At 52.6% G+C, this 115,343-nt stretch carries 105 protein-coding genes, 2 tRNA genes, 3 rRNA genes and 1 pseudogene (1 of these 111 running past the window's edge); 45 read left to right on the top strand and 66 right to left on the bottom strand.

Going from position 1 to position 115,343, the window contains the following annotated elements; translation table 11 throughout:
* From nusA to ACOXYR_RS01175, 3 genes are all read right to left on the bottom strand, one after another.
* Positions 1-672: the 5' end (the start) of a transcription termination factor NusA gene (nusA, locus tag ACOXYR_RS01185; RefSeq protein ID WP_108474987.1), read on the bottom strand. The gene continues 816 nt to the left of window position 1, outside the view; 672 of the gene's 1,488 nt are visible here — the first part of the coding sequence; it begins with the start codon at positions 670-672; the stop codon falls past the left edge of the window.
* Positions 673-699: 27 nt separating this feature from the next.
* Positions 700-1,152, bottom strand: a complete 453-nt coding sequence (rimP, locus tag ACOXYR_RS01180) for a ribosome maturation factor RimP (protein ID WP_015962865.1) — start codon at positions 1,150-1,152, stop codon at positions 700-702.
* 207 nt (positions 1,153-1,359) lie between these two features.
* Positions 1,360-1,436: transfer RNA gene (locus tag ACOXYR_RS01175), tRNA-Met, on the bottom strand.
* A 337-nt stretch (positions 1,437-1,773) separates the two neighbouring features.
* On the opposite strand from ACOXYR_RS01175, the gene argG reads away from it, so the two are divergent.
* Complete coding sequence (argG, locus tag ACOXYR_RS01170) at positions 1,774-3,117, top strand: argininosuccinate synthase (protein ID WP_421355418.1); 1,344 nt, start codon at positions 1,774-1,776, stop codon at positions 3,115-3,117.
* A 254-nt stretch (positions 3,118-3,371) separates the two neighbouring features.
* Here argG and ACOXYR_RS01165 read toward each other — a convergent pair.
* The 18 genes and pseudogenes from ACOXYR_RS01165 to rlmE form a co-directional block, all read right to left on the bottom strand.
* Positions 3,372-3,458, bottom strand: a tRNA-Leu gene (locus tag ACOXYR_RS01165).
* 13 nt (positions 3,459-3,471) lie between these two features.
* The gene (gene secG / locus ACOXYR_RS01160; RefSeq protein WP_108474985.1) at positions 3,472-3,801 is read right to left on the bottom strand and encodes a preprotein translocase subunit SecG; all 330 of its coding nucleotides are present in this window, start codon (positions 3,799-3,801) and stop codon (positions 3,472-3,474) included.
* 526 nt (positions 3,802-4,327) lie between these two features.
* A pseudogene (locus ACOXYR_RS01155) lies at positions 4,328-4,586 on the bottom strand (M23 family metallopeptidase); the annotation flags it as partial.
* A gap of 715 nt (positions 4,587-5,301) precedes the next feature.
* Positions 5,302-6,144 (bottom strand): prepilin peptidase, encoded by an 843-nt coding sequence (locus tag ACOXYR_RS01150; RefSeq protein WP_421373414.1) that lies wholly within the window; start codon positions 6,142-6,144, stop codon positions 5,302-5,304.
* 22 nt (positions 6,145-6,166) lie between these two features.
* Complete coding sequence (locus ACOXYR_RS01145; RefSeq protein WP_407731667.1) at positions 6,167-7,072, bottom strand: hypothetical protein; 906 nt, start codon at positions 7,070-7,072, stop codon at positions 6,167-6,169.
* Between the two features lie 2 nt (positions 7,073-7,074).
* Entirely contained in the window at positions 7,075-8,109 is a 1,035-nt protein-coding gene (locus ACOXYR_RS01140; RefSeq protein ID WP_421355420.1) for a type II secretion system F family protein, read from the bottom strand.
* Positions 8,096-9,631, bottom strand: a complete 1,536-nt coding sequence (locus ACOXYR_RS01135; RefSeq protein ID WP_421355421.1) for an ATPase, T2SS/T4P/T4SS family — start codon at positions 9,629-9,631, stop codon at positions 8,096-8,098. Before ACOXYR_RS01135 ends, ACOXYR_RS01140 begins: the two co-directional genes overlap by 14 nt.
* On the bottom strand, positions 9,628-10,239 hold the full coding sequence (locus ACOXYR_RS01130; protein ID WP_421355422.1) for a hypothetical protein: 612 nt from the start codon (positions 10,237-10,239) through the stop codon (positions 9,628-9,630). The genes ACOXYR_RS01135 and ACOXYR_RS01130 overlap by 4 nt, the downstream gene beginning before the upstream one ends.
* Positions 10,227-11,117: a hypothetical protein gene (locus tag ACOXYR_RS01125; protein ID WP_421355423.1), complete on the bottom strand. Its 891-nt coding sequence runs from the start codon at positions 11,115-11,117 to the stop codon at positions 10,227-10,229. Before ACOXYR_RS01125 ends, ACOXYR_RS01130 begins: the two co-directional genes overlap by 13 nt.
* A gap of 2 nt (positions 11,118-11,119) precedes the next feature.
* The gene (locus ACOXYR_RS01120; protein WP_108474977.1) at positions 11,120-11,662 is read right to left on the bottom strand and encodes a pilus assembly protein; all 543 of its coding nucleotides are present in this window, start codon (positions 11,660-11,662) and stop codon (positions 11,120-11,122) included.
* Between the two features lie 14 nt (positions 11,663-11,676).
* The gene (locus ACOXYR_RS01115; protein WP_421355424.1) at positions 11,677-13,122 is read right to left on the bottom strand and encodes a type II and III secretion system protein; all 1,446 of its coding nucleotides are present in this window, start codon (positions 13,120-13,122) and stop codon (positions 11,677-11,679) included.
* 15 nt (positions 13,123-13,137) lie between these two features.
* Entirely contained in the window at positions 13,138-13,551 is a 414-nt protein-coding gene (locus ACOXYR_RS01110) for a TcpQ domain-containing protein (RefSeq protein WP_421355425.1), read from the bottom strand.
* 41 nt (positions 13,552-13,592) lie between these two features.
* The gene (locus tag ACOXYR_RS01105) at positions 13,593-15,488 is read right to left on the bottom strand and encodes a pilus assembly FimT family protein (RefSeq protein WP_421355426.1); all 1,896 of its coding nucleotides are present in this window, start codon (positions 15,486-15,488) and stop codon (positions 13,593-13,595) included.
* Positions 15,489-15,596: 108 nt separating this feature from the next.
* Positions 15,597-16,313, bottom strand: coding sequence for a type IV pilus major pilin (locus tag ACOXYR_RS01100; RefSeq protein ID WP_421355427.1), 717 nt, complete (start codon positions 16,311-16,313; stop codon positions 15,597-15,599).
* Positions 16,314-16,586: 273 nt separating this feature from the next.
* Positions 16,587-17,924, bottom strand: coding sequence for a phosphoglucosamine mutase (glmM, locus tag ACOXYR_RS01095; protein WP_015962849.1), 1,338 nt, complete (start codon positions 17,922-17,924; stop codon positions 16,587-16,589).
* Positions 17,917-18,765 (bottom strand): dihydropteroate synthase, encoded by an 849-nt coding sequence (gene folP / locus ACOXYR_RS01090; RefSeq protein WP_108474972.1) that lies wholly within the window; start codon positions 18,763-18,765, stop codon positions 17,917-17,919. Before folP ends, glmM begins: the two co-directional genes overlap by 8 nt.
* Positions 18,766-18,862: 97 nt before the next feature.
* A complete protein-coding gene (ftsH, locus tag ACOXYR_RS01085; RefSeq protein ID WP_421355428.1) occupies positions 18,863-20,797 on the bottom strand; it encodes an ATP-dependent zinc metalloprotease FtsH in 1,935 nt (644 codons plus the stop codon).
* A gap of 100 nt (positions 20,798-20,897) precedes the next feature.
* On the bottom strand, positions 20,898-21,527 hold the full coding sequence (rlmE, locus tag ACOXYR_RS01080) for a 23S rRNA (uridine(2552)-2'-O)-methyltransferase RlmE (RefSeq protein WP_015962846.1): 630 nt from the start codon (positions 21,525-21,527) through the stop codon (positions 20,898-20,900).
* A 126-nt stretch (positions 21,528-21,653) separates the two neighbouring features.
* On the opposite strand from rlmE, the gene yhbY reads away from it, so the two are divergent.
* Positions 21,654-21,947 (top strand): ribosome assembly RNA-binding protein YhbY, encoded by a 294-nt coding sequence (gene yhbY, locus ACOXYR_RS01075; protein ID WP_042292049.1) that lies wholly within the window; start codon positions 21,654-21,656, stop codon positions 21,945-21,947.
* A gap of 153 nt (positions 21,948-22,100) precedes the next feature.
* Here the strand turns inward: yhbY and greA are convergent, their stop codons facing one another.
* Positions 22,101-22,577: a transcription elongation factor GreA gene (gene greA, locus ACOXYR_RS01070; RefSeq protein ID WP_108474970.1), complete on the bottom strand. Its 477-nt coding sequence runs from the start codon at positions 22,575-22,577 to the stop codon at positions 22,101-22,103.
* Positions 22,578-22,823: 246 nt separating this feature from the next.
* Between greA and dacB the strand changes: the two genes are divergently transcribed.
* On the top strand, positions 22,824-24,257 hold the full coding sequence (gene dacB, locus ACOXYR_RS01065) for a serine-type D-Ala-D-Ala carboxypeptidase (RefSeq protein WP_108474969.1): 1,434 nt from the start codon (positions 22,824-22,826) through the stop codon (positions 24,255-24,257).
* Between the two features lie 57 nt (positions 24,258-24,314).
* Here dacB and opgB read toward each other — a convergent pair whose 3' ends face one another.
* The 5 genes from opgB to rplU all read right to left on the bottom strand — a co-directional run bounded on the left by opgB (position 24,315) and on the right by rplU (position 29,621).
* Positions 24,315-26,639, bottom strand: coding sequence for a phosphatidylglycerol--membrane-oligosaccharide glycerophosphotransferase (gene opgB / locus ACOXYR_RS01060; protein WP_421355429.1), 2,325 nt, complete (start codon positions 26,637-26,639; stop codon positions 24,315-24,317).
* 134 nt (positions 26,640-26,773) lie between these two features.
* Positions 26,774-27,949 (bottom strand): Obg family GTPase CgtA, encoded by a 1,176-nt coding sequence (cgtA, locus tag ACOXYR_RS01055; RefSeq protein WP_113858904.1) that lies wholly within the window; start codon positions 27,947-27,949, stop codon positions 26,774-26,776.
* 15 nt (positions 27,950-27,964) lie between these two features.
* On the bottom strand, positions 27,965-28,930 hold the full coding sequence (locus tag ACOXYR_RS01050) for a DMT family transporter (protein ID WP_108474966.1): 966 nt from the start codon (positions 28,928-28,930) through the stop codon (positions 27,965-27,967).
* Between the two features lie 102 nt (positions 28,931-29,032).
* Positions 29,033-29,290: a 50S ribosomal protein L27 gene (gene rpmA / locus ACOXYR_RS01045; protein WP_007673187.1), complete on the bottom strand. Its 258-nt coding sequence runs from the start codon at positions 29,288-29,290 to the stop codon at positions 29,033-29,035.
* Positions 29,291-29,309: 19 nt separating this feature from the next.
* Positions 29,310-29,621 (bottom strand): 50S ribosomal protein L21, encoded by a 312-nt coding sequence (gene rplU / locus ACOXYR_RS01040; RefSeq protein ID WP_003025032.1) that lies wholly within the window; start codon positions 29,619-29,621, stop codon positions 29,310-29,312.
* A 258-nt stretch (positions 29,622-29,879) separates the two neighbouring features.
* On the opposite strand from rplU, the gene ispB reads away from it, so the two are divergent.
* On the top strand, positions 29,880-30,851 hold the full coding sequence (ispB, locus tag ACOXYR_RS01035) for an octaprenyl diphosphate synthase (RefSeq protein ID WP_108474965.1): 972 nt from the start codon (positions 29,880-29,882) through the stop codon (positions 30,849-30,851).
* Positions 30,852-31,055: 204 nt separating this feature from the next.
* Positions 31,056-31,322: a DNA-binding transcriptional regulator SfsB gene (sfsB, locus tag ACOXYR_RS01030; RefSeq protein ID WP_108474964.1), complete on the top strand. Its 267-nt coding sequence runs from the start codon at positions 31,056-31,058 to the stop codon at positions 31,320-31,322.
* 58 nt (positions 31,323-31,380) lie between these two features.
* Here the strand turns inward: sfsB and murA are convergent, their stop codons facing one another.
* The 7 genes from murA to mlaF form a co-directional block, all read right to left on the bottom strand.
* Positions 31,381-32,640, bottom strand: coding sequence for a UDP-N-acetylglucosamine 1-carboxyvinyltransferase (gene murA / locus ACOXYR_RS01025; RefSeq protein WP_015962837.1), 1,260 nt, complete (start codon positions 32,638-32,640; stop codon positions 31,381-31,383).
* A 65-nt stretch (positions 32,641-32,705) separates the two neighbouring features.
* Complete coding sequence (gene ibaG / locus ACOXYR_RS01020) at positions 32,706-32,960, bottom strand: BolA family iron metabolism protein IbaG (protein ID WP_015962836.1); 255 nt, start codon at positions 32,958-32,960, stop codon at positions 32,706-32,708.
* Positions 32,961-33,099: 139 nt separating this feature from the next.
* On the bottom strand, positions 33,100-33,390 hold the full coding sequence (mlaB, locus tag ACOXYR_RS01015) for a lipid asymmetry maintenance protein MlaB (RefSeq protein WP_189624244.1): 291 nt from the start codon (positions 33,388-33,390) through the stop codon (positions 33,100-33,102).
* The gene (gene mlaC / locus ACOXYR_RS01010) at positions 33,387-34,022 is read right to left on the bottom strand and encodes a phospholipid-binding protein MlaC (protein WP_015962834.1); all 636 of its coding nucleotides are present in this window, start codon (positions 34,020-34,022) and stop codon (positions 33,387-33,389) included. Before mlaC ends, mlaB begins: the two co-directional genes overlap by 4 nt.
* A gap of 18 nt (positions 34,023-34,040) precedes the next feature.
* A complete protein-coding gene (gene mlaD, locus ACOXYR_RS01005) occupies positions 34,041-34,595 on the bottom strand; it encodes an outer membrane lipid asymmetry maintenance protein MlaD (RefSeq protein WP_015962833.1) in 555 nt (184 codons plus the stop codon).
* A 4-nt stretch (positions 34,596-34,599) separates the two neighbouring features.
* Positions 34,600-35,382 carry a lipid asymmetry maintenance ABC transporter permease subunit MlaE gene (mlaE, locus tag ACOXYR_RS01000; protein WP_015962832.1) on the bottom strand — a complete coding sequence of 261 codons (783 nt, stop codon included), beginning with the start codon at positions 35,380-35,382 and terminating at the stop codon, positions 34,600-34,602.
* A 7-nt stretch (positions 35,383-35,389) separates the two neighbouring features.
* Entirely contained in the window at positions 35,390-36,202 is an 813-nt protein-coding gene (gene mlaF, locus ACOXYR_RS00995; protein WP_113858901.1) for a phospholipid ABC transporter ATP-binding protein MlaF, read from the bottom strand.
* A gap of 202 nt (positions 36,203-36,404) precedes the next feature.
* Between mlaF and ACOXYR_RS00990 the strand changes: the two genes are divergently transcribed.
* The 12 genes from ACOXYR_RS00990 to yrbL all read left to right on the top strand — a co-directional run bounded on the left by ACOXYR_RS00990 (position 36,405) and on the right by yrbL (position 45,141).
* Entirely contained in the window at positions 36,405-37,379 is a 975-nt protein-coding gene (locus tag ACOXYR_RS00990; RefSeq protein ID WP_108474959.1) for a calcium/sodium antiporter, read from the top strand.
* A 14-nt stretch (positions 37,380-37,393) separates the two neighbouring features.
* Positions 37,394-38,380, top strand: a complete 987-nt coding sequence (kdsD, locus tag ACOXYR_RS00985; RefSeq protein WP_108475144.1) for an arabinose-5-phosphate isomerase KdsD — start codon at positions 37,394-37,396, stop codon at positions 38,378-38,380.
* A gap of 14 nt (positions 38,381-38,394) precedes the next feature.
* A complete protein-coding gene (gene kdsC / locus ACOXYR_RS00980) occupies positions 38,395-38,961 on the top strand; it encodes a 3-deoxy-manno-octulosonate-8-phosphatase KdsC (RefSeq protein ID WP_108474958.1) in 567 nt (188 codons plus the stop codon).
* The gene (gene lptC, locus ACOXYR_RS00975) at positions 38,958-39,533 is read left to right on the top strand and encodes an LPS export ABC transporter periplasmic protein LptC (protein ID WP_108474957.1); all 576 of its coding nucleotides are present in this window, start codon (positions 38,958-38,960) and stop codon (positions 39,531-39,533) included. Before kdsC ends, lptC begins: the two co-directional genes overlap by 4 nt.
* Positions 39,502-40,056: a lipopolysaccharide ABC transporter substrate-binding protein LptA gene (lptA, locus tag ACOXYR_RS00970; RefSeq protein WP_108474956.1), complete on the top strand. Its 555-nt coding sequence runs from the start codon at positions 39,502-39,504 to the stop codon at positions 40,054-40,056. The genes lptC and lptA overlap by 32 nt, the downstream gene beginning before the upstream one ends.
* A 6-nt stretch (positions 40,057-40,062) precedes the next feature.
* Positions 40,063-40,788 (top strand): LPS export ABC transporter ATP-binding protein, encoded by a 726-nt coding sequence (lptB, locus tag ACOXYR_RS00965; RefSeq protein WP_108474955.1) that lies wholly within the window; start codon positions 40,063-40,065, stop codon positions 40,786-40,788.
* 47 nt (positions 40,789-40,835) lie between these two features.
* The gene (gene rpoN, locus ACOXYR_RS00960) at positions 40,836-42,269 is read left to right on the top strand and encodes an RNA polymerase factor sigma-54 (protein ID WP_108474954.1); all 1,434 of its coding nucleotides are present in this window, start codon (positions 40,836-40,838) and stop codon (positions 42,267-42,269) included.
* Positions 42,270-42,291: 22 nt separating this feature from the next.
* Positions 42,292-42,579, top strand: a complete 288-nt coding sequence (hpf, locus tag ACOXYR_RS00955) for a ribosome hibernation promoting factor (protein WP_108474953.1) — start codon at positions 42,292-42,294, stop codon at positions 42,577-42,579.
* A 56-nt stretch (positions 42,580-42,635) separates the two neighbouring features.
* Entirely contained in the window at positions 42,636-43,124 is a 489-nt protein-coding gene (ptsN, locus tag ACOXYR_RS00950) for a PTS IIA-like nitrogen regulatory protein PtsN (protein ID WP_108474952.1), read from the top strand.
* A gap of 33 nt (positions 43,125-43,157) precedes the next feature.
* Positions 43,158-44,012, top strand: a complete 855-nt coding sequence (gene rapZ / locus ACOXYR_RS00945; protein ID WP_015962821.1) for an RNase adapter RapZ — start codon at positions 43,158-43,160, stop codon at positions 44,010-44,012.
* Positions 44,009-44,281, top strand: a complete 273-nt coding sequence (gene npr, locus ACOXYR_RS00940) for a PTS phosphocarrier protein NPr (protein WP_015962820.1) — start codon at positions 44,009-44,011, stop codon at positions 44,279-44,281. Before rapZ ends, npr begins: the two co-directional genes overlap by 4 nt.
* Before the next feature lie 227 nt (positions 44,282-44,508).
* A complete protein-coding gene (gene yrbL, locus ACOXYR_RS00935; protein ID WP_113858899.1) occupies positions 44,509-45,141 on the top strand; it encodes a PhoP regulatory network protein YrbL in 633 nt (210 codons plus the stop codon).
* Here the strand turns inward: yrbL and mtgA are convergent.
* The 4 genes from mtgA to mnmL all read right to left on the bottom strand — a co-directional run bounded on the left by mtgA (position 45,138) and on the right by mnmL (position 50,205).
* Positions 45,138-45,863 carry a monofunctional biosynthetic peptidoglycan transglycosylase gene (gene mtgA, locus ACOXYR_RS00930; protein ID WP_421355430.1) on the bottom strand — a complete coding sequence of 242 codons (726 nt, stop codon included), beginning with the start codon at positions 45,861-45,863 and terminating at the stop codon, positions 45,138-45,140. The genes yrbL and mtgA overlap by 4 nt on opposite strands.
* A complete protein-coding gene (elbB, locus tag ACOXYR_RS00925; RefSeq protein ID WP_015962817.1) occupies positions 45,860-46,513 on the bottom strand; it encodes an isoprenoid biosynthesis glyoxalase ElbB in 654 nt (217 codons plus the stop codon). Before elbB ends, mtgA begins: the two co-directional genes overlap by 4 nt.
* Positions 46,514-46,745: 232 nt before the next feature.
* Positions 46,746-49,082: an aerobic respiration two-component sensor histidine kinase ArcB gene (gene arcB / locus ACOXYR_RS00920; RefSeq protein ID WP_108474948.1), complete on the bottom strand. Its 2,337-nt coding sequence runs from the start codon at positions 49,080-49,082 to the stop codon at positions 46,746-46,748.
* A 193-nt stretch (positions 49,083-49,275) separates the two neighbouring features.
* A complete protein-coding gene (mnmL, locus tag ACOXYR_RS00915) occupies positions 49,276-50,205 on the bottom strand; it encodes a tRNA modification radical SAM protein MnmL/YtqA (protein WP_407732831.1) in 930 nt (309 codons plus the stop codon).
* Positions 50,206-50,888: 683 nt separating this feature from the next.
* Here mnmL and gltB point away from each other — a divergent pair.
* Together gltB and gltD are read left to right on the top strand one after the other, a co-directional pair.
* Entirely contained in the window at positions 50,889-55,349 is a 4,461-nt protein-coding gene (gene gltB, locus ACOXYR_RS00910) for a glutamate synthase large subunit (RefSeq protein ID WP_421355431.1), read from the top strand.
* A 9-nt stretch (positions 55,350-55,358) separates the two neighbouring features.
* Positions 55,359-56,777, top strand: a complete 1,419-nt coding sequence (gene gltD / locus ACOXYR_RS00905; RefSeq protein WP_189624225.1) for a glutamate synthase subunit GltD — start codon at positions 55,359-55,361, stop codon at positions 56,775-56,777.
* A 206-nt stretch (positions 56,778-56,983) separates the two neighbouring features.
* On the opposite strand, the gene nanQ is transcribed toward gltD, so the two are convergent.
* From nanQ to zapE, 11 genes are all read right to left on the bottom strand, one after another.
* A complete protein-coding gene (gene nanQ / locus ACOXYR_RS00900; protein WP_421355432.1) occupies positions 56,984-57,451 on the bottom strand; it encodes an N-acetylneuraminate anomerase in 468 nt (155 codons plus the stop codon).
* The gene (nanK, locus tag ACOXYR_RS00895; RefSeq protein WP_421355433.1) at positions 57,438-58,322 is read right to left on the bottom strand and encodes an N-acetylmannosamine kinase; all 885 of its coding nucleotides are present in this window, start codon (positions 58,320-58,322) and stop codon (positions 57,438-57,440) included. Before nanK ends, nanQ begins: the two co-directional genes overlap by 14 nt.
* Positions 58,319-59,008: an N-acetylmannosamine-6-phosphate 2-epimerase gene (locus tag ACOXYR_RS00890; RefSeq protein ID WP_421355444.1), complete on the bottom strand. Its 690-nt coding sequence runs from the start codon at positions 59,006-59,008 to the stop codon at positions 58,319-58,321. The genes nanK and ACOXYR_RS00890 overlap by 4 nt, the downstream gene beginning before the upstream one ends.
* A gap of 45 nt (positions 59,009-59,053) precedes the next feature.
* Positions 59,054-60,544, bottom strand: a complete 1,491-nt coding sequence (locus ACOXYR_RS00885) for an MFS transporter (protein WP_108474941.1) — start codon at positions 60,542-60,544, stop codon at positions 59,054-59,056.
* 191 nt (positions 60,545-60,735) lie between these two features.
* Positions 60,736-61,629 carry an N-acetylneuraminate lyase gene (nanA, locus tag ACOXYR_RS00880; RefSeq protein ID WP_421355434.1) on the bottom strand — a complete coding sequence of 298 codons (894 nt, stop codon included), beginning with the start codon at positions 61,627-61,629 and terminating at the stop codon, positions 60,736-60,738.
* A 134-nt stretch (positions 61,630-61,763) separates the two neighbouring features.
* The gene (nanR, locus tag ACOXYR_RS00875) at positions 61,764-62,537 is read right to left on the bottom strand and encodes a transcriptional regulator NanR (protein ID WP_108474939.1); all 774 of its coding nucleotides are present in this window, start codon (positions 62,535-62,537) and stop codon (positions 61,764-61,766) included.
* A 137-nt stretch (positions 62,538-62,674) separates the two neighbouring features.
* Positions 62,675-63,166 carry a ClpXP protease specificity-enhancing factor gene (gene sspB, locus ACOXYR_RS00870; RefSeq protein WP_015962806.1) on the bottom strand — a complete coding sequence of 164 codons (492 nt, stop codon included), beginning with the start codon at positions 63,164-63,166 and terminating at the stop codon, positions 62,675-62,677.
* A 4-nt stretch (positions 63,167-63,170) separates the two neighbouring features.
* On the bottom strand, positions 63,171-63,809 hold the full coding sequence (sspA, locus tag ACOXYR_RS00865; RefSeq protein WP_108474938.1) for a stringent starvation protein SspA: 639 nt from the start codon (positions 63,807-63,809) through the stop codon (positions 63,171-63,173).
* A 339-nt stretch (positions 63,810-64,148) separates the two neighbouring features.
* Positions 64,149-64,541: a 30S ribosomal protein S9 gene (rpsI, locus tag ACOXYR_RS00860; protein ID WP_000829818.1), complete on the bottom strand. Its 393-nt coding sequence runs from the start codon at positions 64,539-64,541 to the stop codon at positions 64,149-64,151.
* Between the two features lie 15 nt (positions 64,542-64,556).
* Positions 64,557-64,985: a 50S ribosomal protein L13 gene (gene rplM / locus ACOXYR_RS00855; RefSeq protein WP_015962804.1), complete on the bottom strand. Its 429-nt coding sequence runs from the start codon at positions 64,983-64,985 to the stop codon at positions 64,557-64,559.
* Positions 64,986-65,331: 346 nt separating this feature from the next.
* Entirely contained in the window at positions 65,332-66,459 is a 1,128-nt protein-coding gene (zapE, locus tag ACOXYR_RS00850) for a cell division protein ZapE (RefSeq protein ID WP_189624230.1), read from the bottom strand.
* A 196-nt stretch (positions 66,460-66,655) separates the two neighbouring features.
* Here zapE and zapG point away from each other — a divergent pair, with 196 nt between their 5' ends.
* The 3 genes from zapG (at position 66,656) to degS (ending at position 69,745) form a co-directional block, all read left to right on the top strand.
* Complete coding sequence (zapG, locus tag ACOXYR_RS00845) at positions 66,656-67,054, top strand: Z-ring associated protein ZapG (RefSeq protein ID WP_015962802.1); 399 nt, start codon at positions 66,656-66,658, stop codon at positions 67,052-67,054.
* Positions 67,055-67,225: 171 nt separating this feature from the next.
* Positions 67,226-68,593, top strand: a complete 1,368-nt coding sequence (gene degQ / locus ACOXYR_RS00840; RefSeq protein WP_113858888.1) for a serine endoprotease DegQ — start codon at positions 67,226-67,228, stop codon at positions 68,591-68,593.
* A gap of 87 nt (positions 68,594-68,680) precedes the next feature.
* Positions 68,681-69,745 (top strand): outer membrane-stress sensor serine endopeptidase DegS, encoded by a 1,065-nt coding sequence (gene degS / locus ACOXYR_RS00835; RefSeq protein WP_015962800.1) that lies wholly within the window; start codon positions 68,681-68,683, stop codon positions 69,743-69,745.
* A 45-nt stretch (positions 69,746-69,790) separates the two neighbouring features.
* On the opposite strand, the gene mdh is transcribed toward degS, so the two are convergent.
* The gene (mdh, locus tag ACOXYR_RS00830; protein WP_421355435.1) at positions 69,791-70,729 is read right to left on the bottom strand and encodes a malate dehydrogenase; all 939 of its coding nucleotides are present in this window, start codon (positions 70,727-70,729) and stop codon (positions 69,791-69,793) included.
* A gap of 457 nt (positions 70,730-71,186) precedes the next feature.
* Between mdh and argR the strand changes: the two genes are divergently transcribed.
* The 3 genes from argR (at position 71,187) to yhcN (ACOXYR_RS00815) (ending at position 72,668) form a co-directional block, all read left to right on the top strand.
* Positions 71,187-71,657 carry a transcriptional regulator ArgR gene (argR, locus tag ACOXYR_RS00825; RefSeq protein ID WP_015962796.1) on the top strand — a complete coding sequence of 157 codons (471 nt, stop codon included), beginning with the start codon at positions 71,187-71,189 and terminating at the stop codon, positions 71,655-71,657.
* Positions 71,658-72,033: 376 nt separating this feature from the next.
* On the top strand, positions 72,034-72,297 hold the full coding sequence (gene yhcN, locus ACOXYR_RS00820) for a peroxide/acid stress response protein YhcN (protein ID WP_108474933.1): 264 nt from the start codon (positions 72,034-72,036) through the stop codon (positions 72,295-72,297).
* 107 nt (positions 72,298-72,404) lie between these two features.
* Positions 72,405-72,668: a peroxide/acid stress response protein YhcN gene (yhcN, locus tag ACOXYR_RS00815; protein WP_015962794.1), complete on the top strand. Its 264-nt coding sequence runs from the start codon at positions 72,405-72,407 to the stop codon at positions 72,666-72,668.
* 52 nt (positions 72,669-72,720) lie between these two features.
* Here the strand turns inward: yhcN (ACOXYR_RS00815) and ACOXYR_RS00810 are convergent, their stop codons facing one another.
* The 4 genes from ACOXYR_RS00810 to aaeX form a co-directional block, all read right to left on the bottom strand.
* Entirely contained in the window at positions 72,721-72,996 is a 276-nt protein-coding gene (locus ACOXYR_RS00810) for a barstar family protein (RefSeq protein WP_113858887.1), read from the bottom strand.
* Positions 72,997-73,106: 110 nt separating this feature from the next.
* Complete coding sequence (aaeB, locus tag ACOXYR_RS00805; RefSeq protein ID WP_108474931.1) at positions 73,107-75,074, bottom strand: p-hydroxybenzoic acid efflux pump subunit AaeB; 1,968 nt, start codon at positions 75,072-75,074, stop codon at positions 73,107-73,109.
* A gap of 5 nt (positions 75,075-75,079) precedes the next feature.
* Positions 75,080-76,012 carry a p-hydroxybenzoic acid efflux pump subunit AaeA gene (aaeA, locus tag ACOXYR_RS00800; protein WP_189624232.1) on the bottom strand — a complete coding sequence of 311 codons (933 nt, stop codon included), beginning with the start codon at positions 76,010-76,012 and terminating at the stop codon, positions 75,080-75,082.
* A gap of 7 nt (positions 76,013-76,019) precedes the next feature.
* Positions 76,020-76,223, bottom strand: a complete 204-nt coding sequence (aaeX, locus tag ACOXYR_RS00795; RefSeq protein ID WP_015962790.1) for a p-hydroxybenzoic acid efflux pump operon protein AaeX — start codon at positions 76,221-76,223, stop codon at positions 76,020-76,022.
* Positions 76,224-76,353: 130 nt separating this feature from the next.
* Here aaeX and aaeR point away from each other — a divergent pair, with 130 nt between their 5' ends.
* Complete coding sequence (gene aaeR / locus ACOXYR_RS00790) at positions 76,354-77,289, top strand: HTH-type transcriptional activator AaeR (protein ID WP_108474929.1); 936 nt, start codon at positions 76,354-76,356, stop codon at positions 77,287-77,289.
* A gap of 86 nt (positions 77,290-77,375) precedes the next feature.
* On the opposite strand, the gene tldD is transcribed toward aaeR, so the two are convergent.
* From tldD to csrD, 8 genes are all read right to left on the bottom strand, one after another.
* Positions 77,376-78,821, bottom strand: a complete 1,446-nt coding sequence (gene tldD, locus ACOXYR_RS00785; RefSeq protein WP_108474928.1) for a metalloprotease TldD — start codon at positions 78,819-78,821, stop codon at positions 77,376-77,378.
* A gap of 72 nt (positions 78,822-78,893) precedes the next feature.
* On the bottom strand, positions 78,894-82,697 hold the full coding sequence (gene yhdP, locus ACOXYR_RS00780) for an AsmA2 domain-containing protein YhdP (protein WP_113858885.1): 3,804 nt from the start codon (positions 82,695-82,697) through the stop codon (positions 78,894-78,896).
* Between the two features lie 29 nt (positions 82,698-82,726).
* On the bottom strand, positions 82,727-84,196 hold the full coding sequence (gene rng, locus ACOXYR_RS00775; protein ID WP_108474926.1) for a ribonuclease G: 1,470 nt from the start codon (positions 84,194-84,196) through the stop codon (positions 82,727-82,729).
* On the bottom strand, positions 84,186-84,776 hold the full coding sequence (locus ACOXYR_RS00770; RefSeq protein WP_113858884.1) for a Maf family protein: 591 nt from the start codon (positions 84,774-84,776) through the stop codon (positions 84,186-84,188). Before ACOXYR_RS00770 ends, rng begins: the two co-directional genes overlap by 11 nt.
* Before the next feature lie 8 nt (positions 84,777-84,784).
* Positions 84,785-85,273 carry a rod shape-determining protein MreD gene (gene mreD, locus ACOXYR_RS00765; protein ID WP_108474924.1) on the bottom strand — a complete coding sequence of 163 codons (489 nt, stop codon included), beginning with the start codon at positions 85,271-85,273 and terminating at the stop codon, positions 84,785-84,787.
* Positions 85,273-86,289, bottom strand: a complete 1,017-nt coding sequence (gene mreC, locus ACOXYR_RS00760) for a rod shape-determining protein MreC (RefSeq protein ID WP_108474923.1) — start codon at positions 86,287-86,289, stop codon at positions 85,273-85,275. The genes mreD and mreC overlap by 1 nt, the downstream gene beginning before the upstream one ends.
* A 67-nt stretch (positions 86,290-86,356) precedes the next feature.
* The gene (gene mreB / locus ACOXYR_RS00755) at positions 86,357-87,400 is read right to left on the bottom strand and encodes a rod shape-determining protein MreB (RefSeq protein ID WP_000913396.1); all 1,044 of its coding nucleotides are present in this window, start codon (positions 87,398-87,400) and stop codon (positions 86,357-86,359) included.
* Positions 87,401-87,706: 306 nt separating this feature from the next.
* Positions 87,707-89,647 (bottom strand): RNase E specificity factor CsrD, encoded by a 1,941-nt coding sequence (gene csrD / locus ACOXYR_RS00750; RefSeq protein WP_108474921.1) that lies wholly within the window; start codon positions 89,645-89,647, stop codon positions 87,707-87,709.
* Positions 89,648-89,865: 218 nt separating this feature from the next.
* Here csrD and acuI point away from each other — a divergent pair, with 218 nt between their 5' ends.
* The 12 genes from acuI to ACOXYR_RS00690 all read left to right on the top strand — a co-directional run bounded on the left by acuI (position 89,866) and on the right by ACOXYR_RS00690 (position 99,679).
* Complete coding sequence (gene acuI, locus ACOXYR_RS00745; RefSeq protein ID WP_113858882.1) at positions 89,866-90,840, top strand: acrylyl-CoA reductase (NADPH); 975 nt, start codon at positions 89,866-89,868, stop codon at positions 90,838-90,840.
* A gap of 80 nt (positions 90,841-90,920) precedes the next feature.
* Positions 90,921-91,910, top strand: coding sequence for a protein-methionine-sulfoxide reductase catalytic subunit MsrP (msrP, locus tag ACOXYR_RS00740; protein WP_108474919.1), 990 nt, complete (start codon positions 90,921-90,923; stop codon positions 91,908-91,910).
* Complete coding sequence (gene msrQ / locus ACOXYR_RS00735) at positions 91,910-92,509, top strand: protein-methionine-sulfoxide reductase heme-binding subunit MsrQ (RefSeq protein WP_421355436.1); 600 nt, start codon at positions 91,910-91,912, stop codon at positions 92,507-92,509. Before msrP ends, msrQ begins: the two co-directional genes overlap by 1 nt.
* A 234-nt stretch (positions 92,510-92,743) precedes the next feature.
* Positions 92,744-93,196, top strand: a complete 453-nt coding sequence (gene aroQ / locus ACOXYR_RS00730; RefSeq protein WP_108474917.1) for a type II 3-dehydroquinate dehydratase — start codon at positions 92,744-92,746, stop codon at positions 93,194-93,196.
* Between the two features lie 22 nt (positions 93,197-93,218).
* Complete coding sequence (accB, locus tag ACOXYR_RS00725; RefSeq protein WP_108474916.1) at positions 93,219-93,680, top strand: acetyl-CoA carboxylase biotin carboxyl carrier protein; 462 nt, start codon at positions 93,219-93,221, stop codon at positions 93,678-93,680.
* Between the two features lie 10 nt (positions 93,681-93,690).
* Positions 93,691-95,037, top strand: a complete 1,347-nt coding sequence (gene accC / locus ACOXYR_RS00720) for an acetyl-CoA carboxylase biotin carboxylase subunit (RefSeq protein ID WP_108474915.1) — start codon at positions 93,691-93,693, stop codon at positions 95,035-95,037.
* Between the two features lie 107 nt (positions 95,038-95,144).
* The gene (locus tag ACOXYR_RS00715; RefSeq protein WP_113858879.1) at positions 95,145-95,387 is read left to right on the top strand and encodes a YhdT family protein; all 243 of its coding nucleotides are present in this window, start codon (positions 95,145-95,147) and stop codon (positions 95,385-95,387) included.
* Positions 95,377-96,828, top strand: a complete 1,452-nt coding sequence (panF, locus tag ACOXYR_RS00710) for a sodium/pantothenate symporter (RefSeq protein WP_421355437.1) — start codon at positions 95,377-95,379, stop codon at positions 96,826-96,828. The genes ACOXYR_RS00715 and panF overlap by 11 nt, the downstream gene beginning before the upstream one ends.
* 12 nt (positions 96,829-96,840) lie before the next feature.
* The gene (gene prmA / locus ACOXYR_RS00705) at positions 96,841-97,722 is read left to right on the top strand and encodes a 50S ribosomal protein L11 methyltransferase (protein WP_421355438.1); all 882 of its coding nucleotides are present in this window, start codon (positions 96,841-96,843) and stop codon (positions 97,720-97,722) included.
* 359 nt (positions 97,723-98,081) lie between these two features.
* Complete coding sequence (gene dusB / locus ACOXYR_RS00700; protein ID WP_108474911.1) at positions 98,082-99,047, top strand: tRNA dihydrouridine synthase DusB; 966 nt, start codon at positions 98,082-98,084, stop codon at positions 99,045-99,047.
* Positions 99,048-99,071: 24 nt separating this feature from the next.
* Positions 99,072-99,368, top strand: coding sequence for a DNA-binding transcriptional regulator Fis (gene fis / locus ACOXYR_RS00695; RefSeq protein ID WP_000462905.1), 297 nt, complete (start codon positions 99,072-99,074; stop codon positions 99,366-99,368).
* Between the two features lie 146 nt (positions 99,369-99,514).
* Positions 99,515-99,679: a DUF2556 family protein gene (locus ACOXYR_RS00690; RefSeq protein WP_108474910.1), complete on the top strand. Its 165-nt coding sequence runs from the start codon at positions 99,515-99,517 to the stop codon at positions 99,677-99,679.
* Between the two features lie 43 nt (positions 99,680-99,722).
* On the opposite strand, the gene envR is transcribed toward ACOXYR_RS00690, so the two are convergent.
* On the bottom strand, positions 99,723-100,379 hold the full coding sequence (envR, locus tag ACOXYR_RS00685) for an acrEF/envCD operon transcriptional regulator (RefSeq protein WP_407731687.1): 657 nt from the start codon (positions 100,377-100,379) through the stop codon (positions 99,723-99,725).
* 376 nt (positions 100,380-100,755) lie between these two features.
* On the opposite strand from envR, the gene ACOXYR_RS00680 reads away from it, so the two are divergent.
* The 7 genes from ACOXYR_RS00680 (at position 100,756) to ACOXYR_RS00650 (ending at position 110,110) form a co-directional block, all read left to right on the top strand.
* Positions 100,756-101,913: an efflux RND transporter periplasmic adaptor subunit gene (locus ACOXYR_RS00680; protein WP_113858877.1), complete on the top strand. Its 1,158-nt coding sequence runs from the start codon at positions 100,756-100,758 to the stop codon at positions 101,911-101,913.
* Between the two features lie 14 nt (positions 101,914-101,927).
* Positions 101,928-105,041 (top strand): efflux RND transporter permease subunit, encoded by a 3,114-nt coding sequence (locus tag ACOXYR_RS00675; protein ID WP_350435850.1) that lies wholly within the window; start codon positions 101,928-101,930, stop codon positions 105,039-105,041.
* 251 nt (positions 105,042-105,292) lie between these two features.
* The gene (locus tag ACOXYR_RS00670) at positions 105,293-105,514 is read left to right on the top strand and encodes a lipoprotein (RefSeq protein ID WP_015962767.1); all 222 of its coding nucleotides are present in this window, start codon (positions 105,293-105,295) and stop codon (positions 105,512-105,514) included.
* Positions 105,515-105,959: 445 nt separating this feature from the next.
* Positions 105,960-106,985 (top strand): amino acid ABC transporter substrate-binding protein, encoded by a 1,026-nt coding sequence (locus ACOXYR_RS00665; RefSeq protein WP_421355439.1) that lies wholly within the window; start codon positions 105,960-105,962, stop codon positions 106,983-106,985.
* 64 nt (positions 106,986-107,049) lie between these two features.
* Positions 107,050-108,231, top strand: a complete 1,182-nt coding sequence (locus tag ACOXYR_RS00660) for an amino acid ABC transporter permease (protein WP_421355440.1) — start codon at positions 107,050-107,052, stop codon at positions 108,229-108,231.
* A gap of 9 nt (positions 108,232-108,240) precedes the next feature.
* Positions 108,241-109,344, top strand: a complete 1,104-nt coding sequence (locus tag ACOXYR_RS00655) for an amino acid ABC transporter permease (RefSeq protein WP_421355445.1) — start codon at positions 108,241-108,243, stop codon at positions 109,342-109,344.
* A 7-nt stretch (positions 109,345-109,351) separates the two neighbouring features.
* Positions 109,352-110,110 carry an amino acid ABC transporter ATP-binding protein gene (locus ACOXYR_RS00650; RefSeq protein ID WP_421355441.1) on the top strand — a complete coding sequence of 253 codons (759 nt, stop codon included), beginning with the start codon at positions 109,352-109,354 and terminating at the stop codon, positions 110,108-110,110.
* A 103-nt stretch (positions 110,111-110,213) separates the two neighbouring features.
* Here the strand turns inward: ACOXYR_RS00650 and rrf are convergent.
* The 3 genes from rrf to ACOXYR_RS00635 form a co-directional block, all read right to left on the bottom strand.
* Positions 110,214-110,329 (bottom strand): 5S ribosomal RNA (gene rrf, locus ACOXYR_RS00645).
* Positions 110,330-110,517: 188 nt separating this feature from the next.
* Positions 110,518-113,422: ribosomal RNA gene (locus ACOXYR_RS00640) — 23S ribosomal RNA — on the bottom strand.
* 197 nt (positions 113,423-113,619) lie between these two features.
* A 16S ribosomal RNA gene (locus ACOXYR_RS00635) occupies positions 113,620-115,160 on the bottom strand.
* The 16S, 23S and 5S rRNA genes sit together here, the layout of an rRNA operon.
* Between the last annotated feature and the right edge of the window lie 183 nt (positions 115,161-115,343).

The raw sequence follows: 115,343 nt of genomic DNA, 5'->3' as shown, positions 1-115,343 counted from the left end.
TTTGATTTCAATAACTTCTTCGCCAATTTCTGGCACTTCAATGCGGAACAGTTCGATCAGCATTTCCGGCTTGGAGCGAGTGACGAACAGCTGTGCGCCACGCGCTTCCGGACGTACGGAATAAAGTACACCACGGATACGGTCGCCTGGACGGAAGTTTTCACGCGGCAGCATATCTTCACGCAGGATAACGGCTTCAGCGTTGTTACCGAGATCCAAAGAGATATTGTCGCGGTTCACTTTCTTCACCACGCCGGTGATGATTTCACCTTCGTGCTCGCGGAACTGATCAACGACCATTGCGCGTTCAGCTTCACGAACTTTCTGAACGATTACCTGTTTCGCTGTTTGCGTGGTGATACGGTCAAAGGTCACAGATTCGATCTGGTCTTCAACGTAATCACCCACGTTCAGGCTTTCGTCTTCGAAGCGTGCTGCTTCCAGGGTAATTTCTTTCGTCGGCTGCGTGACTTCTTCAACGATCACCCAACGACGGAATGTATCGAAATCGCCGCTCTTACGATCGATCTCTACGCGAACGTCGATTTCTTGTTCGTATTTTTTCTTAGTAGCCGTTGCCAGCGCGCTTTCCAGCGCTTCGAAAATCTTCTCACGCGGCAGTGCTTTCTCATTGGAGACGGCTTCAACAACAGCCAAAATTTCTTTGTTCATCGGGGCCTTTCACCTCAATCCAGACTGTTAAAAGTGGGGAACCAGGTTCGCCTTCTGGATGTTACTCAGCGCGAACACTTCATCTTTGCCTTCGACTGTCACAGTGATCATTTCACCGTCTACCGCTTTGATAATGCCCTGCCATTTACGACGGTTCTGAACCGCCATGCGCAGGACCAGCGTGACCTCTTCACCCAGGAAACGCGTGTAGTGTTCCGCGGTGAACATAGGACGATCGAGGCCCGGAGAGGAAACTTCCAGGTTGTAAGCTACCGTAATTGGATCTTCTACATCCATTACCGCGCTTACCTGGTGGCTCACATCAGCACAATCATCAACATTGATGCCATCTTCACTATCAATATAGATGCGCAGTGTGGATGTGCGACCGCGAATAAATTCGATGCCGACCAGTTCGTAGCCCAGGGCTTCAACCGGTGCCGTAATCATCTCTGTTAATTTTTGCTCTAATGTGGACAAACCCACCCCCAAGACATAAAAAAAGGGCGTAAAGCCCAGTTATTCTGTAGTCAGATAACAAAAAACCCCGATAAATCGGGGCTTTAGATAACTGAACCCTATAGCCGCAACTGCGGCCTGGAGAACCTTCCGAAAGAATTTTTTTCAAATCCAGCTACGAAGGCCTAAGTCTTCACAGTATATTTGAAAAAGAACTCTAAGGGAAAGTGGTTGCGGGGGCCGGATTTGAACCGACGACCTTCGGGTTATGAGCCCGACGAGCTACCAGGCTGCTCCACCCCGCGCCTGAAACGTGGCAAATTTTACGCGTTTTGAGTAAAAAATGCAAATAATGCTGGGATTTGGTACCGAGGACGGGACGTAAAATCGGCCTGTAGTATAAAGAAGAAAATAACATCCTGTCAACCTCACATTCTATGCAGCGGACAAGCAGGATCACAGGCGGTAATGTGTCATGAGCGATACACCGAAGCGATAAGGATTTTTCACTGAAAATCGCACGAAGCACTTCCGGTATTGCGCAAAAGATGATTAAATGAAAACTCATTTATTTTGCATAAAAATTCACTGAGAGCGAAAAAGCGTTTTCTCCATCAGTCTATCAAAGCAGGGTTTTACTTTATGACGACGATTCTCAAGCATCTTCCGGTAGGTCAACGTATTGGTATCGCCTTCTCCGGCGGTCTGGACACCAGCGCGGCGCTGCTGTGGATGCGACAAAAAGGCGCAGTGCCATATGCTTATACTGCAAACCTGGGCCAGCCTGATGAAGAAGACTACGACGCTATCCCACGCCGTGCTATGGAATATGGCGCAGAGAACGCTCGTCTGATCGACTGCCGTAAGCAGCTGGTTGCAGAAGGTATCGCCGCTATTCAGTGTGGCGCATTCCACAACACCACCGGCGGGCTGACCTACTTCAACACCACTCCGCTGGGCCGTGCCGTTACTGGTACCATGCTGGTTGCCGCCATGAAAGAAGATGGCGTGAACATTTGGGGCGACGGCAGCACTTATAAAGGCAACGATATTGAACGTTTCTATCGTTATGGCCTGCTGACTAACGCCGAGCTGCAGATTTACAAACCGTGGCTCGATAGCGACTTTATCGATGAGCTGGGCGGTCGTCATGAGATGTCTGAGTTCATGATTTCCTGCGGCTTCGACTACAAGATGTCCGTTGAGAAAGCGTATTCGACCGACTCCAATATGCTGGGTGCGACGCACGAAGCAAAAGACCTCGAATTCCTCAACTCCAGCGTCAAGATTGTTAATCCGATTATGGGTGTGAAGTTCTGGGACGAGAACGTGAAGATCCCGGCAGAAGAAGTGACCGTCCGTTTTGAACAGGGTCATCCGGTCGCGCTGAACGATAAAACCTTCAGCGACGACGTGGAGATGATGCTGGAAGCAAACCGCATTGGTGGCCGTCACGGACTGGGCATGAGCGATCAGATTGAGAACCGTATTATCGAAGCGAAAAGCCGTGGCATCTACGAAGCTCCGGGGATGGCGCTGCTGCATATCGCTTATGAACGTCTGCTGACCGGTATTCATAACGAAGATACCATCGAGCAGTATCATGCGCATGGTCGTCAGTTGGGCCGTCTGCTGTATCAGGGCCGCTGGTTCGATTCTCAGGCGCTGATGCTGCGTGATTCGCTGCAACGTTGGGTCGCAAGCCAGATCACCGGCGAGGTCACGCTGGAACTGCGTCGCGGGAATGATTATTCAATTCTGAACACCGTGTCTGACAACCTGACCTATAAAGCAGAGCGTCTTACCATGGAGAAAGGTGACTCTATGTTCTCTGCCGAAGATCGTATCGGCCAGTTGACCATGCGTAACCTGGACATTACCGATACGCGCGATAAGTTGTTTGGTTATGCGAAAACCGGTCTGCTCTCCTCCTCTGCCGCCAGCGGTGTGCCGCAGGTTGAGAACCTGGAGAATAAAGCGAAGTAATCGCGTCTCTGTTGAAGTATGCAAAAAGCCGCGTATGCGGCTTTTTTTGTGGGCAGGCTCTGGCACTTGCGCAATGCCTGATGCGCTACGCTTATCAGGCCTACGAAGCATGCTGTGTTTGGTATGTTCTGCAGTTGTAGGCCGGATAAGGCGAAGCCGCATCCGGCGGGTATGCCGCGAGCACAATGCCTGATGCGCTGCGCTTACTACAGACGAAAAAAAAGACGCTTTTCAGCGTCTTTCTTTCGGAATATTGGTACTGAGGATGGGACTCGAACCCACAAGCCCGTTAGGGCACTACCACCTCAAGGTAGCGTGTCTACCAATTCCACCACCTCAGCACAGATACTACTCTTAGTGTGGGATGTCGCTGGTCGGCTGAGCCGGTGCAGCTGGCTGAGTTTGCTCAGATTTCGGCGCGCTCAGATTTTCCCACTCGCTTCCTTTATTGGTCTTGTTGCTGTTGATGTTACCCAGCACCAGACTGATAATGAAGAACAACGTTGCCAGAACTGCGGTCATGCGGGTCATGAAGTTACCAGAACCACTTGAACCAAACAGCGTGCCGGAAGCGCCTGCTCCGAAGGAGGCTCCCATATCAGCGCCTTTACCTTGTTGCAGCATGATCAGACCAACAAGGCCAATCGCCACAATAAGGAAAACTACCAAAAGAGCTTCGTACATAATCAACCTGTTCCTTGCGGAGTTGCCGCATACCAATTGCTTCGACCAATTAAAGTGGGTGTTTCAAATGTTTCCCACTGAAGCGGGTGTGAATACTAACCAAAGCGAATCACCTTCGCAAGGGCAATTTTATCGCATTGTATCAACTGCGGAAAAAAACAGCAAAAGCAATCAAAACGGGCGAAAATGCAACGCATTAGCGCCCTTTCTGGCTACTTTTTAGGCTCAATTTTCACCAGTTTGAACTTGCCAAACTTCTGAACGATTCGCCAGCTTCCCTCTTCTGTCTCGACGATTTCTTTCGGACTGTAGAAAACCGTTTTCCGGCCTATACGCACGCCAACCTGGAGTGTATCCGCGTCGCCACTGATAACAGCGATTGCCGGAGTCATATCGATAGGCTCTGGTGCAGGTTGCACAGGTTCAGCGCTGGCGGGCACCGCCGATGCTTGTGGCAGATTACCAGGGCTTTCAATCCGGGCAAAAAGCACGTCCATCGGGTTGAGTAAACGTCCGTGATGGCTAATCTCAAGATGCAGATGCGGCCCATTGCTGCGCCCGGTCGATCCAGAATAAGCGATAATATTGCCCTTCGCGACGCGATCCCCTTTCGTCACCAGAATCTGGTTAAGATGAAGGTAACGACTGCTCCAGCCATCCGCATGGTTCACCGTCACATACAGCCCCGTTGCCGGGCCGTAGCCGGTTTCACTGACGACGCCGCTGGATACAGAGAGGACATTGCTGTTGAGCGCTGCGCGTAAATCCACCCCTTCATGGCGCATAAAACGGTGCAACATCGGATGATAGCGTAAACCATAAGGCGATGTGACCGTGACGCTACTGGTAAGCGGAAAGATAAACGACTGCTCCGGAATTTGTTGCAGCACTCTGGCTTCATTTAAGTCTCCAGTGGGATGCCATGAAGGCGGCGGCGCGCTCGCCGTTGGAATAGTGGCGTTCAATACCGAGAAGACGCTGCTGCCCATAAAGCCATCATCAGCCAGTTCATCTGCGGGGAGTTCTTCCGGCAATTTTTCTGTGTCGATATCCGGCGCTTTAAGGAAGAGCGCTAACGCAGACTGCTGCTGACAAGAGAGTGGCTGAAGACGTTCGCCGTCGATTCCCAATCGTAGTGATGCCTGCCACTGCATATTGCCAGGCGTGGCACATTCAACGTGTGGGGCTACAGTCGCTTCCTGCCGTGCGGGCATTTGCGCGCGCCATATCATCATCTCATCAAAATATTGCTGCGCCTGAGTCAATATCTTTGGCGGAACATAAGGTGTAATGTCGTGAATTTCGGGCTTATAGCCCACCGGCCGCCATACCGCACTATTAAGCAGAAGTAGCGTTCGCGGCAGAGTGAGAGTCGTCGAAGGGCCTGATTTACGGCTATCGTTGAGAGAGAGCGTAATTGCATCTCCTTTCTGCGATACCACATCATAAAACACCGGCGCGCCAGGGGAGAATACCCCCAGAAATAATGGCAAAATAAACTCAACCATGAGTCAGTACCTCCGAGCACATCAATACCGCGGCAGTAATACAAATTGCCGGGCCGAACGGAATGTATCCCTGAGCAGCAAATTCATCTGCGTCAGAATTTTTTTTCGCAAAGCGTTTGTTCACCGCCTGAATCAGGAAAAAGAGTGCGCCTAATCCGGCTGAGCCCAACATCAGGGCGGCAATGTTGTCTGCCCCGAGCCAGACGCCACAGGCTGCAAACAATTTAACATCGCCCTGGCCGAAGCCTTCTCTGCCTGTCACCCAGGTAAAGACGCGCGCCATTGACCAGGAGAATGCCCAGATGATGACCGCTCCCATTACACAGTCACGCGGAGATAGTGGGATCAGATTTCTGACACAAGCAATCAGCCCTACCCACAACAGCAAAAAGACCAGGCAATCGGGCAAAAGGTAAGTTTTGAAGTCAATCATCGCCAGCGTATAGAGGGCACTGAAAAAGAGTGCCAGAAACGCCAACTGAGTCAGGCTGTAGTGGGGGTAGTACCAGAACACCAGCGCCATATACCCGGCACCAATCAGCGCTTCGCTGAGGGGGTAGATAAAGGAAATATGGCCGTGGCAATAGCGGCACTTTCCACGCAGCCAGAGCCAACTCAGCACCGGAATGTTATCCCAGGGCATGATATTGTGCTGGCAGTTTGGACAGTGTGAAGGAGGCCACCAGAGGTTAACGGGGGCGGCACACGCTTCTTCTGTAGAATCATGCATCAACATAATAGGCAATCGATAGATAACGACATTTAAGAAACTACCTATCAACAACCCTAAAATTAAAGCCAGATACAGATAGAATGATGATAAAAACGCTTCCATGCGCATAAACTATTCCTGGTATTTACTTACAACTATCGGGAACTCGTAACTGTTGTTCCGGGGTCAATGAAACAAATTCCAGATTTGGAACTTTTGACGAAAAGTTAGTACTTCCATTGTAAGAATCAAGTTTCACCCGAATATCAGAAAGTAAATTGAGGTTTATACGATCGGGCAACATCCCTTTAAGCTGTTCTTTCGTAATATATTGAGTCGTTGACCCATAAGAATCTGTTAACTTCAACCAGTTATTACTATCTTTTATATATTCAAAATAAACCGGTTCAACATACCCCTTATGCATCGCAACACTCCCGGTATACGGCGTAAACACTTCAACACGAAGATATTTAATTTTTCTCACATCAAGCAACATTTTATATCTACTACCATTCGTTGGAACGATATCCGTGACAACTTTTAGTTCACCGGAGGCAGGATACATGTTTAAAATACGAGAATAATCAGATACTCCTTTATTAATATAGGATTGTCTATTGCTACTATCAACACCGGTTACACATTTTTCTGTATATCCGGGGGGATTATCGTCTATCTGACCATTCTCATTTAAATCCGTATCGGTACATTGAGGATTGTCATTACCCTTGCCCATGGCAGGTGTGGAGGGCCAGAAATCAAACTCACCTCCACTGTTTTCGCCATTTGTGTAAAAATCGAAATAATCATCCATGCCTTGCACATCATCATGCACATAAAACATATTAAAATGCATGTAAACCAGATCCCCCCCACCCTGGTCATATTTAAATGAGATAGGGAAAGGAGTTACGCCAAGGGAACAAGACCCTGCTCCACCGCTCATATCAGCGAAAGCATATTTTCCTGAGGCCGACGTCATCGAACTGCAGGATAATGATAGTAACGCTATGACGAATGGAAACTTATAGAACTTCTTTACTTTCATTTTTAGCCCATCCCTGTTGCACTTTTCGATAACGTATCCATCAATGAGAATAATGCAGCGAACACCCAAATAACGCAGCCGCCGAGGATTAGTGTCGCCAGGTTCTTTAACAGTCCGGCAAGTTTTTTAATATACTCCTGAATATGCTCTCGAGAGCGATTTGAAACCGAAAGCAATACCTCATTAAATGACGGCAGGTCGGCATAAAGGCTGATATTGAGCAACTCTTCCGGCCCCATCAGGCCGGAGTCCAGCGCTTTACCGTAGTTTATCCCGCGTGCCATCTTGTCGAGCATCACATCCAGATGCCAGCGCAACCAACGATTAGCGTTAAGCTGGATGATCGCCAGCGCGTCAGTAAGCGGGATATTGTTGCTCAACATTAGCGCCAGGTTATTAAGAAAAATCGATGAGGTAAGCTGGCGATAGGTCGAAAAAGGCAATATACGATCCAACACTTTATTGCGGATAGCCCCCTTAAGATTCCCGAGCATAAAGCGAATAACTATCACGCCAACAATAAAACCGACCAGAATTTTAATCCACAAACCTTCATAAAGCGCGGTGCCAAAATTATAGAGTGATGACGTCACGCCAGGCCACTTATTCACAGGCACGACGGATGCGAACGCCGGGAAGACCTTTTGCGAATAACCGGTAATCACTACGAGTGACAAGGTAATCATAATCAGCGGGAAAATCAGCGCGCCAACGATTTTCTTACGCAGTTCGTCGTTGTAGCGAATAACGGAAACCAGCGTAAAGAAGCCATCCGCCAGGCTGCCACTTTTTTCCGCCGCCGTAATTACGCTTAGCTCGGAGCTAGGTACCATGCCCGTGAACACTGCAGAAACCGAGGTTTCCTGCTTCATCTGTACCAGCAATCCCTGCAGTTTTTTACTGAACCCTGCCCCAAGCAACGATCGCCCTTCTGTCTGCAGTTTCTGCAGGGAATCGAACAGCGGCAGGCCAGCTTTAATCATGTCGGCGCAAAACTGATAAATGTATATGCGCTGTTTTTTGCTAAATTTTGCCAACGATCATCTCCAGATCTTCATCGCTTACCACACCAAATTCCATGGCATACCAACGGGCATCGATGCGCCCCATCAGGACATGCGCCATGACCTTTTCACGGATCTCGAAACCTTCCGCCAGCCCTACTGCCGCCACACGCTTCTTGCGCCAGAGCGCATAGGTGTTCAGCCACTCCTGGCGCGAAATGGTTGCCAGCTCTTCATAGGTAGGCAAAAAATATTCCATCGCCAGTTGACGGCCTTTAATACCGCTATGCTTACATTTCGGGCAGCCTTTTTCTCCGGCCGTATAAAGCGTAAATTCGCGGCCGCTAATAGTTTTAATTTCATGAACTTGTTTGCAGGATTCACACAAAACCGGAACCAGCTTTTGACACTGCAAACCGGCGATAAAGCCCGGCGTCGAAAGTTTGTCGCTACCGATACCCAGCGCCGACATACGCTGCAGTAGAGAAACGATGTTACCGGCGTGGACGGTCGTAAAGCAGTAGTGACCACTCTCAACCGCACCTGCCAGCGCGTTCGCCGACACGTTGTCACGGATCTCCCCCACCATCAGTACATCTGGGTCGCGACGCAGCGCTGACTTAATGGCGGCATGAAAGCCACCGCCGTCAACGCTAACCACCGAACTCTGTTTCGCGCCATAAATCTGATATTCCACAGGGTCTTCAACCGTCAGGAAACAGCCTCGATCGTCGTAACGATGTATCTGCAACCATTCCATCAGGCTTTTCAGGGTCGTTGATTTACCGGAACCTGTTGTCCCCGCAATCACATAGGCGCCATAAGGATTACTGAGGATCTTTTTCAGATCGGTCAGTTCGGCGTCAGAGACGCCGATTTTGTCGATAGAGCCGATATTATTTTTTTGCAGGCCTGACGGAATAATACGCAGCACCGCATGGTAGCAATCCGGCGTTTCACCGAAGATGGGGAAGTGCGCGTAACGGAAGCGGAAAGGCTTACCATCCAGGTTATACAGAATGTTGGCGTTCTGCGGGATCGCACGGTTCCAGGTGGTATCACGCGTGGTGGCTTCAACGTTATACAACACAAACACCAGCTCATCACACTGCTGAGACTTTATTTGCATAAAGGGCATCAGCACGCCGTTGACCCTGGCCTCAAACTGGGCCAAAACATCATTACGGGTGATATGTAAGTCGCTTGCGCCCATGTTAACGGCACGCAGAAGAATATTCGCCAGCCGTTTTTGGGTATCGGTAATATCAATATTTCCCTGCGCGGCATTTATCGCCTTCAGGGAAATATATTCAATCACCTGGTAATATTCTTCTTCAGTAATACGCGCCAGGCCCACGACAGGACGCTTGTGCATCGATTTCAGGCGTGCAATCTGTAACTGATGCTCAAACATCTTTTCGACTGACACGTTAAATACGAGCAGAAACTCCCCCTCTTCACAGGAGGCAGTCAGGCCGATACCGTCGAACTCGAAGAACTCCCATCGTTCTGAGAAAAGTTCCTCGGGTTCGATACGCAGATAAGCCAAACTCACTGCGTCACACCTTTTACCTGCAGGCCGCTTTTCTTGTCTCTGACTAACTGATACTGCACGCCATCCATTTCAAAGAGATCGCCCGGACGAACGTACATCAACTTGCTGCGTGCGGAATTGGTAACGGCCACGCGCGCACTTCCGGCGATTTCGGATTCCAGCAGTACCAAAGGCAATTCTTTTGGAATCTTACTTTCAGGCGCTGTAGGCGCTTCTGGTTGCGAGGGAGCAGGTTGTGCAGGCGCCGCTTGAGACACGGCGGCAACCGGCTTTTTGTCTTCGCCGCGAAGCTTGCGAATTTCGCTGCGCATTTTTTCCAGCTCGACTTGCTGTTTAAGTTGTCGCGCTTGCAACTGATATTCATAGTCACTTTCCACCACCTCTTTTAGGAACACCTGAGTGGTTTTCTCATCAGAGACGGTATTATCTTGACCTTGAGTTGGTTGTGAAACCACTCTGGTATCAGCTCCTGCAAGAGAATGTACCGGTTGCGCGCCCGCAGTCGTATCTGGCATCGCAGGAAAAGGAAGCGCAGATGTGGGTTCCGCGAAAGCTCCTGCACTGAAAATAAACGCCGCGATGGCTAAAGTAGATTTTACGCTTTGCATACCAAACCTCCTGAAACTTTCATTCCTTTGTCTGTACTGTCAATCTTCCTGATTAAAAAAGCGGACCGATAGGGCTGCTGATATAAAAGCGCTTGCATATCGGTTAAAGGAGAACTTAGGTCATTATTTAGTTGCTCTTTTACTTCTATCTCCCAAGTGGCGCTCCGTATACCAAAAGCGTATACCTGAGATCCCAATTTTTTCTCCAGCTCTTCAACAGTGGTTGCCGGGAAAGTTTTTAGTTTAATCACCCCGCCTTTTTGGGGAGTCTTGCCCAGATAAGAGTTATAAGCAGTAATGTACGAAAGAATCTCTCCGCAAGGGAAAAGCGCTATCGGTTTCTTTGCTTTATAAGCTTTAAGAAATTCATTCGACTCAAGCTTGACTGCTACATTGGTATACTGAAAGCCAAATTTGACTTTTCCACTCTTCGGTAAAAAAGGATAGGCTTTATACGTTTTACCCCAAAGCGTCAGGCTCGGATATGTAGCAATAATGCCATCTTCCAGTTCAAAACTAAAATTACACTTTTTCGTATCACAGCTAAAACCAAGCGTGTTTCCAACTTGTGCCACCCATATTGGGAACGTGCCACGATGAATTTCGTCAAATAACGATATTGCCTGCGGCACCGCGATACCTTCGAGTGAACTTTCGTAAAAAGTATTCACGGAAGAAATATCGGCCTGTCGCTGCGCAACGAGCGCCTCCTGCTCAGCTTTTTGTTGCTGCTCAGGAATATAAATAGAGTAATACCAATATCCCCCGGCACCACCACCCATGAGGATCAGAAGCACAAAGATAATCAGCAGCAGACTCATTGCAGAACTGCCACCACCCGTGCCACCGCCCTTCCAGAAATAAAGTTTATCCAGCATGTTTATTTACTCACCAGAAAATGGAGCACCAGCGCCAGTACCAGCAGGAAAACTATCCCACTGGCGAAGAATAAGCCGATCATAAAGCGCCGACGTCGCTGAAGTGATAATTGATGGGCACGGCAACGCTCAATTACCGCATCCAGCTGTACATCAACGAACGATGTCACATCCAGATGCGAATATTGTTCATTGTGTTTAATCAGTTCATCAAAGAGCTCACGGCTGATAAAGCAATCCGTGCCACTCACCACCCGCCCTTCATTAATGATGAGGAAGTAGGTTTCATCATCATCCTCATGCACGAAATAGATGCCGTCACCAAACAGCTCTTTGATATAAAGTGCGAATGGTTCATACAGCTTTGATACTTTTTCACAATAACCAACCGCTGCAGCACCTTTGCTATCCTTATAAACCAGTTTCCTGTAGGCCTTGACCATTCCCCGAAAGGAAACCTGAGCCCCGGGATCAAGGTGCGATAAGCTTTCGGGCTCCCATAGAAGACCCGTCAAGATGTTATTTTTGAGTAGCTCCGCTCTCATCTTCCCTCCCTGAATTAGCGGGAAGTCATGGGCTGGCGGTAGTAATCAATACCAATAACCATCACCACCGTTGCCGTTGCGGAGTCGTCTTTATCGGATGCCCCCATTACCTGGTATTCAAGGCCACCGTTATCATCTTTGACATCATATTTCGCAACCATCAGCAGATCGCCCGGCATAATGATTGATGAGTTAAATGATTCCGTGGTGCTGATTGACGGCAACTGAACGTCATCGAAGGTTTCAATCCCCTCGAGATAGCGCTTGGTGAAGCCACTAACTACTTCAATACGTCCATCAGAAAGCACGCGAGGCGTCACAATAAAACTGGTGCCCGTGACGATTGAAGAGGTTTCAACTTCAACGTTCACCTCACCATTGTCATCGGTAGTACGCGTTTTACCTGAAACGTAGTTCTGCGATTTCGTCATGTTTAACGGCACGGCCATATTATTACGAGTAATAAATGACCCACTCTGTAAGGAGCGGCTACCGGTTAACTGATAAAGCGCATCCAGCCCACCGCTGATATCAACATTGCTGTTCTTCCAGCCAACAGACATTCCTCCAGTGAGTGATGAGAGCAAGCTACTGGTGATACGCATGGTGTTATGCTTATCAACAAATGAGAAGTCCAATCCTCCACCTAACTCGGAAACCTTCGTTTTATCAAGAGTGAAAATTTTGTATGTAACAATAAACTGGCGGCTGTTATCCGCTTTGTATTTATCGATGGCCTGATTAAGCGCTTCATATTCCGAGGGCCGCGCGTTGATCATCAGGATTGAAGAGTCTTTAAAGAGGTTGTAGTTACCTGACGAAAGATAATTTTTTGCAATATCCTCAATATCATCCCAGAAAGATGATTCAAATTTTGTTTCGGATTTGCCGGTCAGACCACCACTGGATGTTGCTTCGTTACCTGAGAGATCAAGCGTCGTTTCGGTTTTATTATTTTCGCCGTAAAAATCGAGACGAATGGCATAAGTCTCGAATACATTAACTTTCAATAGGTTATGATTATCGAGTTTAGTGCTCACATCATAGAGTGATGCGATATAATTCATAAATTCTGCGAATGTACCGTCAAAATTTACGCTATGGGGAGTATCCCAATCGGCTCCGCCTTTGCTACTACCTTTCGGGTTTGCCTCAATGCGATAGCTTACGCCGGTTTGCGCGGCAACGGCGTCGAGAATTAGCGCAAGCGTGGCGGGTTCATAGGAAGAGATTTTGACGTGTTTCCCCATTAAGCGCTGCTGTTCAACCGAGTACTGTACCTTTTGCCCCAGATATGCACCGTTATATTTGGTGTAAGGCTTTGCCTTGGTGGCGTCGATAGGTGTTGTGTTCGGCAGATCTTCTTTTACCGCATTTTCGGCATCGTATTTACGATGAAAATCACTGGCACACCCCTGCAGCAGCAGGGCCATCATTACAATTCCTGTTTTAATTTTCATAACGTATCCGTACGTTTAAAGTTCATCAATGACAATTACACGATTTTTTTCGTATTTCTTGACAACCAGACCGTAGTTTTCAGAAAAAAATAACTCGCCCAGTTGTTGTAAAATTTCATCGTCAGAGCGTCCACTCAAGGTGATATCGTTATATATGAGGTAGTCTTTTTTACTGTTCCAAAACAATTTGTAGCCGTTACCCTCTACCCATTTTTTCACCCCCTGGCTCAGAAGTTCATTTTCATGAAGCACCAGAGATGGAGCGATAGTAGATGAAGCCCCCGTAGAAACACTCCCTCCCTGGAACGGATTGCGAACCGTTGTCTGAGGGTTAGCCGGTGTTGGCGGCGTGGCACCTGTAGCAGCCAATGCGCTGGTGGCCCCCAGCATTAATAGCGTCAAACATCCATAGAAATGAAGCTTCTTCACTTGATACTCCTGTAGCCAAAAATCCTTATTTGTCTTAAGTATTACTCGTATTGATATGTGGCAATAAGATCTGATGGTGTGCCATTTTGCGGGATGCTGCTACACCAACGGGTAACGGTATATGAAACATCCGCAGAGTTGACGACATTCATTCCTTGTTTAGTATCACCTTCATAAATAGCCATCGTATTGCTTATCGCCCAAATATATTTATGATTTGAATAAATATAATGCTCTCCTCCATTCACATACGAGTTATTATCCTGTTCATTCTGATCCTGAAGCGCGATGTCAACCTGTGTCGTGATTCCACCAAGTTGACCAACATTAACTGTGTCATCTAAAGTAGACCTGTTTTGATCAAGCTGTGACAGCGCAACGCCACTTTTCTTCATACCAATACCTGGATAAGCTGATATTGATGAAATTGAGACGCTTAAACGAGGATATAGTTGCCTTTCGACCTCTACATTTTCTCCCGTCAACTTACCCTCTTTGTCTTTTAACTGAATATTTTGTTTTATCTTTGGACAGACCTGTATAGGGTAACGCAACGCGCCACGCACGGTATCATTAAGAGAACTATCATCATACGGCACATAATCGGGATCTGAAGTTTGGCTATGGTCAGACCTATCCGCTAAATAATCAACAACCGCAGGTGTTACCAGTTCAAAGCCATCATATACTTCAGGAGGATAGAAGAACTTAGCTGAACCATATGAACTATCGCCAGGGTCAAATTGATCTCCCTTCGTATTATCATCCTGATAGTAATCTCCTTCGAAGGGCAGACCGTCTTTATCTGTCCAGGTAAAGCGTTCGGGTTTACTGCCATCTGTTGCTAAGCTACCAAATTTATTCCGCTTGAAGATATACACACGTCGTGACGTATTCTCCATAATCAAATTGGCATTCAGCGTCGCAGTTTTGATTTTGGCCGGGTCAGTCGTTTTCGGATCATCTTTTGGTTTGGTTGTTAATGCCAAAACCGCATCCTCGCCACGATCGCTGGTACCCTCCTTCTGGTCAAAGCAGTGGATTACTTTGCTGTTTTCTGAATCCCAACATGTATTTGCAGCACCGCCGCCGCCTCCGCTTCCCCCGTTACTGTTATCATTCATATCAAACGTGAAGCGCACACCGAAGCGTTCTGTTTTCGGTAACTTTGTTAACGCCGCCATATTGGAAGCTGCGTTGTTGAGTTCAATGGGTGTTTTGTTATCTGATTGCGTCACCAGCAGCCAGTTGCCCGTCGAATTACTGCGGTGAACAAGCATCATATGTGAAGCAATCAACCCTGAATTGTTCAGGGCTTTGGCAAACGCAGGAGCATAATCAACGAAATGATACTTTTCATCGCCCGTTGTGTACTCGAACGCGACGATCACATCGACGCGTGCGATTGTGTCATCTGACGCCCTTAGGCTTTCAGCCGCAAAACCTACCTGCTTAATGATTGCCGCACTGTTCTTCGCCTGTGAGCTCAACTTACAGGAAAGGTATTCCTTTGAAAGTTCCATTTCAGACTTCAGCTTGTTAGAACAGTTTTTACTGATGAACAGGTAACGCTGCTGGTTATTAGCGTTATCACTATCGCCCCAGAGGAAGTAGTGTTTAATTTCATCTGTATTGATGTCATTTATATTATTAGCAAGTCTAACTTTATACTCTTTGTTCGTTTCGGTGCTTAACGTAGCCGGATCGTGATAAAGCGGGTTTTCAATCGTATCATCACCACCAATAGGTAAAGGATCATCATGAAGGAAGTTAACGACCCCTTTCATTTCCATTACCAGCGCATTGGCGATATTTTGCTGCGCAGTTTTAAGCGACTCTTTACGAACATGATTGGTATACATCACTAAAGCCCCGCCCATAATGGCCAGAACAATAATTACTTCTAGTAATGTAAACCCACGGTCGTGACGTCGCATATCCATATCCAGTAAAATTATTTATTCATTAAATCAATAAAACGAGTGGCTATTATTTTAAAAATAGTCACTCGTTGACGAACTAAATAATATAGCTATTTAGTTAGATTATTTGCTACCGAAGATAACACCGTTAACAGAGCCAGCACCATCGCAAACACCAGCTGCGACAATCTTATCTGGTGCAATGTCACCTGAAATTAACGTTTTCAGAACAGTTGTGCTTGTTGCTGTATCAAGTGCACGGCCAGTAAGACCTGTGACTTCTTTACCTGCTGTTGCACCAGTGTTGAGTGCCTCTACATAATCCCATTGGTTGCCCATCTGAGAAATCAGGTTACGACACTCTTCTGCTGCAAGGCCGTTTACCACAACGGTAAACCCTTTAAACTGAGAACTGGTAGAATCAGTTTTAGCCTGATCAATCTGGAAGGGGTCGTTGGAGAAACCGTTAAACGCTTCGTCAGCAGAAATTTTACCCATACGCACCAATGTCACGATTGGCGCGTCATTGGCTACTTTTGAATCGCTAATTGATGATTTAGTAATACCAATCACGCTATTAGTCGGTTTCGGATAGTTTGCCTGATCTTTATATGCTTCGTTCATTGCAGTACGTACGCTGGTCAGGTTGTCCTGTACATCAGACAGATCCTGAGCAGTAAACGCACGCTGCGCCAGAATAACCACGCCCGCGGCAATAATACCGATGATACCCAGTACAATGATGATTTCCAGCAGGGTTACACCGCGCTGTTTTTTCATTTCCTGGAATTTAGCGACTTTGCGAGCCACTTTCCCTTTTAAATCAAAAACCATTTCCATTTTGAATCCTTAACAATCCATAAATATAAATTTTGATTTGCTTATGGCATAACTTTTCGTGATAAGCGTTACCAAAGCAACAAATTATATTGACAGAAAACGAGCAGAGGCAATGAAATGACGGGAATTAGATTGAAATTAGGAATACATTTATATTTATAAATTGAATATTAATTTATTAATTAATAATTAAACCAATAAAAATAATGAATAATTAAAGAAAAAAATCGATGTAAAAGGCCGCCCGGAACCGGGCAGCCGGGTAGTAAATCGTTAAACCGCTTTCACCGCATCCGCAATGCGGTTAGCGAAAGCGGTAACTTGTGCTTCGTCCTCGCCCTCGACCATTACGCGAATCAGCGGCTCGGTGCCCGATTTACGCAGCAGCACGCGGCCACGGTTGCCCAGCGCGGCTTCCACTTCAGCCGTCACTGCTTTAACGGTTTCATTTTCCAGCGGGTCACCGCTACCGGCGGTGAAGCGAACGTTAACCAGCACCTGCGGGAACATTTTCATGCCGCTGCACAGGTCATGCAGAGACATATGGTTGCGCACCATCGCTGCAACGACCTGCAGCGCTGCCACAATACCGTCACCCGTTGTGGTTTGGTCCAGCAGGATGACGTGGCCGGAGTTTTCCGCACCAATGCGCCAGTCTTTCTCCTGCAATTTTTCCAGCACGTAACGGTCGCCCACTTTGGCGCGTACGAACGGGATGCCTAACTGCTTGAGCGCGACTTCCAGGCCCATATTGCTCATCAGGGTACCGACTGCACCACCGCGCAGTTTGCCCTGGCGAAGACCTTCACGGGCAATGATGTAGAGGATCTGGTCACCGTCGACTTTATTGCCTTCATGGTCGACCATAATGACACGGTCGCCGTCGCCGTCAAAAGCGATACCAAGATGAGCTTTCTCAGCCAGTACGCGTGCCTGTAAGGCCCGGACGTCAGTTGCCCCGACTTCCTGGTTGATGTTTACACCGTCCGGCTCACAGCCAATCGCCACGACCTGCGCGCCCAGTTCGCGGAACACGTTCGGCGCAATGTGATACGTCGCACCGTTCGCACAGTCGACAACGATTTTCAGGTCGTTCAGGCTTAGTTCGTTGGGGAAGGTCGCTTTACAGAATTCGATATAGCGACCCGCAGCATCCACGATACGACTGGCTTTACCCAGTTCGGCAGAGTCCACACAGCTGATCTCTTTTTCCAGCTCCGCTTCGATGGCTTCTTCCACTTCATCCGGCAGTTTGGTGCCGTCGATGGAGAAGAATTTGATGCCGTTGTCGTAGTAAGGGTTATGCGATGCGGAGATAACAATGCCCGCTTCAGCACGGAAAGTACGCGTCAGGTAAGCCACTGCCGGTGTCGGCATTGGGCCCGTAAAGGAGGCCGAGAGCCCCGCAGCGGCCAGGCCTGCTTCCAGCGCAGACTCCAGCATATAGCCTGAGATGCGGGTATCTTTACCGATGATGATTTTACGTGAACCGTGGCTTGCCAGCACTTTCCCGGCCGCCCAACCCAGTTTCAGTACGAAATCAGGGGTGATTGGTGCATCGCCTACGCGGCCACGTATACCATCGGTACCAAAATATTTACGTTTACTCATAGCGTTTGTTTTCCTTCGCTGACAACGTAGCTTCCACCACGCGCATCGCTTCTACAGTTTCTTTGACATCATGGACACGAATAATATGCGCCCCCTGCATTGCGGCAATTACCGCACACGCCAGGCTGCCGCTAAGGCGCTCTGAAGGCCCGACGTTCAGCAGTTGACCAATCATCGATTTACGCGACATTCCGACGAACAGCGGAAGGCCAAAATGATGGAATTCAGACAGGCGTGCCAGTAATGCATAATTATGAGAGAGATTCTTACCGAAACCGAACCCCGGGTCGAGGATCAATTTCTCTTTTCCGATACCAGCCGCTTCACAGCGAGCGATATGCTCAATAAAGAAGCGATTTACCTCCGCAAAAACGTCATCATACTTCGGCGCTTCCTGCATGGTTTTCGGGTTGCCCTGCATATGCATCAGGGAAACAGGCAGACCGGTTTCTGCTGCCGCTTCCAGTGCACCGGGTTCGGTGAGCGAGCGGATATCATTAATAATATGCGCACCGACGCGAGCAGATTCTCGGATCACTTCCGGTTTTGACGTGTCGACGGAGATCCACACTTCAAATCGCTGAGCAATAGCCTCCACCACGGGGATCACGCGATCCAGTTCTTCTTCAACGCTGACTTCAGAAGCGCCTGGACGCGTAGACTCACCGCCCACATCGATAATCGTCGCTCCGGCGTTAATCATCAGGTTAGCGTGCTTCACCGCCTCGACCAACGTATTGTGCGTTCCGCCATCGGAGAATGAATCCGGCGTGACGTTAAGAATGCCCATAACGTGAGGGTGAGAGAGATCCAGCGTGGAGCCCTGGGCGAAGAGTTTCATGGCTAATCCTTCCGATTGATTCTTGTTTTGAATGTAAAAAAACCCTGAGGCAAGCCTCAGGGTTTCAGGTGATGCTACGCTAACACGCGCAAAAAACTTATTTATCGCCTAACTGTTCTGACATGGTGTTGCCCGGGTTTGGCGTACGCGGTTCATCGACCGGACGCGGCGCACGCGGGGTGCCATTGTTGTCAGAGTTGTTAGATGAACCCGGTTCTTCCCAGCCAGCTGGCGGGCGAACATCACGACGGGCCATCAGGTCATCAATCTGCGGCGCATCGATGGTCTCATATTTCATGAGCGCATCTTTCATCGCGTGCAGGATGTCCATGTTGTCGTTAAGCAGTTTACGCGCACGATCGTAGTTACGTTCGATCAGCGATTTCACTTCCTGGTCGATGATACGCGCGGTTTCATCAGACATATGTTTCGCTTTCGCCACACTACGGCCCAGGAACACTTCACCTTCTTCTTCCGCATACAGTAGCGGGCCAAGTTTGTCGGAGAAGCCCCACTGAGTCACCATGTTACGCGCCAGATTAGTCGCGACTTTAATGTCGTTCGACGCACCGGTAGAAACATGTTCCGCGCCGTAGATGATCTCTTCTGCCAGACGACCGCCGTACAGCGTCGAAATCTGACTTTCCAGTTTCTGACGGCTGGCGCTGATCGCGTCGCCTTCAGGCAGGAAGAAGGTCACACCCAGCGCACGTCCGCGCGGGATAATCGTCACTTTGTGCACCGGATCGTGTTCCGGTACCAGGCGACCAATAATCGCATGGCCCGCTTCGTGGTATGCGGTGGATTCTTTCTGCGCTTCCGTCATCACCATGGAGCGACGTTCCGCACCCATCATGATTTTGTCTTTCGCTTTTTCGAATTCAACCATCGATACAACGCGTTTGTTGCCACGTGCCGCAAACAGTGCCGCTTCGTTCACCAGGTTCGCCAGATCTGCACCGGAGAAACCAGGGGTACCACGGGCAATGATTGCCGCGTCGATATCTGGCGCCAGCGGGACGCGACGCATATGAACTTTCAGGATCTGCTCACGACCGCGAACATCTGGCAGGCCAACCACAACCTGACGGTCAAAACGGCCTGGACGCAGCAGCGCCGGGTCAAGAACGTCCGGACGGTTCGTCGCCGCGATAACGATAATACCTTCGTTACCTTCGAAGCCATCCATTTCAACCAGCATCTGGTTCAGGGTCTGTTCACGTTCATCGTGACCACCGCCCAGGCCTGCGCCACGCTGGCGGCCTACGGCGTCGATTTCATCGATAAAGATGATGCACGGTGCCGCTTTCTTCGCCTGTTCGAACATGTCACGCACACGAGATGCACCGACACCGACGAACATTTCTACGAAGTCAGAACCGGAAATCGTAAAGAACGGTACCTTCGCTTCGCCCGCGATCGCTTTCGCCAGCAGCGTTTTACCGGTACCCGGAGGGCCGACCATCAGGACGCCTTTCGGGATTTTACCGCCCAGTTTCTGGAAGCGGCTCGGCTCACGCAGATATTCAACCAGCTCACCCACCTCTTCTTTCGCTTCGTCACAGCCTGCGACGTCAGCGAAGGTGGTTTTGATCTGATCTTCCGTCAGCATGCGCGCTTTGCTCTTACCGAACGACATGGCACCTTTGCCACCGCCGCCCTGCATCTGGCGCATGAAGAAGATCCAGACACCGATCAGTAACAACATCGGGAACCAGGAAATGAAGATTGAAGCCAGCAGGCTCGGCTCTTCAGGCGGTTCGCCAACCACTTTGACATTTTTAGTCAGCAGGTTGTCGAGAAGCTTCGGATCGTTAACCGGAATGTAAGTCGTGTAACGGTTACTATCTTTCTTGGTAACGTTGATCTCACGTCCGTTGATACGCGCTTCGCGAACCTGGTCCTGATTGACCTCTTGCAGGAAGGTAGAGTATTCCACCTTACGGCTATTCGACTCGCTGGGCCCAAAGCTCTGGAATACTGACATCAGCACAACGGCAATGACCAGCCAGAGTATTAGGTTTTTCGCCATGTCACTCAAGGGATTAACCTCTTATTACAACTGTGTTAAAAACAGCGTCAGGATACTCTATATCCAGTTTCTTTCAAACTTTCGTCTGAAATTCCACCTTCTATGGTTTTCGCCCGGTCGCTACAATGTACACTTCTCGCGAACGTGCGCGGGAAGAGTCCGGCTTACGAACTTTAACCTTCGTAAACAGGGAGCGAATTTCCCTTAGATACTCATCGAAGCCTTCGCCCTGGAACACCTTCACTACAAAATTACCGCCTGGCGCGAGAACATCACGCGCCATTTCAAGCGCCAGTTCCACCAGATACATGGCGCGGGGGATATCCACCGCGGGTGTTCCACTCATGTTTGGTGCCATATCTGACATGACAACTTGTACTTTACTGTCACCCACGCGTTCCAGTAACGCTTTCATCACGAGTTCATCACGAAAGTCGCCCTGAAGGAAGTCCACACCAACGATTGGATCCATAGGTAAAAGATCGCAAGCAATGATGCGGCCTTTGCCACCAATCTGCGTGACCACATACTGTGACCAGCCTCCTGGGGCAGCACCGAGGTCAACCACTGTCATCCCCGGCTTAAAAAGTTTGTCACTTTGCTGTATTTCATCAAGTTTAAACCAGGCACGGGAACGTAACCCCTTTTTCTGTGCCGCTTGAACATATTTATCGCTAAAGTGTTCCTGAAGCCAGCGACTTGAGCTGGCAGAACGCTTCTTACCTGTCATTTAACTTTCCCATCGGGGCAGAACATCGTTGCCATGCGGCGTAAATTTCAACGCACTATTTGGCGATATATGGGAGATGGCGGTAGAATGACCCGTTTTCAATCCCAACGTAAGCAAAAATATACGATGAATCTGAGTACTAAACAAAAACAGCACCTGAAAGGTCTGGCACATCCGCTCAAGCCGGTAGTCATGCTTGGCAATAATGGTTTGACCGAAGGGGTACTGGCCGAGATTGAACAAGCGTTAGAGCACCATGAACTTATCAAGGTGAAAATCGCGTCTGAAGATCGCGAAACCAAAACCTTGATCGTGGACGCTATCGTGCGCGAAACCGGCGCCTGTAACGTACAGGTCATCGGTAAAATGCTGGTGCTTTATCGCCCGAGTAAAGAGCGTAAAATCTCGCTGCCACGTTAAGAATATCCTAAAATTGCACACAACAGTGTGTAAAACGAGGGTTTTCCTTCGCGAAGGCTAGCAACATGCCACGCTCTTCAGCTTGATAAAAGGCCGCTATGCGGCCTTTTTCTTATCTTTACAATGCATCAACAATTCGATGCCGGGCAACGATTAAAGATACTCGACTTTGATAATTTCGTACTCGACTTCGCCGCCTGGCGTGCGAATGGTAACGACATCATCCTGCTCTTTGCCGACCAGACCACGGGCGATCGGCGAGTTCACTGAGATCAGATTCTGCTTAAAATCCGCCTCATCATCACCCACGATACGCCAGGTTTGCTCTTCATCATTATCGAGGTTCAGAACCGTCACCGTCGCCCCAAACACCACGCGGCCATTGTTAGGCATTTTGGTCACATCAATAACCTGCGCGTTAGACAACTTGGCTTCGATATCCTTAATACGACCTTCGCAGAAGCCCTGCTGCTCACGGGCGGCATGGTATTCAGCGTTCTCTTTCAGATCGCCGTGCTCGCGTGCTTCCGCGATGGCAGCAATGATTTCAGGACGGCGAACAGATTTCAGAAAATCGAGTTCTTCGCGCAGTTTTTCTGCGCCACGAAGGGTCATCGGAATAGCTTGCATTTGTTATACCTCTTGAACATTCCTGTTGGGAGCAGTTCACCCCACTCTGGCTCTCAGCCCGCCTGACAACGCCACGCGGCCAGGCCAGAAGCAAAAGAAAACCGACCCGGGTACAAAGTCCCAGGTCAGCAGCAATTTCTCATTTGATACGCATTTTACCCTGAAGTTCACTATGGGTCATCGTTTACTTTACAGGGCGTTGCGCCGTAGTATGTCGGCTTGTTTCCAGGTTGTTAGCGCGGGATTATGCGATTTTCCAGATTTATCATTGGATTGACCACCAGTATAGCGTTTAGCGTCCAGGCCGCGAATGTTGAAGAGTATACGAGTCAACTTCCCGCAGGGGCCAATCTTGCTTTTATGGTGCAAAAAGTGGGCGCTGCAGCGCCAGAGATTGACTACCACAGCCAGCAGATGGCGCTGCCTGCCAGTACGCAGAAAGTGATCACGGCGCTCGCGGCATTGCTACAGCTTGGCCCCGACTTCCGCTTTACCACCACCCTTGAGAGTAAAGCCAGCATTGATGATGGCACACTGAAAGGCGACCTGGTAGCACGATTTGGCGGCGATCCGACGTTAAAACGCCAGGATATTCGCAATATGGTCGCGAACCTCAAGAAAGCAGGTGTGCAGCGAATCGAAGGTAATGTACTCATTGATACTTCGATTTTCGCCAGCCACGACAAAGCCCCCGGTTGGCCGTGGAACGATATGACCCAATGCTTCAGTGCCCCGCCCGCTGCGGCCATTGTCGATCGCAACTGTTTTTCGATTTCACTTTATAGTGCGCAAAAAGCGAACGATCTCGCGTTTATCCGCGTTGCGTCTTATTACCCGGTGACCATGTTCAGCCAGGTTCGCACGCTGGCGAAAGGTTCGCCGGAAGCGCAGTATTGTGAACTGGATGTGGTGCCAGGCGATCTCAATCGCTATACGCTTACCGGCTGTCTGCCACAGCGTTCCGAACCACTGCCTCTGGCTTTTGCAATTCAGGATGGCGCCAGCTACGCCGGAGCCATCATTAAAGATGAACTGAAGCAGGCAGGAATTACCTACAGCGGCACGCTACTTCGTCAGACGCTGGTGAACGAACCAGGTACCGTTATCGCCAGCAAGCAATCTGCGCCATTACATGATCTGCTGCGAATTATGCTGAAAAAATCGGATAACATGATTGCCGATACAGTTTTCCGTATGATTGGCCACGTGCGGTTTAACGTGCCAGGTACCTGGCGCGCGGGTTCCGATGCGGTACGTCAGATCCTGCGCCAGCAGGCGGGCGTCGATTTGGGCAATACGATTATCGCCGATGGCTCCGGGCTTTCACGGCATAACCTGATCGCCCCGGCGACAATGATGCAGGTGCTGCAATATATTGCCCAGCATGATAATGAACTGAACTACATCTCTATGCTGCCGCTCGCCGGGCATGACGGTTCTCTGCAATATCGTGCAGGTCTGCATCAGGCTGGCGTGGACGGCAAAGTGTCCGCTAAAACGGGTTCGCTGCAGGGGGTATATAACCTGGCGGGATTTATTACTACCGCCAGCGGTCAGCGTATGGCGTTCGTGCAGTACCTTTCTGGCTATGCGGTGTCACCGGCAGACCAGCGTAACAGGCGCATTCCGTTGGTGCGGTTTGAGAGTCGGTTGTATAAGGACATTTACCAGAATAATTGATGTTAAAAAGGCGCATGAATTTGCGCCTTTTTAGAACCAGGAGTTGCGCCCTACTAGTTACTCTGGTGGAATTATTCTGAGCTCGGCGAATCCTACACCTAACTTTCTGGGAGGGGCACTCTGATGGAATCCCAGGAAGTTATCATCATTTGTTATTTCAGGGAATGGAGGGGTGATTATCAAGGTATCGGCATTGTTAACATTATCAAAATGTATTTTGACAGTGGAGAGTTTCTCGCCAAGCTTCATATTTTTTGAGCAATCGCCAACGCTTACATTGATCTCCTGTCCAATATTTTTGCCATAAGCCTTAGCTTTTAACTCTACATCAAATGATTTCGGTAAAGGTTTTTCATAAGTGATCGCGACTTTATCAGCTAAAACAGCATCAGACCAACGCCCCCAGCTCTCTGTATGACTTAGCCCTGCAATAGACTTTATCTGTTTAGGGGTACCGTCTGCGGCAAAGATAAATTTTGCAGAATCATATTTTATCTCATATTCCGGTTTTAATAAATTATCTTGCGTTTTTTTATACAACTTACTGTCTATTGCGGATTTATTATAAGAAGCTTTCCCTGAATACTCACCTGCTGATATTCTATCTATAACAGGTTTATTTCCTGTGTAACCCTGCGCAATGCACCACCCTGGCATGTTGATTTGTGCATCTCCACCCAACGATGCCATTTTTAAACATTGATCAACCCAAATATAGTGCTCACCAACAGGTAAAAAACCTAATGTTCTGCGAAGAGAGAAACCATATACTAACCCATCATCCACAACAGGCCATACTTTGTCTCTTGTTATCTCAAGGATTATCGGAAGGTTATATTCATAATTGTCAAAAGCAATTTTTTTCTTAACTAAATCAATTTTAAATTCATCAATTTTATCCGGCACACCCCAACGAGATCGAATGCCTGGCCCCCATGCTAAAAGTTTATTTTTGAAATCTGGGAAAATAGTGGCAAGAGAGGGTTGACTCAACGAACTACGACCGAGTCCAAGCGCATTGCCCCCACCTAGCGCTTCAAGTACAGTCGCCCCATTGTCCAGAGTACTACGCCGTTCATCTTTTTTCCTGGGAGCAACACCATCTTTTAATATAACAAACAGATCCCTGCGGGTCATTTTATTCAAATAATCGACAGCAACCGTCATGTTAGGCATGACTAAATGATCTGATGATAACACTATTACTGTATTTTTAGACCACGGCGAGGATTGAATACGATGTATCAACCTGGCTATCTGAGACTGACTACATCTTACAGCAGTCAATGCCGGTACTTCCCCTCCATCTTTAACATAAACGGGGGTATTACACTCTGGAGAAATATAGCCATGCGGTGGGTGAGTATCGAGTGTAAGTGTAAATATAGCAAATGGTTTGTTATTTTTTGATAACGTTTCAAACTTGTCCCATACTTTATCTAAAACTATATCGTCATATAACCCCCATTCATTTTGCTTACTTGAGTCTTTGACATACTCAGACTCCTGCAATCCCCAAACATTGTCAATACCATGAGTTTTGAAAAATATATTTTTATCCGCAAATCTTAAATCAGCCCCCTGAATAAACCATGTTTCATACCCTGTATTTTTAAGAATATCACCAAGACAAATTGAATTAGAAAAGAATCCGTTACTGGCGTTTTTTCCGCTAAGATCGGCTGGAGCCAAAAGAGGAAATCCACATTGAGAAGCAACAATACCTGCAATAGTAAAATCTGTAGCCGGAAATTGCTCAGTATTTGTGAAATCTAACCCCATCTCTTTTATACTCGTCAACTCAGGCATTAAATTAGGGAAGGTACTTTCGTCGAAATATGTTCTTTCTAAACTTTCACCATAGATATACACAAGATTGTATTTCGCCTGGGTAAGTTTCCCCTCTGGTATAACAACGTATTTATCAAAATCTGAGCCATCGACTTTTTCAGGAGGCTTATTGTATGTTTGTAACTGGACGAAAGTGGGAGAAATTACAATGGCCATAACTGCTAAGACGATGGAAAACACAGAATAAAACCATCTACCAGTAGTATGATTTGGACAATGCAATATCCATTTAAATATAACCAGTACCAAACTAATAAAAACCACCAACGTTACAGCCAGTGAAATTAAATACTCTGAGATACCAACACCTGTCAACGATCTGGTTAATGTGAATATAACTGAGTCATTAATCCCTTCACCTGTAAAGTAATAACAGCCCACCCAAAACATGCATAGCAGGCATTCTATACCGAACAAAACAATCATCATCAATGAATAAAAAGTATGGTACCTACCTCTTACTCTATATATAAACATAGCTATAACCGATATTAATAAAGATAATATCAGTTCTACAAATGATTCCAACATAATCCCTTCTAAATGTTCTCAAAAAAGAGATTATAAACCCCGCATTATTATAAATAGCTTCTTATCAGTTATTTTCAGATTTCATAAAGAAAAAGGGCCGATAAAATCGGCCCTTTTCTCAACTCAACGCTGAATCAACGTTTGTAAATAAACTCAACGCCTTCTTCGTCGTCTTCGTCCCAATCATCGTCCCAGTCTTCATCATCTTCTTCAACAGCCGCTTCTTCAAGCTGCTGGCGGTGGTAGTCATCCCACATGAACTCGACTTTCTCTGGCTGTTTCGCTTCTTCTGCAGAAACAATCGGGTTCTCGATGATAAAGGTCATGACATCCCAGCACAGGTCTTTTACGCCCTGCTGGCTGGCGGCGGAGATCAGGTAATGTTTACCTTCCCAACCCAGCGCGTCGGCAATCTCCTGAGCCTTCGCTTCAGCTTCCGCTTTATCCATCAGGTCGATCTTGTTGAAGACCAGCCAGCGTGGCTTGCCAGCCAGTTTTTCGCTGTACTTCTCAAGTTCACCGACAATAATGCGGGCGTTCTCAACCGGATCGGAACCATCGATTGGCGCGATATCAATGAGGTGCAGCAGAACGCGGCAACGCTCAAGGTGTTTCAGGAAGCGGATACCCAGGCCAGCACCTTCTGCCGCACCTTCGATCAGCCCCGGGATGTCGGCAACCACAAAGCTCTTCTCGTTATCCATACGCACCACGCCCAGGCTTGGCACCAGGGTGGTAAACGGATAATCCGCCACTTTCGGCTTCGCCGCAGACACGGCGCGGATGAAGGTCGATTTACCGGCGTTCGGCATCCCCAGCATCCCGACGTCGGCCAGCAGCATCAGTTCCAGCAGCAGGTCACGTTTGTCGCCCGGCGTCCCCATCGTTTTCTGGCGCGGAGTACGGTTAACAGACGATTTAAAACGGGTGTTACCCAAACCGTGCCAGCCGCCTTTCGCTACCATCAGACGCTGACCGTGTTTGGTCATATCACCCATGGTTTCGCCGGTGCCCTGATCGATTACGCGCGTACCAACCGGCACTTTCACAGTGACATCTTTCCCGCGCTTACCGGTACAGTCACGGCTCTGGCCGTTCTGGCCACGTTCAGCACGGAAAGATTTTTCGAAACGGTAGTCAATCAGGGTATTCAGGTTCTCGTCCGCTTCCAGCCAGACATCACCGCCATCCCCGCCATCGCCACCGTCAGGGCCACCGCGTGGAATGTATTTTTCACGGCGGAAGCTTACGCAACCATTACCGCCATCACCTGCTACAACCAGGATCGTTGCTTCATCAACAAACTTCATTTTACTCTCCGTAAATCATTCGCCTGAGCGGGGAACAACTACAACCGCCTCACGCTTACGCCACCGTCCCCAAAGACGGTGACCAATGGCGGAATACATTGCGCCCGCAACCACGACAAACGCACCGAGATAACCGATAAGGTTTAACATCGGTCTGGCGAAGAAATCGGGCCAGGCCATTGATAATAAATCTGAAAACAACAGTGTAAACAGTGGGGTGAGCGTCACAATCGCACTCACCTGCGCCGCCTGCCAGCGAGCCATGGCTTCCGCCAGTGCGCCATAGCCAACCAGCGTGTTCAGCCCACAGAAAATCAGGCAGGCCAGCTGCCAGTCGCTGAGCTGATGGATAACCGCTGGCTTTGCCAATGGCAGCAGCGCAATCGTACATAAAGTGTACAGTAAAAACAGGATCTGTTGTGACGCCAGCCGTCGCAATAACACCTTTTGCGCGACGCCATAACTCACCCAGACCATCGCCGCCCCAACGCCGAAGATAACACCCCAGGTGTAATCGGTCAGGCGCGTGAAAATCTCAATCAAACTGGTGTTAAAGAACATCACCAGCCCGCAAACCAGCATGAGAGCGCCCACAATCTGCGTACCGCGCATTTTCTCTTTGAGGATAAATACGCTGGCAACCATCATCCCAACGGGTGAGAGCTGCCCTATCACCTGCGAGGCCGTCGGGCTGACATATTGTAGCGAGGAGCTGAAGAGAACAAAGTTCCCAAACAGGCCGCCCGTTGCAATTGCCAGAAGCACCAGCCAACGCGGGTTACGGAAAATTCGCAGCGGCGGTAGCTTACGCTTCACCGTCAGAATGAGGCCGAGACCAATGCTGGCCATTAAAAAGCGATAGAAGACAACGGTAGGCGGTTCCATGACCTCCAGCACCTGCTTCATTGCTATCGGCAAAGCACCCCAACATATCGCCGTGGTGAGCGCCAAAAGAATACCAATACCTGCCTGCTGCTTCATACCGGATTCCCTGCCTGAGACCACTGTGATTTTCCGGGCGTCGAATGTAAAAAGCCCCGCAACGAGTGCGGGGCTTTAATCCGTTACCGGACCACGAAAACCTTACTCAGCAACGATGCTGATGTATTTACGGTTGTTCGGGCCTTTAACTTCGAATTTCACTTTACCGTCTGCTTTAGCAAACAGAGTGTGGTCACGACCGCAACCTACGTTGTTACCAGCGTGGAATTTGGTGCCACGCTGACGAACGATGATGCTACCCGCCAGAACGGTTTCGCCACCGAAACGCTTAACGCCAAGACGTTTAGCTTCTGAATCGCGACCGTTACGAGTTGAGCCGCCAGCCTTTTTATGTGCCATTTAAATCTCTCCTCAGGTCTTAGGCGCTGATGCCAGTAATTTTCACATCAGTGAACCACTGACGGTGGCCCTGCTGCTTACGGTAGTGTTTACGACGACGAAACTTAACGATTTTAACTTTCTCGCCACGACCGTGAGCAACAACTTCAGCTTTGATTACGCCGCCATCAACGAAAGGAACGCCGATTTTGACTTCTTCACCGTTTGCGATCATCAGAACTTCAGCGAATTCAACAGATTCGCCAGTTGCGATGTCCAGCTTTTCCAGGCGAACGGTCTGACCTTCGCTTACTCGGTGTTGTTTACCACCACTTTGGAAAACCGCGTACATATAGAACTCCGCTTCCGCGCACATTAATCGTGTGATTCAGAGTGCGCTATAAATATTCACAATAGGGCGCGAATATTACGCAAAACGCGAGCCTTTGACAAGTGCTACCATCAATACATGCAGAAAAAAAACACAACTTTCACGGTAACGTTTATCTGAGCCGTTTTTTCAGTACAATCAGTACCACAACTCTAACGTAAAACCTTCATTATCCCGTATGGATAAGTGGTAAACAGGACATTAAGCCCGGCTTTTGCGATGAATTTACAACAAATCAATGAGTTAACCGCGCAGGATATGGCGGGTGTCAATGCAACGATTCTTGAACAGCTCAACTCAGATGTTCAGCTCATCAATCAGTTGGGTTATTACATCGTCAGTGGCGGTGGAAAACGCATACGCCCTATGATCGCCGTACTGGCAGCTCGCGCTGTCGGCTACGAGGGAAATGCCCATGTCACCATCGCCGCGCTGATTGAGTTTATCCACACTGCCACGCTGCTACACGACGATGTGGTGGATGAATCCGACATGCGTCGCGGGAAAGCGACCGCGAACGCTGCTTTCGGTAACGCTGCGAGCGTACTGGTTGGCGATTTTATCTACACCCGCGCGTTCCAGATGATGACAAGCCTTGGATCGCTGAAGGTGCTGGAAGTGATGTCGGAAGCGGTGAACGTGATTGCAGAAGGCGAAGTTCTGCAGTTGATGAACGTCAACGACCCGGACATCACCGAAGAAAACTACATGCGCGTGATTTACAGCAAAACCGCGCGCTTGTTTGAAGCAGCGTCCCAATGCTCCGGCCTGCTTGCAGGCTGTACGCCAGAGCAGGAGAAAGGCTTACAGGATTATGGGCGCTATCTCGGTACCGCTTTCCAGTTAATCGATGATTTACTGGATTACAGCGCCGATGGCGAGACGCTCGGCAAAAACGTCGGCGATGACCTCAACGAGGGCAAACCGACGCTGCCGCTGCTGCACGCTATGCGTAACGGTACCCCTGAACAAGCACTGCTGATTCGCGGCGCGATTGAGCAGGGTAACGGGCGACATCTGCTGGAACCGGTTCTGGAAGCAATGGCGGCCTGTGGCTCGCTGGAGTGGACGCGTCAGCGCGCCGAGGAGGAAGCGGATAAAGCCATTGCCGCCCTCTCTCCGCTGCCGGATTCCCCATGGCGCGATGCGCTTATCGCCCTCGCTCACATCGCCGTTCAACGCGACCACTGATCCCCTGTCTCTCCCGTGCATTCGGCGGGAGAGTTCCAGTAAAATCCAAAAAAATGATAACCGGCGCCTGATAATGTCAGCAACTTGATGTTTTCTGAATTTCGCATCGCGTTACATGAACTTTTTAGAGCTTACCAACAGAAAGCGCTATAGTACTCCCGTATTGTTTTCACGAGCAATTTAGCTTCTGAACAGGGAGGTAACATGGATAAGTTTATCGACTGGCACCCTGCGGATATCATCGCGGGTCTGCGCAAGAAAGGTACGACAATGGCCGCGGAATCACGCAAAAACGGCCTGAGTTCCTCGACGCTTGCCAATGTGCTTTCACGCCCGTGGCCGAAGGGTGAGCTGATTATCGCTAAAGCGTTAGGGACTGAACCGTGGGTCATCTGGCCGTCACGCTATCACGACCCCATCACGCATCAGTTTATTGATAAGACGCAATCGATGCGCCAGTCGAAGAAATAAACGTCAGAAAGCACAACGCCTCTCACGCAGCGCGTAAGAGGCGTTGCCAGCAGAACGATTACTCGCCCTTCACACGTTCGATATTCGCACCCAGCGCGCGCAGTTTGTCTTCAATGCGCTCGTAGCCACGGTCGATGTGATAGATACGGTCAACAATGGTGGTACCTTCTGCGATGCAACCTGCCAGCACCAGGCTTGCAGACGCGCGCAGATCGGTCGCCATCACCTGGGCGCCAGAGAGTTTCTCAACGCCGTGACAGATAGCGGTGTTGCTTTCGATTTCCGCACGAGCGCCCATACGGATCAGTTCAGGAATGTGCATGAAACGGTTTTCGAAGATGGTTTCGGTGATCACACCGGTACCTTCCGCCAGCATATTCAGCAGGGTGAACTGCGCCTGCATGTCGGTCGGGAAGCCTGGGTGCGGCGCGGTACGCACGTTTACCGCTTTCGGGCGCTGACCGTGCATATCCAGGCTTATCCAGTCGCTGCCGACTTCAATTTCAGCACCGGCTTCACGCAGTTTCGCCAGCACGGCGTCCAGCGTTTCCGGGCACGCGTTACGGCAGATAATTTTGCCGCGAGAGATGGCCGCGGCCACCAGGAACGTACCGGTTTCGATACGGTCTGGCAGTACACGGTATACGCCGCCGCCCAGGCGTTTAACGCCTTCGATGGTGATGCGATCGGTGCCCTGGCCGCTGATTTTCGCGCCCAGCGCAACGAGGAAGTTTGCCGTGTCGACAATTTCCGGCTCGCGCGCGGCGTTTTCAATGATGGTGGTGCCTTCGGCAAGGGTTGCAGCCGACATAATGGTCACGGTGGCGCCAACGCTCACTTTGTCCATTACGATGTGCGCCCCTTTCAGGCGACCATCGACAGATGCTTTTACATAGCCTTCTTCCAGCTTGATGGTCGCGCCGAGCTGCTCCAGGCCGGTGATGTGCAGGTCAACCGGACGCGCGCCGATGGTGCAGCCGCCCGGCAGTGAAACCTGACCCTGACCAAAACGTGCAACCAGCGGGCCAAGCGCCCAGATAGAAGCACGCATGGTTTTCACCAGCTCATACGGCGCACAGAAGATGTTCACGCCGCTGGCATCGATGTGCACGGAACCATTGCGCTCAACTTTCGCGCCTAACTGGCTCAGCAGCTTCATCGACGTATCAACGTCTTTCAGTTTCGGAACGTTTTGAATCTCTACCGGCTCTTCAGCCAGCAGTGCGGCGAAGAGGATTGGCAGTGCGGCATTTTTAGCGCCAGAAATCGACACCTCGCCCTGGAGCTTAGTCGGCCCCTGAACACGGAATTTATCCATTATTCTGTTCTCTGTTAAAAGTCATACTCACCATCGATTCACGCTTTTGCACGCGAACCCATGGCTCAAAATCCGTTAAGTTTACGGTCGCGCGCCCACTCTTGCGGGGTATACGCTTTGATTGACAGGGCATGGATGCGGTTGTCCGCAATATACTCCATCAGCGGGGCATAGATAGTCTGCTGCTTCTTGACCCGGCTCATGCCGTCAAACATCTCACCCACCGCGATAACCTGAAAGTGGCTGCCATCGCCCGAGACGATCGCTTCCTGAAGGGAGAGTGCATTCATCAGCACGGTCTGAATTTCATGATTTTCCATGGGTTCACATTTTTATCTGATAGAGAAAACAGCCCAACATCTTAGAGGAAAGTGACGCAGGCTTAAACAATCAAAAAGCCCCATCGTGCAGATTGATGGGGCTTTGAGAGTAATCAACAGCAATAACGCACTGAAAGTATTATGGGATCATATCTGCTGGCAGATTATACAACCCGGCAAGCGTGGCGACGTTTTCGCTTACGCCCTTAACGCTGGCAGTATTTCCCTGACGGCGGATCAGCTCGATAAAGTGGATTAATAACGCCAGGCCTGCGGTATCAACGCGGTTTAAGCCACTTAAATCAATCACCTTTGCGCCGTTCGTGGCTTCTGCTCTGGCCTCCCACAAGGGAATCAGCAGGTCTTGATCCAGTTCACCGTGCAGCGACAGGATTTCCCCGTCGCGCGTCCAGCTTAACTGTTCCATTATTTTTTCTGTTCCAGCGTGATCGGCTGGTTAGAGATAGATTTCAACTGTGCGGTCAGGCCATCAATGCCCTTAGTACGCAGCAGATCGCTCCACTCGTTTTGCTTGGTGGTGATCATGCTCACCCCTTCCGCAATCATGTCATAGGCCTGCCAGTTACCCGTCTGGGTATTTTTACGCCACTGGAAATCCAGGCGCACTGGCGGGCGACCATTCGGGTCGATGATGGTCACACGGATTGGGACGATAGACGCATCGTTCAGCGGCTGTTCCGGCGCGATCTGGTAGGTCTGACCGTGGTACATCGCCAGTGCCTGGCCGTAAGCCTGTTTCAGGTATTCACGGAATGCGGCGAAGTAAGCGTCACGCTGCGCTGGCGTCGCGTCTTTGTAGTAACGGCCCAGCACCAGCGCTCCGGCGTATTTTACCTGCACGTACGGCAGCAGTTCCTGATCGACCACGTCACGCAGGTAGTTCGGATTTGCGCGAATTTTCGGTTGTTCGTTTTTCAGGCGATCAAAGGTTTTCTGCGCCGCTTCATTCATCAGCTTGTACGGATTGGACTGGTCAGCCGCCGTTGCCGCGGTTAACGGAGCAATCACCAGCATAGCGACCATCAATAAGCGTTTAAACATGAGTTACGTCTCCTGAAATTAATTCGTCGAGCCAGCAGCAGGCGTCGCAGCATCAGTATGTCCTTCGCCAGCGCTTTGCGCATCGCCTGAAGTCTTATTGTCACCGCCTTTACTGTTGTAAAGGAATTGACCGATTAAATCTTCCAGCACCATGGCGGATTTAGTGTCCTGGATAGTACCGCCATCCTTAAGGATAGACGTTCCCAGCTCCGGGTCTTCAAATCCGACGTTCAGCGCCAGATACTGTTCCCCCAGCAGGCCGGAGGTGCGAATAGCCAGCGAGCTGGTATCCGGAATATGGTTGTAACGCTCTTCGATATCCAGCGCCACACGCGGCAAATAGGTTTTCGGGTCGAGGGTAATGTCCGCCACGCGACCAATCACGACCCCGCCGATACGTACCGGCGAACGCGCTTTCAGGCCGCCGATGTTATCGAAGGTGGCGTAAATGCGGTATGTCGGCTCCACGCGCAGCGAGGTGACATCCGCCGCTTTCAGGCAGATAAACAGCGCCGCCAGCATGGCAACCAGCAAAAAGATACCGACCCAGATTTCACTCTTTTTCGTTTGCATTCACTCAATTCCCAAACATCAGTGCCGTCAGCACAAAGTCCAACCCAAGTACCGCCAGCGACGAATGCACCACGGTGCGCGTTGTCGCCCGGCTGATCCCGGCAGAAGTGGGGATCGCATCGTAACCATTGAATAACGCAATCCATGTAACCGTAATCGCAAAGACCAGGCTCTTAATCAGGCAGTTAACCAGATCAAGACGGAAGTCCACCGCGTTTTGCATCGCCGACCAGAAGAAGCCCGCGTCAATACCTTTCCAACTTACGCCAACCAGTGAGCCGCCCCAGACGCCGACCGCAACGAACATAATCGTTAACAGCGGCAGCGAGATAACGCCCGCCCAGAAGCGTGGCGCAATAACACGACGCAGCGGGTCGACCGCCATCATCTCCATACTGGAGAGCTGCTCAGTGGCGCGCATCAGGCCGATTTCGGCGGTCAGCGCGGAGCCTGCGCGGCCCGCAAACAGCAGCGCGGCAACCACCGGCCCCAGCTCACGCAGCAGCGACAGCGCTACCAGCATGCCTAAGCTGGTTTCCGCGCTGTAGGTGGTCAGCACCAGATACCCCTGAAGACCCAGCACCATGCCGATGAACACACCGGACACGAGGATGATCAGCATCGACAGCACGCCAACGTTATAAAGCTGGCGCACCAGCAGCGGCGCATGCTTGCGAAACTCCGGCTTGCCGACGATGGCATTGAATAACATTAACCCGGCGCGCCCAAACGTCGCGAGAGTCTTAATCCCGCGATGGCCCAGCGCGGCCAGTGCATTTAACAGCATGAGTAAGTTAGCTCCCTGTTCCTAAGAGATCGCGGCGGTAGTCGCCCGCAGGATAGCGGAACGGCACAGGCCCGTCGGCAATGCCGTCGAGAAACTGGCGTACCCGAGGATCGTCGTTTTCCTGCAATGCCGACGCGCTCCCGTGTGCGACAATTTTTTTATCCGCCACGATGTAGGCGTAATCGGCGATGCTCAGCACCTCTGGCACATCGTGAGATACCACGACACAAGTGACACCCAGCGCACTATTGAGTTCCGAAATCAATTTAACCAGCACGCCCATGGTGATGGGATCCTGGCCGACAAACGGTTCATCAAACATGATGAGGTCGGGCTCAAGCGCGATAGCGCGTGCCAGCGCCGCACGTCGCGCCATGCCGCCGGAGAGTTCTGACGGCATCAGTTTTGCCGCTCCGCGCAGGCCGACGGCTTCCAGTTTCATCATCACCGTGCTTTTCAGCAGAGCGGGAGGAAGGCGCGTATGCTCACGAATAGGATAGGCGACGTTGTCAAAAACGTTCATGTCGGTGAACAGCGCGCCGGACTGAAACAGCATGCTCATGCGCTTACGCACGGTATACAGGCGCGAGCGCGACATCTCCGGCACATTCTCGCCGTCGAACAGGATCTCGCCGCTGTCCGGTGGGATCTGCCCGCCAATCAGGCGCAATAGCGTGGTTTTGCCGATGCCGGACGGCCCCATGATGGCAGTAATTTTTCCGCGCGGCACCGAAAGCGAGATATTGTCAAAGATGACACGGTTCCCGCGCGTAAAGCTCATTCCCCGGACATCAACAAGATTCGCTAAACTCTGGCTCATACGTTTCCCTTTACCAGGACCTTAACAGGGTGGGCATGGAATTCTTCCCAGCCCCAAACCCGACATTCTTACAGAATCTACTCTGCTTTGGTTAACGAAATCTGGCATTTGTTTTACTTTTACAGCGCATAAAGTCAAAATTAAGAATTCGTTACGACCAGGCGTTACGGACTAGCGATTATACCTTAAGAAAGGACTTTGAATGCTTTTAGCGACGGCTCTGTTCATAATTGGTTTACTTCTGGTGGTTTACAGCGCCGACCGTCTGGTTTACTCCGCATCAATACTGTGTCGCGCGGTAGGCATTCCGCCGTTGATTATTGGTCTGACGGTGGTCAGCGTCGGCACATCATTACCGGAAATCATTGTTTCTTCCGCTGCCGCACTGCACGGGCAGGTCGACTTAGCCATTGGCACCGCCATTGGTTCGAACATCATTAATATCTTATTGATCCTCGGGCTTGCCGCCTTGCTGCACCCTTTTACCGTGCATTCTGATATCCTGCGCCGCGAAGTTCCCTTAATGTTAATCGTCAGCCTGCTGGCGGGCTATGTGTTGTATGATGGTGAATTATCACTGTTTGATGGTGTTTTTTTACTCGCACTGGCGGTGCTTTGGCTGCTGTTTACCGTTAAAATCGCCCGGCTGGCGGAACGTCAGGGAAACGACAGCCTGACACGCGAACAGGTCGCTGAACTGCCCCGCGAAGGTTCGCTGCCGGTTGCGTTCCTGTGGCTCGGTATCGCGTTGATTATTATGCCGATGGCAACACGCATGGTTGTCGATAATGCCACCGTGCTGGCCAATTTCTTTGCCATGAGCGAGCTGACAATCGGCCTGACCGCCATTGCGCTGGGCACCAGCCTTCCAGAACTGGCGACAGCAATCGCGGGCGTGCGCAAAGGCGAAAATGACATTGCCATTGGTAATATCATTGGCTCCAACTTTTTTAATATCGCCATTGTGTTGGGCATACCGGCACTGCTCGCGCCGGGTGCGTTTAACCCTCTGGCCTTCACCCGCGACTACGGAATGATGGTTATCGTGAGCGTGATTTTTGCGTTGCTGTGCTGGCGACGCCAACAAATTGGCCGCGTGGCGGGCGCGCTCTTAACCGGCGGGTTTATCGCATGGCTGGCGATGCTCTGGTGGGCGACGCCGCTCTTTGTAGAATGAATCGGGATAACATTATGTCGCAAATCGATTTGCAACCGGGTTTTGACTTCCAGAAAGCCGGGAAAGAGGTGCTGGAGATTGAACGCGAGGGTTTGGCCCAGCTCGATCAATACATCAACGACGACTTTAGCCGCGCCTGTGAAAAAATCTTTTATTGCAGCGGTAAAGTCGTGGTGATGGGCATGGGAAAATCCGGGCATATTGGCCGCAAAATGGCTGCGACCTTTGCCAGCACCGGCACGTCTGCGTTCTTCGTCCATCCGGGTGAAGCCGCACACGGCGATTTGGGTATGGTGACACCGCACGATATCGTCATTGCCTTGTCAAACTCCGGTGAATCAAACGAAATTCTGGCGTTGATCCCGGTTCTGAAACGATTGCAGGTGCCGCTGATTTGCATGACCAGTCGCCCGGAAAGCAGCATGGGCCGCGCGGCGGATATCCACCTGTGCGTGAAAGTGCCCAAAGAGGCCTGTCCATTGGGTCTGGCACCGACGTCCAGCACCACCGCGGCGCTGGTGATGGGTGATGCCCTGGCGGTTGCGTTGCTGAAAGCGCGCGGCTTCACTGCCGAGGATTTTGCGCTCTCCCACCCCGGTGGCGCACTCGGTCGCAAGCTGTTGCTGCGCGTAAACGATATTATGCACACTGGCGATGAAATTCCGCGCGTCAACAAAGAAGCCTCTTTGCGTGATGCGCTGCTGGAAATTACCCGCAAAAACCTCGGTATGACGGTCATTTGCGATGAAAACATGAAGATCGACGGTATCTTCACCGATGGTGACCTGCGCCGTATCTTTGATAACGGTGCTGATTTACGTAGCCTGAGCATCGCCGATGTGATGACCCCAGGCGGCATTCGTATCCGTCCGGGTACGCTGGCCGTTGATGCGTTAAACCTGATGCAGTCGCGCCACGTTACCTGCGTGCTGGTTGCCGAGGGCGATCAACTGCTGGGCGTCATCCATATGCATGATTTACTGCGCGCAGGCGTAGTGTAAAAGGATTAAAAACAATGAGTAATGCTGTCACTTCCGTGGCAACCTGTTACGGCCCGGTGAGCACCGAGTTTATTGAGAAGGCGGCGAAAATTCGCCTGCTGATCCTCGACGTCGACGGCGTGCTGTCCGATGGCCTGATTTACATGGGGAATAATGGCGAAGAGCTGAAAGCCTTTAACGTGCGTGATGGCTACGGTATTCGCTGCGCCCTGACGTCCGGAATCGAAGTTGCCATCATTACCGGGCGAAAAGCTAAACTGTTAGAAGACCGCTGTGATACGTTAGGAATTACCCATCTTTATCAAGGGCAATCCGATAAACTTATCGCCTATCGCGAGCTGCTCGGCAAGCTCGGTTTGCAGGCCGATGAAGTCGCCTATGTGGGCGACGATCTTATCGACTGGCCGGTCATGGCGGAAGTGGGCTTAAGCGTTGCGGTCAATGACGCGCATCCGCTGTTGCTGCCGCGTGCGGATTACGTCACCCGTATTGCCGGTGGACGTGGCGCGGTTCGCGAAGTATGCGATCTCCTGTTGCTGGCGCAAGGGAAGTTAGAGGAAGCCAAAGGGCAATCGATATGAGTAAAACCAGACGTTGGGTTATTATCCTGCTTTCGCTTGCGGCGCTTATCCTCATTGGCATCAATCTGGCCAGTAACGACGATGACGGCCAGGCGGTTGTCAACGCCAATGACCCAACTTATAAAAGCGAACATACCGATACGGTGGTCTACAGCCCTGAAGGCGCGTTGAATTATCGGTTAATCGCAGAACACGTCGAGTATTTCTCCGACGACGCTATCTCGTGGTTTACCCAGCCGCGACTGACCACGTTTGACACTGACAAAGTGCCGACCTGGTCAATCAAAGCCGATAAAGCGAAGCTGACAAACGATCGCATGCTGTACCTTTACGGTCACGTTGAAGTTAACGCGCTGACCCCTGACGCGCAATTGCGCAAAATTACGACGGATAACGCCCAAATCAACCTGGTCACCCAGGATGTTACCTCTGATGATTTGGTGACGTTATACGGAACGACATTTAATTCCAGCGGCCTGAAAATGCGCGGCAATTTACGCAGCAAGAACGCCGAGCTGATTGAAAAGGTTAGAACCTCCTATGAAATTCAGAACAAACAAACTCAGCCTTAAGCTGGCGCTCGCCGGTTCTCTGCTGGCAGCCAGCCTGCCGGCACTGGCACTGACCGGTGATACTGACCAGCCGATTCATATTGAATCCGATCAGCAGTCGCTGGATATGCAGGGCAACATCGTGACCTTTACCGGTAACGTTGTTGTGACTCAGGGCAGTATCAAAATTAACGCCGACAAGGTGGTGGTGACCCGCCCTGGCGGTGAAAAGGGCAAAGAAGTGATCGACGGTTACGGTAACCCGGCGACCTTCTACCAGATGCAGGACAACGGCAAGCCGGTGAAAGGCCATGCCGCCAAAATGCATTATGAACTGCAAAGTGATTTCGTGGTGCTGACCGGCAACGCGTATCTGGAACAAGTCGACAGCAACATCAAGGGCGACAAAATCACGTATCTGGTTAAAGAACAGAAAATGCAGGCGTTTAGCGAAAAAGGTAAACGCGTAACGACCGTTCTGGTTCCGTCCCAGTTGCAGGACAAAAACAAAGACCAGGCTCCGGCACAGAAGAAGAGTAACTAATTCGTTATGGCGACATTAATTGCAAAGAACCTGGCTAAAGCCTACAAAGGCCGCCGCGTGGTAGAGGATGTCAGTCTGACCGTCAACTCCGGTGAGATTGTGGGCCTGCTTGGGCCGAACGGCGCGGGTAAAACGACGACCTTTTATATGGTAGTCGGTATCGTGCCGCGCGATGCAGGCAACATCATTATTGATGACGAAGATATCAGCCTGCTGCCGCTGCACGCCCGTGCGCGCCGCGGAATTGGCTATCTGCCGCAGGAAGCCTCCATTTTCCGTCGCCTCAGCGTTTACGACAACCTGATGGCCGTGCTGCAAATTCGCGACGACCTCACCAGCGAACAGCGTGAAGACCGCTGTAATGAGCTGATGGAAGAGTTTCACATCGAACACCTGCGCGACAATATGGGTCAGTCGCTCTCCGGGGGCGAACGCCGCCGCGTCGAGATCGCCCGCGCGCTGGCCGCAAATCCGAAATTTATCCTGCTGGATGAACCGTTTGCGGGCGTTGACCCGATCTCCGTTATCGATATCAAACACATCATTGAGCACCTGCGCGACAGCGGTCTCGGCGTGTTAATCACTGACCACAACGTCCGCGAAACGCTGGCAGTGTGTGAGCGTGCGTATATCGTCAGCCAGGGGCAGCTTATCGCCCACGGCACCCCGACAGAGATCTTACAAGACGAACATGTTAAACGTGTGTATCTTGGGGAAGACTTCAGACTCTGATAGGGTAGAAGCATGAGAGAGGTTAGCCGGAGATTATCGCACTGAACATGAAGCAAGGTTTGCAATTAAGGCTCAGCCAACAGCTCGCCATGACGCCACAGCTGCAACAGGCTATTCGCTTGTTACAGCTGTCGACGCTGGAACTGCAGCAGGAACTTCAGCAAGCGCTGGAGAGTAATCCCCTGCTTGAGCAAACCGATATTCATGAAGAAATCGACACGAAAGAGACACCGGATAACGAAACGTTAGACAGCGTCGACGCGCTCGAACAGAAAGATATGCCGGAAGAGCTGCCGCTCGATGCCAGCTGGGATGAAATTTACACCGCCGGGACGCCTTCAGGTACCGGTGCTGATTACCAGGACGACGAGCTGCCGGTCTATCAGGGCGAAACCACCCAGTCTCTTCAGGATTACCTGATGTGGCAGGTGGAACTCACGCCGTTTACCGATACGGATCGCGCGATAGCCACCTCCATCGTCGACGCCGTTGACGATACCGGTTATTTGACCGTCCCGCTGGAAGATATCCTTGAAAGCATGGGTGATGACGAAATCGGTCTGGATGAAGTTGAAGCTGTGCTTAAACGGATCCAGCGATTTGACCCGGTGGGCGTCGCCGCCCGCGATCTCCGCGATTGCCTGCTTATCCAGCTCTCTCAGTTTGCCAAAGAAACACCCCGTCTCGCCGAAGCCCGCCTGATCATCAGCGACCATCTCGATCTGCTTGCCAACCACGATTTCCGATCGCTCATGCGCGTCACCCGTCTGAAAGAAGACGTGCTGAAAGAAGCGGTGGATCTGATCCAGTCACTGGATCCGCGTCCGGGTCAGTCGATCCAGACTGGCGAGCCGGAGTACGTTATTCCTGATGTGCTGGTGCGCAAAGTCAGTGGCCGCTGGGTGGTGGAACTCAACGCCGACAGCATTCCACGTTTGCAAATTAATCAGCACTACGCGGGCATGTGTAACAACGTCCGTAACGACGCCGACAGCCAGTTTATTCGCAGCAATCTGCAGGATGCGAAGTGGCTGATTAAAAGCCTTGAGAGCCGCAACGACACATTGCTGCGCGTCAGCCGCTGCATCGTTGAGCAGCAACAGGCGTTTTTTGAGTCCGGCGAAGAGTATATGAAACCGATGGTACTGGCGGATATCGCCCAGACCGTCGAGATGCATGAGTCCACGATTTCACGCGTGACTACGCAGAAGTATTTGCATAGCCCGCGCGGCATTTTTGAGCTTAAGTATTTCTTCTCAAGCCACGTGAACACGGAGGGTGGCGGCGAAGCGTCGTCAACGGCGATTCGCGCGCTGGTGAAGAAATTGATTGCCGCGGAAAATCCCGCGAAACCACTGAGCGACAGTAAGCTGACCTCTATGCTCTCCGATCAGGGTATCATGGTGGCCCGCCGTACCGTTGCAAAGTACCGAGAGTCTTTATCCATTCCGCCGTCTAACCAGCGTAAACAACTGGTCTGACTCAACTGATAAGGAAGACACTATGCAGCTCAACATCACTGGACACAACGTCGAAATCACTGAAGCCCTGCGCGATTTCATCAACACGAAATTCGTGAAGCTGGAACAGTATTTTGAGAGGATCAATCAGGTCTATATTGTGTTAAAAGTGGAAAAATTGGCGCACATCTCGGATGCGACCCTGCATGTTAACGGGGGCGAACTTCATGCCAGCGCGGAAGGGCAAGATATGTATGCCGCGATTGATCTGTTGATCGATAAACTCGCGCGGCAGCTTAATAAACATAAAGATAAACTGAAACAACACTAATTGTCCGGGCGGTCGCCCGATGCCGGTAAAGTGTCGGGCGATGCTTAGGTGAAATTATGATAAATAACGATTCGGCTCTACAACTGAGCAATGTGCTTAACCAGGAATGTACTCGCAGTGCGGTTCACTGCCAGAGTAAAAAACGTGCGCTGGAAATCATCAGTGAACTGGCGGCAAAGCAGTTAGGTCTGCCTCCGCAGGTGGTATTTGAAGCGATTCTCACCCGCGAGAAAATGGGCAGTACCGGGATTGGTAATGGCATCGCTATTCCACACGGCAAGCTGGAAGAAGATACGCTGCGCGCCGTGGGCGTTTTTGTGCAGCTTGAAACGCCGATCGCGTTCGACGCCATCGACAATCAGCCTGTCGACCTGCTCTTTGCCCTGCTGGTGCCTGCGGACCAAACCAAAACGCACTTACATACGCTTTCACTGGTGGCGAAGCGTCTGGCGGATAAAACTATCTGCCGCCGCCTGCGCGCGGCGCAGAGTGACGAAGAGCTTTACCAAATCATCACCGAAACGGAAAACAGTGATGAAGCGTAAGGGAAATGAGTTCGTACTGAGGAGAAACGGTACATGGTACTGATGATCGTCAGCGGCCGCTCAGGCTCGGGTAAATCCGTGGCCTTACGGGCGCTGGAAGATATGGGTTTCTACTGTGTGGACAACCTGCCGGTAGTCCTGCTGCCTGAGCTGGCGAAAACGCTGGCCGACCGGGAGATCTCCGCTGCCGTCAGTATCGACGTGCGTAACATGCCGGAGTCGCCGGAAATCTTCGAAAAAGCGATGGAAAATCTGCCGGACGCATTTTCTCCACAGTTGCTGTTCCTCGATGCCGATCGCAATACCCTGATCCGTCGTTACAGCGACACGCGCCGTCTGCACCCGCTTTCCAGCAAAAACTTGTCACTGGAGAGCGCAATTGATAAAGAGAGCGACCTGCTGGAGCCCCTGCGTTCACGCGCGGATCTTATCGTCGATACCTCCGAGATGTCGGTTCACGAGCTGGCAGAAATGCTGCGTACTCGTCTGCTGGGCAAACGCGAGCGCGAGCTGACGATGGTATTTGAATCCTTCGGTTTCAAGCACGGTATCCCTATCGATGCGGATTACGTTTTCGACGTTCGCTTCCTGCCGAACCCGCACTGGGATCCGAAACTGCGTCCGATGACCGGTCTCGACAAACCGGTTGCCGCATTCCTCGACAGGCATACGGAAGTGCATAACTTTATCTACCAGACCCGCAGCTATCTTGAGCTATGGTTACCTATGCTGGAAACCAATAACCGTAGCTATCTGACCGTGGCGATTGGCTGTACCGGCGGTAAGCACCGTTCGGTGTATGTTGCCGAACAACTGGCTGACTACTTCCGCTCACGCGGTAAGAACGTGCAGTCTCGTCACCGGACGCTGGAAAAACGTAAATCATGACCGTTAAGCAAACCGTTGAAATCACCAATCGGCTGGGCATGCATGCCCGGCCCGCGATGAAGCTGTTTGAGCTGATGCAGGGTTTTGATGCGGAAGTGCTGCTGCGCAACGACGAAGGCACCGAAGCGGAAGCTAATAGCGTCATTGCGTTGCTGATGCTGGATTCGGCCAAAGGGCGACAAATTGAAGTTGAAGCCTCTGGCCCGCAGGAAGTGGAAGCGCTGGCTGCGGTTATCGCCCTGTTTGAATCCGGGTTTGATGAAGATTAAGTAGTTCCCTTCCCCATGCCGGATGGCGGCTTTGCCATATCCGGCCTACAAAAAGCGCCTCTACCCTAAAAACGCCAATCGGCGTTTTTTTTATTGTCCCTGTACAATTTGTGCGCTTTTTAGTCCAGGATTAACCTTAGGAAAACCTTAAGATGGTTCGTTTATCTTTCATTTAAGTTTGGTGTCGATACTGGTTAATTGTCAGTAAATAATTCCAGGAGCGCGTCATGTTACATTTATCGAATCACACCCCCCTGGGCACCGGAAGACATCGTAAATGTTACGCGCATCCGGATGATGCCCAACGCTGCATTAAAATCGTTTACAACAACGACGATGGCGGCGATAAAGAGATTAAACGCGAGTTGGGCTACTACGCGCATCTCAATCGCTATCTGAAAGACTGGAGCGGTATTCCTCGCTATTACGGTACCGTTGAGACCGACTGCGGGACAGGTTACGTTTATGACGTGATCAGCGACTTTGACGGCAAGCCGTCGATCACCTTAAAACAGTTCGCTGCGGAGTGTCGCTACGAAGAAGATCTCGTGGTGCTGCGTCAGATCCTGCGTGCGTTGAAGAAGTACATCACCGAAAATCACATTGTGACCATGACGCTGAAACCAGCCAATATTCTGTGCCATCGCATCAGCGAATCAGAAGTGGTGCCCGTTATCTGCGACAACATCGGCGAATCGACCTTTATTCCACTGGCCACCTGGTCAAAATGGTTCTGTCGTCGTAAGCAGGAGCGTTTGTGGGAACGTTTTATTGCCCAGCCAGTACTGGCAGCCGCACTGAACAACAGCAAGCCGCGCGAAGAGCGCAGCACGCTGGAGCTCTCTTCTCGCAAAGCTTAATGCAGTTGGTGGCGGGTCATAAAGGATTCGCCGCCGAGCTGACGCATCTGGCGCATAATCCACGCCTGACGGCTACGCACATAGCCTGAAGGGGCATCCGCTTTAAAGCGAATCGGGTTCGGTAGTACGGCGGCTAACAACGCCGCTTCCGACATGGTCAGCCTGCTGGCGGGTTTATGGAAATAGCGTTGAGCAGCGGCTTCGACACCAAAGGTGCCCTCACCAAATTCAGCGATATTCAGGTAAACGGTCAGGATGCGTTTCTTACTCCAGACGGTTTCAACGCCCACCGTCAACCCCGCTTCCAGCCCTTTACGCAACCAGCTACGGCCATCCCACAGCAGCAGGTTTTTCGTCGTCTGCTGCGACAACGTCGATGCGCCACGAATGCGGTTTTCGTTGCGTTCGTTATGCGAAAGCGCCTTTTCGATCGCCTGAACATCAAACCCCCAGTGCTCCGGGAATTTCTGATCTTCGGCGGCGATCACCGCCAGCCCCATCCATGGCGAAATCTCATCCATGCTGACCCAGTCGGAGTGCGCCACATAATGAAAATCGCCGCTCAACCAGGCGCTGAGCTGGCGCTCGACCATCACCGCAGAAAAGGGCACCGGCACAAAGCTGAACAGCGCGATGCCGCCACCCCAGAACAGTACCAGCAACAGCGCAACGCGCCAGACAATGCGTTTTATCCACGCCAGCGGTGAAACACGTTTGCTCATTCAGCCAGAACCAGTACGCGCGCCACCAGTTTTTCAATGCCTTCGGCGGCTTCGGCGATGTTCTGCGCCAGCATATAAGCCGGGGTGGTGACCACCTTATTGTCTTCATCAACAACGATATCATCCACCGGACACGGCACGTGTTCCGCGCCCATCTCTTCCAACACTTCCGCCGTATCGATATCTGTACCGATGGTAATGCGCAGCGGGAAATCAAAAATCTTCGGTAACATCGCCGGGGCGATACACATAAAGCCGAGCGGTTTGCCCGCCTGATGCATAGCCTGCGCCAGCGCTTTCAGATTTGCGTCAACCTCGCACGCTGCCCCCTGAGTGGCAAAGTTAGAAAGGTTTTTCGCCGCGCCAAAACCGCCAGGCACAATCAGCGCATCCAGCTCTTCCGCCTGCGCGCTGGCGAGCGGACGCACATCGCCGCGCGCAATGCGCGCAGACTCGATCAGCACATTACGGCTTTCGCCCATCGCTTCTCCCGAGAGATGATCGACAACATCGAACTGACGTTTATCCGGCGCGAAGCACACGGCCTGTGCGCCACTACGGGCAATGGCCAGCAGCGTAATGGTGGCTTCGTGAATTTCAGACCCGTCATAGACACCGCAGCCGCTCAAAATAACGCCAATTTTTTTCATGATGCTTATCCCTCGCTGTAACTGACTGAAGATTATTACTCTTTCTGATTAACTCGCTATGCTTCACATATTTTGCTGATTTATGTAACAAATGTTTCAAGTTTTGCTATCTTAATCTGCGTGCAATCGTATTCATCAGGTTGTGTCTTACTAAATTCCTATTACATCTTATGGCGCAGCCACGATTTCCCTGGTGTTGGCGCAGTGTTCGCGCACCCCGGTTTAGCCGGGGTCATTTTTTTTCGGCGTTCGCCACCCAGGATTTAAGCACCGCGACATCGTGCTGCCACTCGGTTTTCATCTCTTCAACCCATTCACCGACGTTATCCCACCAGGCCGGTAAATCTGGCGACTGGATCTGCTGCCCCAACTGTTGCAGATGACGCAGGCCCACGGAACCCGCCGCGCCCTTAATTTTGTGCCCTTCCTCGACAATTCCTTTCTGATCGCGTGCGGTCAGATTCGATTCCAGCACCGCCAGATATCCCGGCATCATCTTCTCGAACACAGCCAGACCGTCGGTAATCAGCTTCGGCCCCACCAGTTCGATGTACTGCTCGAGCATCGGAATATCCAGTAACTGCTGTGATTTACCCTGCTCAGTTGGCATTGCGGTACTCTCCTCGTCGTCGGCGGTGTCCCAGAATTTTTTGATCATCGCGGTCAGGGCCGGTACTGATAACGGCTTGCTCAGCACATCATCCATTCCCGCTTCCAGATACTCTTTTTTATCTTTCAGCACGTTAGCCGTCAATGCCACCAGCGGCGGCAGGTCGTCAGCGGCAAATTTCTGTTTTAATTCGCGAGAGATATCCAGCCCGGTCATATCCGGCAGTTGAATATCCAGCAGTACCAGGTCGTATTCGCCTGGCGTAAACATCTCCAGCGCGGCCTTTCCGGTCATCGCCACATCAACGCTGTTGCCCAGTTTTTCCAGCACCGAGCGAGCAACAATCACGTTCAGTTCAATATCTTCCACCAGCAGAACGTTAAGCGCAGGCAGCGGCATATCGTCGTCGTCGAGCGTATCTTCAACTTCGTCGGCAACCGCTGGCGCGTGGACGGTCAGAATAAAGGTCGAGCCCTGGCCTGGATGACTGGAGACTTCAATATCGCCGCCCATATCGCGCGCCAAACGACGCGAGACGGCCAGGCCAATCCCGGTGCCGGTAGCCGGCTTACCGCCCTGGCTGTCTTTCACCTGATAGTACATGGCGAAGATTTTATCCTGCTCTTCCTGCGGAATACCGATACCGGAGTCGGCCACTTCAAAGTGCAGCATATCGCCTTCGTCGTAACGAACGCGTACTTCAACCTTACCTTGCTGGGTAAATTTCACCGCGTTACTGATGAGATTCCACAGAATCTGACGCAGACGCGTGCCGTCAGTGATCACTTTATGCGGCAGCGGCAAACTCGGTTCCATGACGAAGCGCAGCCCTTTCTGTTGCGCCTGCAAGCCGGAAAGATTTTCTAAATCAGAGAGGAAACCGGTAAAGTCGATGGTCTGGTTATCCAGTTGAACTTTACGCCGCTCCATTTTATCCATATCGATAATATCGTTGAAGATATTCCCCAATGTCACCGCTGATACATGGATCGTTTTCAGGTATTTTTCCTGCTCGGCGGTCAGGTCGGTATCAAGCAGAATGCGGCTGAGGCCGACGATGCCGTTAAGCGGCGTACGCAGCTCGTGGCTGATGGTGGAGATAAAGGTGGTCTTATCGCGGCTGGCGCGCTCCAGGGCGTCCTGATAGCGCTTACGCTCGGTAATATCGCGGCCAAAGCCCATCAGGCCATGGCGCTTACCGACGCGATCGTAATAAGGCACTTTACGAATTTCAAAGCAGGCTTTGCGGCCATCCGGGTAATCCAGCCACTGTTCATAGGTGAGCGAGACGTTATGACGGAAAACTTTCTCATCGGTTTCCAGCACCTTCGCCGCAGCTTCCGGCGAGTAAACGTCTTCCGGGTGCAGGTTTATAAGCTGCTTTTCACTTTTCCCGGTTAACAGCTCCATCGCCCGGTTACAGCCAGAAAACTCTTTATCTTCATTGCGATAGAAGACCAGATCGGGTGAGGCATCCAGGAACGAGCGCAGGAAAGAGGATTGTTGCTCAAGGCGGATTTGCGTCTCTTCACGCTCTTTCATCTCGACCTTCAGCTGCTCAAGTGTGGTTTCACGCTCGGCCTCCGCCTTTTCGCGGTCGCTAATTTCCTGATTGAGCTGCGCGATGTTGTCTTTAAGTTGAACGTTAAGTTTGAGATCGCGCTCGCGCATCTCTTCGAGCTTCTCCACCAGCTTCGATAAGCGCTGGCGAGACTCTTCCAGTTGCTCGACCACCACCGATAAAAAGTAGACCGCCCACGGCGTAATCAACAGACCAAAGAAGATAGAGCGGATCACATCAATGCTTTCGACCTGGCCGTGCAGCACCATGGTCACGGCCATCTGTACCACAATGGCCAGCACCACCAGCGCAAGGGCTAATAGCATTGAAAAGCGCACCAGACCCAGCTTCATCATCAGGTCGACGTAATACTGCGCCAGTAAACGGATTTGCTTCATAGGGGGTTCCTTCACGTCATCGTCGCTCAATAATACCCAATTCTGAGCAATGCGTTGAAGGTTGTGTAAAAAATGCTGGGTTGTGCGGTCTTTGTTCTCCCCTCACCCCGGCCCTCTCCCTCAGGGAGAGGGAGAAAACCAGCGCAGAACATTCACACGCATGCGATCGGTCCCCTCTCCCCGTGGGAGAGGGTTAGGGTGAGGGGTTGCACCACCCTCGCCCCAGCGCCGATCCCTGCGCACCATGTTCATTCAAATACTTATCCAGCTCCACCATCCCGGTCCAGCGGTTTTCACACCACAGCGGCGCGAGCAACGTTGGGCGACGTGCGCTGGCAGAAATGCGGTGGTAAATCACCTCGGGTGGCGTATGGCGAATCATCTCACCGGCCGTCACGGTGTAATCGTCCAGCTCAATACCGCTTAAACGCCCCGCTTCCCAGGCTTTCGCCATAATGCTGCCCTTCACGATATGCAGCGGATGCAGCTTAATGCCGTCCACGCCGGTCTTTACCACGCGTTCCAGTGTTTGCAGACATTCACTTTGCCCTTCGCCCGGCAAGCCGACGATCAGGTGGGAGCACACCTTCAGCCCGCGTTCGCGTGCCCGTCGCGTCGTGTTCTGATAGCAGGCAAAATCGTGCCCCCGGTTGATACGATGCAGCGTTTTATCGTGCGCGGTTTGTAGTCCCAGCTCCAGCCACACTTCATAACCCTGTTCTTTATATTCGGTGAGCAAATCGAGCACCGCTTCCGGTACACAGTCCGGGCGCGTCCCCACGCACAGGCCGACAATATTGGCCTGACTAACGGCTTGTTGATACATAGAACGCAGCACCTGTACTTCAGCAAAGGTACTGGTATAGGCCTGAAAATAGGCAAGATAGCGTTTGGCGCGATTTACCAGGCTGGCCTGATGTTCAAGCTGCTCAGCAATCGAGCGGTACTGCTGTGCTTCGTCGGCAAAAGAGGCGACATTGCAAAATGTACAGCCGCCCCGGCCAATCGTGCCATCACGATTCGGGCAGCTAAACCCACCATGCAGCGTCAATTTATGAACCTTTTCGCCATAGCGACGTGCAAGATCCCCACCAAACATATTGACTAATTTTTGTAACTGCATAATCTGATAGACCGGCCTGTAGAAAGGGGCCAAGCCTGCCATTTTTAGTCTCGATCGGCGATGACCTGGATCAATCGCCCGGTAGACCTTTACCTTATTGCATAACCACTCAAAATAAATGCAATTTCATTCATCGCCAAACCGATTACTTTTGCTTATATACGCCGCTTATTTTGCTTTAATCCGCCTCTCGAAGAAAAACAGAGTGATCCTATACCCGCACAACCATTGCCAGTGTTATGTGCTACTTTAAGCGGTAAATTCAGCACAGGCCGTTTATCACAGCGCTTCCAGATAGTGAGTCAGATCACACTCCATCCGCACCCGTTTCGTGGTTAATACAATGTAAAAAATGGATAAAATTCATAAATTTCATTCCTTTAAGTCTTCTATAGCACATTTTTAGATAAATAAGTTTGCCATTTGACCTGTCTACGGATTCCCGATAAGTTGGAAATCCGCTGGAAGCTTTCTGGATGAGCACTCAGCTCATCATATTTATGCAGTAATTGAGATTCCCTCTGAAGCAAGTCCTCAAACTTGTTTGACCTGCGCGAAAAGGCAAAAGAGGGCGAATGCGAGATGGGTCATTGAACGACCCAATCCCGTCGCCATGCTCTTTCTGCGCCCGTGCGCAATCGGTGTCGGAGTGAGTCACGTAGAGCCTGGGGAGGTTCACTGATATGTTGTACGATAAATCCCTTGAGAGGGATAACTGTGGTTTCGGCCTGATCGCCCACATAGAAGGCGAACCTAGCCACAAGGTAGTGCGTACCGCTATACACGCACTGGCCCGCATGCAGCACCGTGGGGCAATCCTCGCCGATGGTAAAACCGGTGACGGTTGCGGCCTGCTGCTGCAAAAACCGGATCGTTTCTTCCGCATTGTGGCGCAAGAGCGCGGCTGGCGTTTAGCCAAAAACTACGCCGTCGGCATGCTGTTCCTCAATCAGGATCCAGACAAAGCCGCCGCATCGCGCCGCATCGTTGAAGAAGAACTGCAACGTGAAACGCTTTCGATTGTTGGCTGGCGCGATGTGCCGACCAACGAAGGCGTGCTCGGTGAAATCGCCCTCTCCTCGCTGCCCCGTATTGAGCAAATTTTTGTTAATGCCCCGGCAGGCTGGCGCCCGCGCGATATGGAACGCCGTCTGTTCATCGCCCGTCGCCGCATCGAACAACGCCTGGTGGAAGACAAAGATTTCTACGTTTGTAGCCTGTCGAACCTGGTGAACATCTATAAAGGTCTGTGTATGCCGGCAGATTTGCCGCGCTTCTACCTGGACCTTGCAGACCTGCGTCTGGAATCGGCCATCTGCCTGTTCCACCAGCGCTTCTCCACCAACACCGTGCCGCGCTGGCCGCTGGCACAGCCGTTCCGCTATCTGGCGCACAACGGTGAAATCAACACCATCACCGGTAACCGTCAGTGGGCGCGCGCGCGTACCTATAAATTCCAGACGCCGCTGATCCCTGACCTGCACGACGCTGCGCCATTTGTTAACGAAACCGGCTCTGACTCCAGTTCGATGGATAACATGCTCGAACTGCTGCTGGCAGGCGGGATGGATATCGTGCGTGCGATGCGTCTTCTGGTTCCGCCAGCCTGGCAGAACAACCCGGATATGGATCCGGAACTGCGCGCGTTCTTCGATTTTAACTCCATGCACATGGAGCCGTGGGATGGCCCGGCGGGCATCGTGATGTCCGATGGTCGCTACGCGGCCTGTAACCTTGACCGTAACGGCCTGCGCCCGGCGCGCTACGTCATTACCAAAGACAAGCTCATCACCTGCGCCTCCGAAGTCGGGATCTGGGATTATCAGCCCGACGAAGTGATGGAAAAAGGCCGCGTTGGGCCCGGTGAGCTGATGGTGATCGACACCCGCAGTGGCCGCATTCTGCACTCAGCAGAAACCGATAACGACCTGAAAAGCCGCCATCCGTACAAAGAGTGGATGGAGAAAAACGTCCGCCGTCTGGTGCCATTTGAAGTTCTGCCGGACGAAGAGGTCGGCAGCCGCGAGATGGACGATGACGCCCTCGCCAGCTACCAGAAACAGTTTAACTACAGCGCGGAAGAGCTGGATTCGGTTATTCGCGTGCTGGGCGAAAACGGCCAGGAAGCAGTCGGTTCAATGGGCGATGATACCCCGTTTGCCGTCCTTTCCAGCCAGCCGCGTATTATTTATGACTACTTCCGTCAGCAGTTTGCGCAGGTAACCAACCCGCCAATCGACCCGCTGCGTGAAGCGCACGTCATGTCGCTGGCAACCAGCATTGGCCGCGAAATGAACGTCTTCTGCGAAGCGGAAGGCCAGGCTCACCGCCTGAGCTTCAAATCGCCGATCCTGCTGTTCTCTGATTTTAAACAGCTCACCACGATTGAAGATGAGCACTATCGCGCAGACACGCTCGATATTACTTATGACGCGACTGAAACCTCGCTTGAGGCAACAGTAAAAGCGCTGTGCGATAAAGCTGAAGAGATGGTGCGTAACGGTACCGTCCTGCTGGTGCTTTCTGACCGCAACATTGCCAAAAATCGTCTGCCGGTTCCGGCTCCGATGGCGGTCGGCGCGGTTCAGGCGCGCCTGGTGGAGAAAAGCCTGCGCTGCGATGCCAACATCATCGTGGAAACCGCCAGCGCCCGCGACCCGCACCACTTCGCCGTGCTGCTGGGCTTCGGCGCGACGGCTATCTATCCGTACCTCGCCTACGAAACGCTGGCGAAACTGGTCGATACCAAAGCGATCGATAAAGCGTACCGCACCGTGATGCTGAACTACCGTAACGGCATCAACAAAGGTCTGTACAAAATCATGTCCAAAATGGGCATCTCGACCATTGCCTCTTACCGCTGTTCAAAACTGTTTGAAGCGGTCGGGCTGCACGACGATGTGGTTGCGCTGTGCTTCCAGGGCGTGGTCAGCCGCATTGGCGGCGCAAACTTTGAAGACTTCCAGCAGGACCTGCTGAACCTGTCGAAACGCGCCTGGCTGGCACGTAAACCGATTAGCCAGGGCGGCCTGCTGAAGTACGTTCACGGCGGTGAATATCACGCCTATAACCCGGACGTGGTGCGCACGCTGCAACAAGCGGTTCAAAGCGGCGAATACAGCGACTATCAGGAATACGCGAAGCTGGTCAACGAGCGTCCGGCGGCAACGCTGCGCGATCTGCTGGCTATCACGCCGGGTAGCGACGCCGTCAGTATTGATGAGGTCGAACCGGCAACTGAGTTGTTCAAACGCTTCGATACCGCGGCGATGTCTATCGGTGCATTAAGCCCGGAAGCGCACGAGGCGCTGGCGGAGGCGATGAACAGCATCGGCGGCAACTCAAACTCCGGTGAAGGTGGTGAAGACCCGGCGCGTTACGGCACGAATAAAGTGTCGCGCATCAAGCAGGTGGCTTCCGGCCGCTTCGGCGTCACGCCGGCGTACCTGGTCAATGCCGACGTCATTCAGATTAAAGTCGCTCAGGGCGCGAAGCCGGGCGAAGGCGGTCAGTTACCGGGCGATAAAGTCACTCCATACATCGCCAAACTGCGCTATTCAGTGCCGGGCGTGACGTTAATCTCGCCACCGCCGCACCACGATATCTACTCTATCGAGGATTTAGCACAGCTGATTTTCGACCTGAAACAGGTCAACCCGAAAGCGATGATCTCCGTGAAGCTGGTTTCCGAACCGGGCGTCGGCACCATCGCTACGGGTGTGGCAAAAGCCTATGCAGACCTGATCACTATCGCCGGTTATGACGGTGGTACGGGTGCAAGCCCGCTGTCGTCGGTGAAATATGCTGGCTGCCCGTGGGAACTCGGTCTGGTGGAAACTCAGCAGGCACTGGTTGCCAACGGCTTACGTCATAAAATTCGTTTGCAGGTCGATGGTGGCCTGAAAACCGGCGTCGATATCATCAAAGCGGCGATTCTCGGCGCGGAAAGCTTCGGCTTCGGTACCGGCCCGATGGTGGCGCTCGGTTGTAAATACCTGCGAATTTGCCACCTGAACAACTGCGCAACGGGTGTTGCAACTCAGGATGACAAACTGCGCAAGAACCACTATCACGGCCTGCCGTTCAAAGTGACCAACTACTTTGAATTTATCGCCCGTGAAACCCGCGAGCTGATGGCGCAGCTTGGCGTGACACGTCTGGTGGATCTGATTGGCCGCACCGACCTGCTTAAAGAGCTGGACGGTTTCACCGCCAAACAGCAGAAGCTGGAGTTGTCTCGACTGCTGGAGACCGCCGAGCCACATCCTGGCAAGGCGCTCTACTGCACTGAGAATAACCCGCCGTTCGATAACGGTGTGCTGAACGCGCAACTGCTGCAACAGGCGAAACCGTTTGTCGATGAGCGCCAAAGCAAAACTTTCTGGTTCGATATTCGCAATACCGATCGCTCCGTGGGCGCGTCGCTCTCCGGCTATATCGCGCAAACGCACGGCGACCAGGGTCTGGCGGCCGATCCGATTAAAGCGCACTTCAGCGGCACCGCAGGCCAGAGCTTCGGCGTCTGGAACGCGGGCGGCGTAGAGCTGTACCTGACCGGCGATGCCAACGACTATGTCGGTAAAGGCATGGCGGGCGGTCTGATTGCGATTCGTCCTCCGGTGGGTTCCGCCTTCCGTAGCCACGAAGCGAGCATTATCGGTAACACCTGCCTGTACGGCGCGACCGGCGGTCGTCTGTACGCTGCTGGGCGCGCGGGTGAACGTTTTGCGGTGCGTAACTCCGGGGCTATCACCGTCGTAGAAGGCATTGGCGACAACGGTTGTGAATACATGACCGGCGGCATCGTCTGCATTCTGGGTAAAACCGGCGTTAACTTTGGTGCAGGTATGACCGGCGGCTTCGCCTACGTTCTGGATGAAAGCGGCGATTTCCGCAAACGCGTTAACCCGGAATTGGTGGAGGTGCTGGACGTTGACTCTCTGGCAATCCATGAAGAGCACCTGCGCGGGCTGATTACCGAACATGTCCAGTTGACCGGTTCACAGCGCGGTGAAGAGATCCTGGCGAACTGGCCGGCGTTCTCCGCGAAGTTTGCACTGGTTAAGCCGAAGTCCAGCGATGTCAAAGCACTGTTGGGTCACCGTAGTCGTAGCGCAGCAGAGCTGCGTGTGCAGGCGCAGTAAGGGGTCATCATGAGTCAGAACGTTTATCAATTTATCGACCTGCAACGCGTTGATCCCGCTAAGAAAGCGTTAAAGATCCGCAAGATTGAGTTTGTTGAAATTTACGAGCCATTTTCAGAAGGGCAGGCCAAGGCGCAGGCAGATCGCTGCCTCTCCTGCGGCAACCCGTACTGCGAATGGAAATGCCCGGTACATAACTACATCCCGAACTGGCTGAAGCTTGCCAACGAGGGGCGTATTTTTGAAGCGGCAGAACTGTCGCATCAAACCAACACTCTGCCGGAAGTGTGTGGGCGCGTTTGCCCGCAGGATCGTCTGTGCGAAGGTTCCTGTACTCTGAACGACGAGTTCGGCGCGGTCACCATCGGCAACATTGAGCGCTATATCAACGATAAAGCGTTCGAAATGGGCTGGCGCCCTGACCTGACCGGCGTGAAGCAGACTGGCAAGAAAGTCGCGATTATCGGCGCGGGCCCGGCGGGCCTGGCGTGTGCTGATGTGCTAACGCGCAACGGTGTCAAAGCGGTTGTGTTCGACCGTCATCCGGAGATCGGCGGCCTGCTGACCTTTGGTATTCCGGCTTTTAAGCTTGAAAAAGAGGTGATGACCCGTCGCCGCGAAATCTTCACCGGTATGGGCATTGAGTTCAAACTGAATACCGAAGTAGGCCGTGACGTCCAGCTTGAGACCCTGCTGAGCGACTACGACGCGGTGTTCCTCGGCGTCGGCACGTATCAGTCGATGCGTGGCGGCCTGGAGAACGAAGACGCTTCTGGCGTGTTTGATGCGCTGCCGTTCCTGATTGCCAATACCCGTCAGATCATGGGCTTTGGTGAGAATAAAGATGAGCCTTACATCAACATGGAAGGTAAACGCGTGGTGGTGCTTGGCGGTGGTGATACCGCGATGGACTGCGTACGTACCTCCGTACGTCAGGGCGCAACGCATGTTACCTGCGCTTATCGTCGTGATGAAGAGAACATGCCAGGCTCACGCCGCGAAGTGAAAAACGCGCGTGAAGAAGGCGTAGAGTTCCAGTTCAACGTGCAGCCGCTGGGCATTGAAGTGAATGCTAACGGCAAGGTGAGCGGCGTGAAAATGGCGCGTACCGAAATGGGCCAACCGGATGATAAAGGTCGCCGTCGTGCCGAAATCGTCCCGGGCTCCGAGCACGTGGTTCCGGCAGATGCTGTAGTAATGGCGTTTGGTTTCCGCCCACACAGCATGGAATGGCTGGCAAAACACAGCGTCGAACTGGATTCTCAGGGCCGTATCATCGCCCCGGAAGGCAACGAGAACGCCTTCCAGACCAGTAACCCGAAAATCTTCGCCGGTGGCGACATCGTGCGTGGTTCAGATCTGGTGGTGACCGCCATCGCCGAAGGCCGTAAAGCGGCTGACGGGATCATGAACTGGTTGGAAGTGTAAATCCTGCCTCAGCGCCGCCTGCCTGGAAGGGAGGCGGCAACAGGAAATTTGGCAGACAGAGTCTGCCAAATCAGATAGCTGAAAAAGTGCACTTTGTTTTTGCCGGATGCGGCGTAACCGCCTTATCCGGCCTACAAAACACTCCAGATTCAATACATTACAGAAAACTTTTAGGCCGGATAAGCGCCAGCGCCATCCGGCTTTTTTTAACGCGCGAGCAGGCTGGCGCGGACTTTGACCACCGCTTTTTTGATTTCTTGCGATAAAGCGACGACACACCCCGGCTTATGTGGTTCCCCCGGCATAAACACGGCGAACATTCCCGGTTTTAAGGTCACCGTTTGCTCATCCTCAATAGCAGAACAAAGTTGGTAGTCCTCATCAGCATGTACCTCTTCACACTGCCGTGCCGCCCCTGCCACACCGAACAAAATCCGTTCTTCTCCACTCAGCAAAAGCTGGATATCCACATACTGCACATGCAGCTCCGCTTTTTTGCTTGTGGCTGGCTGTGTGGGGAATGCCATCACATTCATAAAGATGTCATCACCGCGCAGCTCATAACGCCCTGGCGATTTCTCTTGCGGGCGGGCAGTTAACGCCAATGCTAACGCCTCAACCAAAACGGGGTGTAACCCCGCAGAGTCCAGCGACTGAATTTCACCTGTTACCATTTTTTTCTCCCTGGGCCAGCAGCGCGGCCCCCAGTAGTCCCGCGTCATGCCGATAGTGCGCGGATTGTAAGGTAACTTGATAAACGGCAGGCGCCTGTGCCAGACAGTCCTCCACCTGCGCCAGATACCCTTCCGCTAGCCCAACGCTGCCGCCAATGACCACACACTGGCAATCGGTTGTGGCTTTTACATCAGCGATTAATCTCGCCAGTGTCTGTGCCGAGCGGTGAATGAGCTGTAGCGCCTGCTTATCGCCCTGTCCCGCGCGAGTGAAAATTGCTTTGGCATCGCATCCTGCGAGTTCACCTTCTGCCGCAGCCGCAATCCCACGCCCTGAAGCAATGGCTTCTACGCAGCCCCGACGACCACAGCCGCACATCGGCCCGTTAGGATCGGCCAGCGTATGACCCAGATGCCCGGCCAGACCGCCCGTTCCGGCGATCAGTTTGCCGTTGCTGATCACCCCGCCTCCCACCCCCGTGGAAACGGTGAGGAAAACCATGTCATGATAATCGCCATGCAGGGCATGATATTCCGCCCATGCCGCCGCCTGCGCATCATTCACCGCCAGCGTCGGCAACCCGGTTATCGATTCCAGCGTTTTCGTGAGCGGGAAATTCAGCAAGCCGCCCAGATTAAGCGGGTTAATCGCCAGCAGTACGCCATCCCGAATAATACCGGTTGAGGCGATGGCAACCCGCGTGGCACGGTGGAAAAGGGGTTCCACCAGCGCCTGCAACGCTGCCCGTAGCGCATCGGGCGTTTTGCTGGCGGGAGTGGGGAGTTCGCGACGTTCAAGCAGGTTCAGCGCGTCATCAACCAGCGCGGCGGCCAGCTTGGTGCCACCAATATCAATTGCCAGCGTGGTCATAGCACCGCCTTTTTTAACGCCGTGTTATACCACTGGCAGATGTGTTCCAGCCGCGTAATCGCGGAGCCGACCGTGACCGCCCACGCGCCGTGACGCATCGCTTCTGCCGCCTGTGCAGGCGTGTTGTAGCGCCCTTCAGCTATCACCCGGCAACCGGCGTCACTTAATGTTTTTACCAGCGCAAAGTCAGGTTCTTCTGGCGTTTCAGGCGTCGTGTAACCCGAAAGCGTGCTGCCGATAATATCTGCCCCCCATTGCTGACAGGCCATGCCGTCTTCAAATGTTGAGCAGTCGGCCATCGCCAGCAAACCGTGCTGGTGAATCTGCGCCAACAGTGCCTCGACACTCGCCGGGCGCACACGGTCGGTACCATCCACGGCGATAATGTTAGCTCCAGCCTGCGCCAGCGCATCGACGTCTTCAGGGAACGGGGTAATACGCACCGGGGAATTATCCAGATCGCGTTTGAGAATGCCGATAATCGGGATCGACACGAGCGGACGGGTGGCACGTACATTCGCCACACCTTCAATACGCAACGCGACGGCCCCCGCCTGCTCCGCCGCCAGCGCCATCGCGGCAACGATGTCGGGTTTATCGAGCGGGCTATTGGGTACAGGCTGGCAGGAGACAATCAGTCCGCCGAATTGCGCAATACTGTTATTCAACTGTTCAAGTAAAGACATCATCATATCCTCGGTAAAACGCCCGGCATGCGCCGGGCTCCCTGGTTAACTTTTACTTTTTACTAACCCGCTTTTATTCGCGCCAAACGGTACGGCACCGCTGAACGGTTTTCCGTCGATGGCATCGTGTGTACGTAGCGCTTCCGGGCGGATCCAACGCTGAACGCGCGTGGGCATATCAAGACCGATCAACAGGATCACCACAAACGTCAGGCTGAAGGAGAGTGAGCCCAGCGCAGTACCCAAATCCAGCCGTTGGGCGATCAACGCCCCGAGGATCGGTGCCAGCGCGCCGCCTAACGCCCCGACGTTGTAAGTAAAGCCGAGCCCCGCCGCACGTTGATCTGTTTCGAAATACCCACCAATCAGTTTCGGTAAGATCCCGGAGATCCCCTGCCCCAGCATTTGCTGGAAAAAGAGCAGAAAACCGAGCACCCACACGCTGGAGCCGCCAATCGCAAATACTGGAATGATCAGCAACTGCGAAGCCAGCAGGCTACAGACGTACGCTTTACGGGTACCCAACCAGTCACCGAGGAACCCGCCCACGCAGCAGCCTACCGCCGCGCCAAATCCACTGAAGAACAGGACGTTCGCCACCGTATGCGGATCATAGGCCAGCTCGGTTTTCAGATAGGTCGGCAGCAGTGCCTGAATCGGCCAGGAGTAGAGGAACGCAAACAGCACAACCACCATCAGCATGACACCAGTCGGCCAGCGTTTACCGCTGCTTTGCACCATAAAGCTGATAAAGATAATGGCGCAGACAAGACCCAGCAGCGCCACCAGCCCGGCAATACGCGCTTCACCCGCAAAGCAGTACCACAGCGACGCCCCTGCAACACAGGTCATGATGATATTCATGACCCGGTACTGGCCGCGATAGAGGATATCGACCATCGTGCGTACCGGGGCTTTGCCTTCGTGTTTCGCTTTCCAGTCTTCCGCTTCCGGGATGTTTTTACGCAGCCAGAGCGCAAAGACAATCGGTACGATGCCGATGAAAAACAGCGCGCGCCAGCCCCAGACGGGTACCACCAGGCTGTAGACTTGTGCGGCAACGACGGCACCGACAGAGAAGCCAGAAATCAGGAAGCCGCTGGCTTTATTGCGTAGCTGTTTCGGCCAGCTTTCAATCACATAGGTCGCGCTGGAACCGTATTCCCCCGCCATCCCCATGCCGATCACCAGACGGGCGATAAACAGCGAGGTGTAGCCCGGAGCAAAGCCGCAGGCGAGCGTGCCCGCCGAGAAAAGAATAATGCTGGTGACCATCGCCAGGCGGCGGCCATAGCGGTCACCCATTGCGCCCAGCATCAGACCACCGAACCAACGTGAGATAAAGGCGGCGGAAATCAAACTTGCCGCCTGTACGGTGGTTAAACCGAATTCACCCTGCACTTCGGTTAACACCAGGGCGATTAAGACAAAATCAAAACCATCAAGCAAATACCCCAACCAGGCGGCGGAAAAAGCCCGCCATTGTGCCCGATTGAGATGGCGATACCACGGGATATTCTGGGTTGTTGTACTCATGGTGAGTCTCCCGCGGTGGGCTTATGCCCACGCGCTTTGGTATGAATGTGTTTGGATGGATACGGTTCCCGCCTCACCCCGGCCCTCTCCCTCAGGGGGAGGGAGAAAACCTGCGCAGTTCTTAAAGCTGGGTACATACCGTCCCCTCTCCCTTGAGGGAGAGGGTTAGGGTGAGGGGAGCGGCCAAAAACTCAGCCCCGCTCCTGCATCAGCTTCTGCGCCAGCGATTTCAGCTCCGGCAGGTATTTCTCGTCCACCGGGGCGAACGGTTTGCGGCACAGCGGTACAGCGACCACATCCATGTAATGCAGAACCGTTTTCAGCCCGCGGAAGACACCCACTTTGATCAGCAGGTCAATGACCTTGTTGCATTCGCGCTGCAACTGCTGTGCCTTTGCGATGTCGCCCTCTTTTAACGCCTGCGCGATCCCCATGTAGCGCCAGCCCATGATGTTGTAGGTGCTGCCGATCCCACCGTCTGCTCCCGCCAGCAGGCCAGAGGCAAAGATCTCGTCGTAACCGTTGTAAAGCACCAGATCCGGATGCGCGCGGCGGATCTGTTCCATCTGATATAGATCGCCTGAGGTTTGTTTCAGCGCGCCGACGCCCGGTAACGTCACCAGCGTGTTGATTTGATCCAGCGTCAGTTTTACACCACTCAGCGCCGGAATGTTGTAGACCACCATCGGTAATCCATCAGCCGAGTCGATAATTGCGCGATAGTGATCGCAGTGTTCTTCAAAACTAAACGGGTAGTAGAACGGCGTCACTGCAGATACCGCATCGAAACCATACCGTTTTGCCGCAGCCGCCAGTTGCTGGCTTTCCGCCGTGCTAACGCAGCCGACATGAGCAATCAGGGTGATTTTGCCTTTCCCCTCTTCCGCCACAATTTCAAGCACCTCTTCACGCTCGGCCAGGCTCTGAATAAACGCTTCTCCGGTCGATCCCCCCACGTAGACACCGTCAATGCCCTGCTCAATATTGAAGCGCACCAGGCGACGCAGGCTCTCTTTATCAATCTTTTGCTGGGCGTCGAAAGGGGTGAGAAGCGCGGGCATTACGCCCCGTAAGTTGCTAGCCATACATACCTCGTAGTGATGTTTAATCGGATTAACTATGTACCTTTATACCTGTTATACCAGATCGCTTTTGCAGCAGCGTAATACGGAAAGCTTATTGTGCGATCGACTTCACTAAATCGATCGCCGGGATGGGATCACTTACGGGATTTTTTAGCTTTGCCGAAGGCGTGCCAGGTGGCAGAGACGCTGTTGAGGTGGGTTTGCAAAGCACGATCTGCTTCATCCGGATCGTGGGCGCGGATGGCGTCAACAATGGCGATATGCTGTTGATAGCTCACGCTGTTGTGCTCGTGGAGTTCCTGATCCGCGACTTTCGGGCGGGCGGCAATCAGCCAGTCGAGAAGCGCGACATGAATAGCCATAAAGATAGGGTTGCCGGGAATTTCCGCCAGCACGCGATGGAAGTCGACGTCCGAGCGGATAAACTGCGCATTATCATCCAGCGCCTGGCTGTTGATCTCCAGCGCTTTCACCAGCAGCGCAATTTGCTCATCGGTGGCGTGTTCGGCGGCATAGCGCACCAGGCTTGATTCAAAGAACAGGCGAAGTTGTTCGAAGTGTGCAATACCGCCAGGGTGCGAGAGGAAATCTTTCGCCATACCGGAGAGCTCGCCAATGATGGTGTCCGCCGACGGGCGCGATACGCGCGCGCGCTCACCGTTGTTAATCTGCACCAGCCCTTTGCGTTTCAGCGCAGCCAGCGCTTCCCGCACCGAGGGGCGACCAACGTTGAAGAATGCCATCAGTTCGCGCTCAGACGGTAACTGTTCCCCCTCGCCAAACTCACGACGGCGGATCATCTGTTCCAGCTCTTCTTCCACCATCTCAGACAGTTTTTTACGCGCCAGCGGGCGGCGGCGCAGGCTGTTGCCGATGGTGTCTTCTGAGTTAGAGTCAAATGCGCTCATAGGTACCGTTTAACCTGGAAAGATGAGGAAATTTCACTGAATTTTCATCATATCACAAAATGTGAGGCTGAAATGAGCACAGAGGGATGGACGGTGGATGAAAAAAAACAGACCCGTGCGGATCTGTTTTTAGGGGGTTACTTCACGACGCGAAGCGCCGGGCGGCCACCGCGCGGCGGCGGGGTATCGTCCGGATCGGTGTCGTCATCGTGATCCGGCTTATCACCGTCGATGACCGACATCACCGTTTCATTTTCAACCACTTCGAGGTCGTCGTTGTAGCCTTCCGCATCTTCGTCGTAGGCCGTTTCCGGTTCGAACATGGTGCCTGCACCGTTTTCACGTGCGTAGATAGCCAGCACGGCGGCCAGCGGCACGGAAACATTGCGCGGAACGCCGCCGAAGCGGGCGTTGAAGCGAACTTCATCGTTCGCCAGCTCCAGGTTGCCCACCGCGCGTGGCGCGATGTTCAGGACGATCTGGCCGTCACGGGCGTACTCCATTGGCACCTGAACGCCTGGTTGCATGACATCAACGACCAAATGCGGCGTAAGCTGGTTGTCCAGCAGCCACTCGTAAAACGCACGAAGCAGATACGGGCGGCGCGGAGAAAGCTGTGACACATCCATTCAATTAACCCCGGCCAAGGCGCATTTCGCGCTCGGCTTCCGTTAAGGAGGCAAGGAAAGAATCACGTTCGAAGACGCGGGTCATATAGCCTTTCAGCTCTTTCGCACCCGCACCGACCATTTCAATGCCCATCACCGGCAGACGCCACAGCAGCGGCGCCAGGTAGCAGTCGACCAGACTGAACTCATCGCTCAGGAAGTACGGCTTCTGGGTGAAGACCGGCGCAATCGCCAGCAGCTCTTCACGCAGCTGTTTACGCGCAGCATCAGCCTGAGCCGCAGAGCCCGTCATCACGACGTTCATCAGCGTGTACCAGTCTTTCTCGATACGTTGCATGTACAGACGGCTCTCACCGCGAGCAACCGGGTAAACCGGCATCAGCGGTGGATGCGGGAAACGCTCATCCAGGTATTCCATAATGATGCGGGATTCCCACAGAGTCAGTTCGCGATCTACCAGTGTCGGAACGCTTTGATTCGGGTTGAGGTCAATCAGATCCTGCGGTGGATTGTCCTTTTCCACGTGCTCTATCTCAAAGCTGACACCTTTTTCAGCCAGCACGATGCGGACCTGATGGCTATAAATGTCAGTAGGACCAGAAAACAGCGTCATTACCGAACGTTTGTTGGCAGCGACAGCCATGAAAACCTCCAGGTATATTCAGAATTTTTACTGCTACCAGCCACACGGTGGCTAGCCAGAAGTGTGTCCCCATCCTGCGTTGAGTGGCATTCCTGCTTGCAAACCAAACAAAAATTGAACAATCACCCGCATTTGGGCAGAAAATTGGAGAATAGTTTACCAGATTTTGCACGGCTTGTGGTGAGTCGATTCTGGAAATCCGGAAAAAGAGCCGTGAGATTGGCGTTGGCCATAGCTTTTCCACCCTACAAATACGCGTGTAGCGTAACTGTTCAGGCATAAAAAAACCCGCCGAAGCGGGTTTTTGCGCAAATTGTTGTCTGCGTAAGCAGAAACCAATTAACGTTTGGAGAACTGAGGACGACGACGTGCTTTACGCAGGCCGACTTTCTTACGTTCAACCTGACGAGCATCACGGGTAACGAAGCCAGCTTTACGCAGTTCGCTACGCAGGGACTCATCATACTCCATCAGAGCGCGGGTGATACCGTGACGGATCGCACCAGCCTGACCAGAGATACCACCACCTTTAACGGTGATGTACAGATCCAGTTTCTCAACCATGTCGACCAGTTCCAGCGGCTGACGAACTACCATGCGAGCAGTTTCACGACCGAAGTACTGTTCCAGAGAACGTTGGTTGATAACGATTTTGCCGTTGCCCGGTTTGATGAAAACGCGAGCTGCGGAACTTTTGCGGCGACCAGTGCCGTAGTATTGATTTTCAGCCATTGCCTATAATCCCGATTAGATGTCAAGAACTTGCGGTTGCTGTGCCGCGTGGTTGTGCTCGGTACCCGCGTAAACTTTCAGTTTACGGAACATAGCACGACCCAGCGGGCCTTTTGGCAGCATGCCTTTAACCGCGATTTCAATCACACGCTCAGGACGGCGGGCAATCATCTCTTCAAAGGTCGCTTCTTTGATACCACCGATGTGGCCGGTGTGGTGATAGTACATTTTGTCAGTACGCTTGTTGCCGGTTACAGCAACTTTGTCAGCGTTCAGAACGATGATGTAATCACCGGTATCTACGTGCGGAGTGTATTCCGCTTTATGCTTACCGCGCAGGCGACGAGCCAGTTCAGTAGCCAGACGGCCCAGAGTTTTACCGGTCGCGTCAACAACATACCAGTCACGTTGAACGGTTTCTGGTTTAGCTGTAAAAGTTTTCATTAAAAGCTTACCCAAATAAATAAGTTACACGTTGGTGAACACCCAAACGTTTTGTCAGTTGAGGTTCACACGACATTGTCCAGCAAACCTACCCCTTCGAATAGCCTATGCCGGCGCAGAGAAAGTTTTGGGAAAAAAACCTTCTTGTAACGTGGGGTCGCAAGATTATAGAGAAGTCGGGGTTAAAGATCGACCCTTATTTGTGATTTTGATGGGGAGGTTTTAATAGGGGGGGTGCGGCATGATGCCCTCACCCCGGCCCTCTCCCACAGGGAGAGGGAGAAAACCTCACTCACGTAACCTCTGGGCACAATCCCTCCCCTCTCCCACTGGGGAAAGGGGGCATTTATGGCATATGAGGCCGTTTTAAATACTCTTCGCTCTGCATTTCCTGTAAGCGCGACAAACAGCGCTGGAACTCAAACTTTAAGCGTTCGCCCTGATAAATGTCGTACAGCGGTACTTCCGCGCTCACCACCAGCTTCACGTGTCGCTCATAAAACTCATCCACCAGCGCAATAAAACGACGTGCTTCGCTCTCCTGCATTGACGTCATAACGGGCACATCAAAAAGCATTACCGTATGGAACAGGCGCGAAAGCGCGATGTAGTCGTGCTGGCTGCGCGCATCAACACACAACGTCGTAAAGGAAACCGCCAGCGTTTGATTCTCAACACCCAGCGTTGGCAATGGCCGGTGGTTAATCTCAAGCTCTGGCGCATGCTCGCGCCTGGCACCTGCCAGTGCCAGCCACAGTTTATCCATCTCGACGCGCGTTTCGTCGTTCAGCGGCGAGAGCCACAGATGCGCCTGTGTTAACGTGCGCAGACGGTAATCTACCCCCGCGTCGACGTTCATTATGTCGCAGTGCGCTTTAATGGCGTCGATGGCCGGCAGGAAGCGCGCGCGCTGCAAGCCGTTGCGGTAAAGCTCGTCCGGCGGGATATTCGACGTCGCAACCAGCGTAATGCCGCGCGAGAACAGCGCTTTCATCAGGCCGCCAAGCAGCATGGCGTCAGTGATATCCGAGACAAAAAACTCGTCAAAGCAGAGTACATCCGTTTCCGCTTTAAAACGTTCGGCGACGATTTCCAGCGGGTCGCTATGCCCCTGAAGCTGCGTCAGTTCTTCATGCACTCGCAGCATAAAGCGGTGAAAGTGCAGACGCTGTTTACGTTCGCCCGGCAGGCTATGATAGAACATGTCCATCAGCCAGGTTTTCCCCCGACCAACCCCGCCCCACATATATAAGCCGCGAACCGGCGTGCTCGTACCCGCCTCTCGTTTACCAAGAAATTTTCCGAATTTTGCCATCAGGCCACCGCTGCTTTGGGCTGGCTGCGTTCGATTAGCGAGCAGTTCCTGGTAGATGGTATCGAGGCGATTTACCGCCTCACGCTGGACATCATCAGGCTGATGGGTGCCCTCTTCGAGGGCCTGAAGATAACGCGATGTGGGGGACAGGCTTTGCATGATCTAATTGTTATTCCTTTGAAAACCGGTATGTCTTACTTCACGATTGGTGAAAAAAGTGCCGTTCTACACTACGCGATGATACGCCAGGATTCCACTTCTGCGGAATAAGCGGTTATAGTGGCAGTATCTGGTACAGGCAAGGAGCGCCTGGTCACCAATACCCTACGGAACCACAAAACAATGGGAGATGTTCATGACCTGGGAATATGCGCTAATTGGGCTCGTTGTCGGCATTATTATCGGTGCTGTGGCCATGCGTTTCGGTAATCGCAAATTGCGTCAACAACAGGCCCTGCAGTACGAGCTGGAAAAAAATAAAGCCGAACTGGAAGAGTACCGCGAAGAGTTAGTCAGCCATTTTGCGCGCAGTGCGGAATTGCTGAACAACATGGCGGACGACTATCGTCAGCTCTATCAGCACATGGCGAAAAGCTCAAGCAGCCTGCTGCCTGAAATGAGCGCAGAGTCTAATCCGTTCCGCAATCGTCTGGCTGAATCTGAAGCCGGTAACGACCAGGCGCCGGTACAAATGCCGCGTGACTACTCAGAAGGTGCTTCCGGCCTGCTGCGTAGCGGTGCAAAACGCGACTAACCCGCTGACGACGTTTTTATTTTACGGGCGTACGCGTTGCGCCCGTCACTTCTCTCCCCCTCCGACTATATTTAGTCAATATCCACATTGTTCCCCCGATAAAAATTCAATAACATCAGTCTGTTTCGGGAAGCATTGTCCTTACACCTCAGGTTATGAGAGCCAGCACCAATGAATAAAAAAACTTTGCTGTTGAGTGCGTTAGCGTTAAGTGTCGGCCTGTCCTTTGCCGTGCCTCAGGTGGCCAGCGCGTCGATTCCCACTCAGGTACCTGGCCAGGGCGCACTGCCAAGCCTCGCACCGATGCTGGAAAAAGTGCTGCCCGCGGTAGTCAGCGTGCAGGTGGAAGGTACCGCTACGCCGAGTCAGCGCGTGCCGGAAGAGCTAAAAAAATTCTTCGGTGAAGAAGGCGGCAACGAACCGGCGCAACCGTTCGAAGGCTTAGGGTCTGGTGTCATCATTGATGCGGCGAAAGGCTACGTCTTAACCAACAACCACGTCATCAGCCAGGCGCAAAAAATCAGTATCCAGCTCAATGATGGCCGCGAGTTCGATGCCAAACTGATTGGCAGCGACGATCAGAGCGACATCGCCCTGCTACAAATTCAGGGCGGCAGTAAACTCACACAAATCGCTATTGCCGACTCCGATAAACTGCGCGTCGGCGATTTCGCCGTCGCCGTCGGCAACCCTTTCGGGCTGGGGCAAACCGCCACTTCCGGAATTGTTTCAGCGTTAGGGCGGAGCGGGCTGAACCTCGAAGGGCTGGAAAACTTTATTCAGACCGATGCCTCAATTAACCGTGGGAACTCCGGCGGCGCATTGCTGAACCTCAACGGCGAGCTGATCGGCATTAACACCGCGATTCTCGCCCCTGGCGGCGGCAGCGTCGGGATTGGCTTCGCCATCCCCAGCAATATGGCACAAATACTGGCGAAACAGCTGATTCAGTTTGGCGAAATCAAACGCGGGCTTCTCGGTATTCGCGGCATGGAAATGAGCGCCGATATTGCCAAAGCGTTTAACCTCAATGTGCAGCGCGGGGCGTTTGTCAGCGAAGTCTTGCCAAACTCCGGCTCGGCGAAAGCGGGCGTGAAATCAGGCGACGTGATTGTTAGCCTGAATGGCAAAGCGCTGAGCAGCTTTGCTGAACTGCGCTCACGCATTGCTACCACCGAACCCGGCTCAAAAGTGAAGCTGGGGCTGCTGCGCGATGGCAAACCGCTGGAAGTCGAAGTCACACTGGATAAAAGCACCTCAGCGACCGCCAGCGCGGAAATGATCGCCCCGCAGCTACAGGGGGCGTCATTGAGCGACGGTCAGTTGAAAGACGGCACCAAAGGCATCGTCATCAGCGACGTGGAAAAAGGCAGCGCAGCGGCGCAGGTTGGCCTGCATAAAGATGATGTCATCATCGGTATTAACCGCCAGCGCACGCAGTCCATCGCGGATATGCGCAAAGTGCTGGAGACCAAACCGTCGGTGATTGCCCTGAACGTGATGCGCGGCGAAGAGAGCATTTATCTCTTACTGCGTTAACCGTCTTACGCTGGACATCGCGCAGCGTGTGATGTCCAGCGAAGTCGTGGTATGCTGCGAACGTTTATTCATCAACGATACCTGATCATGCTTGCAAAGCTTTTACGTTCTGTCGCAATTGGTTTTATTGTCGGTGGCATTTTGCTCGCCGCGATGCCCTCTTTACGCAAGTGGACCACCGCGACCACCACGCTCACCAGCTCGGATGAATCCCCCGCCAGCTATAACCAGGCTGTGCGTCGTGCTGCGCCTGCGGTCGTTAATGTCTATAACCGTGGCCTGAACAGCACCGGGCAGAATCAGCTTGAGATCCGCACGCTCGGCTCCGGGGTGATCATGGACGAGCGCGGGTATATCGTGACCAACAAGCATGTCATTAACGATGCCGATCAAATCATCGTCGCGTTGCAGGATGGCCGTGTATTCGAAGCGCTACTGGTTGGCTCCGATACGCTTACCGACCTCGCGGTGCTGAAAATTAACGCCACCGGGGGCCTGCCGGTTATCCCCATCAACCCGAAGCGTGTGCCGCACATTGGCGATGTGGTGCTGGCGATAGGTAACCCTTACAACCTGGGGCAGACCATTACGCAGGGCATCATCAGCGCCACCGGGCGTATCGGCCTGAACCCGACCGGACGACAGAATTTCCTGCAAACAGATGCCTCTATTAACCACGGTAACTCCGGCGGCGCGCTGATTAACTCGCTGGGCGAACTGATGGGTATCAATACCCTCTCGTTCGATAAGAGTAACGATGGCGAAACGCCGGAAGGCTTAAGCTTCGCCATCCCGTTCCAGCTGGCAACTAAAATCATGGATAAACTGATCCGCGATGGCCGCGTGATCCGTGGATATATTGGGATCGGCGGACGTGAGATCGCCCCGCTGCATGCACAGGGCGGCGGTATGGATCAGATCCAGGGGATCGTGGTAAACGAAGTCACCGCAGGCGGCCCGGCCGCGCAAGCCGGCATTCAGGTAAATGACGTAATCACGTCGGTGAACGGCAAACCGGCACTCTCCGCGCTGGAAACCATGGATCAGGTGGCTGAAATCCGCCCAGGTTCGGAAATCCCGGTTGAAGTGATGCGCGATGATAAAAAACTCACGCTGAAGGTAACGATTCAGGAGTATCCGGCGTCGAACTAACAGACACAAAAAAGGGCCTCGCGGCCCTTTTTTTCATGCTTTACATCACTTATTCACAAACTCTTCGCCAAGCGTAATATCTTTTCTCAGCGTATCCAGCATACCTTCCAGCGCCTGTTGTTCAAACGCGCTCAGCTTGCCAATGGACTGACGCTCTTCCACACCGTTTTTGCCCAGCAGCAGTGGCTGGGAGAAGAAACGCGCGTACTGGCCATCACCTTCAACATAAGCACATTCAACAATGCCTTTCTCGCCCTGCAGGGCACGAACCAGAGAAAGACCTAAACGCGCAGCCGCCTGCCCCATCGACAGAGTTGCAGAGCCGCCACCGGCTTTGGCTTCGACCACTTCCGTACCCGCATTCTGGATACGTTTGGTAAGGTCGGCCACTTCCTGATCGCTAAAGGAAACGCCAGGGATTTGCGACAGCAACGGCAGAATGGTCACGCCAGAGTGGCCGCCAATCACCGGCACTTCCACTTCCGTCGCTTTTTTACCTTTCAACTCCGCCACAAACGTATTTGAGCGGATGATATCCAGCGTGGTCACGCCGAACAGTTTGTTCTTATCGTAAACGCCCGCTTTTTTCAGCACTTCTGTCGCAATGGCAACGGTCGTGTTGACCGGGTTAGTAATGATACCAATGCAGGCTTTTGGTGCGGTTTTCGCCACCTGCTGCACCAGGTTCTTCACGATCCCGGCATTGACGTTAAACAGATCGGAGCGATCCATACCCGGTTTGCGCGCGACGCCCGCAGAGATCAGTACCACATCCGCACCTTCCAGCGCCGGAGAAGCATCTTCACCTGAGAAGCCTGTGATCTTCACATCGGTCGGGATATGACTGAGATCGACTGCCACGCCTGGCGTAACAGGGGCGATATCATAGAGAGTGAGTTCTGAGCCTGAAGGTAGTTGGGTCTTAAGTAGTAGGGCAAGTGCCTGACCGATACCGCCGGCGGCACCAAGGACTGCAACTTTCATCCGAAACTCCTTATTATGGTTAATGTCATTCAGGGTGACCTGTCATGTACCGCAAAACCGACGCAGGGCACTGCCTGTTATACTCCGTTGCGGCGACCTTAATTCACGGTGTAAATAATTACAATCTAATTGCTTACAGAATGAGGGGTATTTAGCAGCCTTGCTACAAAATTGCTCATTCGTTTACCGGGAAAGGCCTTTTTCACGTAACCAAATCCACATCAACTATCCCTTAAACTATAACCAGTGATCTGGTTAAAACAACATCATTTTCATAACATTTAATTTACTTTTAACCTTATTTGCAGGGCGTGATATAGGCATGTTTATTAATAGTAAATTTTGCTAAGATCCGCCCCTTCTCGCGATTATTATCCGCCTTTTTTGCAGATTATTTGCATAAAAATGCATTTATATGCATAATAATGTTAATTTCATCACCATATACGGGTGACTTATGCGAAGTTCGACCAAACAAGAAGAATTAGTGAAAGCGTTTAAAGCGCTGTTAAAGGAAGAAAAGTTTAGCTCTCAGGGAGAGATCGTCCAGGCGCTGCAGGAGGAAGGATTCGAGAATATTAATCAATCCAAAGTCTCCCGCATGCTAACCAAGTTTGGCGCGGTTCGTACCCGCAACGCCAAGATGGAGATGGTTTACTGCCTGCCAGCTGAACTCGGCGTACCGACAACGTCCAGCCCGCTGAAAAATCTGGTGCTGGATATCGACTATAACGATGCGGTTGTCGTTATCCATACAAGCCCTGGTGCCGCACAGTTGATTGCCCGCCTGCTTGACTCTCTGGGTAAAGCGGAAGGGATCCTCGGCAGCATCGCCGGTGACGATACCATCTTTACCACTCCAGCCCGTGGCTTTACGGTTAAAGACCTGTACGAAGCCATTCTGGTTCTGTTCGAGCAAGAGCTGTAATCCCCCTTTCCTCTGGTCGCTGACCAGAGGATAATTCTTTTCTGCCGCTTCGTTTCCCCGATGTTCTGCCAATCCCTATTTTGCATTAAGTGCTAAAAATCGATTAAACCCATAGTTCCAGTGAATGCATCCATGCAAAATCGCACGAAAAATCAAATCACGCTATCCATATGATTTTCTTAGAATACACCTAAGGAAATAGCACTATTACACCATTTTTTATTTCATTTAGTCATAAAAAATAAATCCTTTAAAACAGATTTACGCTTGAAACCATTAGTCTGGTATTAATTTTAGATGTGATTAGTGTATACTTAATTTCGTGATGAGGGTCACAAAACAAAGACCCTTTAAATAATTCGACGAGGTGTAGATCATGAAAATCAAAACAACTGTAGCCGCTCTGAGCATCCTTTCCGTTATCTCTTTTGGCGCCTTCGCCGCTGACTCTATCAACAGCGATCAAGCGCAAAATCGTCAGGCTATCGGCACGATTTCCGTCGGTGCAGTCGGTTCTTCTCCGATGGATATGCATGAGATGCTGAACAAGAAAGCGGAAGAACAGGGTGCCTCTTCTTACCGCATCATCGAAGCACGTACCGGTGACCACTGGCACGCAACGGCTGAACTGTACAAATAAGTTCGATTTAGTGAGTGAGTAAGATTTAGGTAAAAATATTTTCTACAGCGGTCCAGGAAGCCATGTTTTCTCCTCTCACCGCTGTCGCACATGGTGGAGTAAAAATTATGAAAAACGCAATGATCATCGCTTCTTTGGGTCTGGCTTCTGTTCTCTCTTTTGGTGCCAGCGCAGCTGAGCAAATTAGTGCAGAGCAAGCACAGAGCCTGCAATCTATGGGCACCGTTTCCGTATCCCAGGTCGGGAGTTCTCCGATGGATATGAATAGCGCATTATCAGCAAAAGCAGCGAAAGAAGGTGCAAGCGGCTACCGCATTATTGAAGCGCGTTCCGGTAATACCTGGCACGCCACAGCAGAACTGTACAAATAAACCCTCGTCGTCTTGTCCGACGACTTGCCCCCGCCATTACGCGGGGGCTTTTTTATGTCCGCGAAAGGTTAAAGCGCAGCATCCCTTCCAGCTCTTCCTCAGCTTCATCAAATAACAGTATCAGCGCACCGTAGCGCCGCTTCTGCTTCTCATCGAGATGCAGGAACTCTATCTCCAGGGGCAGCGGGAGCTGGCTGCCGGTCACCACATCCCACAATGAATCGAGATCGTGAACCAGCCCGCTCTTGAGTGTGAAGAGGCGTGTGAACTCCCGGTAAAAATCACCCTGATTCTCTATTTCATCAAAATCAAAAGAATAGACTTCCATCGCCCGCCCTCCATTTTCCCGCCGCTATTATCCGCCTCTAAGTATAGCGATAAAAAAACCGACGCTGAGGGCGTCGGCTTTGACTAGAAGATAAATGTGATTGGGGATTGCTAGCTGTTCGTCAGTGCGCTCTGATACTTATGCAGCATCGCCACCAGCCGACCAACCGGTTCGGTGACCTGCGGCGAGGCATCCCAGATACGCAATTTTTCCTGATAAATATCTAACTCTTCCAATAAACGCAGGAAATAGCGGCGACGCTTATCATCGCTGCCTGCGGAGATCACGCTGTCCGCCGTGCGTCTGAGCTGGCGGTGAAACTCAGAGAGATCCTGATTCACCGGCACTGGCGCATCACGCAGACGCTGGTGCGCAATAATCAGCGACAACGCCAGGCGGAATTTAGCGATATCGTCAGGGAATTTATTCAGTAACAGGAAGAGTTGCTGATAGAGCGCCGGCAGATGGTTCTCTTTACGACGCGCAGAGTTAGTCGTCATTGCAGAAACCGCAGCCGACACAAACTGGTTCAGCAGCACGCGGCCCGTGCGTTCACGCGAATTATCGCGAATCAGCATAATCACCATCAGCGCCAGGAAACAGCCCACCAGCTGGCCCAGGGCACTATCGAGAAACTTACTGAACTCAAACGTCATCGGGTTATCGAGCACGATAATGTTAATGGTACTCGCCAGCGCACCCAGCGACCCCAGCCGCCGTTTCTGCACCTCGATACCAATAAAGAACGCCAGCACCGCAAGACTGATACAGAGTAATAGCATGCTTTGCTGCGTGGAGGGAATGATCACCAGGAAGAAGAGCGTTCCCAGCGGCAGCGCCAGCAGCGTGCCGTAAAGGAAGTCGACAGCGACCATGCGAGGGTTTGGTAAACGCATCGCCAGCGAGGTGACCACCGCAATCATTACCATCGCCCCGCTGCCAGATGTCCAGCCTGTCCACAGCCAGAAGAGCGTGCCCAGCACGCAGGAGACCGTCGTACGCCAGAAGTTAACCATCGCATGATGGCGTTCGGCTGACTCGGCTTTCACCACCACTTCGTCCTGAAGAATTTCTTCTTCGCGGGCGCTGATTTTGGTATTGCCAATTACGCCGCGCTTCAGCAGCAGGTAGCGCGTCGCCGTGCCTACCCAACCATAAATCGTTACCGGCGTACCGTGTTCACCTGTCCAGGCCATCACACGACGCATGCGTTTTAACTGACGATGTACATCCTGTACGGTCTCCACCGGCTCGGCGAAGAGCTCGCGATAGTCATCAGTAACCGTTTCCGGACGCGTGTTCTGAATAATGTAGGTTTCGCAAGCCTGGGTAATCATGGTCAGGGAAACCGTGTTCAACGCCTTTAAACGGCGATTCGCACGAGACCAGCGGGAAGATTCCATGCTCAGGTTGCTGCGCATCCCCCCCAAAGCCGCCGTGCGGCGCACCAGCCCGCTCCAGGCGCGGTCAACTTCTTCACTGTCGCCGTGCTTAATACACAACTGCATCAGGCGATATTGATCGATAAGTAGGTTATCCAGTTCAAGGTCGATCTCTTTTTTGATCGATCGCGGCGAGAAAAGCAGATCGGCCATGATCGCGCAGACGATACCAATGACGATCTCACTACAGCGCTCGACCGCAAATTGCGGCGTGAGGAGTGGTTCGGTCTGAATAGTGATAACAATAATCAGCGCTGTATAGCCCGCCAGCCCCCACGCGTAGGAGTTTTCGACGCGTACCAGCGAGGAGAGCCAGGTACAAAAACCGGCCCAGATGCAGCACACCAGAATCATCAGGAGCGGCGCGCGGATCATCACGATAATGATGGTTAACGCCGCAATACAGCCGATAAAGGTTCCGATAATACGCAGCATCCCGCGGTAGCGGATAGCGCCGGAATAGGGCTCGCCACCGGCGGCAAATGCTGGCCCTGCCGCGACGATCGCCGCCGTCAGAACCGCCCAGCGCGGCGTTTCCAGCTCAAAGTGGAAACCGACAAACAGCGCCAGCACAATCGCGCATGCCAGTTTAATGGCAAAGCGAATGTGCTGATTGGCAATGCTAAAAATACCCATAACGATTAACCGAACTCACGCAGACGCAGCGCCAGTTTCTGGAAGAAGGTCATGTTCTGCGCGTCCCGGTCTTTTTCACCGGTAATCACCACCGTTGCGGTTGTCCCGGCAGGCCAGATGTTATCCTGCTGCTCATCAAGATGAATGCGTACCGGCACACGCTGCGCCAGACGCACCCATTCAAGGTTGGAATCAATGGTCGCCATGCCTTTCGCGTCATTGCTGCTGCTGGCGTTGGTTACGCCCGCCGCGATACTATCGACGGTGCCTTTGATAACACGGTTGCTGCCAAGCGGGGTGACTTCCGCACGATAGCCTTTACGCACGCCTTCCAGCTTGGTTTCTTCCAGGTAGGCCAGCACGTAGAACGAATTCTTTTTCACCAGTGCGACCGCCGTGGAGCCACGGGTAATAAATTCGCCGTTGAAGACGTTGAGGTTAGTTACCCAGCCCGCCGCCGGTGCGCGAATAACGGTGCGGTCAAGGTCGAGGCGCGCAAGGTCGCGTGTCGCCTGTGCCTTGGCTAACTGATGCTCAACGGTTTGCAGGACGTTGTTGGCCTGGTCGATCTCCTCACGCGACATCGCCTGAATGCCTAACTGGTTACGACGTCCGGCTTCGCGGCGCTTCTCGCTGGCGAGCGCTTTGTAATACGCCACATCTGCTTCAGCTTCTTCCAGCGCTTTCTGATAACGTGGCTGGTCAATCGTGAACAATACCTGGTCTTTATTAACCAGTTGGTTATCCTTGACATTTACCTGCGTAATCAACCCGGAGACATCGGGCGCGATGGCGACCACGTCGGCGCTGAAACGCGCGTCACGCGTCCACGGCGACTCGGTGTAGTACACCCAGGCGCGGAAAATGGCGATAAAAGCCAGAATAACCAGTATCAGTGTGATGGCTGTACGGGAGATTTTTCTTATTAGCGTTTTCACATCTACCTCAAACGAACAAACGTGATATCAGATAAAAAAGACAGCAATACAATGCCGTATTGAACAGCGCAGGGTGCCAGACAAAGTCATAGATACCGGTTGGAATAAGCAGTCGCCTCACCCCCCAGAAGATGGCGAGTGACAATAGCAACTCAAAGAAGATCGGCGGGAATGACAGGCCGAAAATCACAATGACAGGAAACAGACTCATGTTGACCTTGGTTTAGACTAGCGTGCAGGTGAGAGTGCGCTTTAATTATTCAGCTAACAGTATATTAACGTAACTGTTATGCCGTTATCTATATTGTGTGATCTAAATCACTTTTAAGCCAGAGTGAATAATGGAACGACTAAAACGAATGTCCGTGTTTGCGAAAGTGGTCGAGCAAGGCTCGTTCACCGCCGCCGCCAAACAGCTTCAGATGAGCGTCTCTTCCATCAGCCAGACTGTATCAAAGCTGGAAGATGAGTTACAAGTTAAGCTGTTAAACCGCAGCACGCGTAGTATAGGCCTCACAGAAGCCGGCAAAATATATTACCAGGGCTGTCGACGAATGCTGTTTGAAGCACAAGATGTCCATGAACAGCTCTACGCGTTTAACAATACGCCAATCGGCACGCTGCGGATCGGATGTTCTTCAACTATGGCACAAAATGTCCTCGCGCGGATCACTGCGGAGATGTTAAAGGAGTACACCGGGCTGACCGTTAATCTGGTTACGGGTATTCCGGCACCGGATCTGATTGCCGATGGCCTTGATGTGGTGATCCGCGTCGGTGCGTTACAGGATTCCAGTCTCTTCTCGCGCCGATTAGGCTCGATGCCAATGGTTATCTGCGCGGCCAAAAGTTATCTACAGCACGCAGGCATTCCCGAGAAACCGGCCGACCTCGCCAACCATTCATGGCTGGAATACAGTGTGCGCCCGGATAATGAATTTGAGCTGATCGCCCCGGAAGGGCTGACCACCCGCCTGATTCCAGAGGGACGATTTGTGACGAACGATCCGATGACGCTGAGCCGCTGGCTCTCTGTGGGGGCAGGTATCGCGTACGTGCCGTTGATGTGGGTAATAGAAGAGATTAACCGCGGCGAAGTGGAAATTTTACTGCCGCGCTACCAGTCCGATCCGCGTCCGGTTTACGCACTTTATACCGAAAAAGATAAGCTGCCGCTAAAAGTGCAGGTATGTATTAATTACCTGACCGATTATTTTGTCGAGGTCGCCCGGTTATACCAGGGGATGCGGGGTAAAGATGAAGTGGGGGAGCGGTGAAACATTTTGCCTGATGGCGCTACGCTTATCAGGCCTACTCGATCGGTAGGCCTTATAAGGCAAAGCCGCCATCCGGCAAGGCAAAATTACGCGGTGCCACCCACTGTCAGGTTATCGACCTTCAGCGTCGGCTGACCCACGCCAACCGGCAGGCTCTGCCCTTCTTTTCCGCAAACGCCCACGCCGTTATCGAGCTTGAGGTCGTTACCAACCATGGAAATCTGCTGCATGGTTTCGATTCCGGAACCAATCAGGGTTGCACCTTTCACCGGTTTGGTGACTTTACCGTTTTCAATCAGATACGCTTCCGAGGTCGAGAAGACGAATTTCCCGGAGGTGATATCCACCTGGCCGCCGCCAAAGTTCGGCGCGTAGATGCCGTACTCAACGGATTCGATAATCTCCTGCGGCGTCGATTTCCCGGCCAGCATGTAGGTATTGGTCATACGCGGCATCGGCAGATGCGCATAGGATTCACGGCGACCGTTACCGGTCGGCGCAACGCCCATCAGACGCGCGTTGAGTTTGTCCTGCATGTAGCCTTTCAGAATGCCATTTTCGATCAACACATTGTACTGACCCGGCGTCCCTTCATCATCGATAGCCACGGAACCACGGCGATCCTGCATGGTGCCATCATCAACAACCGTACACAGTTCGGAAGCCACCAGCTCGCCCATATGACCGCTGAAAACGGAGGTGCCGCGACGGTTAAAGTCGCCTTCCAGACCATGGCCAACCGCTTCGTGCAGCAGTACGCCCGGCCAGCCAGCACCCAGTACCACCGGCAAGGTGCCGGCAGGTGCCGCGACTGCCGAGAGATTCACCAGCGCCATACGCACCGCTTCTTTTGCCCACGCATCCGCGCGCACTTCACCGTCGAGATCCGCCAGGAAGTAATCATAACCAAAACGGCCGCCACCGCCGCTGGCACCGCGCTCGCGTTTGCCGTTATCGTCCACCTGCACGCTGACCGACAGACGCACCAGCGGGCGAACATCCGCCGCCAGCGTGCCATCCGTTGCCGCCACCAGGATCAGTTCATACACCCCCGTCAGGCTGGCGGAAACCTCCTGCACACGCTTATCTGCCGCACGCGCGACTTTATCCACGCGACGCAGAATGTCGAGTTTCTCTTCACGGCTCATGCTTTGCAGTGGATCGAGCGACGTATAGAGCGGAGCGTGGTCTACCGCGCCCAGCGTGTGCACCTTGCCATCACCCGCATCACGTACAATCGTCCGCGCCGCCTGCGCGCTCTGTTCCAGCGCCAGCAGACTAATCTGGTCGGCGTAGGCAAAGCCGGTTTTTTCACCGCTAATCGCGCGCACACCAACGCCCTGGTCAATATTGTAAGAACCATCTTTGATGATGCTGTCTTCTAAAACCCAGGATTCGTGATAGCTCGACTGGAAATAAAGATCGCCATAATCGAGACGGCGCTCGGCGAGTTGACCAAGAATGTCAAACAGGCGCTGATGATTCAGGCCGTTCGCTGCCAGCAATTGTTCACTTACCAGGTTTAGACTCATTATTCGCTACTCGTTAGTTACCGCTAAGATGCCCATGTTAAAAGAGTGAGGCAATTGTGCGACTGCGTCAAATCATTGCTTCGTATCACTGCGCGCCTGGCGCAGAACTTCATTGATTTGCGGTGAATCAATTGGCCCGGTGATGCGATAACGCAGAATCGACACCTTGCTCCACAGCGGCCCCAGAACTTTACTGGCCGCGAAGACAGCGGCGCCGACAATCGGGTTAATGGCGAACGCCGCCGCCACACCGACGGTTGCAGAAATCTCAGGCGCAACAATGGCCTCCATCGCCAGCTGACGACGCACCAAATCAACGGAACCTTTCATGGCAATATCTGCTTCCAGACCATCAACCAGCGTATCATCCGTGTTCAGCACGCCGTCTTTAATCCAGGCAGTACTGCGGATGGAATCAAAATAGAAGCCTTCCGTGAAGGTATCGCTGAAATCAAAGCGCAGTTTGCGCAGCAGCGCATCGACGCTCAGCAGGCGCAACAACTGGCCCGCGTGACCGGTGCTCAAATCAGTAAACTGCCCTTTGCCAATACGCGTTTTCAGAATACCGTTCAGCGACGCAACATCTGGCTGCCACGGGCTGGCGCGCCAGTGTAAGTCGTAATCCAGGTCGACTGAGGAGTCGCGAATTGGCGTAGCAATACCGAAAAACGCCACCGCATCATCTATTTTCTTGCCGCGCAGTTTACCTTTCAACGATGTACGCTGCCCGTTCAGACCATTCACCCACTCGCCGTCGCTGGTCAGTCGTGCGAAACCGGTATCCACCAGCCCATTACGCAGGGTCAGCGTGTCGCCTTTAATCGCGAAATCACCGTCGATACGGCCATATTTCTGCCCCCACAGCCAGCACTCTGCACAACGAAGCTGAAGATCCGGCCAGCCACTGAAATCGATGCGATTACGGCTAAGCGGGCCTGTTGAAGCGGCCGACGCCTGCGTCAGCGGCGTCGAGGATGGGTTGTAATAGAGATAGCGAATCGCCGCCTGCCACGGCGCATTGTCGTGCATGGTCAGCGTGGCATTCACTTCACGTCCCTGCGCATCAACTTTGGTGCCCTGTGCCGACGGCTGTGAAACGATGCTCAGGTTATTCCACTGCTGCCCACCTAAGGTCAGCGACGGCGTGCGCAGGGTGACCTGTTTCGGGAAGACGGCGGCAGAGCTGGCATCACTGGCCGCGCCCTGCTGGAACAGGGCCAGCCACTGCGCGCCATCCATCGGCGGGAGATTAAGCTCAACGCCCGGCTGCTGCGGCAGCGGCGGGATAGTGCGGCTGTCGCTTGCCCAGATGGCGCGATCCAGCGTCAATTTTTGGTTGAGCAACCAACGGCTATTGAGATGATGATTACTTCCCACTTTGCCAGTTAAATCGAAACGTTTCAGGTTGCCATCAACGTCAATTTTCACCGGGAGCGGCTCACCGGCGGCTTTGTCTACCGGTGCAGGTAAGTGACTGCTCACATTCTTCAGGTCGGCGGTGACGCCGACTTTGTACGTTGGGCTGCCGCGATACGGCAGCTCGATAGCAACTTTCCCCTGCCACGGCACGCTGCCACTGATTTCGTCATTGATAGCTTTCGGCAGCACGCCCGTGCGCGACGGTTGCCAGTTGGCGTCCATGTTGACGCCAACCTGGTACGATTTCTCACCTTCACGCGTGTTGAAATCAACCTTCAGCGGCTGATTAAACCAGGTCGCGGTCATCGGCTGGCTCTGCAAATCGCCGTTTGAGAAGCTGAATTTGCCGTTCAGGTTGTGCAGCGTACTGTCGAGCGGTTTGATAAACAGACTGTTATTATTGAGCGCCACATCGCCGGTCGCATGAACCAGATCGCCGTTGAGCGGGATATCAAGTTGTAAGCGAGCACTCACATCCCCATCAAGCTGAAGTTCATCCAGCGTCGCGCCTAACGATTCTTTGAGCGGTGTGTCATTGAAATATGGCCCAACCGCTTTTCCTGGTCCGTTGATATCCGCATCAATCAGCAGCTTCTCTTTGGCGTAGTCCGGGATCATGGCGTTAAGGTTGGTCGCCGTGACGCCGCCCAGCGCCACTTTATCCGCCTTCATCCACAGACCATCGTTGAGGAAGTCGAGATGAATGTCGAGGTCGGTCAGCGCGGGCCAGTCTGGCTGGAAGGCGAAGGTAGCGTTACGCAGCGGCACCGAAACTTCAAACTGCCCTTCGTTATGCTTGTACGGGAAGAGATGCGGATTGCCGCCATACACCAGCGTGGCATTATCAGCCTGGCCGCCTTTAATTGCCCCGCTCAGGTAATCGACCAGCTCTTTACCCATCAGATTTTCCGGGAAATAGCGCCAGGCCTGGCCGCCATCATCGGTGCTGATACCCGCCAGAATGCCCAGCCAGGGCTGGTCATCCTTTGGCTGCAGGTAACGGAAACCGCCTGCGGCGCGGACGGCTTTAGCCTCAACATCAATATTACGCCCATCGAGCATGAAGCCTTTGTCGTTCTTCAGCCAGTTGAGCGTGGCGGTGCCTTTGGCAATTTCCAGCGGCGCGCGGAACACCGTCTCATATGGCATCGTCGCCTGCTGCATATTCACTTTCAATGCGCCGTTTGCAACGCTGCCGGACAACTCGCCAGAGACGTTTTCCGCACCGGGCAGTAGCTTCCACTGCTTCCACGCCAGATCGTTCCACGCGGCCTGAAAACGGGTTTGCTCCGTCGCCTTGAGCGGAATATCGAGCCCCAACGACTCAATCGTACCGTTCGGCTGCGTGGTACGCCAGATTTCGCCAAGCGTTGGGGAGAGCTTGTCGGCAATCGGTAGCAGACCATTGAGCCCGGCAAGAGAAAGATGACTGGCGCGAATGCGAAGTTCATCGCTGCGTACGCTGTTATTTCCGCCCACTTCCTGCGCCGGGATCCACGCCAGCGCCAGCGCACCGCGCGGCCACGGTGTGCCATCCATGGTAATACGCGTATCAGGGATGCGGAATTCCCACCCCGCTTTTTCACGTGAGAGGTGCGCCGTCAGGTTATCTACGGAGAGCTGATGATCGTCTTTATCACCCTTCCACGTCGCGCCGCCCTTTTTCAGCCAGACATCACCGCTCGAGATTTCGCCCTTATCGAGCGAAGCCCAGGCTTCCAGACTAAAGCGCGCACTGGTGAGCGCAATGTTGTCCTGCATCCATTTACCAAGCCAGGGTTTGACGTCGATATCATCCGCCTGAAGCCACAGCTTGCCTTTATTCAGCAGGCCATTTTCATCCCGCAGATCCATACGCACTTTCATCACCCCGTGCTGCCCGGTAAGGCTGGTCAGGCTTAGCTCGCCTTCCGCACGGTGACGGTTTTTACCGTTGAGCCAGGTGAGCTGCGGGATCGCCAGTTCGGCTCGCTGACCGGAAAGAGTCAGGAAGCTCAGATGGCTGTCGCGCAGGGTGAACTGATCAAACTGGCGCAGGAAGAGGTCGCCGATGCGATCGCCTTCCATACTGTCGCTGCTGTCATTGCTTTGCAGCGGTGCATTGGTATGTATGTTGAGCTGCCAGAAGGTGAGATCGCGAAATTGCCAGCGCATATGCAGCAGGCTTTGCCATACATCGAGTGCCAGCGAGACGCGTTTAATCGACATCTCGCCGCCCTCGTTATCCAGACCAGCTTTAATATCGCGCACATCAAGCGTGGGGCCGAAATTTTCCCAGCTGGCCTGAATTTTCGAGGCTTCCACCGGTTGCCCCACCGCCGAAGAGATTTTTGCGAGGATTTGCGGGCGCCACTCATTCAGATGCGGCAGCACAAGGCGCAAGCCGCTCACCAACAACGCAGCAATGACAATCAATGTTGCCACGGTGAGCAGTAATATCCCCGGCAATCGCCTCACGCTTCTCTCCTTGTGCCCGGCAGGCTGCTTTACATCATGACCACATCAAACTGCTCTGGGTTATAGAGCGGTTCGATTTGTACTTTTACCTGCTTGCCAACGAAGATTTCGACTTCCGCCAGCGCATGGGATTCATCGCCTTTCAGGGTTTCCGCCACCGACGGTGATGCATACACGAGGAAGCGGTCGGAATCATACGCATGATGCACGCGCACAATTTCGCGCATGATTTCATAGCATACCGTCTCGACGGTTTTCACCGTGCCGCGCCCATGGCAGGTCGGGCATTGATTGCACAGCACATGCTCCACGCTTTCACGGGTACGTTTACGGGTCATCTCCACCAGCCCAAGCTGAGAGAAGCCGTTGATGCTGGTTTTCACGCGATCTTTGCTCAGGGCCTGCTCCAGCGAGTGCAGCACGCGTCGGCGGTGATCTTCATTATTCATATCGATAAAATCGATGATGATAATGCCGCCCAGATTACGCAAGCGGAGCTGACGCGCGATAGCCTGGGTCGCTTCTATGTTGGTATTGAATATCGTGTCGTCGAGATTACGGTGGCCGACAAACGCTCCGGTGTTGATATCCACCGTGGTCATCGCTTCGGTCTGATCGATAATCAGGTAGCCACCCGATTTCAGTTCTACTTTACGTTCCAGCGCGCGCTGAATTTCATTTTCGACGTCAAAGAGATCGAAAATGGGCTGATGGCCGGTGTAGTGCTCCAGCTTACTGGTCATTTCCGGGATGTATTCAGCAGTGAACTCCAGCAGCGCTTCATAAGTCAGACGCGAGTCAACGCGAATGCGGTCAAGCTGGGCATCCGCGAAATCACGCAGCACGCGTTGCGCCAGCGCCAGCTCGCCGTAAAGCTGATAACGTGTTTGATGGCGTTTTTTACGCTCCATCACTTTGGTCCACACGCGTTTGAGGTACGCGGCGTCAGAGGCTAAATCCTCTTCGCACACGCCTTCTGCCGCTGTACGAATGATAAAACCGCCTTGCTCGTCGCAATACTCCGCTACCACCTTCTTCAGGCGTTCGCGTTCGGCTTCGCTTTCAATACGTTGGGAAACGCCGACGTGGGACGCGCCGGGCATAAAAACGAGGTAACGTGAAGGGAGTGTAATATCAGTCGTCAGACGCGCGCCTTTGGTGCCGAGCGGATCTTTCACCACCTGCACCATGAGATCCTGCCCCTGACGCACTAACTCAGAGATATCGCGTACGGTGAACTGTTTTTGTTCCTCACCCGCCACACACTCGGTGTGCGGCATAATATCGGAGGCGTGAAGGAATGCGGCCTTCTCCAGGCCAATATCTACAAAAGCCGCCTGCATCCCTGGCAATACACGACTGACACGACCTTTGTAGATATTGCCTACGATTCCGCGTCGCGCTTCACGCTCAATATGAATTTCCTGCAAAATGCCGCCATCGATATACGCCACACGCGTTTCGGATGGCGTCACATTCACTAATAATTCAGCCGTCATGTTTATCCCTTTCCTCACGTAGTGAGTTAAAGTTACTGAGCAACTCATACGTTTCCACCAGCGGTAAGCCGACTACGGCGTGATAGCTGCCATTTATCTTCCTGACAAAACAGCCACCCAACCCTTGAATACCGTATGCACCTGCTTTATCTAAAGGTTCACCGCTGGCAACGTAGCCTGCGATATCGTGTTCGGAAAGTACTCTGAACGTCACATCGGTGACCACCAGCGCGTCGAGCGTATTCTGGCGGTCTGCCAGCGCGACGGCGGTCATTACCTGATGCGTTTCCCCTGAAAGCTTACCCAGCATCTCTGCCGCATGGGCGGCATCACGCGGTTTCTCAAGCACTTCGCCATTGAGGATAACTATAGTATCCGCACCCAGAACCGGGAGGTCTTGATCAACCATTGCCACTCCGGCCTGAGCTTTTTCTCGCGCCAGTCGCGTCACGTACTGCTGCGCACTTTCCTGTGGACGGCGCTGCTCTTCAATACCTGGAACGATTTTCTCAAACGCCACACCCAGTTGGGTGAGCAGTTCCTGGCGACGCGGGGAGCCTGAAGCGAGATAAATTTTCATAACGACCTTTATTGCACGGCGAATTGCTGACGAACTTTGCGCATCAGGAGGAAGATCCACGGCCAGAGTACGCCATTGACTACACTACTCCAGAACACTTCCGGTCGGAAAGAGACGTTGATCACTAAAAACTCTGACCAGAAAACAATAATATCCGTGGAAAGCGACAACAGAATGACCACCAGCGCCTGCTGCCAGAGCGCCAGATTACGAAACAGCTGATACTTGAGCACCACCAGATACGCCACAATACTCAACGACAACGCGCGCACGCCGAGCGTTGAGCCGCTAATGAGATCCAGAATCGCGCCCATCACAAAACCGGTACCGACATTCACCCGATGCGGCAGCGCCAGTGACCAGTAAAGCAGGATAAGCAGAACCCAGTTTGGCCGGAAAACGATGATGTTGTCCGGCCAGGGCATCACTTGCAGCAGCAGTGCGATAAGAAACGAGAGCCAGATTACCCAGCGTCCCTGGCTACGGTAACTTGCCACTATGGCCCTCCCTGAGGGGAGAGTTCAGTCGGCTGGGTTTCCGTGGGCGAGGTTGCAAGCCCCGTGGCAGGTGCCGGTACTGGCGTTGGCGGCCCCATGGCATCCGGGGATGGCAACACCTGCGGCATCATCTGCATCAAACGTTCGTTGGCCACGCGGTGCACATCTTCCGGCGTCATCGGGTTCGCGCCATTACGATCGGCGCCCCACAGCAGCAGCAGATAACGCAGACGCTGTAAGCCCGCGGTTGGACGCGCCTGAATCACGGTATACGCGCGCTGGGTATCGAGCTTCACGGAGGAGACCACCGCAACCGGATACCCTTCCGGGAAACGACCGCCCAGGCCAGACGTCACCAGCACATCTCCGACGCGGATATCCGTGTTGGCAGGCAGGTGTTCAAGCTGGAGATCGTCGGTGCAGCCGTTGCCGGCGGCAATCACGCGGATGTCGTTACGCAGCACCTGAATCGGTAGCGCATGCGTGGCATCGCAAATTAACAGGACACGGCTGGTCAGTTTGGCGACGGCCACCACCTGGCCGACAACGCCTTTGTCGCTGATGACCGGCTGGCCTTCATAGACGCCATTGACGCTACCTTTGTCGATAACTACCTGATCGCTGTAAGGATCGTTAACGGTGGAGATCACCTGCGTCACCATTTTCTGCTCATCCTGACGCAGCGGCGAACCCAGCAGTTCACGTAAACGGGCGTTCTCTTGTTTGTACTGACCCAGCATCAGCAGGTCGCTGTTTTTCAGCAGCAGTTCCTGGCGAAGTGCCCGGTTTTCGAGTTCGAGTTGGTCACGCGAGGCCAGCGTTTGTGACACGCTGTCGAGTAATTCACGGGGACCATTGGAGACAAAATAGAAAGGACTGACGGCGGTATCCATGTATGTTCGGATCTGACTGAACATACCAAGGCGGCTGTCGGCGATGATAACGCCAAGCGCGATCAGAACCGCCAGAATTAGGCGAATCTGTAGCGACGGGCCACGGCTAAAAATGGGCTTCATAGGCTATGCGTATTCTCGTGTCAGTAAAATCAAGGGTAGCCCGAAAGCTACCCCGGACTCAGGCTGACTACTCTTCGCTAAACAAGTCGCCGCCGTGCATATCGATCATTTCCAGCGCTTTGCCGCCACCGCGCGCCACACAGGTCAGCGGATCTTCAGCAACAACGACAGGAATGCCCGTCTCTTCCATTAACAGGCGGTCAAGGTTACGCAGCAGCGCACCACCACCGGTCAGAACCATACCGCGTTCGGAGATGTCGGACGCCAGTTCCGGCGGGCACTGTTCCAGTGCAACCATAACGGCACTTACGATACCGGTCAGCGGCTCCTGCAGCGCTTCGAGGATTTCGTTGGAGTTCAGGGTGAAACCGCGCGGTACACCTTCAGCCAGGTTACGGCCACGGACTTCGATTTCACGCACTTCGTCACCCGGATAAGCGGAGCCGATTTCGTGCTTGATGCGCTCTGCGGTGGCTTCACCGATCAGAGAGCCGTAGTTACGACGCACGTAGTTAATGATAGCTTCATCGAAACGGTCGCCGCCGATACGTACGGAAGAGGAGTAAACCACGCCGTTCAGGGAGATAACCGCCACTTCAGTGGTACCACCACCGATATCAACCACCATAGAACCGGTCGCTTCGGAAACCGGCAGGCCTGCGCCGATTGCCGCAGCCATCGGTTCTTCAATCAGGAACACTTCACGCGCGCCTGCGCCTTGAGCGGATTCACGAATCGCACGACGCTCAACCTGCGTTGCGCCCACCGGCACACAAACCAGTACGCGCGGGCTCGGACGCATGAAGCTGTTGCTATGCACCTGTTTAATAAAGTGCTGCAACATTTTTTCGGTCACGAAGAAGTCGGCGATAACGCCGTCTTTCATCGGACGAATAGCCGCGATATTGCCAGGCGTACGACCCAGCATCTGTTTGGCGTCATGACCGACGGCAGCGACGCTTTTCGGAGAACCAGCACGATCCTGACGAATGGCCACCACGGAAGGCTCATTCAATACGATGCCTTGTCCTTTTACGTAAATCAGGGTATTCGCAGTACCCAGGTCAATGGACAGGTCATTGGAAAACATGCCACGAAATTTTTTCAACATACTAAGGGATAATCCTGAAAGCTGGGGCGGAAAACAAAATCCGCTTACTTTACCAACCACACGCAGCAGCGACAAGGCGCAAAAATCATCTGCAACGGTGAAAATTAGTGCAGTTCGTTTCCTCTGTTACAAATCCAACCTGGCTCCATCAGCGTCGGGAGTCATTACCGTATCCCAATCTGGACTTGCAACCTGTTTCAAAGGTCGTCGACTTGCATGATGCGACATATACCCGGCGAGCAGACACGCACACCCCCGAATAAACCGCGCGCATTATTCTACGTGATAAACACGTTAAACAGCAGGTCAAACAGAGTATCTTTGCGAATATTTTTTCACATTCGTGTCAAGTGGTTGTGAGGCGGCAAAAAAATCACCCTGCCCGCCGGAAACGCCACACTCTGTCAGTACCTGCCATTCACTACGGCTCCGGATGCCCGGCGCAAAAACCCGCATGGTTGTGCCTTTCGTGGCTTCAACCAGGCTCTGCACCAGCAACTGGTTTTGACTCCGCTTCTCAATATTGCGCACCAGGCCGGGGTCAAGCTTGATGAGTTCAACCTCAAGCTGCTTGATCCAACTGGTGCTCACCAGGGTTAAACCCGCCTGAATAACGGCGATCCTGGCCCCTAAGGCGTTAATTAAACGCACGACGGGCTGCAAACGGCTGATATGTTGACAAACATCTGCCTCTGCAAGTTCAAAAATAATCCGTTTGCGTTGCGATTTTTCGCATTGCATTAAGGTATCACGCAGCCAGCGCTGAAAACGCGGGCGGATGAGCGACTCGACAGAAACCTGTAAGGCGAGATTTTCTTCTGGCCAGAAATTTAAAAACGGCAATACGCGGGTAATTTGCAAACGGTCATACTCTTCCATCAGACCGAACTCAAGCACCATCGGCAGGTACTCTGCTGCAATCACCTCTTCATTACCGTCATAAATACGGCAGGTCAGTTCCCGATGGTGGACATGCCCATCAAGCGTTATCGCCGGTTTCTGGTATAAACGCGGGCCGCCACGTCGCAGCATCTGTTCGATAAGCGTACGCCAGCGCACATTGCCTCGCCCTTTCTCCGGCAGTGAATCATCGTAAATCGCCCAACTGTTACTGCCCTGCAACACCGCGTTACGTACCGCAGATTCCGCATGTTCCATCACCTGCTGGCTGGTCTGCCCGCTACGCCAGGCGCAGATACCAATATGCATCATGTCATCACGGTCAAGAATTTTAGTTATCGGCAGCGCATCGACGGCCTTGAGCAATTGCCCGGCGATACTGTCCGCTTCCTTTAAGGTGCGATGAGGCAACAATACAGTAAAGTCGCTACGGTGATATCGCGCCAGTAAGGCGCCTGGATAACGCATCATAAAGGTAGAAAGCAGGTTGATGAGCATGAAGAGATGCTCTTCTGCCGCTTCATTGCCCCAGCTATCGCGCAGCAAATCGAGATCCGGCAGACGAATCATCATCACGATACCGTGCGCGCCAACGTTTTCCTGATCGTCCAGCAGCGTCGCCAGTTGGTTATCAAAGAAGAGACGGTTGCTGAGGCCCGTTTTATTATCCTGCGCGGCGTAGGCACGGATCAGCGTGTCCATTCGGCTACGCTGCTCAGCGGCAAACTGAATTTCTGACAGCAGGACGTCCATCGCGCTACTGGTGCGGGCGGGCCATTCGTGGACGTTGCCTTTAACTTTCGCGCCACGCTCGCCGTTCAGGATGCGAATCGCCCGTGACTCCAGCAGTTCCTGCCCCGCCAGTTGGCGACGCAGCCAGCGCACCGCGATAAACACCATCATGACCATAAAAGCGATGGTCAGGGTCAGCGGCAGTGTGGTCATCAACGAACGGAAGTAGTTCGCCATCGGATCCTGATATTCCAGCTTAATTTGCATGCCGGGATGCTTAACAGAGTCAATGAGCAGTTCGCGATAACGATAATAGCTGCCCACCGGTCGGTAGCTGCTTTTGCGCGCGTAGTGGTATACCTTTTTTCCATCCTGGAGGAAATCGACGCTCACCACATCCACCGGAGCAAACATTTCATCAAGCTGAGGCGCCAACTGCTCGAAGGAGTGGGTTAACAGGCGGTTATCCAACACCGTAGCGACCGCCTCTACGCGGCCCTTCACTTTATATTGAATGCCGTTATAAAAACTCAGCGACGAGCCAATCAATGTCGCCAGGATAGTTAACCCGGTCAGCAGTGTAAAAAAAGCGGAAAATTTCGTCGTTAATCGCATCCCTGATTTAACTCCGTTGGTTAATCGTCACCCGACAAATCGCCCGGCCCCGGCTGCCCGCTCTGTCAAAAGTGAGCACTAACATATCAAATGAACCCGGCATACTACCAAATCAGGGGTTTCTGGCAATTTATTGCGCCAAATCGACATAGAATTGTGTGTAGCGAGTATAGTTCTGAGAGAAATTTTACCAAACATCGAGCCATTGAGGACGGGTTATGCAGGCATTAATCTTAGAACAGCAGGACGGAAAAACCCTTGCATCGGTACAGCGCATCGACGATAGCCTGTTGCCGCAAGGGGATGTCACCGTGGATATTCAGTGGTCCAGCCTGAACTATAAAGACGCGCTGGCAATCACCGGGAAAGGCAAAATTATCCGTAATTTCCCTATGGTGCCCGGCATTGATTTCGCCGGTACGGTACACGCCAGCGACGACGCGCGCTTCCAGCCCGGTCAGCAGGTACTGCTGACCGGTTGGGGCGTAGGGGAAAATCACTGGGGCGGTTTATCTGAGCGCGCCCGGGTGAAGGGCGACTGGCTGGTGCCGATGCCAAATGGACTCGATGGCCGTAAAGCGATGATTATTGGTACCGCCGGTTTTACTGCCATGCTGTGCGTAATGGCGCTGGAAGACGCGGGCGTGCGTCCGCAAGATGGTGAAATCGTGGTAACCGGTGCCAGCGGCGGCGTAGGCAGCACCGCGGTCGCACTGCTGCATAAACTGGGTTATCAGGTGGCCGCTGTTTCTGGTCGCGAAAGCACCCACGATTATCTGCGTCAATTAGGGGCTAATCGTATTCTGGCCCGTGATGAGTTCGCAGAAACGCGCCCACTGGAAAAACAGGTTTGGGCCGGGGCTATCGATACCGTCGGCGACAAAGTGCTGGCGAAAGTGCTGGCGCAAATGAACTACGGCGGCTGCGTGGCGGCCTGTGGCCTGGCGGGCGGTTTCGCGCTGCCGACAACCGTAATGCCATTTATCCTGCGTAACGTCCGTTTGCAGGGTGTCGATTCAGTAATGACCCCGATTGCGCGCCGCACTGCCGCATGGGAGCGTTTGGTGAACGATCTGCCGGCGTCTTTCTACGCGCAAAGCGCAACGGAAATCACCCTCGATAAAGCACCGCAGTTTGCCGAAGCGATTATCAACAATCAGGCGCAGGGCCGTACGCTGGTAAAAATCGCCTAATCTTCAAATTTTCGTGACATATTCGCGCGAATAACGCCTCTCCGTCATGCTTAGTAAAAATGACGGAGAGGTGAAATAGCGTGAAAAAATTAACCGAAGCCGACGTGACCGCAGAGTCCGTCTTTATGATGCAGCGCCGCCAGGTGCTGAAGATGTTAGGAATCAGTACGGCTGCTATGGCGCTTCCTGCTCAGGCTGGCCTTAGCGATTGGTTTAAGGGCAACGATCGCCCGCCCGCGCCTTCTGGTAAACCGCTCGATTTCAGCAAACCCGCCGAATGGCAAAACAAACTCACATTAACACCGGAAGATAAAGTCACCGGTTACAACAACTTTTATGAGTTCGGCCTCGATAAAGCTGACCCGGCAGCTAACGCAGGCAGTTTGCCGACCGATCCCTGGAAACTGACGATTGATGGCGAAGTGGCAAAACCGCTGACGCTCGATCACGATGACCTCACCCGCCGTTTTCCACTGGAAGAGCGTATTTATCGGATGCGCTGCGTAGAAGCCTGGTCGATGGTCGTGCCGTGGGTAGGCTTTCCTTTACATAAACTTTTATCGCTGGTTGAGCCCACAAGCAACGCAAAATACGTGGCTTTCCAGACGTTGTACGCGCCCGACGTGATGCCCGGGCAAAAAGACCGCTTTATCGGCGGCGGGCTGAAATATCCCTATGTCGAAGGGTTACGCCTGGACGAAGCGATGCACCCGCTCACTATGCTGACCGTCGGCGTGTATGGCAAAGCGCTGCCGCCGCAAAACGGCGCGCCCATTCGCCTCACCGTGCCGTGGAAATATGGTTTTAAGGGCATCAAGTCGATTGTCTCGATTAAGCTCACCCGTGAACGCCCGCCAACCACCTGGAACCTCGCCGCAGCTGATGAATACGGGTTTTATGCCAACGTGAACCCGCACGTCGACCATCCCCGCTGGTCGCAGGCGAGCGAACGCTTTATTGGTTCCGGCGGGATCCTGGATGTAAAACGTCAGCCGACGCTGCTGTTTAATGGCTATGCCGACCAGGTCGCTTCGCTCTATCGCGGGCTGGATTTGCGGGAGAATTTTTAATGCGCTTAACCGTTACACACATTCGCTGGCTGAAACTTTGCCTGCATCTTGCGGCATTTTTACCGTTAGTCTGGCTCTTTTGGGCCGCATCCTCCGGGCAACTCAGCGCCGACCCGGCAAAAGATATTCAGCACTTCACCGGTAGGATGGCTCTGAAATTACTGCTGGCGACCTTGTTGGTTTCTCCGCTGGCGCGCTACGCTAAACAGCCATTATTGATACGCACCCGCCGCCTGTTGGGGTTATGGTGTTTTTCGTGGGCCACGTTGCATTTATGTAGCTATGCCCTGCTGGAGCTCGGTATCAACAACCTGGCGCTACTGGGCCAGGAGCTGGTGATGCGCCCCTATTTGCTGCTCGGTTTTGCCAGTTGGCTGATCTTATTGGCGCTGGCGGTGACCTCTACCCAGTGGATGCAGCGAAAACTGGGCCGACGCTGGCAGTTATTGCATAACTTCGTCTATCTGGTAGCGATCCTCGCGCCGGTTCACTACCTGTGGTCGGTAAAAATTTTATCGCCGCAGCCGCTGCTTTATGCTGTGTGCGTAGTCGCGCTTTTAGCATGGCGTTACAAGAAGTTCCGCCAGTGGTGGCGCTAGTTGCGAGATATGTGCGGTTTACCGCAAATTACTGAACTCCGTCCTGACTTTACACGAATGCGGTTGATAATCTTCCCTGATAAGACCAGTATTTAGCTGCCAAATGCTACGAAATAGTTATAATGTGCGACTTCAGTTTTCCTGACAGGGGTTTTGTCCCCCTGAAAAGGTGACAATCGCGCATCGAAGGTATATTTTGTTTTTTACCGGAGAATTGCAGGAGATAGCAGCACAATGGCAGACAAGTTTCGCATTTTGCTTTTAAACGGCCCGAACCTTAACATGCTCGGTACCCGTGAACCCGAGAAGTACGGAACGCTGACGCTTGCGCAAATCGTAAACGGTTTGCAACATGAAGCGGAAGCACTGAACGTTGAGCTGGATCATCTGCAATCCAACGCGGAGTACGCACTCATCGACCGAATTCATCAGGCTAAAGACTCTGTCGACTATATCCTGATCAATCCGGCCGCGTTTACGCATACAAGCGTTGCCCTTCGAGATGCGCTGCTGGCGGTGAGTATCCCGTTTATCGAGATTCACCTCAGCAATGTGCATGCGCGCGAACCGTTTCGCCATCATTCGTATCTGTCTGATGTCTCCGCTGGCGTTATTTGCGGGTTAGGCGCAGATGGTTATTCATACGCGTTACAGACGGCGGTAAAACGCCTGTCACAATCACACTAAACAAAGAGTACGGAACCCACTCATGGATATTCGTAAGATTAAAAAACTGATCGAGCTGGTCGAAGAGTCTGGCATTTCTGAACTGGAAATTTCTGAAGGCGAAGAGTCAGTACGCATCAGCCGCGCAACCGCGCCAGCTAGCTTCCCGGTAATGCAGCAGGCTTATGCCGCGCCGGCCGCTCAGGCTCAGCCAGCGCCAGTTGCCGCTCCGGCAGCAGCAGAATCCGCTCCGGCTAAAGCTGAAATCAGTGGTCACATCGTACGTTCCCCGATGGTCGGTACTTTCTACCGTACACCAGGCCCGGAAGCGAAAGCTTTCGTGGAAGTGGGTCAGAAAGTTAACGTGGGCGACACCCTGTGCATCGTAGAAGCGATGAAAATGATGAACCAGATCGAAGCTGATAAAGCGGGCGTAGTGAAAGCCGTTCTGGTCGAAAGCGGGCAACCGGTTGAATTTGACGAGCCGCTGGTCATCATCGAGTAACGAGGCGAAGATGCTGGATAAAATTGTCATCGCTAACCGTGGCGAGATCGCACTGCGTATTCTTCGTGCCTGTAAAGAGCTGGGCATCAAGACCGTCGCTGTGCACTCCACTGCGGATCGCGATTTAAAACACGTATTGCTGGCGGATGAGACGGTCTGTATCGGCCCGGCTCCGTCCGTAAAAAGCTACCTGAACATTCCGGCGATCATCAGCGCAGCTGAGATCACTGGCGCAGTAGCAATTCACCCAGGTTATGGCTTCCTCTCCGAGAACGCCAACTTTGCTGAGCAGGTTGAACGTTCTGGCTTTATCTTTATCGGCCCGAAAGCCGACACTATCCGCCTGATGGGCGATAAAGTGTCTGCTATCACCGCAATGAAGAAAGCCGGCGTTCCAACCGTACCAGGTTCCGATGGCCCGCTGGGCGACGATATGGACGCTAACCGCGCCCATGCAAAACGTATCGGCTACCCGGTTATCATCAAAGCCTCCGGCGGCGGCGGCGGTCGTGGTATGCGCGTTGTGCGCAACGACGCCGACCTGGCGCAGTCCATCTCTATGACGAAAGCGGAAGCCAAAGCGGCTTTCAACAACGACATGGTGTACATGGAAAAATATCTGGAAAACCCACGCCACGTGGAAATCCAGGTACTGGCTGATGGTCAGGGGAACGCAATCTATCTGGCAGAACGTGACTGCTCTATGCAGCGTCGTCACCAGAAAGTGGTCGAAGAAGCGCCAGCACCGGGCATTACGCCAGAACTGCGCCGCTACATCGGCGAACGTTGCGCTAAAGCCTGTGTGGATATCGGCTATCGCGGGGCAGGTACTTTCGAGTTTCTGTTCGAAAACGGCGAGTTCTACTTCATCGAGATGAACACCCGTATTCAGGTAGAACACCCGGTTACCGAAATGATCACCGGCGTTGACCTGATTAAAGAGCAGCTGCGCATCGCCGCAGGCCAACCGCTCTCTATCAAGCAGGACGAAGTACAGGTTCGCGGCCATGCGGTGGAATGCCGTATCAACGCCGAAGACCCGGACACCTTCCTGCCAAGCCCGGGTAAAATCACGCGCTTCCACGCGCCGGGCGGTTTTGGCGTTCGTTGGGAATCTCATATCTACGCGGGCTACACAGTACCGCCGTACTATGACTCAATGATCGGCAAACTGATTTGCTACGGTGAAACTCGCGACGTTGCGATTTCCCGTATGAAAAACGCATTGCAGGAACTGATCATCGACGGCATCAAAACCAACGTTGATTTGCAGATCCGCATCATGAATGACGAGAACTTCCAGCATGGTGGTACTAACATCCACTATCTGGAGAAAAAACTCGGTCTTCAGGATTAATCTGCCCGCGTTGATTGCAAAAGGCCGGAGATTCCGGCCTTTTGTTTTTTCCCTCCCGCTCGCCCTCATGTACAATCCCCGCTTTCTTCATCCACAAGGGACAAAAAATGGACAAGCGTTTTGTTCAGGCCCATAAAGAGGCGCGCTGGGCGCTGTGGCTGACCCTTCTTTATCTTGTCGCATGGTTAGTGGCTGCTTACTTACCTGATTCTGCGATCGGTGTTACCGGCCTGCCGCACTGGTTCGAGATGGCATGCTTGCTGGTGCCGCTGATCTTTATTGTACTGTGCTGGGCAATGGTAAAACTGATTTACCGCGACATTCCGCTGGAGGATGACGATGCAGCTTGAAGTGATTCTTCCGCTTGTCGCTTACCTGGTGGTGGTGTTTGGCCTCTCGGTTTATGCAATGCGCAAGCGAGCAACAGGTTCGTTCCTGAACGAATACTTCCTCGGTAGCCGCTCGATGGGCGGAATTGTGCTGGCAATGACGCTGACGGCCACCTATATCAGCGCCAGCTCGTTTATTGGCGGGCCGGGTGCGGCGTATAAATACGGTCTCGGCTGGGTACTACTGGCGATGATTCAACTGCCTGCTGTCTGGCTGTCGCTGGGAATACTGGGCAAAAAATTTGCCATTCTCGCGCGACGCTATAACGCCGTCACCTTGAACGATATGCTGTTTGCCCGCTATCAGAGCCGCCTGCTGGTGTGGCTGGCAAGCCTGAGCCTGCTTATCGCGTTCATCGGCGCGATGACCGTACAGTTCATCGGCGGCGCGCGCCTGCTGGAAACGGCGGCGGGTATTCCTTATGAAACCGGTTTGCTGATTTTCGGCATCAGTATTGCGCTCTATACCGCGTTTGGCGGATTTCGCGCCAGCGTACTCAACGACACGATGCAGGGGCTGGTGATGCTGATGGGCACCATCGTATTGTTGGTCGGTATCGTGCACGCAGCGGGCGGCCTGAGCCATGCGGTTGAAACATTGCAAACCATTGACCCAAAACTGGTCAGCCCGGAAGGTGCCGAAGATATTCTCTCGCCTACCTTTATGACATCATTCTGGGTACTGGTGTGCTTCGGGGTAATTGGCCTACCGCACACGGCGGTGCGCTGTATCTCCTATAAAGACAGCAAGGCCGTGCACCGTGGGATTATTATCGGCACCATCGTTGTCGCTATCCTGATGTTCGGTATGCACCTGGCTGGCGCGCTGGGGCGTGCGGTGATCCCGGATTTAACCGTGCCGGATCTGGTTATCCCCACGCTGATGGTTAAGGTGTTACCGCCATTCGCCGCCGGGATCTTCCTCGCCGCGCCGATGGCCGCCATTATGTCGACGATCAATGCACAGTTGCTGCAAAGTTCCGCTACGATCATTAAAGATCTCTACCTGAACCTGCGCCCGGAGCAGTTGCAAAACGAGCGACGCCTGAAGCGAATGTCAGCGGCCATTACCCTGATTTTGGGGACGCTGCTGCTACTGGCGGCATGGCGTCCGCCAGAGATGATCATCTGGCTGAATCTGCTGGCCTTTGGTGGCCTGGAAGCGGTGTTCCTGTGGCCGCTGGTGCTGGGGCTTTACTGGGAACGCGCGAACGCCGCAGGTGCGCTGAGCGCGATGATCGTGGGTGGCGTGCTCTATGCCGTACTCGCGACGTTTAATATTCAGTACCTGGGCTTCCATCCGATTGTGCCTTCGTTACTGCTGAGTTTGCTGGCGTTTCTGGTCGGGAACCGTTTCGGTTCTTCCGCACCACAAACTGTCGTACTGTCTACTGATAAATAAAGAGTTTTTGCCATGCCATGGATCCAACTGAAACTAAATACCAGCGGCGCGAACGCTGAGGACTTAAGCGATGCGCTGATGGAAACGGGCGCCGTCTCCATCACCTTCCAGGATACGCACGATACGCCGGTGTTTGAGCCGCTGCCAGGTGAAACCCGCCTGTGGGGCGATACGGACGTTATCGGCCTGTTCGATGCAGAGACCGACATGAAAGCGGTCGTTGCCGCCCTGGAACTGCATCCGCTGCTGGGTGCTGGTTTTGCCCATAAAATCGAGCAGCTGGAAGATAAAGACTGGGAACGCGAGTGGATGGATAACTTCCACCCGATGCGTTTCGGTGAGCGTCTGTGGATTTGCCCAAGCTGGCGCGATGTCCCGGATGCCAACGCGGTTAACGTGATGCTCGACCCGGGACTGGCGTTTGGCACCGGGACACACCCGACGACCTCCCTGTGCCTGCAGTGGCTTGACGGGCTCGATCTGGCGGGTAAAACCATTATCGATTTCGGCTGTGGCTCCGGTATTCTGGCTATCGCGGCGTTGAAGCTTGGCGCGGCTAAAGCCATTGGTATTGATATCGACCCGCAGGCGATTCAGGCCAGCCGCGATAACGCCGAACGTAACGGCGTCTCCGAGCGTCTGGAACTCTATCTGCCGCAGGAGCAGCCAGACGCCATGAGCGCCGACGTGGTGGTCGCCAACATCCTCGCAGGCCCATTACGCGAGCTGGCTCCATTAATCAGCGTGCTGCCCGTTTCAGGCGGTCTGCTGGGGCTTTCCGGTATACTGGCCAGCCAGGCAGAAAGCGTATGTGAAGCTTACGCTGAGCTTTTCGAACTCGACGCGGTTGTTGAGAAAGAAGAGTGGTGTCGCATCACGGGTCGTAAGAAGTAAGCCTTCAGGCGGCCTGTCCAGGCCGCCTGCTTCCTCTCATTCCTGCTGGCAATGGCAATAAATGCGATCCAGATCGCACTATAGCGCCCTCTTTTTGTTCATAAAAACAGCGTTTTATGTCGTGATTACGCGATGAGAAGTAAGAAAAAACGAGAAGTTTTACCTTTTTATCGCTGCACACAAAATATCCATATCGAATTAATCTCATGATTATTAAAGATATTTATTTTTTGACTATCCTTTGAGCTGCGATTCATTGATCTACAACATCTGATTGCTCAAAGTTTGGCCTTTCATCTCGTCCAAAAAATGCGTAATATACGCCGCCTTGCAGTCACAGTATGGTCATTTCTTAACTCATGCGCATCGGACACTATCAGCTCAGAAATCGCCTGATCGCAGCGCCAATGGCTGGCATCACTGACAGACCATTCCGGACGCTGTGCTATGAGATGGGGGCAGGTTTAACCGTTTCCGAGATGATGTCCTCTAACCCGCAGGTATGGGAGAGTGATAAGTCTCGCTTACGGATGGTGCACGTTGATGAACCAGGTATTCGAACCGTGCAAATCGCCGGTAGCGATCCTGAAGAGATGGCATGGGCCGCACGCATTAATGTGGAAAGCGGCGCCCAAATTATTGATATCAATATGGGCTGTCCAGCAAAGAAAGTGAATCGCAAGCTCGCGGGCTCAGCCCTACTGCAGTATCCGGACCAGGTGCAGTCTATCCTGACCGCGGTCGTGAAGGCAGTGGACGTTCCCGTAACACTCAAAATTCGCACTGGCTGGGCTCCTGAGCACCGTAACTGTGAAGAAATTGCCCAACTGGCTGAAGACTGTGGCATTCAGGCCCTGACGATTCACGGACGCACACGCGCCTGTTTGTTTAATGGTGAAGCTGAGTACGACAGTATTCGGGCAGTTAAGCAGAAAGTTTCCATTCCGATTATCGCGAATGGCGACATTACTGACCCGCTTAAAGCCAGAGCTGTACTGGACTATACGGGGGCTGATGCCCTGATGATAGGCCGCGCAGCTCAGGGAAGACCCTGGATCTTTCGGGAAATCCAGCATTATCTGGACACTGGGGAGCTGCTGCCCCCTCTGCCTCTGGCAGAGGTTAAGCGCTTACTTTGCGCGCATGTTCGGGAGTTGCACGACTTTTATGGTCAGGCAAAAGGGTACCGAATTGCACGTAAGCACGTCTCCTGGTATCTCCAGGAGCACGCTCCAGATGACCAGTTTCGGCGCACATTCAACGCCATTGAGGATGCCAGCGAACAGCTGGAGGCGTTGGAGGCATACTTCGAAAATTTTGCGTAATAGAAATAAAGAGCTGACAGAACTATGTTCGAACAACGCGTAAATTCTGACGTACTGACCGTTTCAACCGTTAACTCTCAGGACCAGGTAACTCAAAAGCCCCTGCGTGACTCGGTTAAACAGGCACTGAAGAACTATTTTGCTCAACTGAATGGTCAGGATGTTAATGATCTGTATGAGCTGGTACTGGCTGAAGTAGAACAGCCCCTGTTGGACATGGTGATGCAATACACCCGCGGTAACCAAACCCGTGCTGCTCTCATGATGGGGATCAACCGCGGTACGCTGCGTAAAAAACTGAAAAAATACGGCATGAACTAAGTTTCGTTCATGACGGATAAAAAGGCGCTACTCGGCATGGGGACGCGCCTTTTTTATTGTCTGTAAAACCGCGCTTTCTCCACTTTCCCGCCCCTCATTTTCGTGTATATTGCTGCCATTCACGTTATCAATACCAGGGTTGGCTCATGATTCGCAAATACGGTTGGCTTGTCGTTTTCGCGCTGTTTATGTTCTTCTTTGATGCGGTGCTGATGCAGTGGATAGAGCTGCTGGCGACAGAAACGGACAAGTGCAGAAACATGGACTCGGTCAATCCGTTAAAACTGGTAAACTGTAGCGAACTGGAATAAACCTGCGCACAAATAGCCTGCAGGATGAGCGCTTAGATCGGTATTATCCTGCAATCCCTTCTGCCATGACACATTCATCAAAATTATAATTATTGGCCAGCATACGTAATGTATTATCCACCAGCGCGGGGGCTTGTGAGAATAAATCGTACTGTGCCTGATTCATCAACCAGTTTTTAACAATACCGCTAAAACAACCATGCAGAATAATTAATATTACGTCTAAGTCCAGACTGGGTGAAAGCTGCCCGCGCGCGATAGCCTGAATCAATAAACTCCGCATCTGCGGATGACTAAATCCAATCTTCTCACGAATATATTGTTCCGAAAGCATCTCTTCGTGAAATTCACATTTATGATACAAAATTTGCATTAATGCGCGTTGGCGTGGATTGGTTGCAATATATTGTAGCCCGAGTATAAGTTTTTCACGCATCAACCTGAGCGGATTGTTCTGCCACTCCGCGGTAAGGTCAATGGTGATCAATTCACTCAGTGCTGGTTGCTGACGCCAGATTTCATTGAACAGTTGTATTTTGTTCTCAAAGTGCCAGTAGATGGCGCCACGTGTGACCTGAGCGGCATCGGCAATGTCGTTCAGCGTAGTATTTGTCACGCCGCGCGCAGCAAACTGCGCGATCGCCGTGTCAATCAGTAGCTGGCGTGTTTTAAGCGCCTCTGCTTTGGTTTTTTTCACCATGGCGTAACCCTGCATGGAAGAGAAAATAGAGACGACGATAATGACACTATTTTATCTTTAATTCATCCCGAAGAATTAAAAACCGTCGAAACAACAAATATAATCACAATAAATAAATTGATATTATTATATTCATCATCCATATGTAATTACAGCCCACGGCATATCGTTATATTTAGAAACAGTCCGCCAATAAAAAACACACTTATCTTATCTCCCTTTTATGTTTGCGTGCCTTTCGAATGGTGAATAAATAACTATTGCTTACATAGCCACCTTATTATTTGTAGGATAGCAAACTATTTATTTTCTCGGCTTCTGTTTTCTCTATTACCTGCGACGGTAAATAGCGAGCTTCGGTTTATAAGGAACTGCAATGACGAAATACGCCAGGTTTTCACTCCTGCCCACCTTCATCATCATTTCGGCTACGTTACTTGCCGGTTGTAACGATCAGGATGAGAAGCAAGTTCATCCTCAGCAACCTCAGGTGACGGTTCACATTGTGAAAACAGCGCCGCTGGCTGTGACCACTGAGCTGCCAGGCCGCACATCTGCATTCCGCATCGCCCAGGTACGCCCACAGGTTAGCGGTATCATTTTACAGCGCCACTTTACTGAGGGCAGCGACGTCGAAGCAGGACAGTCGCTGTATCAGATTGATCCGGCAACCTATCAGGCCGATTACGACAGCGCGAAGGCCGAACTGGGGAAAAGTGAAGCCGCCGCGCAGATAGCGCACCTGACGGTAAAACGCTATGTGCCGCTGGTAGGAACCCAATACATCAGCCAGCAAGAGTATGACCAGGCTATTGCCGACGCGCGTCAGGCAGATGCGATGGTCGTTGCCGCTAAAGCCTCGGTGGAGAGTGCGCGTATCAATCTGGCTTATACCAAAGTGACGTCACCCATTAGCGGACGCATCGGTAAATCCAATGTGACGGAAGGCGCGCTGGTGACCAATGGGCAAACCACCGAGCTGGCAACCGTACAGCAACTGGACCCTATCTATGTCGATGTTACGCAGTCCAGCAGCGACTTCATGCGCCTGAAGCAGTCCGTCGAGCAGGGGAATCTGCAAAAAGAGGCGGCCGCCAGCAATGTGGCGCTGCTGATGGAAAACGGTCAGCCTTATCCACTGAAAGGCACATTGCAGTTTTCCGACGTCACTGTCGATGAAAGCACCGGCTCTATCACCCTGCGCGCCGTCTTCCCTAACCCGCAGCACACCTTGCTGCCGGGGATGTTTGTGCGGGCCCGCATCGATGAAGGCGTTCAGCCAGGCGCCATTCTGGTGCCGCAGCAGGGCGTAACACGTACGCCGCGCGGTGATGCCACCGTGATGGTAGTGAATAACGATAGCACCGTCGAAATGCGCAACGTTGTCGCTACGCAGGCCATTGGCGACCAATGGTTGATTAGCGAAGGGCTGAAGACGGGCGAGAAGGTGATTGTCAGCGGCTTACAGAAAGCACACCCCGGTGCGAAGGTTATCGCCGTTAGCGATGAATCCACTCCGACTACGGCGCAGTAAGGTATCCCTACGAAATGGCTAACTTTTTTATCAAGCGTCCGATTTTTGCCTGGGTGCTGGCTATCATTTTGATGATGGCTGGCGTGCTGGCGATTATGCAACTGCCGGTTGCACAATATCCCACCATCGCGCCACCGGCAGTCTCTGTTTCCGCAAATTATCCGGGGGCCGATGCACAAACGGTGCAGGACACCGTCACACAGGTTATCGAGCAGAACATGAACGGTATCGATAACCTGATGTACATGTCCTCCACCAGCGACTCTGCAGGAAGCGTGACAATTACCCTGACCTTCCAGTCGGGCACCGATCCGGATATCGCGCAGGTACAGGTGCAGAACAAGCTTCAGCTTGCCACGCCGCTACTGCCCCAGGAAGTACAGCAACAGGGGATCAGCGTCGAGAAATCGAGCAGCAGCTTCCTCATGGTGGCCGGCTTTGTCTCCGATAACCCGTCGACCACCCAGGATGATATTTCTGACTACGTGGCGTCTAACATTAAAGACTCCATCAGCCGCCTTAACGGCGTGGGCGATGTGCAGCTGTTCGGTGCGCAATACGCAATGCGAATCTGGCTGGATGCTAACCTGCTGAATAAATATCGCCTCACCCCGGTTGATGTCATTAATCAACTGAAAGTACAGAATGACCAGATTGCCGCAGGTCAGCTTGGCGGAACGCCTGCGCTGCCGGGGCAACAGCTTAACGCCTCCATCATTGCGCAAACGCGCCTGAAAGATCCAGTTGAGTTCGGGAACGTTACGCTGCGTGTTAATACTGACGGCTCCGTGGTGCATCTGAAAGATGTCGCGCGTATCGAGCTTGGCGGTGAGAACTATAACGTGGTGGCGCGAATTAACGGCAACCCTGCATCGGGCCTGGGCATCAAGCTGGCGACCGGCGCCAATGCCCTCGATACCGCAAAAGCGATTAAAGAGAAGCTGGCAGAGCTACAACCTTTCTTCCCGCAAGGAATGAAAGTGGTGTATCCGTACGACACGACGCCGTTTGTGAAAATCTCTATCAACGAGGTGGTGAAAACCCTGTTCGAAGCGATCGTGCTGGTTTTCCTTGTAATGTATCTGTTTTTACAGAACATCCGCGCGACACTTATCCCGACGATCGCCGTGCCGGTCGTGCTACTGGGGACGTTCGCTATTCTGTCGGCTTTTGGCTACTCCATTAACACCCTCACGATGTTCGGGATGGTGCTCGCCATCGGCCTGTTGGTTGATGATGCCATCGTGGTGGTGGAGAACGTTGAGCGTGTGATGGCTGAAGAGCATCTGCCACCAAAAGAAGCGACAGAAAAATCGATGTCGCAAATTCAGGGGGCACTGGTCGGGATTGCCATGGTGCTGTCGGCGGTATTTATTCCTATGGCCTTCTTTGGTGGGTCGACCGGAGCGATTTATCGCCAGTTTTCCATCACCATCGTATCGGCGATGGCCCTCTCGGTACTGGTCGCATTGATCCTCACCCCGGCGCTGTGCGCCACTATTTTGAAACCCATGTCACCAGAGCAACATGCGCATAAGGGCGGGTTCTTTGGTTGGTTTAACAATCTGTTCGAGCAGAGTGTGGGGCATTACACCGACAGTGTGAGTCGGATACTGGGTTCAACGGGTCGTTATCTGCTGATCTTTGTTCTGATTGTGGCAGGAATGGTGATGCTGGCGTTGCGCCTCCCCTCCTCTTTCCTGCCAGACGAAGACCAGGGTGTCTTCATGACCATCGTTCAGCTTCCTGCCGGGGCGACCCAGGAACGCACGCAGAAGGTGCTCGATCAGGTTACGCATTATTACCTGAACAACGAAAAAGCCGATGTGGAAAGTGTTTTTACCGTTAACGGCTTTAGCTTTAGTGGCCAGGCACAGAACGCCGGCATGGCGTTTGTCAGCCTGAAACCGTGGGAGCAGCGCGAAGGAAAAGAGTCGAAGGTTACCGCTATTTTGAATCGTGCTAATGCGGCATTTGCACAGATTACGGATGGCTTTGTACGCGGTTTTAATATGCCACCGATTCTCGAACTGGGCACCGCGACTGGTTTCGACTTCGAACTTATCGACCAGGGCGGGCTGGGCCATCAGGCATTGACCGCCGCACGTAATGAGCTGCTGGGTAAAGCCATGCAGCACCCGGATATCCTGGAAGGCGTACGACCTAACGGCCTTGAAGATACGGTGCAGTTTAAACTGGATGTCGATCAGGAGAAGGCGCAGGCACTGGGCGTGTCGCTTTCGGACATCAACGAGACCATTTCAGCCTCGCTGGGCGGCGCTTACGTTAACGATTTTATCGACCGTGGTCGCGTGAAAAAAGTTTACGTGCAGGCCGACGCGAAGTACCGCATGCTGCCGGAAGATATCAATAGTCTGTACGTACGCAGCGCCAATGGCGAAATGGTGCCGTTCTCCACCTTTAGCACCGCGCGTTGGTCTCACGGCTCCCCACGTCTGGAGCGTTATAACGGGCTGCCTTCGATGGAAATTCTGGGCGAGTCGGCTGCGGGTAAAAGTACCGGTGAAGCGATGGCTATGATGGAACATCTGGCCTCGACGCTGCCTGCCGGCATTGGCTACGACTGGACGGGAATGTCCTATCAGGAGCGACTGTCAGGTAACCAGGCGCCAGCCCTTATCGGGATTTCCTTCGTCATCGTCTTCCTCTGTCTGGCTGCGCTTTATGAGAGTTGGTCGATTCCGTTCTCCGTGATGCTGGTCGTACCGCTGGGGATCGTCGGCGTGCTGTTAGCCGCCACGCTCTTTGGTCAGAAAAATGACGTCTACTTTATGGTTGGCCTGCTCACCACCATCGGGCTTTCGGCTAAGAACGCCATTCTGATCGTAGAGTTTGCCAAAGATCTGATGGAGAAAGAGGGCAAAGGCATCATCGAAGCAACGTTGATGTCGGTGCGAATGCGTTTGCGCCCTATCCTGATGACATCGCTTGCTTTTATCCTCGGTGTATTACCGCTGGCTATCAGCAACGGTGCCGGGAGTGGCGCACAAAATGCGGTGGGTATTGGCGTTATGGGCGGAATGGTTTCCGCGACATTGTTAGCCATTTTCTTCGTACCCGTCTTCTTTGTGGTCATTCGTCGTCGCTTCAAAGGCAAAAGCGAATAAGGCTGAAACATAAAGGCGTCTTCGGGCGCCTTTTTTATGCAGTTTGATGGCTATAAAAATGAATAAGATAGTGATTCGTTCTTTCTTAAACCTAATCTATAAAACTCTCTTTTCTTCATTATTTTTACAATTCACATGAATTGACATTATTCCGCACGACGGTCTTTTTATCGCCAGTGATAAAATAGGCCCGAGCTCGTTAATAAGAGACTTAGCTTATTAAACGAAGGCGTGATTATTGAGGTAACACCATGAAAAGATTAATTTCTGTCGCACTGCTTACCGCACTGCTGGCAGGTTGTGCTCACGATTCGCCCTGCGTACCGGTCTATGATGATCAGGGACGTCTGGTTCATACCAATACCTGTATGAAAGGCACCACTCAGGATAACTGGGAGACTGCGGGCGCCGTCGCTGTAGGGACTGCCGCTGTAGCGGGCCTGACGATGGGGATCATCGCCCTGTCCAAATAATACTCTCCGCGCGCGGCCCTGCCGCGCGTTTGCCTTTCGGTGGTGCAATTTTTTACGCTTCCAACGTTATATAAATAAATACATATAGAAGTTAATCACATCCTGCTTTCTTAAATATTGCCACGTTGCAATTATTCGTGTTGCTTTTCACAACTTCATTTCATCCTACAGTTTGCTTATATTCACGGGCAAAACTGTTAGCGAACTGTTGCCATTAAAAAGAAAATATTTTGCGCCAAAATGTGGCTTACGTTGTAATTTCGCACTATTTCAGGGCGCTGATTTTATTTTTTACTGTCTACACTCAGACATATTGCGCTTAATTACCTCGCGCAAACCTGGCACTACCTTTGCTTAGTAAAACGTAGAGCCTCTACGAAAGACAGGTTCAGGCGTTTCCCAAACGTCACTTATAAAGATAATTTTCCGCCACACAGGATGCATTATGAAAAAGATAATGATAGCCAGCCTCGCCGCTGCCGGCGCGCTGTTTGCGGTTGTGAATCAGGCACATGCAGGTACCACATTTGATGCAGTTAAGAAAAAAGGGTTCGTCCAGTGTGGGATCAGTGACGGCCTGCCCGGTTTCTCATACGCCGATGCCGATGGCAAATTTAGCGGTATCGACGTAGATGTCTGTCGCGGGGTCGCCGCTGCCGTCTTTGGCGATGCTAGTAAAGTAAAATATACCCCACTCACCGCCAAAGAACGCTTCACTGCGCTGCAATCGGGTGAAGTGGATCTACTCTCCCGTAATACCACCTGGACCTCGTCGCGCGATACCGGCATGGGGATGTCTTTCACTGGCGTGACCTATTACGACGGTATCGGCTTCCTGACCCATAACAAAGCCGATCTGAAAAGCGCGAAAGAACTGGATGGTGCAACGGTTTGTATTCAGGCTGGCACGGATACAGAACTGAACGTAGCGGACTACTTCAAAGCCAATAACATGAAGTACACGCCGGTAACCTTCGACCGCTCTGACGAATCGGCTAAAGCACTGGAGTCAGGACGCTGCGATACGCTGGCCTCTGACCAGTCACAGCTGTATGCCCTGCGCATCAAACTTGGCAACCCGGCGGAGTGGATTGTACTGCCTGAAGTTATCTCAAAAGAGCCGCTCGGGCCGGTGGTGCGCCGTGGCGATGACGAATGGTTCTCCGTCGTTCGCTGGACGCTTTTCGCCATGCTGAACGCCGAAGAGATGGGTATTAACTCGAAGAACGTCGACGAGAAAGCGGCCAGCCCTGCCACGCCGGATATGGCGCACCTGTTAGGCAAAGAGGGTGATTACGGTAAGGATCTTAAGCTCGATAACAAATGGGCTTACAACATTGTGAAGCAGGTCGGCAACTACGGCGAGATCTTCGAGCGCAATGTGGGATCGGAAAGCCCGTTGAAGATCAAACGCGGGCAAAACAACCTCTGGAACAATGGCGGGATCCAATACGCTCCGCCAGTACGCTAAGCACGGCAGTAACGGGCGCTGCGCCGCGGCGCCCACATTTTCGTTCTGGTTCTGAGGTTTTTTTATGCGCCATCGTCACCCAACCGTAAAGGGAGCCCTCTCCTTTTCTAATCCCACGGTTCGTGCCTGGCTGTTTCAAATTATCGCTGTAGTGACGCTTGTCGCTATCGCCATCTATTTGATACACAACACGATTACCAACCTGAATAACCGCGGTATCACCTCAGGCTTCGCTTTTCTCGATCGTAGCGCCGGGTTCGGTATCGTCCAGCACCTGATTGATTATCAGCAGGGTGATACCTATGGCCGGGTGTTTCTGGTCGGGCTGCTGAACACGCTGCTGGTTTCCGCCCTCTGTATTATTTTCGCTTCGATTCTCGGTTTTTTCCTCGGGCTGGCACGCTTATCAGATAACTGGCTGCTGCGTAAACTCTCTACGATTTACATCGAGACGTTCCGTAATATTCCCCCGCTGCTGCAAATCTTCTTTTGGTACTTCGCCGTTCTGCGTAATCTACCTGGCCCGCGTCAGGCGGTTAACGCCTTTGACCTGCTGTTTCTCAGCAATCGTGGGCTGTATATTCCTGCGCCGCAGTTAGGGGAAGGGCTGCTGGCGTTTCTGGCGGCCATTATTGTCGCCATCGCCGTCTCCATCGGGCTGTATCGCTACAACACATTACGTCAGATAAAAACGGGGCAACTTCGCCGCACCTGGCCTGCGGCGCTGGCGCTCATCATTGGCTTACCGCTTCTGGCTCACGCATTCTTTGGCGCGGCGTTGCACTGGGATGTGCCGGAACTGCGTGGGTTTAACTTCCGCGGTGGCATGGCGCTTATCCCCGAGCTGGCAGCGCTCACCCTGGCGCTCTCTGTTTATACGTCGGCGTTTATCGCGGAAATTATTCGTGCAGGTATTCAGGCGGTGCCTTATGGTCAGCACGAAGCGGCGCGTTCGCTGGGGCTGCCAAATCCTGTCACGCTACGCCAGGTGATTATTCCTCAGGCGCTTCGGGTCATCATTCCACCGCTTACCAGTCAGTATCTGAATATTGTGAAGAACTCCTCTTTAGCGGCAGCGATTGGTTATCCCGATATGGTGTCACTGTTTGCCGGAACGGTACTCAACCAGACCGGACAAGCGATTGAAACTATCGCCATAACCATGTCGGTTTACCTGATTATCAGCCTGACGATTTCCCTGCTGATGAACCTCTATAACCGCCGCATCGCCCTGGTCGAGCGTTAAGGAGACATGATGACAAAAGCACTGTTATCGCATCCGATCCCGCCCACGCCAGCTTCGTCCTGGCGACCGCTTGTCTGGATGCGCAAAAACCTGTTTTCCAGCTGGCTGAATAGCCTGCTCACCTTGTTCTGCCTATGGTTGATGTGGCAGTTAATTCCGCCGCTGCTGAACTGGGCATTTTTGCAGGCCAACTGGGTTGGCACGACGCGCGCTGATTGTACGAAAGCCGGAGCGTGCTGGGTCTTTATCCATCAACGTTTTGGCCAGTTTATGTATGGCCTCTACCCACACGATCAGCGCTGGCGAATTAATCTGGTACTGCTGATTGGACTGTTCTCCATTGCGCTGATGTTCTGGCGCAACCTGCCACAGCGCGGAGGCTACATTGCTGGCTGGGCGGTTATCTACCCGCTGATTGTTTGGGGACTACTCTACGGTGGGATTTTCGGACTGGATCGCGTCGAGACGCGCCAGTGGGGCGGGTTGACGCTGACGCTGATTATCGCCGCTGTTGGTATCGCGGGGGCACTACCACTTGGGATCCTGCTCGCGTTAGGACGACGTTCAACCATGCCAGTGGTGCGAATTCTGTCGGTCATTTTTATCGAGTTCTGGCGCGGTGTACCGCTCATTACGGTGCTGTTTATGTCTTCTGTCATGCTGCCGCTGTTTATGGCGGAAGGCACCAGTATTGATAAGCTGATTCGCGCGTTGGTCGGTGTGATCCTGTTCCAGTCAGCCTACGTCGCGGAAGTGGTGCGCGGCGGGCTTCAGGCGCTGCCAAAGGGGCAATATGAAGCCGCGGAGTCGCTGGCGCTGGGCTACTGGAGGATGCAGGGACTGGTGATTCTTCCACAGGCGCTGAAACTGGTGATTCCAGGTCTGGTAAACACCATTATTGCGCTGTTCAAGGATACCAGTCTGGTGATCATCATCGGTCTGTTTGATCTCTTCAGCAGCGTGCAACAAGCGACCGTCGATCCTGCCTGGCTGGGGATGTCGACGGAAGGATATGTCTTCGCTGCGCTGATCTACTGGATCTTCTGTTTTAGCATGTCGCGCTACAGCCAGTATCTTGAAAAGCGCTTCCACACCGGGCGTACACCGCACTGAGGTAACTATGAGCCAAATTTTAATGCAACCCGCTGACGCGATGATTACGCTGGAAAGTGTGAATAAATGGTACGGGCAATTTCATGTTTTAAAAGACATTAACCTGAAAGTGAGGCCGGGTGAGCGTATTGTCTTGTGTGGGCCTTCGGGTTCAGGGAAATCCACTACTATTCGCTGTATCAACCACCTGGAGGAACATCAACAGGGGCGAATTATTGTTGATGGGATCGAGCTGAATGACGATCTGCGTAATATTGAGAAAGTACGCCAGGATGTGGGCATGGTGTTCCAGCACTTTAATTTATTCCCGCATCTGAGCGTTCTGCAAAACTGTACGCTGGCCCCCATTTGGGTGCATAAAATGCCAAAGAAAGAGGCAGAAGCGCTGGCGATGCATTACCTTGAACGTGTGAGAATTGCCGAGCATGCACATAAGTTTCCCGGGCAAATTTCCGGCGGGCAGCAGCAACGTGTCGCGATTGCCCGTTCTCTGTGCATGAAGCCCAAGATTATGCTGTTTGATGAACCGACATCGGCGCTCGATCCAGAGATGGTTAAAGAGGTGCTGGATACGATGATTGAGCTGGCACAGTCGGGTATGACAATGCTGTGTGTCACGCATGAGATGGGGTTCGCGCGTACCGTCGCTGATCGTGTGATATTTATGGATCGTGGAGAGATTGTTGAGCAGGCCGCGCCGGATGAGTTTTTTGCACATCCCAAATCGGAACGCACACGGGCATTTTTATCGCAGGTGATTCATTAGTTGATATTTTTTGGCCGGGTAAGGCATAGCCGCAGCCGGCGTTTTTTTCTTCGCACCAGCGCAAAAAGGCCATCCTTCCGGATGGCCTTCTGCTTTATTTGATGCCTGGCAGTTCCCTACTCTCGCATGGGGAGACCCCACACTACCATCGGCGCTACGGCGTTTCACTTCTGAGTTCGGCATGGGGTCAGGTGGGACCACCGCGCTGTTGCCGCCAGGCAAATTCTGTGCTCTGTCCTGTGTCTTTTGTGCTGATACTGCGTTGGCTGCATTCGCGAAAGTCAGTCAAATACCTCAGTATGCTCCTTCCTTCGCTTCATTTGCCGCCTTGTCTCAGCGCAAAATCCTTCGGACTCTGAATCTGGGCTGAAAATCGTCTCTCTTCGCCAAAACACCTTCGGCGTTGTAAGGTTAAGCCTCACGGTTCATTAGTACTGGTTAGCTCAATGCATCGCTGCACTTACACACCCAGCCTATCAACGTCGTCGTCTTCAACGTTCCTTCAGGAGACTTAAAGTCTCAGGAGAACTCATCTCGGGGCAAGTTTCGTGCTTAGATGCTTTCAGCACTTATCTCTTCCGCATGTAGCTACCGGGCAATGCCATTGGCATGACAACCCGAACACCAGTGATGCGTCCACTCCGGTCCTCTCGTACTAGGAGCAGCCCCCCTCAATTCTCCAGCGCCCACGGCAGATAGGGACCGAACTGTCTCACGACGTTCTAAACCCAGCTCGCGTACCACTTTAAATGGCGAACAGCCATACCCTTGGGACCTACTTCAGCCCCAGGATGTGATGAGCCGACATCGAGGTGCCAAACACCGCCGTCGATATGAACTCTTGGGCGGTATCAGCCTGTTATCCCCGGAGTACCTTTTATCCGTTGAGCGATGGCCCTTCCATTCAGAACCACCGGATCACTATGACCTGCTTTCGCACCTGCTCGCGCCGTCACGCTCGCAGTCAAGCTAGCTTATGCCATTGCACTAACCTCCTGATGTCCGACCAGGATTAGCTAACCTTCGTGCTCCTCCGTTACTCTTTGGGAGGAGACCGCCCCAGTCAAACTACCCACCAGACACTGTCCGCAACCCGGATTACGGGTCTACGTTAGAACATCAAACATTAAAGGGTGGTATTTCAAGGTTGGCTCCATGCAGACTGGCGTCCACACTTCAAAGCCTCCCACCTATCCTACACATCAAGGCTCAATGTTCAGTGTCAAGCTATAGTAAAGGTTCACGGGGTCTTTCCGTCTTGCCGCGGGTACACTGCATCTTCACAGCGAGTTCAATTTCACTGAGTCTCGGGTGGAGACAGCCTGGCCATCATTACGCCATTCGTGCAGGTCGGAACTTACCCGACAAGGAATTTCGCTACCTTAGGACCGTTATAGTTACGGCCGCCGTTTACCGGGGCTTCGATCAAGAGCTTCGCCTTGCGGCTAACCCCATCAATTAACCTTCCGGCACCGGGCAGGCGTCACACCGTATACGTCCACTTTCGTGTTTGCACAGTGCTGTGTTTTTAATAAACAGTTGCAGCCAGCTGGTATCTTCGACTGATTTCAGCTCCACGGGTAAACCGCTTCACCTACATATCAGCGTGCCTTCTCCCGAAGTTACGGCACCATTTTGCCTAGTTCCTTCACCCGAGTTCTCTCAAGCGCCTTGGTATTCTCTACCTGACCACCTGTGTCGGTTTGGGGTACGATTCGATGTTACCTGTAGCTTAGAGGCTTTTCCTGGAAGCAGGGCATTTGTCACTTCAGCACCGTAGTGCCTCGTCGTCACGTCTCAGTCCTGAAGCAAACCGGATTTACCTGGTCTGCAAACCTACACGCTTAAACCGGGACAACCGTCGCCCGGCCAACATAGCCTTCTCCGTCCCCCCTTCGCAGTAACACCAAGTACAGGAATATTAACCTGTTTCCCATCGACTACGCCTTTCGGCCTCGCCTTAGGGGTCGACTCACCCTGCCCCGATTAACGTTGGACAGGAACCCTTGGTCTTCCGGCGTGCGGGTTTTTCACCCGCATTATCGTTACTTATGTCAGCATTCGCACTTCTGATACCTCCAGCATGCCTCACGACACACCTTCAACGGCTTACAGAACGCTCCCCTACCCAACAACACTTAGTGTCGCTGCCGCAGCTTCGGTGCACAGTTTAGCCCCGTTACATCTTCCGCGCAGGCCGACTCGACCAGTGAGCTATTACGCTTTCTTTAAATGATGGCTGCTTCTAAGCCAACATCCTGGCTGTCTGAGCCTTCCCACATCGTTTCCCACTTAACTGTGACTTTGGGACCTTAGCTGGCGGTCTGGGTTGTTTCCCTCTTCACGACGGACGTTAGCACCCGCCGTGTGTCTCCCGTGATAACATTCTTCGGTATTCGCAGTTTGCATCGGGTTGGTAAGTCGGGATGACCCCCTAGCCGAAACAGTGCTCTACCCCCGAAGATGAGTTCACGAGGCGCTACCTAAATAGCTTTCGGGGAGAACCAGCTATCTCCCGGTTTGATTGGCCTTTCACCCCCAGCCACAAGTCATCCGCTAATTTTTCAACATTAGTCGGTTCGGTCCTCCAGTTAGTGTTACCCAACCTTCAACCTGCCCATGGCTAGAATCACCGGGTTTCGGGTCTATACCCTGCAACTTAACGCCCAGTTAAGACTCGGTTTCCCTTCGGCTCCCCTATTCGGTTAACCTTGCTACAGAATATAAGTCGCTGACCCATTATACAAAAGGTACGCAGTCACCTAACAAGTAGGCTCCCACTGCTTGTACGTACACGGTTTCAGGTTCTTTTTCACTCCCCTCGCCGGGGTTCTTTTCGCCTTTCCCTCACGGTACTGGTTCACTATCGGTCAGTCAGGAGTATTTAGCCTTGGAGGATGGTCCCCCCATATTCAGACAGGATACCACGTGTCCCGCCCTACTCTTCGAGTTCACAGCATATGCATTTTGGTGTACGGGACTATCACCCTGTACCGTCGGACTTTCCAGACCGTTCCACTAACACACATGCTGATTCAGACTCTGGGCTGCTCCCCGTTCGCTCGCCGCTACTGGGGAATCTCGGTTGATTTCTTTTCCTCGGGGTACTTAGATGTTTCAGTTCCCCCGGTTCGCTTCATTACGCTATGTATTCACGTAATGATAGTGTGACGAATCACACTGGGTTTCCCCATTCGGAAATCGCCGGCTATAACGGTTCATATCACCTTACCGACGCTTATCGCAGATTAGCACGTCCTTCATCGCCTCTGACTGCCAGGGCATCCACCGTGTACGCTTAGTCGCTTAACCTCACAACCCGAAGATGTTTCACTTCGCGTTGCGAAAATTTGAGAGACTCGAACACACTTAACAGTGTGTCGTTTCAATTTTCAGCTTGATCCAGATTTTTAAAGAGCAAAACTTCTTAATGCACTCGAAAGTACATTCAGAAGTTCATCATTTATCAGACAATTTGTGTGAGCACTTCAAGGAACGGTTCTTTAAGGTAAGGAGGTGATCCAACCGCAGGTTCCCCTACGGTTACCTTGTTACGACTTCACCCCAGTCATGAATCACAAAGTGGTAAGCGCCCTCCCGAAGGTTAAGCTACCTACTTCTTTTGCAACCCACTCCCATGGTGTGACGGGCGGTGTGTACAAGGCCCGGGAACGTATTCACCGTAGCATTCTGATCTACGATTACTAGCGATTCCGACTTCATGGAGTCGAGTTGCAGACTCCAATCCGGACTACGACATACTTTATGAGGTCCGCTTGCTCTCGCGAGGTCGCTTCTCTTTGTATATGCCATTGTAGCACGTGTGTAGCCCTGGTCGTAAGGGCCATGATGACTTGACGTCATCCCCACCTTCCTCCAGTTTATCACTGGCAGTCTCCTTTGAGTTCCCGACCGAATCGCTGGCAACAAAGGATAAGGGTTGCGCTCGTTGCGGGACTTAACCCAACATTTCACAACACGAGCTGACGACAGCCATGCAGCACCTGTCTCACAGTTCCCGAAGGCACCAAAGCATCTCTGCTAAGTTCTGTGGATGTCAAGACCAGGTAAGGTTCTTCGCGTTGCATCGAATTAAACCACATGCTCCACCGCTTGTGCGGGCCCCCGTCAATTCATTTGAGTTTTAACCTTGCGGCCGTACTCCCCAGGCGGTCGACTTAACGCGTTAGCTCCGGAAGCCACGCCTCAAGGGCACAACCTCCAAGTCGACATCGTTTACAGCGTGGACTACCAGGGTATCTAATCCTGTTTGCTCCCCACGCTTTCGCACCTGAGCGTCAGTCTTCGTCCAGGGGGCCGCCTTCGCCACCGGTATTCCTCCAGATCTCTACGCATTTCACCGCTACACCTGGAATTCTACCCCCCTCTACGAGACTCAAGCTTGCCAGTTTCAAATGCAGTTCCCAGGTTGAGCCCGGGGATTTCACATCTGACTTAACAAACCGCCTGCGTGCGCTTTACGCCCAGTAATTCCGATTAACGCTTGCACCCTCCGTATTACCGCGGCTGCTGGCACGGAGTTAGCCGGTGCTTCTTCTGCGAGTAACGTCAATTGCTGTGGTTATTAACCACAACACCTTCCTCCTCGCTGAAAGTACTTTACAACCCGAAGGCCTTCTTCATACACGCGGCATGGCTGCATCAGGCTTGCGCCCATTGTGCAATATTCCCCACTGCTGCCTCCCGTAGGAGTCTGGACCGTGTCTCAGTTCCAGTGTGGCTGGTCATCCTCTCAGACCAGCTAGGATCGTCGCCTAGGTGAGCCATTACCCCACCTACTAGCTAATCCCATCTGGGCACATCCGATGGCAAGAGGCCCGAAGGTCCCCCTCTTTGGTCTTGCGACGTTATGCGGTATTAGCTACCGTTTCCAGTAGTTATCCCCCTCCATCAGGCAGTTTCCCAGACATTACTCACCCGTCCGCCACTCGTCAGCGAATCAGCAAGCTGATTCCCGTTACCGTTCGACTTGCATGTGTTAGGCCTGCCGCCAGCGTTCAATCTGAGCCATGATCAAACTCTTCAATTTAAGTTTGATGCTCTTGAATTAAACTTCGTAATGAATTACGTGTTCACTCAGAGACTTGGTATTCATTTATCGTCTTGCGACGTTAAGAATCCGTATCGTTGAGTGCCCACACAGATTGTCTGATAAATTGTTAAAGAGCAGTGCAACGCGGCGTTAAGCTCACCGTTGCGAGGTGCGCATAAT

The sequence above is a fragment of the Pseudocitrobacter faecalis genome, assembly GCF_965231525.1.
Taxonomy (GTDB): domain Bacteria; phylum Pseudomonadota; class Gammaproteobacteria; order Enterobacterales; family Enterobacteriaceae; genus Pseudocitrobacter; species Pseudocitrobacter faecalis.
Note: the sequence above shows the minus strand (reverse complement) of the source record. Positions and strands in the feature narration are given on the sequence as shown.

Coding starts and splice junctions, on each gene's coding strand:
- ACOXYR_RS00715 (WP_113858879.1), top strand. CDS start 95,145: ATGGACAAGCGTTTTGTTCAGGCCCATAAAGAGGCGCGCTGGGCGCTG.
- accC (WP_108474915.1), top strand. CDS start 93,691: ATGCTGGATAAAATTGTCATCGCTAACCGTGGCGAGATCGCACTGCGT.
- ispB (WP_108474965.1), top strand. CDS start 29,880: ATGAATTTACAACAAATCAATGAGTTAACCGCGCAGGATATGGCGGGT.
- gltB (WP_421355431.1), top strand. CDS start 50,889: ATGTTGTACGATAAATCCCTTGAGAGGGATAACTGTGGTTTCGGCCTG.
- sfsB (WP_108474964.1), top strand. CDS start 31,056: ATGGATAAGTTTATCGACTGGCACCCTGCGGATATCATCGCGGGTCTG.
- fis (WP_000462905.1), top strand. CDS start 99,072: ATGTTCGAACAACGCGTAAATTCTGACGTACTGACCGTTTCAACCGTT.
- msrQ (WP_421355436.1), top strand. CDS start 91,910: ATGCGCTTAACCGTTACACACATTCGCTGGCTGAAACTTTGCCTGCAT.
- rpoN (WP_108474954.1), top strand. CDS start 40,836: ATGAAGCAAGGTTTGCAATTAAGGCTCAGCCAACAGCTCGCCATGACG.
- ACOXYR_RS01150 (WP_421373414.1), bottom strand. CDS start 6,144: ATGGAAGCGTTTTTATCATCATTCTATCTGTATCTGGCTTTAATTTTA.
- mreB (WP_000913396.1), bottom strand. CDS start 87,400: ATGTTGAAAAAATTTCGTGGCATGTTTTCCAATGACCTGTCCATTGAC.
- mtgA (WP_421355430.1), bottom strand. CDS start 45,863: ATGAGCAAACGTGTTTCACCGCTGGCGTGGATAAAACGCATTGTCTGG.
- kdsC (WP_108474958.1), top strand. CDS start 38,395: ATGAGTAATGCTGTCACTTCCGTGGCAACCTGTTACGGCCCGGTGAGC.
- lptC (WP_108474957.1), top strand. CDS start 38,958: ATGAGTAAAACCAGACGTTGGGTTATTATCCTGCTTTCGCTTGCGGCG.
- aroQ (WP_108474917.1), top strand. CDS start 92,744: ATGGCAGACAAGTTTCGCATTTTGCTTTTAAACGGCCCGAACCTTAAC.
- ACOXYR_RS01050 (WP_108474966.1), bottom strand. CDS start 28,930: ATGAAGCAGCAGGCAGGTATTGGTATTCTTTTGGCGCTCACCACGGCG.
- argG (WP_421355418.1), top strand. CDS start 1,774: ATGACGACGATTCTCAAGCATCTTCCGGTAGGTCAACGTATTGGTATC.
- mreC (WP_108474923.1), bottom strand. CDS start 86,289: ATGAAGCCCATTTTTAGCCGTGGCCCGTCGCTACAGATTCGCCTAATT.
- nanR (WP_108474939.1), bottom strand. CDS start 62,537: ATGAGCGCATTTGACTCTAACTCAGAAGACACCATCGGCAACAGCCTG.
- argR (WP_015962796.1), top strand. CDS start 71,187: ATGCGAAGTTCGACCAAACAAGAAGAATTAGTGAAAGCGTTTAAAGCG.
- ACOXYR_RS00990 (WP_108474959.1), top strand. CDS start 36,405: ATGCTTTTAGCGACGGCTCTGTTCATAATTGGTTTACTTCTGGTGGTT.
- rpsI (WP_000829818.1), bottom strand. CDS start 64,541: ATGGCTGAAAATCAATACTACGGCACTGGTCGCCGCAAAAGTTCCGCA.
- arcB (WP_108474948.1), bottom strand. CDS start 49,082: ATGAAGCAAATCCGTTTACTGGCGCAGTATTACGTCGACCTGATGATG.
- dacB (WP_108474969.1), top strand. CDS start 22,824: ATGCGATTTTCCAGATTTATCATTGGATTGACCACCAGTATAGCGTTT.
- envR (WP_407731687.1), bottom strand. CDS start 100,379: ATGGTGAAAAAAACCAAAGCAGAGGCGCTTAAAACACGCCAGCTACTG.
- ACOXYR_RS00650 (WP_421355441.1), top strand. CDS start 109,352: ATGAGCCAAATTTTAATGCAACCCGCTGACGCGATGATTACGCTGGAA.
- aaeR (WP_108474929.1), top strand. CDS start 76,354: ATGGAACGACTAAAACGAATGTCCGTGTTTGCGAAAGTGGTCGAGCAA.
- cgtA (WP_113858904.1), bottom strand. CDS start 27,949: ATGAAGTTTGTTGATGAAGCAACGATCCTGGTTGTAGCAGGTGATGGC.
- glmM (WP_015962849.1), bottom strand. CDS start 17,924: ATGAGTAAACGTAAATATTTTGGTACCGATGGTATACGTGGCCGCGTA.
- secG (WP_108474985.1), bottom strand. CDS start 3,801: ATGTACGAAGCTCTTTTGGTAGTTTTCCTTATTGTGGCGATTGGCCTT.
- ACOXYR_RS01105 (WP_421355426.1), bottom strand. CDS start 15,488: ATGCGACGTCACGACCGTGGGTTTACATTACTAGAAGTAATTATTGTT.
- rplU (WP_003025032.1), bottom strand. CDS start 29,621: ATGTACGCGGTTTTCCAAAGTGGTGGTAAACAACACCGAGTAAGCGAA.
- aaeX (WP_015962790.1), bottom strand. CDS start 76,223: ATGAGTCTGTTTCCTGTCATTGTGATTTTCGGCCTGTCATTCCCGCCG.
- hpf (WP_108474953.1), top strand. CDS start 42,292: ATGCAGCTCAACATCACTGGACACAACGTCGAAATCACTGAAGCCCTG.
- ACOXYR_RS01130 (WP_421355422.1), bottom strand. CDS start 10,239: ATGCAAAGCGTAAAATCTACTTTAGCCATCGCGGCGTTTATTTTCAGT.
- zapG (WP_015962802.1), top strand. CDS start 66,656: ATGACCTGGGAATATGCGCTAATTGGGCTCGTTGTCGGCATTATTATC.
- ACOXYR_RS01100 (WP_421355427.1), bottom strand. CDS start 16,313: ATGGAAATGGTTTTTGATTTAAAAGGGAAAGTGGCTCGCAAAGTCGCT.
- dusB (WP_108474911.1), top strand. CDS start 98,082: ATGCGCATCGGACACTATCAGCTCAGAAATCGCCTGATCGCAGCGCCA.
- ACOXYR_RS00690 (WP_108474910.1), top strand. CDS start 99,515: ATGATTCGCAAATACGGTTGGCTTGTCGTTTTCGCGCTGTTTATGTTC.
- ACOXYR_RS00680 (WP_113858877.1), top strand. CDS start 100,756: ATGACGAAATACGCCAGGTTTTCACTCCTGCCCACCTTCATCATCATT.
- acuI (WP_113858882.1), top strand. CDS start 89,866: ATGCAGGCATTAATCTTAGAACAGCAGGACGGAAAAACCCTTGCATCG.
- rapZ (WP_015962821.1), top strand. CDS start 43,158: ATGGTACTGATGATCGTCAGCGGCCGCTCAGGCTCGGGTAAATCCGTG.
- ptsN (WP_108474952.1), top strand. CDS start 42,636: ATGATAAATAACGATTCGGCTCTACAACTGAGCAATGTGCTTAACCAG.
- ftsH (WP_421355428.1), bottom strand. CDS start 20,797: ATGGCGAAAAACCTAATACTCTGGCTGGTCATTGCCGTTGTGCTGATG.
- ACOXYR_RS00890 (WP_421355444.1), bottom strand. CDS start 59,008: ATGTCTTTACTTGAACAGTTGAATAACAGTATTGCGCAATTCGGCGGA.
- lptB (WP_108474955.1), top strand. CDS start 40,063: ATGGCGACATTAATTGCAAAGAACCTGGCTAAAGCCTACAAAGGCCGC.
- mlaD (WP_015962833.1), bottom strand. CDS start 34,595: ATGCAAACGAAAAAGAGTGAAATCTGGGTCGGTATCTTTTTGCTGGTT.
- ACOXYR_RS00675 (WP_350435850.1), top strand. CDS start 101,928: ATGGCTAACTTTTTTATCAAGCGTCCGATTTTTGCCTGGGTGCTGGCT.
- gltD (WP_189624225.1), top strand. CDS start 55,359: ATGAGTCAGAACGTTTATCAATTTATCGACCTGCAACGCGTTGATCCC.
- mnmL (WP_407732831.1), bottom strand. CDS start 50,205: ATGCAGTTACAAAAATTAGTCAATATGTTTGGTGGGGATCTTGCACGT.
- greA (WP_108474970.1), bottom strand. CDS start 22,577: ATGCAAGCTATTCCGATGACCCTTCGTGGCGCAGAAAAACTGCGCGAA.
- kdsD (WP_108475144.1), top strand. CDS start 37,394: ATGTCGCAAATCGATTTGCAACCGGGTTTTGACTTCCAGAAAGCCGGG.
- rlmE (WP_015962846.1), bottom strand. CDS start 21,527: ATGACAGGTAAGAAGCGTTCTGCCAGCTCAAGTCGCTGGCTTCAGGAA.
- elbB (WP_015962817.1), bottom strand. CDS start 46,513: ATGAAAAAAATTGGCGTTATTTTGAGCGGCTGCGGTGTCTATGACGGG.
- ACOXYR_RS00655 (WP_421355445.1), top strand. CDS start 108,241: ATGACAAAAGCACTGTTATCGCATCCGATCCCGCCCACGCCAGCTTCG.
- rng (WP_108474926.1), bottom strand. CDS start 84,196: ATGACGGCTGAATTATTAGTGAATGTGACGCCATCCGAAACGCGTGTG.
- yhbY (WP_042292049.1), top strand. CDS start 21,654: ATGAATCTGAGTACTAAACAAAAACAGCACCTGAAAGGTCTGGCACAT.
- ACOXYR_RS00670 (WP_015962767.1), top strand. CDS start 105,293: ATGAAAAGATTAATTTCTGTCGCACTGCTTACCGCACTGCTGGCAGGT.
- yhcN (WP_015962794.1), top strand. CDS start 72,405: ATGAAAAACGCAATGATCATCGCTTCTTTGGGTCTGGCTTCTGTTCTC.
- nanA (WP_421355434.1), bottom strand. CDS start 61,629: ATGGCTAGCAACTTACGGGGCGTAATGCCCGCGCTTCTCACCCCTTTC.
- aaeB (WP_108474931.1), bottom strand. CDS start 75,074: ATGGGTATTTTTAGCATTGCCAATCAGCACATTCGCTTTGCCATTAAA.
- nanK (WP_421355433.1), bottom strand. CDS start 58,322: ATGACCACGCTGGCAATTGATATTGGTGGCACCAAGCTGGCCGCCGCG.
- tldD (WP_108474928.1), bottom strand. CDS start 78,821: ATGAGTCTAAACCTGGTAAGTGAACAATTGCTGGCAGCGAACGGCCTG.
- murA (WP_015962837.1), bottom strand. CDS start 32,640: ATGGATAAATTCCGTGTTCAGGGGCCGACTAAGCTCCAGGGCGAGGTG.
- sspA (WP_108474938.1), bottom strand. CDS start 63,809: ATGGCTGTCGCTGCCAACAAACGTTCGGTAATGACGCTGTTTTCTGGT.
- rplM (WP_015962804.1), bottom strand. CDS start 64,985: ATGAAAACTTTTACAGCTAAACCAGAAACCGTTCAACGTGACTGGTAT.
- ACOXYR_RS01125 (WP_421355423.1), bottom strand. CDS start 11,117: ATGCTGGATAAACTTTATTTCTGGAAGGGCGGTGGCACGGGTGGTGGC.
- zapE (WP_189624230.1), bottom strand. CDS start 66,459: ATGCAAAGCCTGTCCCCCACATCGCGTTATCTTCAGGCCCTCGAAGAG.
- degQ (WP_113858888.1), top strand. CDS start 67,226: ATGAATAAAAAAACTTTGCTGTTGAGTGCGTTAGCGTTAAGTGTCGGC.
- yhcN (WP_108474933.1), top strand. CDS start 72,034: ATGAAAATCAAAACAACTGTAGCCGCTCTGAGCATCCTTTCCGTTATC.
- yrbL (WP_113858899.1), top strand. CDS start 44,509: ATGTTACATTTATCGAATCACACCCCCCTGGGCACCGGAAGACATCGT.
- sspB (WP_015962806.1), bottom strand. CDS start 63,166: ATGGATGTGTCACAGCTTTCTCCGCGCCGCCCGTATCTGCTTCGTGCG.
- mlaC (WP_015962834.1), bottom strand. CDS start 34,022: ATGTTTAAACGCTTATTGATGGTCGCTATGCTGGTGATTGCTCCGTTA.
- folP (WP_108474972.1), bottom strand. CDS start 18,765: ATGAAACTCTTCGCCCAGGGCTCCACGCTGGATCTCTCTCACCCTCAC.
- csrD (WP_108474921.1), bottom strand. CDS start 89,647: ATGCGATTAACGACGAAATTTTCCGCTTTTTTTACACTGCTGACCGGG.
- ACOXYR_RS00770 (WP_113858884.1), bottom strand. CDS start 84,776: ATGAAAATTTATCTCGCTTCAGGCTCCCCGCGTCGCCAGGAACTGCTC.
- nanQ (WP_421355432.1), bottom strand. CDS start 57,451: ATGGTAACAGGTGAAATTCAGTCGCTGGACTCTGCGGGGTTACACCCC.
- rpmA (WP_007673187.1), bottom strand. CDS start 29,290: ATGGCACATAAAAAGGCTGGCGGCTCAACTCGTAACGGTCGCGATTCA.
- mdh (WP_421355435.1), bottom strand. CDS start 70,729: ATGAAAGTTGCAGTCCTTGGTGCCGCCGGCGGTATCGGTCAGGCACTT.
- ACOXYR_RS01120 (WP_108474977.1), bottom strand. CDS start 11,662: ATGAGAGCGGAGCTACTCAAAAATAACATCTTGACGGGTCTTCTATGG.
- ACOXYR_RS00885 (WP_108474941.1), bottom strand. CDS start 60,544: ATGAGTACAACAACCCAGAATATCCCGTGGTATCGCCATCTCAATCGG.
- mlaE (WP_015962832.1), bottom strand. CDS start 35,382: ATGCTGTTAAATGCACTGGCCGCGCTGGGCCATCGCGGGATTAAGACT.
- mlaF (WP_113858901.1), bottom strand. CDS start 36,202: ATGAGCCAGAGTTTAGCGAATCTTGTTGATGTCCGGGGAATGAGCTTT.
- opgB (WP_421355429.1), bottom strand. CDS start 26,639: ATGTTGGAATCATTTGTAGAACTGATATTATCTTTATTAATATCGGTT.
- ACOXYR_RS00665 (WP_421355439.1), top strand. CDS start 105,960: ATGAAAAAGATAATGATAGCCAGCCTCGCCGCTGCCGGCGCGCTGTTT.
- panF (WP_421355437.1), top strand. CDS start 95,377: ATGCAGCTTGAAGTGATTCTTCCGCTTGTCGCTTACCTGGTGGTGGTG.
- lptA (WP_108474956.1), top strand. CDS start 39,502: ATGAAATTCAGAACAAACAAACTCAGCCTTAAGCTGGCGCTCGCCGGT.
- prmA (WP_421355438.1), top strand. CDS start 96,841: ATGCCATGGATCCAACTGAAACTAAATACCAGCGGCGCGAACGCTGAG.
- ACOXYR_RS00810 (WP_113858887.1), bottom strand. CDS start 72,996: ATGGAAGTCTATTCTTTTGATTTTGATGAAATAGAGAATCAGGGTGAT.
- ACOXYR_RS00660 (WP_421355440.1), top strand. CDS start 107,050: ATGCGCCATCGTCACCCAACCGTAAAGGGAGCCCTCTCCTTTTCTAAT.
- accB (WP_108474916.1), top strand. CDS start 93,219: ATGGATATTCGTAAGATTAAAAAACTGATCGAGCTGGTCGAAGAGTCT.
- degS (WP_015962800.1), top strand. CDS start 68,681: ATGCTTGCAAAGCTTTTACGTTCTGTCGCAATTGGTTTTATTGTCGGT.
- ACOXYR_RS01145 (WP_407731667.1), bottom strand. CDS start 7,072: ATGAAAGTAAAGAAGTTCTATAAGTTTCCATTCGTCATAGCGTTACTA.
- npr (WP_015962820.1), top strand. CDS start 44,009: ATGACCGTTAAGCAAACCGTTGAAATCACCAATCGGCTGGGCATGCAT.
- ACOXYR_RS01115 (WP_421355424.1), bottom strand. CDS start 13,122: ATGAAAATTAAAACAGGAATTGTAATGATGGCCCTGCTGCTGCAGGGG.
- ibaG (WP_015962836.1), bottom strand. CDS start 32,960: ATGGAAAATCATGAAATTCAGACCGTGCTGATGAATGCACTCTCCCTT.